109 protein-coding genes, 1 tRNA gene and 1 pseudogene (2 of these 111 cut by a window edge) are annotated in these 110280 nt (G+C 66.5%); 43 read left to right on the forward strand and 68 right to left on the reverse strand.

Features of this window, described 5'->3' with window-relative positions:
- The 3 genes from J5M67_RS00945 to J5M67_RS00955 all read right to left on the reverse strand — a co-directional run.
- Nucleotides 1-627: the 5' portion of an urease accessory protein UreF gene (locus tag J5M67_RS00945; RefSeq protein ID WP_207882377.1), read on the reverse strand. 42 nt of this gene lie to the left of the window's left edge; only the first 627 of its 669 coding nucleotides appear in the window; the start codon lies at nucleotides 625-627; its stop codon lies off the left edge, out of view.
- Entirely contained in the window at nucleotides 624-1124 is a 501-nt protein-coding gene (ureE, locus tag J5M67_RS00950; protein ID WP_207882378.1) for an urease accessory protein UreE, read from the reverse strand. Before ureE ends, J5M67_RS00945 begins: the two co-directional genes overlap by 4 nt.
- Before the next feature lie 305 nt (nucleotides 1125-1429).
- Nucleotides 1430-2065: a TetR family transcriptional regulator gene (locus J5M67_RS00955; protein ID WP_207882380.1), complete on the reverse strand. Its 636-nt coding sequence runs from the start codon at nucleotides 2063-2065 to the stop codon at nucleotides 1430-1432.
- 164 nt (nucleotides 2066-2229) lie between these two features.
- On the opposite strand from J5M67_RS00955, the gene J5M67_RS00960 reads away from it, so the two are divergent.
- Complete coding sequence (locus J5M67_RS00960) at nucleotides 2230-3330, forward strand: flavin reductase family protein (RefSeq protein WP_207882381.1); 1101 nt, start codon at nucleotides 2230-2232, stop codon at nucleotides 3328-3330.
- 14 nt (nucleotides 3331-3344) lie between these two features.
- Nucleotides 3345-4421: a fatty acid desaturase gene (locus J5M67_RS00965; protein WP_207882383.1), complete on the forward strand. Its 1077-nt coding sequence runs from the start codon at nucleotides 3345-3347 to the stop codon at nucleotides 4419-4421.
- Between the two features lie 6 nt (nucleotides 4422-4427).
- On the opposite strand, the gene J5M67_RS00970 is transcribed toward J5M67_RS00965, so the two are convergent.
- Together J5M67_RS00970 and J5M67_RS00975 are read right to left on the reverse strand one after the other, a co-directional pair.
- Nucleotides 4428-4643 (reverse strand): hypothetical protein, encoded by a 216-nt coding sequence (locus J5M67_RS00970; protein ID WP_207882385.1) that lies wholly within the window; start codon nucleotides 4641-4643, stop codon nucleotides 4428-4430.
- A gap of 103 nt (nucleotides 4644-4746) precedes the next feature.
- Nucleotides 4747-4989, reverse strand: coding sequence for a DUF6868 family protein (locus J5M67_RS00975; RefSeq protein WP_207882386.1), 243 nt, complete (start codon nucleotides 4987-4989; stop codon nucleotides 4747-4749).
- Between the two features lie 209 nt (nucleotides 4990-5198).
- Here J5M67_RS00975 and J5M67_RS00980 point away from each other — a divergent pair, with 209 nt between their 5' ends.
- Nucleotides 5199-6509, forward strand: coding sequence for an MFS transporter (locus J5M67_RS00980; RefSeq protein WP_207882388.1), 1311 nt, complete (start codon nucleotides 5199-5201; stop codon nucleotides 6507-6509).
- 100 nt (nucleotides 6510-6609) lie between these two features.
- On the opposite strand, the gene J5M67_RS00985 is transcribed toward J5M67_RS00980, so the two are convergent.
- Entirely contained in the window at nucleotides 6610-7056 is a 447-nt protein-coding gene (locus J5M67_RS00985; protein WP_207882389.1) for a phage infection protein, read from the reverse strand.
- A 330-nt stretch (nucleotides 7057-7386) separates the two neighbouring features.
- A complete protein-coding gene (locus J5M67_RS00990) occupies nucleotides 7387-7992 on the reverse strand; it encodes a hypothetical protein (protein WP_207882390.1) in 606 nt (201 codons plus the stop codon).
- A gap of 432 nt (nucleotides 7993-8424) precedes the next feature.
- Here J5M67_RS00990 and J5M67_RS00995 point away from each other — a divergent pair, with 432 nt between their 5' ends.
- Nucleotides 8425-10503 carry an AsmA family protein gene (locus J5M67_RS00995; protein WP_207882391.1) on the forward strand — a complete coding sequence of 693 codons (2079 nt, stop codon included), beginning with the start codon at nucleotides 8425-8427 and terminating at the stop codon, nucleotides 10501-10503.
- Here the strand turns inward: J5M67_RS00995 and J5M67_RS01000 are convergent.
- Nucleotides 10497-10952: a GyrI-like domain-containing protein gene (locus tag J5M67_RS01000; protein WP_207882392.1), complete on the reverse strand. Its 456-nt coding sequence runs from the start codon at nucleotides 10950-10952 to the stop codon at nucleotides 10497-10499. The two genes, J5M67_RS00995 and J5M67_RS01000, sit on opposite strands and share 7 nt — an antisense overlap.
- 111 nt (nucleotides 10953-11063) lie before the next feature.
- Between J5M67_RS01000 and J5M67_RS01005 the strand changes: the two genes are divergently transcribed.
- Nucleotides 11064-11498: a termination factor Rho gene (locus tag J5M67_RS01005; protein WP_207882393.1), complete on the forward strand. Its 435-nt coding sequence runs from the start codon at nucleotides 11064-11066 to the stop codon at nucleotides 11496-11498.
- Here J5M67_RS01005 and osmE read toward each other — a convergent pair.
- From osmE to J5M67_RS01020, 3 genes are all read right to left on the reverse strand, one after another.
- A complete protein-coding gene (osmE, locus tag J5M67_RS01010; RefSeq protein ID WP_207882394.1) occupies nucleotides 11495-11833 on the reverse strand; it encodes an osmotically-inducible lipoprotein OsmE in 339 nt (112 codons plus the stop codon). The genes J5M67_RS01005 and osmE overlap by 4 nt on opposite strands.
- A gap of 91 nt (nucleotides 11834-11924) precedes the next feature.
- Nucleotides 11925-12143 (reverse strand): hypothetical protein, encoded by a 219-nt coding sequence (locus tag J5M67_RS01015; protein WP_207882396.1) that lies wholly within the window; start codon nucleotides 12141-12143, stop codon nucleotides 11925-11927.
- 129 nt (nucleotides 12144-12272) lie between these two features.
- On the reverse strand, nucleotides 12273-13538 hold the full coding sequence (locus J5M67_RS01020; RefSeq protein ID WP_207882397.1) for an Hsp70 family protein: 1266 nt from the start codon (nucleotides 13536-13538) through the stop codon (nucleotides 12273-12275).
- Between the two features lie 207 nt (nucleotides 13539-13745).
- Between J5M67_RS01020 and J5M67_RS01025 the strand changes: the two genes are divergently transcribed.
- Nucleotides 13746-14609 carry an oxaloacetate decarboxylase gene (locus J5M67_RS01025; RefSeq protein WP_207882398.1) on the forward strand — a complete coding sequence of 288 codons (864 nt, stop codon included), beginning with the start codon at nucleotides 13746-13748 and terminating at the stop codon, nucleotides 14607-14609.
- Nucleotides 14610-14974: 365 nt separating this feature from the next.
- Nucleotides 14975-15241, forward strand: coding sequence for a DksA/TraR family C4-type zinc finger protein (locus J5M67_RS01030; protein WP_207882400.1), 267 nt, complete (start codon nucleotides 14975-14977; stop codon nucleotides 15239-15241).
- Nucleotides 15242-15447: 206 nt separating this feature from the next.
- Here J5M67_RS01030 and ureC read toward each other — a convergent pair whose 3' ends face one another.
- The 25 genes and pseudogenes from ureC to J5M67_RS01155 all read right to left on the reverse strand — a co-directional run bounded on the left by ureC (nucleotide 15448) and on the right by J5M67_RS01155 (nucleotide 42966).
- Complete coding sequence (ureC, locus tag J5M67_RS01035; RefSeq protein ID WP_207882402.1) at nucleotides 15448-17148, reverse strand: urease subunit alpha; 1701 nt, start codon at nucleotides 17146-17148, stop codon at nucleotides 15448-15450.
- Between the two features lie 32 nt (nucleotides 17149-17180).
- Complete coding sequence (locus tag J5M67_RS01040; protein ID WP_207882404.1) at nucleotides 17181-17486, reverse strand: urease subunit beta; 306 nt, start codon at nucleotides 17484-17486, stop codon at nucleotides 17181-17183.
- Nucleotides 17483-17989 carry a GNAT family N-acetyltransferase gene (locus J5M67_RS01045; RefSeq protein WP_207882406.1) on the reverse strand — a complete coding sequence of 169 codons (507 nt, stop codon included), beginning with the start codon at nucleotides 17987-17989 and terminating at the stop codon, nucleotides 17483-17485. The genes J5M67_RS01040 and J5M67_RS01045 overlap by 4 nt, the downstream gene beginning before the upstream one ends.
- Nucleotides 17990-18032: 43 nt before the next feature.
- Nucleotides 18033-18335 (reverse strand): urease subunit gamma, encoded by a 303-nt coding sequence (ureA, locus tag J5M67_RS01050; protein ID WP_207882408.1) that lies wholly within the window; start codon nucleotides 18333-18335, stop codon nucleotides 18033-18035.
- A gap of 1 nt (nucleotide 18336) precedes the next feature.
- Nucleotides 18337-19170 (reverse strand): urease accessory protein UreD, encoded by an 834-nt coding sequence (locus J5M67_RS01055; protein ID WP_207882410.1) that lies wholly within the window; start codon nucleotides 19168-19170, stop codon nucleotides 18337-18339.
- Between the two features lie 280 nt (nucleotides 19171-19450).
- A complete protein-coding gene (locus J5M67_RS01060; RefSeq protein ID WP_207882412.1) occupies nucleotides 19451-19903 on the reverse strand; it encodes a GNAT family N-acetyltransferase in 453 nt (150 codons plus the stop codon).
- 192 nt (nucleotides 19904-20095) lie between these two features.
- Nucleotides 20096-20794, reverse strand: coding sequence for an urea ABC transporter ATP-binding subunit UrtE (urtE, locus tag J5M67_RS01065; protein ID WP_207882414.1), 699 nt, complete (start codon nucleotides 20792-20794; stop codon nucleotides 20096-20098).
- Nucleotides 20795-20966: 172 nt separating this feature from the next.
- Nucleotides 20967-21821: an urea ABC transporter ATP-binding protein UrtD gene (gene urtD / locus J5M67_RS01070; RefSeq protein ID WP_207882416.1), complete on the reverse strand. Its 855-nt coding sequence runs from the start codon at nucleotides 21819-21821 to the stop codon at nucleotides 20967-20969.
- Nucleotides 21818-22897 carry an urea ABC transporter permease subunit UrtC gene (gene urtC, locus J5M67_RS01075; protein ID WP_207882418.1) on the reverse strand — a complete coding sequence of 360 codons (1080 nt, stop codon included), beginning with the start codon at nucleotides 22895-22897 and terminating at the stop codon, nucleotides 21818-21820. Before urtC ends, urtD begins: the two co-directional genes overlap by 4 nt.
- Before the next feature lie 139 nt (nucleotides 22898-23036).
- On the reverse strand, nucleotides 23037-24623 hold the full coding sequence (gene urtB / locus J5M67_RS01080) for an urea ABC transporter permease subunit UrtB (RefSeq protein ID WP_207882420.1): 1587 nt from the start codon (nucleotides 24621-24623) through the stop codon (nucleotides 23037-23039).
- Nucleotides 24624-24714: 91 nt separating this feature from the next.
- Entirely contained in the window at nucleotides 24715-25983 is a 1269-nt protein-coding gene (urtA, locus tag J5M67_RS01085; RefSeq protein WP_207882422.1) for an urea ABC transporter substrate-binding protein, read from the reverse strand.
- Nucleotides 25984-26219: 236 nt separating this feature from the next.
- Entirely contained in the window at nucleotides 26220-26813 is a 594-nt protein-coding gene (locus tag J5M67_RS01090) for a MarC family protein (RefSeq protein WP_207882424.1), read from the reverse strand.
- A gap of 336 nt (nucleotides 26814-27149) precedes the next feature.
- On the reverse strand, nucleotides 27150-29939 hold the full coding sequence (locus J5M67_RS01095) for a hybrid sensor histidine kinase/response regulator (RefSeq protein WP_207882426.1): 2790 nt from the start codon (nucleotides 29937-29939) through the stop codon (nucleotides 27150-27152).
- 125 nt (nucleotides 29940-30064) lie between these two features.
- On the reverse strand, nucleotides 30065-31354 hold the full coding sequence (purD, locus tag J5M67_RS01100) for a phosphoribosylamine--glycine ligase (RefSeq protein WP_207882428.1): 1290 nt from the start codon (nucleotides 31352-31354) through the stop codon (nucleotides 30065-30067).
- Nucleotides 31355-31572: 218 nt separating this feature from the next.
- On the reverse strand, nucleotides 31573-33174 hold the full coding sequence (gene purH / locus J5M67_RS01105; RefSeq protein ID WP_207882430.1) for a bifunctional phosphoribosylaminoimidazolecarboxamide formyltransferase/IMP cyclohydrolase: 1602 nt from the start codon (nucleotides 33172-33174) through the stop codon (nucleotides 31573-31575).
- 87 nt (nucleotides 33175-33261) lie between these two features.
- Complete coding sequence (gene fis / locus J5M67_RS01110) at nucleotides 33262-33582, reverse strand: DNA-binding transcriptional regulator Fis (RefSeq protein WP_026078947.1); 321 nt, start codon at nucleotides 33580-33582, stop codon at nucleotides 33262-33264.
- On the reverse strand, nucleotides 33579-34586 hold the full coding sequence (gene dusB / locus J5M67_RS01115; RefSeq protein ID WP_207882432.1) for a tRNA dihydrouridine synthase DusB: 1008 nt from the start codon (nucleotides 34584-34586) through the stop codon (nucleotides 33579-33581). The genes fis and dusB overlap by 4 nt, the downstream gene beginning before the upstream one ends.
- Nucleotides 34587-34808: 222 nt before the next feature.
- On the reverse strand, nucleotides 34809-36080 hold the full coding sequence (locus J5M67_RS01120) for a DUF3426 domain-containing protein (protein ID WP_368735915.1): 1272 nt from the start codon (nucleotides 36078-36080) through the stop codon (nucleotides 34809-34811).
- Between the two features lie 272 nt (nucleotides 36081-36352).
- Nucleotides 36353-36493 (reverse strand): annotated as a pseudogene (locus J5M67_RS29900) (MJ0042-type zinc finger domain-containing protein); the annotation flags it as partial.
- A 59-nt stretch (nucleotides 36494-36552) separates the two neighbouring features.
- Complete coding sequence (prmA, locus tag J5M67_RS01130) at nucleotides 36553-37431, reverse strand: 50S ribosomal protein L11 methyltransferase (RefSeq protein ID WP_207882434.1); 879 nt, start codon at nucleotides 37429-37431, stop codon at nucleotides 36553-36555.
- A 176-nt stretch (nucleotides 37432-37607) separates the two neighbouring features.
- A complete protein-coding gene (gene accC / locus J5M67_RS01135; protein WP_207882435.1) occupies nucleotides 37608-38957 on the reverse strand; it encodes an acetyl-CoA carboxylase biotin carboxylase subunit in 1350 nt (449 codons plus the stop codon).
- Between the two features lie 17 nt (nucleotides 38958-38974).
- Complete coding sequence (gene accB, locus J5M67_RS01140; RefSeq protein ID WP_207882437.1) at nucleotides 38975-39442, reverse strand: acetyl-CoA carboxylase biotin carboxyl carrier protein; 468 nt, start codon at nucleotides 39440-39442, stop codon at nucleotides 38975-38977.
- A 24-nt stretch (nucleotides 39443-39466) separates the two neighbouring features.
- Nucleotides 39467-39910 carry a type II 3-dehydroquinate dehydratase gene (gene aroQ / locus J5M67_RS01145; RefSeq protein WP_207882439.1) on the reverse strand — a complete coding sequence of 148 codons (444 nt, stop codon included), beginning with the start codon at nucleotides 39908-39910 and terminating at the stop codon, nucleotides 39467-39469.
- 156 nt (nucleotides 39911-40066) lie between these two features.
- Nucleotides 40067-41920, reverse strand: coding sequence for a protein-disulfide reductase DsbD (locus J5M67_RS01150; protein WP_207882441.1), 1854 nt, complete (start codon nucleotides 41918-41920; stop codon nucleotides 40067-40069).
- 137 nt (nucleotides 41921-42057) lie between these two features.
- Nucleotides 42058-42966, reverse strand: coding sequence for a LysR family transcriptional regulator (locus tag J5M67_RS01155; protein WP_207882443.1), 909 nt, complete (start codon nucleotides 42964-42966; stop codon nucleotides 42058-42060).
- A gap of 116 nt (nucleotides 42967-43082) precedes the next feature.
- Here J5M67_RS01155 and J5M67_RS01160 point away from each other — a divergent pair, with 116 nt between their 5' ends.
- Together J5M67_RS01160 and speB are read left to right on the forward strand one after the other, a co-directional pair.
- Entirely contained in the window at nucleotides 43083-44174 is a 1092-nt protein-coding gene (locus J5M67_RS01160) for a polyamine ABC transporter substrate-binding protein (RefSeq protein WP_207882444.1), read from the forward strand.
- Between the two features lie 95 nt (nucleotides 44175-44269).
- A complete protein-coding gene (speB, locus tag J5M67_RS01165; RefSeq protein ID WP_207882446.1) occupies nucleotides 44270-45232 on the forward strand; it encodes an agmatinase in 963 nt (320 codons plus the stop codon).
- A 228-nt stretch (nucleotides 45233-45460) separates the two neighbouring features.
- On the opposite strand, the gene J5M67_RS01170 is transcribed toward speB, so the two are convergent.
- Together J5M67_RS01170 and J5M67_RS01175 are read right to left on the reverse strand one after the other, a co-directional pair.
- Nucleotides 45461-47428, reverse strand: a complete 1968-nt coding sequence (locus J5M67_RS01170; protein WP_207882448.1) for a methyl-accepting chemotaxis protein — start codon at nucleotides 47426-47428, stop codon at nucleotides 45461-45463.
- Between the two features lie 121 nt (nucleotides 47429-47549).
- Nucleotides 47550-49157, reverse strand: coding sequence for a PleD family two-component system response regulator (locus tag J5M67_RS01175; RefSeq protein WP_207882450.1), 1608 nt, complete (start codon nucleotides 49155-49157; stop codon nucleotides 47550-47552).
- 286 nt (nucleotides 49158-49443) lie between these two features.
- Between J5M67_RS01175 and J5M67_RS01180 the strand changes: the two genes are divergently transcribed.
- From J5M67_RS01180 to speA, 4 genes are all read left to right on the forward strand, one after another.
- Nucleotides 49444-50508 (forward strand): DUF2333 family protein, encoded by a 1065-nt coding sequence (locus J5M67_RS01180; protein WP_207882452.1) that lies wholly within the window; start codon nucleotides 49444-49446, stop codon nucleotides 50506-50508.
- 2 nt (nucleotides 50509-50510) lie between these two features.
- Nucleotides 50511-51050 (forward strand): NUDIX hydrolase, encoded by a 540-nt coding sequence (locus tag J5M67_RS01185; RefSeq protein ID WP_207882454.1) that lies wholly within the window; start codon nucleotides 50511-50513, stop codon nucleotides 51048-51050.
- Nucleotides 51051-51586: 536 nt separating this feature from the next.
- A complete protein-coding gene (locus J5M67_RS01190) occupies nucleotides 51587-51958 on the forward strand; it encodes a translation initiation factor Sui1 (RefSeq protein ID WP_207882456.1) in 372 nt (123 codons plus the stop codon).
- Between the two features lie 258 nt (nucleotides 51959-52216).
- A complete protein-coding gene (gene speA / locus J5M67_RS01195) occupies nucleotides 52217-54130 on the forward strand; it encodes an arginine decarboxylase (RefSeq protein WP_207882458.1) in 1914 nt (637 codons plus the stop codon).
- Between the two features lie 166 nt (nucleotides 54131-54296).
- On the opposite strand, the gene J5M67_RS01200 is transcribed toward speA, so the two are convergent.
- Nucleotides 54297-55733, reverse strand: a complete 1437-nt coding sequence (locus J5M67_RS01200; protein WP_207882460.1) for a PLP-dependent aminotransferase family protein — start codon at nucleotides 55731-55733, stop codon at nucleotides 54297-54299.
- Nucleotides 55734-55986: 253 nt separating this feature from the next.
- Between J5M67_RS01200 and cbpA the strand changes: the two genes are divergently transcribed.
- Complete coding sequence (gene cbpA, locus J5M67_RS01205; protein WP_207882463.1) at nucleotides 55987-56943, forward strand: curved DNA-binding protein; 957 nt, start codon at nucleotides 55987-55989, stop codon at nucleotides 56941-56943.
- Entirely contained in the window at nucleotides 56940-57242 is a 303-nt protein-coding gene (locus tag J5M67_RS01210) for a chaperone modulator CbpM (protein ID WP_243434417.1), read from the forward strand. The genes cbpA and J5M67_RS01210 overlap by 4 nt, the downstream gene beginning before the upstream one ends.
- 80 nt (nucleotides 57243-57322) lie before the next feature.
- Here J5M67_RS01210 and J5M67_RS01215 read toward each other — a convergent pair whose 3' ends face one another.
- Nucleotides 57323-57883, reverse strand: a complete 561-nt coding sequence (locus tag J5M67_RS01215) for an NADPH-dependent FMN reductase (RefSeq protein ID WP_207882465.1) — start codon at nucleotides 57881-57883, stop codon at nucleotides 57323-57325.
- A 187-nt stretch (nucleotides 57884-58070) separates the two neighbouring features.
- Between J5M67_RS01215 and J5M67_RS01220 the strand changes: the two genes are divergently transcribed.
- From J5M67_RS01220 to J5M67_RS01230, 3 genes are read left to right on the forward strand one after another with little or no spacing between them, the layout of a single operon-like run.
- Nucleotides 58071-58811, forward strand: coding sequence for an NAD(P)-dependent oxidoreductase (locus J5M67_RS01220; protein ID WP_207882467.1), 741 nt, complete (start codon nucleotides 58071-58073; stop codon nucleotides 58809-58811).
- Complete coding sequence (locus J5M67_RS01225; RefSeq protein ID WP_207882469.1) at nucleotides 58808-59290, forward strand: cupin domain-containing protein; 483 nt, start codon at nucleotides 58808-58810, stop codon at nucleotides 59288-59290. The genes J5M67_RS01220 and J5M67_RS01225 overlap by 4 nt, the downstream gene beginning before the upstream one ends.
- 23 nt (nucleotides 59291-59313) lie before the next feature.
- Nucleotides 59314-60159, forward strand: coding sequence for an arylamine N-acetyltransferase (locus J5M67_RS01230; protein WP_207882471.1), 846 nt, complete (start codon nucleotides 59314-59316; stop codon nucleotides 60157-60159).
- Here the strand turns inward: J5M67_RS01230 and J5M67_RS01235 are convergent.
- The 6 genes from J5M67_RS01235 to J5M67_RS01260 form a co-directional block, all read right to left on the reverse strand.
- A complete protein-coding gene (locus J5M67_RS01235) occupies nucleotides 60150-60767 on the reverse strand; it encodes a hypothetical protein (RefSeq protein ID WP_207882473.1) in 618 nt (205 codons plus the stop codon). The genes J5M67_RS01230 and J5M67_RS01235 overlap by 10 nt on opposite strands.
- A gap of 118 nt (nucleotides 60768-60885) precedes the next feature.
- Nucleotides 60886-61341, reverse strand: a complete 456-nt coding sequence (locus J5M67_RS01240) for a DUF2214 family protein (protein WP_207882474.1) — start codon at nucleotides 61339-61341, stop codon at nucleotides 60886-60888.
- Between the two features lie 97 nt (nucleotides 61342-61438).
- Nucleotides 61439-62788 (reverse strand): MATE family efflux transporter, encoded by a 1350-nt coding sequence (locus J5M67_RS01245; RefSeq protein ID WP_207882475.1) that lies wholly within the window; start codon nucleotides 62786-62788, stop codon nucleotides 61439-61441.
- Nucleotides 62789-62842: 54 nt separating this feature from the next.
- The gene (locus J5M67_RS01250; RefSeq protein WP_207882476.1) at nucleotides 62843-63244 is read right to left on the reverse strand and encodes a YkgJ family cysteine cluster protein; all 402 of its coding nucleotides are present in this window, start codon (nucleotides 63242-63244) and stop codon (nucleotides 62843-62845) included.
- 84 nt (nucleotides 63245-63328) lie between these two features.
- A complete protein-coding gene (gene idi / locus J5M67_RS01255) occupies nucleotides 63329-63877 on the reverse strand; it encodes an isopentenyl-diphosphate Delta-isomerase (protein WP_207882477.1) in 549 nt (182 codons plus the stop codon).
- A gap of 42 nt (nucleotides 63878-63919) precedes the next feature.
- A complete protein-coding gene (locus tag J5M67_RS01260) occupies nucleotides 63920-64369 on the reverse strand; it encodes a DMT family transporter (protein WP_207882478.1) in 450 nt (149 codons plus the stop codon).
- Nucleotides 64370-64459: 90 nt separating this feature from the next.
- Between J5M67_RS01260 and J5M67_RS01265 the strand changes: the two genes are divergently transcribed.
- Nucleotides 64460-64864: an SRPBCC family protein gene (locus tag J5M67_RS01265; RefSeq protein ID WP_207882479.1), complete on the forward strand. Its 405-nt coding sequence runs from the start codon at nucleotides 64460-64462 to the stop codon at nucleotides 64862-64864.
- Between the two features lie 111 nt (nucleotides 64865-64975).
- Here J5M67_RS01265 and J5M67_RS01270 read toward each other — a convergent pair whose 3' ends face one another.
- The 3 genes from J5M67_RS01270 to J5M67_RS01280 form a co-directional block, all read right to left on the reverse strand.
- Nucleotides 64976-65263: a HigA family addiction module antitoxin gene (locus tag J5M67_RS01270; protein WP_207882481.1), complete on the reverse strand. Its 288-nt coding sequence runs from the start codon at nucleotides 65261-65263 to the stop codon at nucleotides 64976-64978.
- A gap of 15 nt (nucleotides 65264-65278) precedes the next feature.
- Nucleotides 65279-65557, reverse strand: a complete 279-nt coding sequence (locus J5M67_RS01275; RefSeq protein ID WP_207882482.1) for a type II toxin-antitoxin system RelE/ParE family toxin — start codon at nucleotides 65555-65557, stop codon at nucleotides 65279-65281.
- A gap of 79 nt (nucleotides 65558-65636) precedes the next feature.
- Nucleotides 65637-67658 carry an NADPH-dependent 2,4-dienoyl-CoA reductase gene (locus J5M67_RS01280; RefSeq protein ID WP_207882486.1) on the reverse strand — a complete coding sequence of 674 codons (2022 nt, stop codon included), beginning with the start codon at nucleotides 67656-67658 and terminating at the stop codon, nucleotides 65637-65639.
- Between the two features lie 195 nt (nucleotides 67659-67853).
- Here J5M67_RS01280 and J5M67_RS01285 point away from each other — a divergent pair, with 195 nt between their 5' ends.
- From J5M67_RS01285 to J5M67_RS01320, 8 genes are all read left to right on the forward strand, one after another.
- The gene (locus J5M67_RS01285; RefSeq protein ID WP_207882487.1) at nucleotides 67854-68006 is read left to right on the forward strand and encodes a hypothetical protein; all 153 of its coding nucleotides are present in this window, start codon (nucleotides 67854-67856) and stop codon (nucleotides 68004-68006) included.
- A 186-nt stretch (nucleotides 68007-68192) separates the two neighbouring features.
- A complete protein-coding gene (gene fdnG / locus J5M67_RS01290; protein ID WP_207882489.1) occupies nucleotides 68193-71270 on the forward strand; it encodes a formate dehydrogenase-N subunit alpha in 3078 nt (1025 codons plus the stop codon).
- Between the two features lie 8 nt (nucleotides 71271-71278).
- Entirely contained in the window at nucleotides 71279-72211 is a 933-nt protein-coding gene (gene fdxH / locus J5M67_RS01295; RefSeq protein WP_207882491.1) for a formate dehydrogenase subunit beta, read from the forward strand.
- Between the two features lie 72 nt (nucleotides 72212-72283).
- Nucleotides 72284-72910: a formate dehydrogenase subunit gamma gene (locus J5M67_RS01300; protein ID WP_207882493.1), complete on the forward strand. Its 627-nt coding sequence runs from the start codon at nucleotides 72284-72286 to the stop codon at nucleotides 72908-72910.
- Between the two features lie 134 nt (nucleotides 72911-73044).
- Entirely contained in the window at nucleotides 73045-73977 is a 933-nt protein-coding gene (fdhE, locus tag J5M67_RS01305) for a formate dehydrogenase accessory protein FdhE (RefSeq protein WP_207882496.1), read from the forward strand.
- Nucleotides 73978-74182: 205 nt separating this feature from the next.
- The gene (gene selA, locus J5M67_RS01310; protein ID WP_207882498.1) at nucleotides 74183-75589 is read left to right on the forward strand and encodes an L-seryl-tRNA(Sec) selenium transferase; all 1407 of its coding nucleotides are present in this window, start codon (nucleotides 74183-74185) and stop codon (nucleotides 75587-75589) included.
- Nucleotides 75586-77517, forward strand: a complete 1932-nt coding sequence (gene selB, locus J5M67_RS01315) for a selenocysteine-specific translation elongation factor (RefSeq protein ID WP_207882500.1) — start codon at nucleotides 75586-75588, stop codon at nucleotides 77515-77517. Before selA ends, selB begins: the two co-directional genes overlap by 4 nt.
- 272 nt (nucleotides 77518-77789) lie before the next feature.
- Nucleotides 77790-77885, forward strand: a tRNA-Sec gene (locus J5M67_RS01320).
- 40 nt (nucleotides 77886-77925) lie between these two features.
- Here J5M67_RS01320 and J5M67_RS01325 read toward each other — a convergent pair.
- On the reverse strand, nucleotides 77926-78162 hold the full coding sequence (locus J5M67_RS01325) for a type II toxin-antitoxin system ParD family antitoxin (RefSeq protein WP_207882502.1): 237 nt from the start codon (nucleotides 78160-78162) through the stop codon (nucleotides 77926-77928).
- Between the two features lie 195 nt (nucleotides 78163-78357).
- Between J5M67_RS01325 and J5M67_RS01330 the strand changes: the two genes are divergently transcribed.
- Nucleotides 78358-78702 carry a hypothetical protein gene (locus J5M67_RS01330; RefSeq protein ID WP_207882504.1) on the forward strand — a complete coding sequence of 115 codons (345 nt, stop codon included), beginning with the start codon at nucleotides 78358-78360 and terminating at the stop codon, nucleotides 78700-78702.
- 54 nt (nucleotides 78703-78756) lie between these two features.
- Here the strand turns inward: J5M67_RS01330 and J5M67_RS01335 are convergent, their stop codons facing one another.
- Both J5M67_RS01335 and J5M67_RS01340 read right to left on the reverse strand, forming a co-directional pair.
- A complete protein-coding gene (locus tag J5M67_RS01335; protein WP_207882506.1) occupies nucleotides 78757-78960 on the reverse strand; it encodes a hypothetical protein in 204 nt (67 codons plus the stop codon).
- A 125-nt stretch (nucleotides 78961-79085) separates the two neighbouring features.
- Complete coding sequence (locus J5M67_RS01340) at nucleotides 79086-79514, reverse strand: anti-virulence regulator CigR family protein (RefSeq protein WP_207882510.1); 429 nt, start codon at nucleotides 79512-79514, stop codon at nucleotides 79086-79088.
- 174 nt (nucleotides 79515-79688) lie between these two features.
- On the opposite strand from J5M67_RS01340, the gene J5M67_RS01345 reads away from it, so the two are divergent.
- Nucleotides 79689-80276, forward strand: coding sequence for a hypothetical protein (locus tag J5M67_RS01345; RefSeq protein WP_207882512.1), 588 nt, complete (start codon nucleotides 79689-79691; stop codon nucleotides 80274-80276).
- Nucleotides 80277-80318: 42 nt separating this feature from the next.
- Here the strand turns inward: J5M67_RS01345 and J5M67_RS01350 are convergent, their stop codons facing one another.
- From J5M67_RS01350 to J5M67_RS01390, 9 genes are all read right to left on the reverse strand, one after another.
- Nucleotides 80319-81014 carry a M15 family metallopeptidase gene (locus J5M67_RS01350; RefSeq protein ID WP_207882514.1) on the reverse strand — a complete coding sequence of 232 codons (696 nt, stop codon included), beginning with the start codon at nucleotides 81012-81014 and terminating at the stop codon, nucleotides 80319-80321.
- Entirely contained in the window at nucleotides 81011-81472 is a 462-nt protein-coding gene (locus J5M67_RS01355) for a glycine cleavage system protein H (RefSeq protein WP_207882516.1), read from the reverse strand. Before J5M67_RS01355 ends, J5M67_RS01350 begins: the two co-directional genes overlap by 4 nt.
- Complete coding sequence (locus J5M67_RS01360; RefSeq protein WP_207882518.1) at nucleotides 81469-81843, reverse strand: DsrE family protein; 375 nt, start codon at nucleotides 81841-81843, stop codon at nucleotides 81469-81471. Before J5M67_RS01360 ends, J5M67_RS01355 begins: the two co-directional genes overlap by 4 nt.
- Nucleotides 81830-82324 (reverse strand): GNAT family N-acetyltransferase, encoded by a 495-nt coding sequence (locus J5M67_RS01365; protein WP_207882520.1) that lies wholly within the window; start codon nucleotides 82322-82324, stop codon nucleotides 81830-81832. Before J5M67_RS01365 ends, J5M67_RS01360 begins: the two co-directional genes overlap by 14 nt.
- 13 nt (nucleotides 82325-82337) lie before the next feature.
- Nucleotides 82338-82898, reverse strand: coding sequence for a DUF4136 domain-containing protein (locus J5M67_RS01370; protein ID WP_207882522.1), 561 nt, complete (start codon nucleotides 82896-82898; stop codon nucleotides 82338-82340).
- 119 nt (nucleotides 82899-83017) lie between these two features.
- The gene (locus J5M67_RS01375) at nucleotides 83018-83599 is read right to left on the reverse strand and encodes a DUF4136 domain-containing protein (RefSeq protein WP_207882524.1); all 582 of its coding nucleotides are present in this window, start codon (nucleotides 83597-83599) and stop codon (nucleotides 83018-83020) included.
- A 54-nt stretch (nucleotides 83600-83653) separates the two neighbouring features.
- Entirely contained in the window at nucleotides 83654-84424 is a 771-nt protein-coding gene (locus J5M67_RS01380) for a methyltransferase domain-containing protein (RefSeq protein ID WP_207882526.1), read from the reverse strand.
- The gene (locus tag J5M67_RS01385) at nucleotides 84421-84738 is read right to left on the reverse strand and encodes a nucleotide pyrophosphohydrolase (RefSeq protein WP_207882535.1); all 318 of its coding nucleotides are present in this window, start codon (nucleotides 84736-84738) and stop codon (nucleotides 84421-84423) included. Before J5M67_RS01385 ends, J5M67_RS01380 begins: the two co-directional genes overlap by 4 nt.
- A gap of 67 nt (nucleotides 84739-84805) precedes the next feature.
- Entirely contained in the window at nucleotides 84806-85663 is an 858-nt protein-coding gene (locus tag J5M67_RS01390) for a MaoC family dehydratase (protein WP_207882537.1), read from the reverse strand.
- A 205-nt stretch (nucleotides 85664-85868) separates the two neighbouring features.
- Between J5M67_RS01390 and J5M67_RS01395 the strand changes: the two genes are divergently transcribed.
- Entirely contained in the window at nucleotides 85869-86876 is a 1008-nt protein-coding gene (locus J5M67_RS01395; protein ID WP_207882539.1) for an AraC family transcriptional regulator, read from the forward strand.
- Between the two features lie 63 nt (nucleotides 86877-86939).
- Nucleotides 86940-87344, forward strand: coding sequence for an EF-hand domain-containing protein (locus J5M67_RS01400; protein WP_207882541.1), 405 nt, complete (start codon nucleotides 86940-86942; stop codon nucleotides 87342-87344).
- A 102-nt stretch (nucleotides 87345-87446) separates the two neighbouring features.
- Here the strand turns inward: J5M67_RS01400 and J5M67_RS01405 are convergent, their stop codons facing one another.
- Nucleotides 87447-88802 carry a 3-oxoacyl-ACP reductase gene (locus tag J5M67_RS01405; protein WP_207882543.1) on the reverse strand — a complete coding sequence of 452 codons (1356 nt, stop codon included), beginning with the start codon at nucleotides 88800-88802 and terminating at the stop codon, nucleotides 87447-87449.
- Between the two features lie 165 nt (nucleotides 88803-88967).
- On the opposite strand from J5M67_RS01405, the gene J5M67_RS01410 reads away from it, so the two are divergent.
- Nucleotides 88968-90245 (forward strand): acetyl-CoA C-acetyltransferase, encoded by a 1278-nt coding sequence (locus tag J5M67_RS01410; RefSeq protein ID WP_207882545.1) that lies wholly within the window; start codon nucleotides 88968-88970, stop codon nucleotides 90243-90245.
- A 413-nt stretch (nucleotides 90246-90658) separates the two neighbouring features.
- Here the strand turns inward: J5M67_RS01410 and J5M67_RS01415 are convergent, their stop codons facing one another.
- Complete coding sequence (locus J5M67_RS01415; RefSeq protein WP_207882547.1) at nucleotides 90659-91105, reverse strand: Lrp/AsnC family transcriptional regulator; 447 nt, start codon at nucleotides 91103-91105, stop codon at nucleotides 90659-90661.
- Nucleotides 91106-91285: 180 nt separating this feature from the next.
- Here J5M67_RS01415 and yedA point away from each other — a divergent pair, with 180 nt between their 5' ends.
- From yedA to J5M67_RS01450, 7 genes are all read left to right on the forward strand, one after another.
- A complete protein-coding gene (yedA, locus tag J5M67_RS01420) occupies nucleotides 91286-92173 on the forward strand; it encodes a drug/metabolite exporter YedA (RefSeq protein ID WP_207882838.1) in 888 nt (295 codons plus the stop codon).
- 48 nt (nucleotides 92174-92221) lie between these two features.
- Complete coding sequence (locus J5M67_RS01425; RefSeq protein WP_207882549.1) at nucleotides 92222-93214, forward strand: acyl-CoA dehydrogenase family protein; 993 nt, start codon at nucleotides 92222-92224, stop codon at nucleotides 93212-93214.
- 176 nt (nucleotides 93215-93390) lie between these two features.
- On the forward strand, nucleotides 93391-94410 hold the full coding sequence (tauA, locus tag J5M67_RS01430) for a taurine ABC transporter substrate-binding protein (protein WP_207882551.1): 1020 nt from the start codon (nucleotides 93391-93393) through the stop codon (nucleotides 94408-94410).
- A gap of 112 nt (nucleotides 94411-94522) precedes the next feature.
- The gene (locus J5M67_RS01435; protein ID WP_207882554.1) at nucleotides 94523-95314 is read left to right on the forward strand and encodes a taurine ABC transporter ATP-binding protein; all 792 of its coding nucleotides are present in this window, start codon (nucleotides 94523-94525) and stop codon (nucleotides 95312-95314) included.
- Nucleotides 95304-96122, forward strand: coding sequence for an ABC transporter permease subunit (locus tag J5M67_RS01440; protein WP_207882556.1), 819 nt, complete (start codon nucleotides 95304-95306; stop codon nucleotides 96120-96122). Before J5M67_RS01435 ends, J5M67_RS01440 begins: the two co-directional genes overlap by 11 nt.
- Before the next feature lie 84 nt (nucleotides 96123-96206).
- Complete coding sequence (tauD, locus tag J5M67_RS01445; protein ID WP_207882558.1) at nucleotides 96207-97043, forward strand: taurine dioxygenase; 837 nt, start codon at nucleotides 96207-96209, stop codon at nucleotides 97041-97043.
- Between the two features lie 288 nt (nucleotides 97044-97331).
- Nucleotides 97332-99371: an OPT family oligopeptide transporter gene (locus tag J5M67_RS01450; RefSeq protein ID WP_207882560.1), complete on the forward strand. Its 2040-nt coding sequence runs from the start codon at nucleotides 97332-97334 to the stop codon at nucleotides 99369-99371.
- A gap of 159 nt (nucleotides 99372-99530) precedes the next feature.
- Here J5M67_RS01450 and betT read toward each other — a convergent pair whose 3' ends face one another.
- From betT to J5M67_RS01470, 4 genes are all read right to left on the reverse strand, one after another.
- A complete protein-coding gene (gene betT / locus J5M67_RS01455; RefSeq protein WP_207882840.1) occupies nucleotides 99531-101489 on the reverse strand; it encodes a choline transporter BetT in 1959 nt (652 codons plus the stop codon).
- A gap of 553 nt (nucleotides 101490-102042) precedes the next feature.
- Nucleotides 102043-102945, reverse strand: coding sequence for a sigma 54-interacting transcriptional regulator (locus tag J5M67_RS01460; protein WP_207882562.1), 903 nt, complete (start codon nucleotides 102943-102945; stop codon nucleotides 102043-102045).
- Between the two features lie 19 nt (nucleotides 102946-102964).
- The gene (locus tag J5M67_RS01465; protein WP_207882564.1) at nucleotides 102965-104155 is read right to left on the reverse strand and encodes a PLP-dependent aspartate aminotransferase family protein; all 1191 of its coding nucleotides are present in this window, start codon (nucleotides 104153-104155) and stop codon (nucleotides 102965-102967) included.
- Between the two features lie 118 nt (nucleotides 104156-104273).
- Complete coding sequence (locus J5M67_RS01470; protein ID WP_207882566.1) at nucleotides 104274-105053, reverse strand: MetQ/NlpA family ABC transporter substrate-binding protein; 780 nt, start codon at nucleotides 105051-105053, stop codon at nucleotides 104274-104276.
- Between the two features lie 467 nt (nucleotides 105054-105520).
- Here J5M67_RS01470 and J5M67_RS01475 point away from each other — a divergent pair, with 467 nt between their 5' ends.
- The 3 genes from J5M67_RS01475 to J5M67_RS01485 are packed head-to-tail and all read left to right on the forward strand — an operon-like array spanning nucleotide 105521 to nucleotide 108125.
- Nucleotides 105521-106954 carry a cytochrome ubiquinol oxidase subunit I gene (locus J5M67_RS01475; RefSeq protein WP_207882567.1) on the forward strand — a complete coding sequence of 478 codons (1434 nt, stop codon included), beginning with the start codon at nucleotides 105521-105523 and terminating at the stop codon, nucleotides 106952-106954.
- Nucleotides 106955-106957: 3 nt separating this feature from the next.
- Nucleotides 106958-107965 carry a cytochrome d ubiquinol oxidase subunit II gene (gene cydB, locus J5M67_RS01480; RefSeq protein ID WP_207882569.1) on the forward strand — a complete coding sequence of 336 codons (1008 nt, stop codon included), beginning with the start codon at nucleotides 106958-106960 and terminating at the stop codon, nucleotides 107963-107965.
- 10 nt (nucleotides 107966-107975) lie between these two features.
- The gene (locus tag J5M67_RS01485) at nucleotides 107976-108125 is read left to right on the forward strand and encodes a DUF2474 domain-containing protein (protein WP_207882842.1); all 150 of its coding nucleotides are present in this window, start codon (nucleotides 107976-107978) and stop codon (nucleotides 108123-108125) included.
- A 257-nt stretch (nucleotides 108126-108382) separates the two neighbouring features.
- Here the strand turns inward: J5M67_RS01485 and J5M67_RS01490 are convergent, their stop codons facing one another.
- Complete coding sequence (locus J5M67_RS01490; protein ID WP_207882571.1) at nucleotides 108383-109594, reverse strand: MFS transporter; 1212 nt, start codon at nucleotides 109592-109594, stop codon at nucleotides 108383-108385.
- 332 nt (nucleotides 109595-109926) lie between these two features.
- Between J5M67_RS01490 and J5M67_RS01495 the strand changes: the two genes are divergently transcribed.
- Nucleotides 109927-110280 carry the beginning of a xanthine dehydrogenase family protein molybdopterin-binding subunit gene (locus J5M67_RS01495; RefSeq protein WP_207882573.1) on the forward strand. Its footprint extends 2478 nt past the window's final position, so 354 of the gene's 2832 nt are visible here — the first part of the coding sequence; the start codon lies at nucleotides 109927-109929; its stop codon lies off the right edge, out of view.

Consider the following 110280-nt stretch of genomic DNA (forward strand, 5'->3'; position numbering starts at 1 on the left):
GCAGGCCAGCGCCAGGCCGAAGGGAGCGCCGCCCGCTGGCGGGTTGGCGAGCGCGGTGCGGCAGGCCTGGTCGAGGTCGGGGAGCAATTGCGAGGTGAGCTTCTGCGCGGCCAGCTGGCCCAGCGGCAGGGTCTTCATCAACACTGCCAGCTGGTTCTCCAGCCAGCTCCACAGCCAGGCGCCTAGGGCTTGCTCCGGGGACAGCCCCCAGGCGCGGGCGGCCAGCGCCCAGGCGGCGGCGAAGGACGGTTCGGCCTGCCCGGCGAGCCACTGGCGCGCGGCTTCGTCCAGCTCGGGCAGCGCTTCGAGCAACTGGCCGAGGGAGAAGCCCATCTGCCGGTTCTCCAGGCCCAGCTCGCGGGTCTCGCGGCTGGCGCGATGGCGCTCGGCGGCATCGCGCAGGGCCTCCCAGTCGGCGCTTTGCGCGGCCTGCAGCAGTTCGGCGAGCAGCGGGCCTTCGAAGCGAGCGAGGTTCAGGTGCAACTGATCGACAAGCCAGCTGCGGGCGCTGTCGGCGTCCTTCACCAGGCCCTGGTCGATGGCGCTTTCCAGGCCCTGGGAATAGCTGTAGCCGCCGATGGGCAATTGCGGGCTGGCCAGGCGCAGCAGCGACCAGATGGCGCTCACCGGCGCACTCCGAACTGGTGCAGCTTCGGTGCGTAGTTGAATTCCTCTTCGCCGTGGTGCGAGTGGTGATGGCCGCCGCCGTAGGCACCGTGCTCGGGCTGGAAAGGCGCTTCGATGGCCTCCACCGTGGCGCCGAGCTGGTCGAGCATGGCCTTGAGCACATAGTCGTCGAGCAGGCGCAGCCAGCCCTCGCCGACCTGCAGGGCGACGTGGCGGTTGCCCAGGTGGTAGGCGGCGCGATTCAGCTCGCGGGCGTTGGCGCAGGTCACGTGGAGCAGCTTTTCCGGCGCTGCGCAGACGCGCACCACGCGCCCATCGTTGGCCTGCAGGAATTCACCATCGGCCAGCGGCGCCTGGCCCCGTTCGAGGAACAGACCGACGTCCTCGCCGTTGCGGGTGAAGCAGCGCAGGCGGCTTTTGCTGCGCGCCTCGTAGTTCAGGCGCAGCTCGGCGTCCCAGTGTTCACGGGGTTCGATTCGTTGATGGATGACCAGCATGGCAGTGTCCGGCAGTAGCAATGGCGGTGCTACAGCAAGGGGCTTGCCAGTACGGGGCGGCGTCAGTGCTGGCGAGGGCTGGAGCGGTTGTCCGAACGGTCAGTAATGGTGCGTGCGCGCAAGGATGGTGCGCATGAAAACGGTGCGCACCAATGCAGGGCGACGTTGAATCGTAGGAGCGGACTTTGTCCGCGATGGGGTGGCTTGGTGCCGAGTGTTCGGTCGGAGCGGGGGCGAATCGATCGCGGACAGAGTCCGCTCCTACGTCAGCCGGTGCGCACGCGGCTCAGCGTGTAGAGAGTTCGTCAGGGCCGCGAACCGATTCCCGTCCAGTTCTTCGCGCCGATCATGATGAAGCGCAGCTGCTGGGTGACCTTGGCCTCGGGCGACAGGTGCGTCGGCAGGGTGTCGGCCGGCGGGTCGATCAGCTCGGGGAGGGTGGCGAACACCGTCTTCACCACCAGGTCGGCGATCACGTCGAGGTCCTGCGCCTGCAGGTGCGGCAGCTTGTTCAGCAGCGCAAGGTCGGCGGCGAGGTCGTCGGTGATGCGCTGGCGCAGTTCGCCCACGGCCTGGCGGATCGGCAGCGAGCCGCCGTACTGCTCGCGGGCGAGGAAGAGGAACTGGGTGCGGTTGGCGCTGACTGCGTCGAGGAAGATGCGCACCGACGCCTCGATCACGCCGCCCAGCTCGAATTCGTTGCGCCGTACCACGCGCAGGGTCTGGCGGAAGGTCTCGTCGACGTCGGCGACCAGTGCGAGGCCGAGCTGGTCCATGTCCGTGAAGTGCCGGTAGAAGCCCGCCGGCACGATACCCGCCGTCTTCGCCACTTCCCGCAGGCTCAGGCTGCCAAAGCCGCGACCACTGTCCATCAGGCTCCGGGCGGCATCCATCAGGGCCTGGCGGGTCTGTTGTTTCTGTTCGGCGCGGGGAGTGGACATACGGCGATGCGATCCATGGCGAAGGCGAGGACGAGAGCGCAGGCACTCTAACAAATGCCGGTCGGTGCCGGGGAAGTTACTGTGCAATCCAGTGAACATGTGTTGACTGAAAATGCCCGCGCGTGAGATTTTAGTGAACACATGTTTACTATTTGGTGTTGTGAATGTCGTTTCTTCCCTTCGCCGGCCTGCGCCTGATCCGGCCGCTGCTCGTGCCGTTGCGCGCCCTGGTGCGTGGCCAGTGGCTGCGCGAGTCGGATGTCGATGCGCTGCTGCGGGCGTGCCATCGCGGCTGGGCGCTCGACCGGGTCTACGCGCGGGTCGAGGCGCGTCAGTGGGTGGCGGACGACATGCTCGAACTGCGCCTGCGCCCCAATGCCAACTGGCGTGGTGCGCGGCCCGGCCAGCACGTGCAGCTGTACGTCGAGCGTGAGGGCGTGCGCTGCAGCCGCAGCTACAGCCTGACCCGCATGGCCGAGGATGGCTGCCTGGAGTTCGCGGTGAAGCTGCAGCCGGGTGGCCGCGTTTCCTCCTACCTGCTGCATCAGCTGTGCGTGGGCGAGATGCTGGAGCTGGGCGCGGCGGACGGCGACCTGAGCTGGCCGCAGGACGAGCAGGGCGTGCTGTTGCTGGCGGCCGGTAGCGGGCTGACTCCCTTGCTCGGCCTGCTGCGCGAGGCGCTGGTGCGCGGCTACAGCGGGCCGGTGACGCTGCTGCATTACGTTCGCGAGCGCGGCCAGAAGGCATTCGTCGACGGGCTGGAAACGTTGGCGCGACAGCATCCGAACCTCGAATTGCGCTGGGCCCTGAGCGGTGATGCGCCGGTGGACGACGAGCTGCGCGGTCGTTTTCACCCAGGGCATGTGCAGGGACTGGGCGAGCGCCATGTACTGGCCTGCGGTCCCGGTGGTTTCGTCGACAGCGTGCGCCAGGCGCTTGGAGCGAGCAGCCGCAGCCTTCAGCTGGAAAGCTTCAGCCCGCCGAGCTGGGACGAGGGCGAGCCCGCCAGATCGGTGAACCTGCGCTTTGCCCGCAGCGCGCTGGAAGTCGCCGGCGACAGCCGTCGCAGCCTGCTGGAGCAGGCCGAAGCCAGTGGCCTGCGCCCGGCCCACGGTTGCCGCCAGGGCGTCTGCGCCAGTTGCACCTGCACCCTGGTCAGCGGCTGCGTGCGCGACCTGCGCAGCGGCGAGCTGTTCAGCGAGCCGGGACAACCCATCCGCATTTGCGTCAGCGCGCCCCAGGGCGACCTGACCGTCGATCTCTGATTCAAGGAGCTTCCATGCGCGACGACCGCGACCTGTCCGCTGCCGAGCTGGCGGCCTTCGGTGCCGAACTGGACGCGCTGCGCCAGCGCACCCTGCACGACCTGGGCGAGGCCGACGCCCGCTACATCCGCCGCATCCGCGCGGCGGTGCGCTTCTGTTGCTGGAGCGGACGCCTGCTGCTGATGGCCGGCTGGTTCCCGCCCACCTGGCTGCTCGGCACTTTCCTGCTCGGGCTGGGCAAGATCCTGGAGAACATGGAGCTGGGCCATAACGTCATGCATGGCCAGTACGACTGGATGAACGACCCGGAATTCGCCGGGCGTACCTATGAGTGGGACATCGTCGGCCCTTCGGATTTCTGGCGGCACACCCACAACCACATCCATCACACCTACACCAACGTGCTGGGCAAGGACGACGACGTCGGCTACGGCGTGGTGCGCCTGTTCCCCGAGCAGAAGTGGAAGCCTTTCTACCGCTGGCAGCCGCTGTGGGTGACGATCCAGGCGTTGCTGTTCCAGTACGCCGTGGCGATCCAGCACCTGCGTCTGGACAGGTACGTGAAGGGCCGGATGAGCAAGGAGGAGCTGCGCCCGCTGCTGCGCCAGTTCAACGCCAAGGTGGGCCGCCAGTGGCTCAAGGACTACGCGGTATTCCCGCTGCTGGGGCTGTTCACCGGTGCCTTCGGCGCGGTGCTGCTGGGCAATGTGATCGCCAACCTGATGCGCAACCTGTGGACGTTCACCGTGATCTTCTGCGGCCATTTCACCGAGAAGGCGGCGGTGTTCCCGCCGCAGGTGCTGGAGAACGAGACGCGCGGCCATTGGTACCTGCGCCAGTTGCGCGGGTCGAGCAACCTGGAAGGCGGAAAGGTGTTTCACATTCTCACCGGCAACCTCAGCCACCAGATCGAACATCACCTGTTCCCCGACCTGCCGGCACGCCGTTACGCCGAGTTGTCGCGCCAGGTACGCGAGATCGCCGCGCGCTACGGCCAGACCTACAACAGCGGCAGGCTTACCGCGCAATTCTCCACGGTCATCCGGCGGATCTGGATCTACCGTCTGCCCAGCGCCGCGACGGCCGTCTGAGACGGATCAGGCGCGCCGGCTCTGCGGCGCGTTGATTTCCTCGCGCAGGGCGCGCAGGTCGGCGGCGTCCTGGTTGAGGTGATGGATGGACTTGAGCAACTTCTGCCGCAGCAGGTCGTCCTGGACCTGATCGACGGCCCGCATGACTTCCAGCGCCGTGGCTTCGTTGTTGGCGGCAACGGCGTCGAGGGTTTTTCGCAGGCTGCGAGTAGCGTGGTGCACGGGGGATCTCCTTCAAACTGCGTGAACCCTACGACATGAACATTTCCAATAAATTTCAGCACTTGGCTATTGGATGGGCGGTCATTCGTCGCGTGGCGCGGTGTCAGTACAGAAGGCACAGGGCGATCAGCGGGATCAGGTTCAGCAGCAGTATGCCGATCTTGTACAGCGCCATGCCGCCATAGTGCAGGGCATCGAAGCGCTCGACGGAAATCGCGAACCAGCGCGAGTGCAGGCGGTACAAGCGGTCGTGGGCGAGGCTGAAGGCGGCGAACCAGATCAGCAGGACGACATAGTTGAGCAGGGTGCAGTAGAGCAGGAAGGACTTGAGGTCGGCGGGTGTCATGGCAAATCTCCGGGCTCTTTCCCGTTTGGAGAGAGCCGCCGACCGATGGTTTCACCGTGATGGCGGCAATGCGGGGCGATGGTGATAATGCCCGGGGCGCCACAATGTGATCTTTACCACGCCGGAGCTGTCCGATATCGGGCGCCTGCCAGTCGCTGGCGGCGCCTTGCCAACCTACCCCATCCCTCGAATCGCCTGCCGGACCCGCCATGTTCAGCCCGCTCGTCACCTTTCCCGCGCTCTATACCGCCACGCTGCTGATGCTCGCCGGCTCCGGCCTGTTCACCACCTACATGGGCCTGCGCCTGACCCAGGAAGGGGTGGGCGACCTGTGGGTCGGTGGCCTGATGGCCGCCTATTACTTCGGCCTGGTCTGCGGCGGCAAGTTCGGCCACAAGCTGATCGCCAGCTTCGGCCACATCCGTTCCTACGTTGCGTGCGCAGGCCTGGCGACGGTGATCGTGCTGATCCACGCGCTGGTCTCGCAGCTGGAGGTCTGGGTCGTGCTGCGCTTCGTGATGGGCGCGGTGATGATGAACCAGTACATGGTGATCGAGAGCTGGCTCAACGAGCAGGCCGAGTCGCGCCAGCGCGGCAAGGTGTTCGCCGGCTACATGGTGGCGGTGGATGCCGGCCTGGTGGTCGGCCAGGGCCTGCTGGCGCTGAGCCCGGCGCTGGACTACAAGCCGCTGCTGCTGGTCGCCATCTGCTTCTCCTCCTGCCTGATCCCGCTGGCGCTGACCCGCCGGGTGCACCCGGCCAAGCTGGTGGCCGCGCCGCTGGAGATCGGCTTCTTCTGGAAGCGCGTGCCGCAGTCGCTGGGCACCATCTTCGTCGCCGGCCTGATGATCGGCGCCTTCTACGGCCTGGCGCCGGTGTATGCGGCGCGCAACGGCCTGGATACCTCGCAGTCGAGCCTGTTCGTCGGCATCTGCATCATCGCCGGCTTCTGTTCGCAATGGCCGCTGGGCTGGCTGTCGGACCGGATGAACCGCAGCTGGCTGATCCGTGGCAATGCGCTGTTGCTGTGCGTCGCGGCCGTGCCGATGTGGGGGCTGGTGCAGTTGCCGTATCACCTGCTGCTGGCCAACGGCTTCGTCACCGGCATGTTGCTGTTCACCCTCTATCCGCTGGCAGTGGCGCTGGCCAACGACCACGTCGAACAACCGCGCCGCGTGGCGCTTTCGGCGATGCTGCTGACCACCTACGGCGTCGGCGCCTGCATCGGCCCGCTGTTCGCCGGCGCGATGATGCGCCACTTCGGTCCGGGCATGTTCTACATGCTGGTGTCGGCCTATGCGCTGCTGCTGATCTTCTGGGTGCAGCCCCGCCGCGTCACCGATCTGCACCGCGTCGACGAGGCGCCGCTGCACCATGTGCCGATGCCTGACACCGTCAGCCCGATGTCCGCAGCGCTCGATCCGCGTGTCGAGGAAGTGCCGGAGGAGCTGGTGGTGGAAGCACCGCCCACCATCGGCCGCTCCGACGGCGCGCCGGACGGCCCTGAAACCAGGGGCTGACTGGCCGGGCCTGCTTCCCGGAAAATGCCTCCCCGATGCGGGCGGCACACATAAGAAAGCCCGGCATGAGCCGGGCTTTTCTGTCGCCTTGCGGCGTAGATCAGACTTTCAGGTGAGCGTCGAAGACGGTGTCGCCACCGGACTCGGCAACCATGTTGTCGTGCAGGCGATCGACGCTGTGCTCCGAACCATTCTCGGCAACGCGGGCTTCATCACCCATCTGCTTGTGCAGGCGGTCGATGGTGCGGTCGGAACCGTTTTCGGCAACGCGGGCTTCGTCGCCCATTTGCTTGTGCAGGCGGTCGATGGTGCGCTCGGAGCCATTGTCGGCGACGCGGGCTTCATCACCCATCTGCTTGTGCAGACGGTCGATGGTGCGTTCGGAACCGTTGGCAGCAACGTGATCTTCAACTTTCTGCTGCTGAAGCTGGTGTTCGTGCTGGTGGGTGGCGCGCGGGCCGTTGTTCAGGATGGCCGGTGCGGCGAAGGCGGCACTGGCGGTCATCAGGGAAGTGAGTGCAAGGCTGAGGGCGATCTGACGTTTCATTTTAAGTGGCTCCGAAGGGGGGGAGGAAGTTCTTGGCTACGGGTTCATTTTCCCTTCGGATTAATCGATTTAAAAACGATGTACCTCAATAGAGTGGATCAACGTCATCGATTATTTAGCCGGCTAATTTCTACTATCGCTGTCGCTGATGGAGCGACGAAAAGCGCTCTGGAACGGCGCTTTCAGGGAATGCATCCGGTGGGGTGGGCAGGATGTCGTTAGGACGCTGAATTGCCCATGCTGATAGCGCTGCTGCCGTTGAGAGCGGAAGGGCATAAGAAAGCCCGGCATGGCCGGGCTTTTCTGTCGCCTTGCGGCGTACTGCGTGGATCAGGCCTTCAGGTGGGCGTCGAAGACGGTATCGCCACCGGACTCGGCGACCATGTTGCCGTGCAGGCGGTCGATGGTCTGGCTGGAGCCGTTTTCGGCCACGTTCATTTCCTGGTGCAGGCGATCAACCGACTGGCTGGAGCCGTTCTCGGCGACACCCAGTTCTTTGTGCAGGCGGTCGACGCTCTGGTTGGAGCCGTTTTCGGCCACGTTCATTTCCTGGTGCAGGCGATCAACCGACTGGCTGGAGCCGTTCTCGGCAACACCCAGTTCCTTGTGCAGGCGGTCGACGCTCTGGTTGGAGCCGTTTTCGGCCACGTTCATTTCTTGGTGCAGGCGGTCAACCGACTGGCTCGAACCATTCTCGGCAACACCCAGCTGCTTGTGCAGACGGTCGATCGATTGGCTGGAGCCGTTCTCGGCGATTCGGGCCTTGGCCGCGTCCAGTTGTTTCTGTTGTTGATCCAGGGTGCGTTCGGCACCGTCCTGGACCAGCATCTGAACCTGGCTGGCGTTCACCGCCGGGGATTCCTGCTGGGTACCGGCGAAGGCGGCATTGGCGGCAAGTACGGAGAGGGCAAAGCCAAGTACGAGAGTGCGTTTCATGATTCGGCTCCAGAAAGAGTGGGGAGTTCGTTGGACACGGACTCAGTATCAGTTCTGGATAATCGATTGAAAAACGATGCCGGAAGATAGTCTGTATCGATGTCGATGATTGTTTATTTAGTTGTTTAAAAACAGCTAGTTAGTTTTCTTTAATGACTTGTATCAATGGCTTTGATGTCGATTATCGGTGTTATCGTTAATATCTAATTAATGGATTAATTGGCGGGGAGGCACTCTGGAACGCCCTTTTGCGGCTCCTTCGCTGTCGATCGCGGGAGATTTACCCCGCAATCGGTGGTCCAACCTCACGGGCCGAGGGAGAATGCCGGCGCGGCGGGCTGCCTTGGTCCGTGCTTTCATCGCAAACCATGCAGCGGGTCTGGCGCGGGGATGCCAGGCCTTTCACCGACGCGGCAACCAGGGAGTTCACGTATGACGCGCGGCCGGAAAATCTGCCTTTGGACCTTTACCGGCATCGTCGCGCTCTTTGCGGCCCTGCTGGTCTTCATCGCCACCTTCGACTGGAATCAGGTGAAGCCGATGATCAACGAGAAGGTGAGCGCCGAACTGGGGCGCCCCTTCGCCATCAACGGCGACCTGCAGGTGCTCTGGCGCACCGAGCCGGAGGAGGGTGGCTGGCGCGCGCTGGTGCCCTGGCCGCATTTCAGCGCTGCCGACATCACCCTGGGCAATCCAGACTGGGCTTCCGGCAAGACCCCGCAATTCGCCAGCCTGGAAAAGGTCGAGTTCCGCCTGGCCCCGCTGCCGCTGCTCTGGCAGACCGTGAGCATCCCGCAGATCATCCTCACCCGCCCCAGCGCCGACCTGCTGCGCCTGGCCGATGGCCGCGCGACCTGGACGTTCGAGTTGCCGAAGAAAGAGACGGAGGCCAACCCCGAACCCTCGCCGTGGAAGCTGGATATCGGCGAGATCGGCTTCGACAAGGGCCGCATCACCCTCGACGACCAGAGCCTCAAGACCCGCCTGGAATTGCTGGTCGACCCGCTCGGCAAACCGGTGCCCTTCGGCCAGTTGGCCGGCAAGGCGCTGGCCGGGGCGAACGCGGCACCGACCCAGGACTATGTGTTCGGCTGGAAGCTCAAGGGACAGTACAAGGGGCTGCCGCTCAGCGGCTCGGGCAAGGTGGGCGGCATGCTGGCCCTGCAGGATGCCGCCAGGCCTTTCCCGGTGCAGGCGGATATCACTGCTGGCAGCACCCGTGCCAGCGTGGTCGGCAGACTGACCGACCCGCTCAACCTCGGCGCGCTCGACCTGCGCCTGAAACTGGCCGGCAGCAGCATGGCCAACCTGTTCCCGCTCACCGGCGTGACCCTGCCCGATACCCCGGCCTACGAGACCGACGGCCGCCTCAGCGCGCAGCTGAAGGACCCCGCCGGCGCGACCTTCCATTACGACGACTTCAACGGCAAGGTCGGCGGCAGCGATCTCCACGGCAGCCTGGTATTCGTCAATCACCCGCCACGCCCGAAGCTCTCCGGCAAGCTGCGTTCCGAACAACTGCGGATGGTCGACCTGGGCCCGCTGATCGGCGCAGACTCGAACAAGGCCAAGCAGGCGCGTGGCCAGGCCACCCGCCAGCCGGCGGACAAGGTGCTGCCGGTGGAAGCGTTCCGCACCGAGCGCTGGCGCGCGATGGACGCCGACGTGGAGTTCACCGGCAAGCGCATCGTGCACAGCGACAAGCTGCCGCTCAGCGATCTCTACACCCACCTGGTGCTCGACGATGGCCTGCTCACCCTGGAGCCGCTGCGCTTCGGCGTGGCCGGCGGCACCCTGGATTCGCACATCCGCCTGGACGGCGGCAAGACGCCCATGCAAAGCCGCGTCGAGCTCAAGGCGCGCAGCTTCAAGCTCAAGCAACTGTTCCCCAGCTTCGCGCCGATGCAGACCAGTCTTGGCGAGCTCAACGGCGATGCCGCGCTCAGCGGCACCGGCAATTCGGTGGCGAGCATCCTCGGCGGCGCCAACGGGCAGATGAAGCTGCTGATGAATGACGGACGGATCAGCAAGGGCCTGATGGAGATCGCCGGCCTCAACGTCGGCAACTACGTGGTGGCCAAGATGTTTGGCGACGACGAGGTGAAGATCAACTGTGCTGCCGCCGACGTCGGTATCACCAAGGGCCTGGCGGAACCCCGGGTGTTCGTGTTCGACACCGAGAACGCCATCATCAACGTGCAGGGCACCGCCAACTTCGCCACCGAGCAACTGGACCTGGACGTGATTCCCGAGAGCAAGGGGCTGCGCATCTTCTCGCTGCGTTCGCCGCTCTACGTCCAGGGCGCCTTCAAGAATCCCCGTGCGGGGGTGCACAGCGGGCCGCTGGTGCTGCGCGGCGCGGGGATGGTCGCGCTGGGCGTGGCCTTTGCGCCGGCGGCGGCCCTGCTCGCTCTGGTGGCGCCCAGTCAGAAGGACGAGAACCAGTGCGGGCCGCTGCTGCAGCAGATGAAGCAGCCGGCAAAGGCGCCGGCGCCCGGCAAGCGTCAGTAGATCGGAACGTACAGGTCGGTTTCCGAGGCCGGGTTCTCCGGGCCGAGGAAGCGCTCGGTGTAGCGTTCCAGGTCGATGCCCTTGCGCGGGGTCAGGCCGAGGCGGCCGAGCAGGCTGGAATAGATGCCCTGGAAGCTGTCGGCGATCCCCTGTACCGGGCCCACGTGGGTGAACACGGCGTACTTCTGCGCCGGCACCTCGAACTTCAGCATGCCCTCGGGGACCTCGGCGTCGGCTTTCACCGGCAATGCCGCGATGTAGTGGAATTCGCCGCCCGGCAGCTGGGCGCACACGCCATAGGCGTGCTTGTCCTGCGGGTTGGCGCTGATTTCATGCTCGCGCGGCAGGAAGCGCTGCCAGAGCTGGCCGATGCTGTCGCCGGGGGCGCTGCCCCGGTAGTCCATGCCCACCACGGTGAAGGCGGGCAACTCGACGATCCTGTGTTTCATGGTGTGCGGCTCCTTGCTGGGTGATCGCATGATAGACGGCGGCGCATCGGAGTGAATATTTCCGCGCAGGGCCGGTCCACTCTCGGTAGACCTTCGAACAAGGAGATCGTCATGCCACGTGGAGACAAGAGCCTGTACAGCGCGAGCCAGAAGCGCAAGGCGGCGCACATCGAAGAGAGCTACCGGCACCTGGGCATGAGCCGCGAGGAGGCCGAGGCGCTGGCCTGGGCCACGGTCAACCGCCAGGCCGGCGGTGGCGAGCGCAAGGGTGGTGGCGGCCAGCGCAAGAGCGAGGGCGCCAGGGCGGTGGCCCGCAGCGCCTCCGCGCGGCGTGCGGCGAAGACCCGCAAGGGCGTCTCAGCCAAAGCTGGCGGGCGAAGCCTGGCACTGCTGGCGGAACTGACCCGCGAGCAGCTGCTCGAGCGGGCCAGGCGCAAGGGCATCAGCGGTCGCTGGCGCATGCGCAAGGACGAGCTGATCGAGGCGCTCTGCGCTGAGTGGCGGAAGTCGGCCCTCATCCCTCAGGGGGAGGGGCGGCGGGGCTAATTGCTTTCGCGACGCTCCAGTTCCGAGCAGGTCATGAAGCCCTTGCCGTCGACCTTGCCGGTATTGTCGAAGCTGACGTAATAGGCCTGCTGCTGGCCGTCCTTGTTGAGGATGTAGCTATTGCAGCTGCCAAGGCCCTTGGCGCGTTTCTGCGTGGACGAGGGCGTGCCGCCGATGCGCAGCACCTGTTCCTTGCTCATGCCCTTGTCGACATCGTGCACCAGCGGCGCGTCGCGGAAGGTGACGTAGTTGACCGGGTTCTGCACCTTGGTGTTCGAGGCGCAGCCCGCCAGCGATGCCAGCATGATCAAGACCAGCAGTGATCGTTTGTCCATGGTGCTCTCCTTGGTTCGAAGCGGCAGGGGTTGAGCAACGCACTTGCACAATTTGGAGCGGCGGCGCTGGCGAGCGTTCGAGAAAACTGCCCTATTGCGCGTCCTTCAGTGCGTCGTCCAGGCGTTGCTGTTCCTGCGCATTGACCTGATCGACCTGCTGCTTGAGCTGTTGCATCTGCTGCTGGGCCTGTTGTGCCTGCTGGGCTTGCAGGCTGGCGACTGTGGTGGCGGTGGCGGCCGTTTCGCCCAGGCCGCAGGCGGTAAGTGCGCAGGACAGGCTGGCGAGGACGGCGAGACGAAGGAGGGACATGGCGATATCCAGCGTGAGGTGGTGACTCTTCAACGCTAGCGCAAGGCGCGGCCGGCGTCAGTGCGCTCCGGCTCAATTCACGCCTGTCGATGGCCCCGGTCCTTACGGGCGAGGGGCCATCGGGCCTGTTCAGCCGTAACGCTTCATCGCCTCGATGGCCAGGCCGCTGCCGATCCCACCGAAGCGGTCGCCGTCGACATGACGGGCGTTGGGCAGCATGGCCGCCACGCTCTGGCGCAGCGCCGGCACGCCGGAGGAGCCGCCGGTGAAGAACACGGTGTCGACCCGCGCCGGGTCCACGTCGGCGGAATTGAGCAGCTCGCTGATACTGCCGCGCACGCGCTCCAGCAGCGGGCCGATGGCGCCTTCGAACAGCTCGCGGCTGAGCTCGGCCACCAGGCCCGGCTCGATGCGCGCGAGGTCGATGTCGCGCTGCTGGCTGTCGGACAGCTCGATCTTGCTCGCTTCCACCTGCATCGCCAGCCAGTGGCCGGCGCGCTGCTCGATGAGCTTGAACAGGCGGTCGATGCCGGTGGCGTCGACGATGTCGTAGCGCATGTTCTGCAGCGCCAGCTGGGACTTCTGCGCGTACACCGCGTTGATGGTGTGCCAGGTGGCGAGGTTGAGGTGGTAGCTGGTCGGCATGAAGGCATCGCTCTTCATCTTGCTGCCGTAGCCAAACAGTGGCATTACGCCCTGGATGCTGAGCTGCTTGTCGAAGTCGGTACCGCCGATGTGCACGCCGCCGGTGGCGAGGATGTCGCCGTGGCGGTCGGCCACTTCGCGGCGCTCCGGCGCCAGGCGCACCAGGGAAAAGTCCGAGGTACCGCCGCCGATGTCGACGATCAGCACCAGCTCCTCGCGCTGGATGCTGCGCTCGTAGTCGAAGGCCGCGGCCAGCGGTTCGTACTGGAAGGAGACATCCTTGAAGCCGAGCTTCCGCGCCACGGCCACCAGGGTGTCCTGGGCTTCCTGGTCGGCCTTGGGATCGTCGTCGACGAAGAACACCGGACGGCCCAGCACCACCGAATCGAATTCGCGGCCGGCGACTCCTTCGGCACGCTTCTTCAACTCGCCGATGAACAGCCCGAGCAGGTCCTTGAACGGCATGGCGCTGCCCAGCACGGTGGTCTCGCTTTTGAGCAGCGAGGAGCCCAGCAGGCTTTTCAGCGAGCGCATCAGGCGCCCTTCATAGCCTTCCAGGTATTCGTGCAGGGCCAGGCGGCCGTATACCGGACGGCGTTCCTCGACATTGAAGAAGATCACCGAGGGCAGGGTGATCTTGTCGTCTTCCAGGGCGATCAGCGGTTCGGTGTCCGGGCGCCACCAGCCGACGGTGGAGTTGGAGGTGCCGAAGTCGATGCCCAGGGCGCGGGCCGCAGTGGTCTGGAACATGGTGCGCGGGTGTCCGGAGAAAAAACGGCCGCGCAGTTTACGCGAGCAGGCTGGGAAAGCCAGGGTATCTGTCGGGAAACAATGGTGGTAAAGGGGCTTGGGGAGTAGCTTGTAGTTTTGCTACATTGTGTTCCTGTAGTTTTCCTACAAGAGTTGTTGCCCACTGATTTTTTCTTTCCCACCCCGTATAAGTAGTTGGACCCCGCCATGCACAGAGCCTCCTTCCACGAATTGCGCAAGGAATTCCGCGCCTTACTGACTTCTTCCGCTTGCTACCACACCGCTTCGGTGTTCGATCCGATGTCGGCGCGTATCGCCGCGGATCTGGGGTTCGAGGTAGGCATCCTGGGTGGTTCTGTAGCTTCACTACAAGTTTTGGCGGCACCGGACTTCGCCCTGATCACCCTCAGCGAGTTCGTCGAGCAGGCTACCCGCATCGGTCGTGTCGCCCGCCTGCCGGTGATCGCCGACGCCGACCACGGTTACGGCAACGCGCTGAACACCATGCGCACCGTGGTTGAACTGGAACGCGCCGGCGTGGCTGCGCTGACCATCGAGGACACCCTGCTGCCGGCGCAGTTCGGCCGCAAGTCCACCGACCTGATCACGGTGGAAGAGGGCGTGGGCAAGATCCGCGCGGCCATCGAGGCGCGCATCGACGAAGACATGGCGATCATCGCCCGGACCAACGCCGAAGTGCTGGAAGTGGACGACGTGATCCGCCGCACCTTGGCCTACCAGGCTGCCGGCGCCGACGGCATCTGCATGGTCGGCATCCGCGACTTCGACCACCTGGAGGCGATCTCCCGCCACCTCTCCGTGCCGCTGATGCTGGTTTCCTACGGCAACCCGGCGCTGCGCGATGACCAGCGCCTGGCGGAGTTGGGCGTGCGTATCGTGGTGGACGGCCATGCTGCCTACTTCGCGGCGATCAAGGCCACCTACGACTGCCTGCGCGAGCAACGCGGCGTGCATGCTTCCGACCTCACCGCGTCGGAGCTGGCGAAGAAATACACCCTGCCCGAGGAGTACCAGATCTGGGCGCGGGAATACATGGAAGTCAAAGAGTAGAACCGCCTGTCCCGTGCCGCTCGGCCTGGCGGCAGTTGCGCCGGCAGGTATCCGACCTGGGCGTTGAAGGGACAGAGCAGAGTGCCTTCGGGTTTCTCCGCCTTGCGCAGGTATGTCCAGCGCGAGAGCAGGGAGTCCCGGCTGGCACCGGCGGGTAGTGCCGCCAACCGTTGTCGATCAATTTCTGCAATGCCTTGATGCGTGTCGCATCCCCCTCGTTCTCCTTCCCGGCAGACGCCGCACCTCCCGCCACGCCAATTCCTTCGTCAACGACGCACTCGTCGCTTCGCGCGCCATCACCCTTGCATTCCCTGCCGGCGAGCTGCATATCGTCAGGACACTTGAAGATTCCACGGGAGGTCGCCATGGCCAGTGGCTGGGCAAACGACGGAGCGGTTCAGGAACAGATCGACAGCACCATCGAGGACGCCATCGCACGGGCGCGCAACCAGTTGCCCAAGGGTGAGAGCCTGACGCACTGCGAGGAGTGCGATGCGTCGATCCCTGAGGCGCGGCGCAAGGCCGTCCCCGGCGTGCGACTGTGCGTGAACTGCCAGGCCGAGCATGACAAGGAGCAGGCGGCCTATTCCGGTTACAACCGACGCGGCAGCAAGGACAGCCAGTTGCGCTGAAATGCCTCGGTCCGATCATGAAAGCGGCGCCCGACAGCGCCGTTTTCTGTTTTGCACGTTGAAGCGGGGCGCGTTCCTACTACAAGAGCACGGTCGACCTCAGCGGCACCAGCACGCTGAAGGTAATGATGCCGGCGGCCTGTTCGACCTCGATCCGCCCACCCCCGCTCTCGTTGCGTCGTGGCCGAGCACGGAAGTGTCCTGCCTCAAAAGAGAAAATACCGCTGCGCCATCGGTAGCACCTCCGCCGGTTCACACCACAGCAACTGACCGTCCGCGCGCACCTGGTAGTTCTGCGCATCGACCTCGATGTGCGGCAGGTAGGCGTTGTGGATCAGGTCGGTCTTCTGCACGCTGCGGCAGCCCTTCACCACGCCGATGGTCTTGCGCAGGCCCAGTTCGTGGTGCACGCCTGCGTCGAACGCGGCCTGACTGAGGAAGGTCAGGCAGGTGGCGTGGCGGCTGCCGCCAAAGCTTGCGAACATCGGCCGGTAGTGCACCGGCTGCGGCGTGGGGATCGACGCGTTGGCGTCGCCCATCAGGCTCGCGGCGATGGCGCCGCCCTTGAGGATCAGGCTCGGCTTCACGCCGAAGAAAGCCGGGCGCCAGAGCACCAGATCGGCCAGCTTGCCCACTTCGATGCTGCCCACTTCATGGGCGACTCCGTGGGTGATCGCCGGGTTGATGGTGTACTTGGCGATGTAGCGCTTGGCGCGGAAGTTGTCGTTGCGCGCGCCGTCGCCTTCCAGCGTGCCGCGCTGCTGCTTCATCTTGTCGGCGGTCTGCCAGGTGCGCGTGATCACCTCGCCCACGCGGCCCATGGCCTGGCTGTCGGAGCTGATCATGCTGAAGGCGCCGAGGTCGTGGAGGATGTCTTCCGCGGCGATGGTCTCGCGGCGGATGCGCGACTCGGCAAAGGCCACGTCCTCGGCGATGCTCGGGTCCAGATGGTGGCAGACCATGAGCATGTCCAGGTGTTCGTCGATGGTGTTGCGGGTGAAGGGCCGGGTCGGGTTGGTCGAGCTGGGCAGCACGTTGGCGAAGCCGCAAGCCTTGATGATGTCCGGCGCGTGGCCGCCACCGGCGCCTTCGGTGTGGTAGGTGTGGATGGTGCGGCCCTTGAAGGCGGCGAGGGTGGTTTCGACGAAGCCGGATTCGTTGAGGGTGTCGGTGTGGATCGCCACCTGCACGTCGAGGCGGTCGGCCACGGACAGGCAGTTGTCGATGGCCGCAGGCGTGGTGCCCCAGTCCTCGTGCAGCTTCAGGCCGATGGCGCCGGCGCGCACCTGTTCCTCCAGCGGCAGCGGCAGGCTGGCATTGCCCTTGCCGGTGAAGCCGATGTTCATCGGGAAGGCGTCCGCGGCCTGGAGCATGCGCGCCATGTGCCACGGGCCGGAGGTACAGGTGGTGGCATTGGTGCCGGTGGCGGGCCCGGTGCCGCCGCCGATCATGGTGGTGACCCCGCTCATCAGCGCCTCTTCGATCTGCTGCGGGCAGATGAAGTGGATGTGCGTGTCGATGCCGCCGGCGGTGAGGATCATGCCCTCGCCGGCGATCACTTCGGTGCTGGCGCCCAGCGCGATGGTCACGCCGGGCTGGATGTCCGGGTTGCCGGCCTTGCCGATGGCGGCGATACGCCCATGCTTGAGGCCCACGTCGGCCTTGACGATGCCCCAGTGGTCGAGGATCAGCGCGTTGGTGATGACGGTGTCGACGACCTCGGCGGCGCACCGCTGGCCCTGGCCCATGCCGTCACGGATGACCTTGCCGCCGCCGAACTTCACTTCCTCGCCGTAGACGGTGAAGTCCTGCTCCACCTCGATCCACAGGGTGGTATCGGCCAGGCGCACGCGGTCGCCGACGGTGGGGCCGAACATGTCGGCGTAGGCTTGTCTGCTGATTTTCATCCAGCGCTCCTTGGCTGTTTTCCCGCGGGCGCTCAGAGGCTGCCCATCACTCGTCCGGCGAACCCGTAAACCTTCCGCTTGCCGGCCAGCTCCACCAGTTCCACCTCGCGGCTCTGCCCCGGCTCGAAGCGCACCGCAGTGCCCGCCGGGATGTTCAGGCGCATGCCGCGCGCCGCGTCGCGGTCGAACAGCAGTGCGTCGTTGGTCTCGAAGAAGTGGTAGTGCGAGCCGACCTGGATCGGCCGGTCGCCGCTGTTGGCCACCGTCAGGGCAAGGGTGCGGCGGCCGGCGTTGAGTTCGATCTCGCCGCTCTGGATGTCGTATTCGCCAGGGATCATGGGGAACTCCTTGGGTCGAGGATCAGTTGCATGAAGGTGAGATCCAGCCAGCGGCCGAACTTCTGGCCCACCTGCGGCATTTGGCCGGTGGTGAGGAAGCCCAGGCGTTCGTGCAGGCGGATCGACGCCGTGTTGCCGCTCTCGATGGCCGCGACCATCACGTGCAGGCCCTGGGCGCGGGCGCGCTCGATGAGCGCCTGCATCAGCAGCGGGCCGAGGCCCTTGCCGCGCTGGTCGGCGCGCACGTAGACCGAATGCTCGACCGTCTCGCGGAAGCCGTCGAAGGCGCGCCACGGGCCGTAGCTGGCGTAGCCCACCACTTCACCCCCATCCTCGGCCACCAGCACCGGGAAGCCCTGCTGCGCGCGCAGTTCCAGCCAGGCGCGGCGGTTCTCCAGGTCGATGGCGACCTCGTTCCAGATGGCGGTGGTGTTGAGCACGGCGTCGTTGTAGATGTCGCGCAGACTGCCGAGGTCGGCTTGGCTGGCGTCGCGGATGAGCATGTCGGTTCCTTCTTTCGTAGGGCGAATAAAGCGGAACGGGGCATCAAGCGATGGGCTGGTGCACGGTGACCAGCTTGGTGCCGTCGGGGAAGGTGGCTTCCACCTGGATCTCCGGGATCATTTCCGGCACGCCTTCCATCACCTGTTCTCGGGTCAGCAGCGTGGTGCCGTAGTGCATCAGCTCGGCGACCGTCTGGCCATCCCGCGCGCCTTCGAGCAGGGCGGCGGAAATCAGTGCCACGGCCTCCGGGTAGTTGAGCTTTACGCCGCGGGCGAGGCGACGCTCGGCGACCAGGCCGGCGGTGAAGATCAGCAGCTTGTCTTTTTCACGGGGCGTCAGGTCCATCTCAGGTGCTCCAGATTCGTGGCGGAACGGCCTCGCGGCCGAGCAGCGCGGGCCGCAGCCGGCGCCAGAGTTCGATGAGCCAGGCGCGGGCGTGCAGCGCCTCATGGGCCAGGCAGCGGGCGATGACCAGGCCGGGCAGTTGAGTGAGATTGCCGTGGCCCTGGCAGGGGATGGCGCGGCAGGCTTCGAGCAGCGCCGCGTCGATCTGCCCGCTGACGATCAGCGTGGCCATCACCGGGTGGCCGGCGAGGCCGATGGGTGAGTCGAGCAGGCGGTCGTTGCCGGTCACGCGCTGGCGTTCGTGCCACAGGCGCCGGCCGTCGCGGCGGATGTCCAGGGCGGCGGCGAAGTAGCCGTGGTCGAAGCGCTCGCCACTGGCGGGGCGGCCCAGGGCGACCACGTCCCAGTAGAACAGCCGGGCATCCGCTTCGAGGTCGATGCGGGTGGTCAGCTCGGTCTGCGCGCCGGAGTAGACGATGGTTTCCTGCGGCAGCCATTCCAGCGTGGCGCCGGGGCCGACGCGGATACCCAGCAACTGCTTCGCCGGACAGCCAGCGCGGTACCACTTGGCCGCACCGGGACTGGTGAGCTGCGCCCAGCTGTCGTCGCCGGCGTGGATGTCGAGTTTCAGGGTGTCGCCGCCGGCGATGCCGCCGGGCGGGTGCACGACGATGTGCTGGCAGACCTGCGGCCCTTCCGCGTAGAGGTGCTTCTGCACTCGCAGTGGCCCGAGATGGCGCCGGGTGACCGGCCGCGTGCTGTCGCCGATGCGGGCGTAAGCCAGCTCCAGCTCGGCGTGCCAGGCGGGGTGGAAGAGGGTGGCCGGTGCGTTCATGGGTAGCTGCGAATCCAGGGATGCTCGTGACAGAGCAATCCGCGTGCCGGGATGCGCCAGGATAGTGCGCGATGCTTTGCGTTTGCGCTGAAGGCTGCGCGGGGCCGGCGTTTCGAACCGACGCAAGGGTTTGTCCAATCGGTCAGGTATGGGCGCGGTTGCGGTGCATCAAGGTATTCGACGCACCGCATTGGTGCGGAGTCTTCCTGTAGGAGCGGGCCATGCCCGCGATCGCGCGCATGGCGCGCTCCTACAAGGGGCCGCCAGGCCGCGAGATCAATCAGCCCAGCTGCTTGCGCATGTACACCCGGCGGAAGCCGTTCTCCACCTTGCGCGCGTATTCCCGGTAGCCGTTCTTCGCGTACAGCTCGATGTTCTCCACCATGCGTTCGTTGGTGTAGAGGTACAGCGACGGGTAGCCCAGTTGCGCGGCGGTTTCCTCGGCATGCACCAGCAACATGCGACCGATGCCCTGGCCGGCGCATTCGGGCAGTACGGCGATGTTGTCGAGCAGGAAGCCCTCGTCGGTCTCGCGCATCACCAGCAGGCCGACCGGCGCGCCATGCTGCTCGGCGATCAGCACGCGGTCCTCGGCGATCACCGCGTGGTAGTCATCCAGCATCGGCCCTGGCTTGCGGCCCAGCCTGGGTATCCACTGGGCGTAGGCCGCCGCCACGCAGACCGCGGCGAATCCGGCGTCGTCGTTGACGGCGGGGCGCAGGGTGATCGGCATGGCGGGCTCCTGGAAATACCTATACGGGACTGGCAGCGTGCCACCCACGGCCTTCATCCGCCAGTGACAGGTCGCCTCACGGTTGGGCCAAGGTTCGCGAGCAATGACTGGGCGTCCCCCTCGCTCCTACAGGTGGAGCACATGCGCTCTGTGTAGGAGCGAGCTTGCTCGCGAACCCGCCTATAGACGGGCTCAGATGGTCACCAGCCCGCGCACCCCGTCGCTTTCCATGTCCGCCCCACGCCCCTGCTGGACGATCTCGCCGCGGGACATCACCAGGTACTGGTCGGCCAGTTCGGCGGCGAAATCGTAGAACTGCTCCACCAGCAGGATGGCCATGTCGCCGCGCTCGGCGAGCTTGCGGATGACCGCGCCGATCTCCTTGATCACCGAGGGTTGGATGCCTTCGGTGGGTTCGTCGAGAATCAGCAGGCGCGGCCGGCTGGCCAGGGCGCGGCCGATGGCGAGCTGTTGCTGCTGGCCGCCGGAGAGGTCGCCGCCGCGCCGCTGCTTCATTTCCCGTAGCACCGGGAACAGCTCGTAGATGTGTTCGGGCACCGCCTTGGCTTCGCCAGCGCTGAAGCGCGACAGGCCCATCAACAGATTTTCCTCCACCGTCAGGCGCGGAAAGATCTCCCGTCCCTGCGGGACGTAGGCAATGCCGGCGTGCACGCGCTGGTGCGGCTTGAAGCCGGTGATCGGCTTGCCCTCCCAGCTGACCTTGCCGTCCTTGGCCGGCACCAGGCCCATCAGGCAGCGCAGCAGGGTGGTCTTGCCCACGCCGTTGCGCCCGAGCAGGCAGGTGACCTCGCCGATCTTCGCGTCGAACGACAGGCCACGCAGGATGTGGCTGCCGCCGTAGTACTGGTGCAGTTTGTCGACTTGCAGCATGGATTGGTTCCTGGGCTCTTGGCTTTGAGAACGCCGTTGTAAAGGGCCGTGATCGCGCTTGTGGATGCAAGGCGCCGGACACTTCACCCAGCGGAGTTGCCGACTGGCAATGAGCATGGGGGAAGTGTCCGGCAACGCCGCAGACGCGGGTGCGAGTGCGGCCGATTCGGAGCTACCGCCCCAGATAAACCTCGATGACCTGCTCGTTCGCCTGCACTTCCTCCAGCGAACCCTCGGCCAGCACGTGCCCCTGGTGCAGCACGCTGACGTGGTCGGCGATGCTGCCGACGAAGCCCATGTCGTGCTCCACCACCATCAGCGAATGCTGACCGGCGAGGGACTTGAACAGCTCGGCGGTGAATTCGGTCTCGGCGTCGGTCATGCCCGCCACCGGCTCGTCCAGCAGCAACAGTGGCGGCTCCTGCACCAGCAGCATGCCGATCTCCAGAAACTGCTTCTGCCCGTGGGAGAGCAGCCCGGCGGGGCGGTTGCGCGACTCGCGCAGGCGGATGGTGCCGAGCACTTCCTCGATACGGTCCTTCTGCTCGCCGGAGAGCTTGGCCCGCAGGCTGGCCCACACCGACTTGTTGGTCTTCTGCGCAAGCTCCAGGTTCTCGAACACCGAGAGCGCCTCGAACACCGTGGGTTTCTGGAATTTGCGGCCGATGCCGGCCTGGGCGATCTCCACCTCGCTCATGCGGGTGAGGTCGAGGGTCTCGCCGAAGAAGGCCTTGCCATTGTCCGGGCGGGTCTTGCCGGTGATCACGTCCATCAGCGTGGTCTTGCCCGCGCCGTTGGGGCCGATGATGCAGCGCAGCTCGCCGACGCCGATGTACAGCGTGAGGTCGCGCAGGGCGCGGAAGCCGTCGAAGCTGACGTTGATGTCTTCCAGAGTGAGGATGGTGCCGTGGCGTACGTCCAGCTGGCCGCTGGCGCTCGAACCGATGCCGATGGCATCGCGGCTGGCGCCCGGATCGCGGTTGGGATCGTAGGCCGGTTCCAGCATCAGGTGGGGGACTGCTCTCATTGTGCTTTCTCCCGCTTGATGAGGCCCAGTATGCCGCGCGGCAGATACAGGGTGACCACGATGAACAGCGCGCCGAGGAAGAACAGCCAGTACTCGGGGAAAGCTACGGTGAACCAGCTTTTCGCGCCGTTCACCACGCCCGCGCCGAGCAGCGGGCCGATCAGCGTGCCGCGCCCGCCGAGGGCGACCCAGACGGCGGCTTCGATGGAGTTGGTTGGCGACATCTCGCTGGGGTTGATGATGCCCACCAGCGGCACGAACAGCGCGCCGGCCAGACCGCAGAGCACCGCGCTCAGGGTCCAGACGAAGAGCTTGTAGCCGCGCGGGTCGTAGCCGCAGAACATCAGCCGGTTCTCCGCGTCGCGCAGGGCGGTGAGCACCCGGCCGAACTTGCTGCGCGCCAGGGCGAAGCCGATGGCCAGGCTTGCTGCCAGCAGCAGGACGATGGCGATGAACAGCGCCGCGCGGGTGCCCGGTGCAGTGATCGGGAAACCGAGGATGCTGCGGAAATTGGTGAAGCCGTTGTTGCCGCCGAAACCCGTTTCGTTGCGGAAGAACAGCAGCATGCCGGCGAAGGTCAGCGCCTGGGTCATGATCGAGAAGTACACGCCCTTGATCCGCGAGCGGAAGGCGAAGAAGCCGAACACCAGCGCCAGCAGGCCGGGCGCCAGCACCACCAGGCACAGCGCCCAGAGGAAGTGCTGGGTGCCGGCCCAGTACCAGGGCAACTCCGTCCAGGAGAGGAAGGTCATGAACGCCGGCAACTGGTCGCCGGCGGCCTCGCGCATCAGGTACATGCCCATGGCGTAGCCGCCCAGGGCGAAGAACAGCCCGTGGCCCAGCGACAGCAGGCCGGCGTAGCCCCAGACCAGGTCCAGTGCCAGGGCGACAATGGCATAGCAGAGGATCTTGCCGGTCAGCGTCAGCCCGTAGGCGGAGAGGTGCAGTGCATTGCTCTCCGGCAGCAGGTGCAGCAGCGGCAGGACCAGCAGCGCGACGAGCGCGGCGCTGACGAGGCCGGCGGTGAGTTTCGGGCCGGCCTTCTGCGCGGCCGTCACGGTGAGTGGCTGGTTCATCGGCAAGTTACCTGTAGGAGCGAGCTTGCTCGCGAACGGAGTTCCCGGCGGCGTCGGAGCTGGGCGGGTTCGCGAGCAAGGGCTGAGGCGCCCCCCTCGGTCCTACGAAGAGCATTCACTTCAGACATTGGTGTGTTCATCAATCGATGACCCTCCCTTTCAGAGCGAAGAGCCCCTGCGGACGTTTCTGGATGAACAGGATGATCAGCGCGAGGATCAGGATCTTGCCCAGCACAGCGCCGATCTGCGGTTCGAGGATCTTGTTCGCCACGCCCAGGCCGAAGGCGGCGAGGACACTGCCGGCGAGCTGGCCGACACCGCCGAGCACCACCACCAGGAAGGAGTCGATGATGTAGCTCTGGCCAAGGTCCGGGCCGACGTTGCCGACCTGCGACAGCGCCACGCCACCGAGGCCGGCGATGCCCGAGCCGAGGCCGAAGGCGAGCATGTCCACGCGGCCGGTGGGCACGCCGCAGCAGGCGGCCATGTTGCGGTTCTGGGTGACGGCGCGGACGTTCAGGCCCAGCCGCGTGCGGTTGAGCAGCAGCCAGGTGAGCGCCAGTACGAACAGCGCGAAACCGATGATGACGATGCGGTTCCACGGCAGCACGAGGTTGGGCAGCACCTGGATGCCGCCGGACAGCCAGGCCGGGTTGGCCACCTCGACGTTCTGCGCGCCGAATAGCACGCGCACCAGCTGGATCAGCACCAGGCTGATGCCCCAGGTGGCGAGCAGGGTTTCCAGCGGACGGCCGTAGAGGTGACGGATCACCGTACGCTCGAGCGCCATGCCGATGCAGGCGGTGACCAGGAAGGCCACCGGCAGCGCGAGCAGCGGGTACAGCTCCAGCACGCCAGGCGCGTAACGCTGGCAGAGCAACTGCACCACGTAAGTGGAGTAGGCGCCGAGCATCAGCATCTCGCCGTGGGCCATGTTGATCACCCCGAGCAGGCCGTAGGTGATCGCCAGGCCGAGGGCGGCGAGCAGCAGGATCGAGCCGAGCGACAGGCCGCTGAAGGCCTGGCCGAGCAGGTCGCCCATCAGCAGCCGGCGCTTGACCTGGCCGAGGCTGGTGGCGGCGGCGGTGCGGACCGAGTCGTCGGGTTCGACGGCGGGATCGAGCAGGTTTTCCAGGCGGGTACGTGCCTGCGGATCGCCGGATTCGCCCAGCAGGCGCACGGCGGAAAGGCGCACCGCCGGAGCCGGGTCGGCCAGCTGCAGATTGGCCAGGGCCAGTTGCAGCGCGGCCTTGACGGCGTCGTCGGACTCTTCGTTGAGGCGGTATTCGAGCAGCGTGCGTTGCGCCGGGCGGGCGCTCTTCTGCAGTTGGCGGGCGGCTTCAAGACGCACCTCGGCGTTGTCGGCGACCAGCTGGTGGCTGGCCATGGCGGTGTTCACCAGGCCGCGCAGGCGGTTGTTCAGGCGCAGCTTGTCGGGCTCGCCGACCGCGGGAGCGCCGCCCTCGGCGGGGTGGTATTGGCCGTCGTCACCAAGGAGGAAGGCACGGTCCTGCGTATCGACGGCCAGGCGGCCGGACTGGATGGCTTCCAGCAGCGGCAGGCGGTCGGCATCGGGCGCAGCGGCCCATTGTTCGAGCAGTTGGGCGCGGGCGTCGTTGTCGGCGCTGGCGAAGTCCTGCGCGGGGCCGGCGAAGGCGAGCTGCGGCAGCAGCATGGCCAGCGCGAGTGCGCAGAGGCGGAGCAGGTGAAGCAAGGCAGTGGGCATGGGCAGTTCCCGGCACGCTGGAGTCGGGGATTCCCTCTCCCCGGCGCCAATCCCGAAGGGACGGGGCGGGGAGAGGGCGCTCTCAGGAAGATCAGTTGCCGCGCACCGCGTAATCCGGCTTCTTATCGTTGCCCGGAATGAACGGGCTCCACGGCTGGGCGCGGATCGGCTCGGGAGTCTTCCAGACCACGTTGAACTGACCGTTGTCCTCGATCTCGCCGATCATCACCGGCTTGTGCAGGTGGTGGTTGGTCTTGTCCATGGTCAGGGTGAAGCCCGACGGCGCCTTGAAGGTCTGCCCGGCCATGGCCTCGCGGACCTTGTCGACGTCGGTGCTGCCGGCCTTCTGCACGGCCTGCGCCCACATGTGGATGCCGACATAGGTGGCCTCCATCGGGTCGTTGGTCACGGCGGTGCTGTAGTTGGGCAGGTTCTTGGCCTTGGCGTAGGCCTTCCAGTCCGCGACGAACTTGCTGTTCTCCGGGTTCTTCACCGATTCGAAGTAGTTCCACGCGGCAAGGTTGCCCACCAGCGGCTTGGTGTCGATGCCGCGCAGTTCCTCCTCGCCCACGGAGAAGGCCACCACCGGTACTTCGGTGGCTTCCAGGCCCTGGTTGGCCAGCTCCTTGTAGAAGGGCACGTTGGAGTCGCCGTTGACGGTGGAGATCACCGCGGTCTTGCCGCCGGCGGAGAACTTCTTGATGTCGGCGACGATGGTTTGATAGTCGCTGTGGCCGAACGGCGTGTAGACCTCCTGGATATCCTTGTCGGCCACGCCCTTGCTGTGCAGGAAGGCGCGCAGGATCTTGTTGGTGGTGCGCGGGTAGACGTAGTCGGTGCCCAGCAGGAAGAAGCGCTTGGCGCCGCCGCCGTCCTCGCTCATCAGGTATTCCACCGCCGGGATGGCCTGCTGGTTCGGAGCGGCACCGGTGTAGAAGACGTTGGGCGACATTTCCTCACCCTCGTACTGCACCGGGTAGAAGAGCAGGCCGTTGAGCTCCTCGAACACCGGCAGCACGGATTTGCGCGACACGCTGGTCCAGCAGCCGAAGACCACCGCGACCTTGTCCTGGGTCAGCAGCTGGCGCGCCTTCTCGGCGAACAGCGGCCAGTTGGAGGCCGGGTCGACCACCACCGCCTCGAGTTTCTTGCCGTTCACCCCGCCCTTGGCGTTGATCTCGTCGATGGTCATCAGCGCCATGTCCTTGAGCGAGGTCTCGGAGATCGCCATGGTGCCAGACAGCGAATGCAGGATGCCGACCTTGATGGTCTCGGCGGCCTGGGAGCTGAACGGGAACAGACCGGTGAGCAGCAGGGCGCTCATGGCCAGCGTACTTTTCAACAGCGGACGACGTTTCATCGCGGCAGCCTCCTTGGCTATCCAGGGGCGGGGAGTTGCCGGTGCGGCAGCTTCCCCGGAAATGGGGCGATCCCGCGCGGGATCGAAGCTGCCATCGCAGCATCCGTGCCAAGCAGGCAAAAGCCTTGGCGCAGATGGGCTGGACGCGATTTTCTGTCGTAAGTGGGAGGTTTTTCAGTGCGCGGCTTTGGTGCGCCGAACGCGCTTTGGCGCACGGCGATCCCCAATGGTGCGCATTACTGCGGAATGAAGTAGCCGCGCACGCCGGTCATGATGATCTGCGCGGCGAGGGCGCAGACGAACAACCCCATCAGTCGGCTGACGATCTGCAGGCCCTGTTCGCCGAGGATCTTTTCGATCTTGTCGGAGAGATAGAGCGTGATGCCCAGGGTCAGGCAGGCGAGGAAGATCGCCGCGATGGCCAGCAGCTTGTTTTCCCATTCCTGGTTCACCCCCATGACCAGCAGCGCGCCGATGGTGCCGGGGCCGACGGTGATCGGGATGGTCAGCGGGACGATGGTGACGTCCTGCTGCACGTTGTCGCTCTGCACCGTCGAGCGTCCCTGGGCCATGCCCAGCGCGGAGATGAACAGCACCGAGCCGGCACCGATGCGGAAGGCGTCGGCGGTGATACCGAACAGGGTGAAGATGTAGCGCCCGAACAGGTACAGCAGCACGCTGGCGATCAGCGCCGCCAGGGCTACGCGCCAGGCCATCTTCTTGCGGTCGCGCGGACCGAAGCCGCGGCTCAGGCTGATGAAGCAGGACAGCACGAAGAAGGGGCTGTAGAGCACCAGCATCTTCAGGTACACGCTGGACAACACATGCATGGGGGAAACTCGTCCGGATTGAGAGGTCTCACGCGCCAGGGCGTGGCTGGGCACAGCATAGCGGGTGGGGCGTTGCGGGAGAAATGTCCTTGAGCGTAGGAGCGGACTCCGTCCGCGATTGCCATTCGCCGCGCCAGGCTCCCTGTAGGAGCGCCCCATGGGCGCGATCGCGGGCATGGCCCGCTCCTACAGGTTGAGTCCGGCGAGGGCGTTGGATGTGACGTAGGAGCGGACTTCGTCCGCGATAGGTTTGCGGTGCGATGCGGAATCGATCGCGGACGGAGTCCGCTCCTACGAAAAGCCGTCCTCAGTGCGTAGGGCGTATAACGCTCCGCCTTAGGACGGCAATGCGTCGCTCTGCTGGCGCAGGCGGCGGTCGCGCTCGCCCACCCAGTAGGCCACCAGCTCGCGAAGTTGCGACAGCTCCACCGGCTTGGCCATGTGCCCGTCCATGCCGACCAGCCGCGCGCGCTCCTTGTGCTCGCTGAGGATGTGTGCGGTGAGCGCCACCACCGGAGTGTGCGGGCGCTGTTCGTTGGCTTCCCAGGCGCGCAGACGCTCGGTGGCGGAGAAACCGTCGAGCACCGGCATCTCGCAATCCATCAGCACCAGGTCGTACTGCGTGGCTTTCATTGCGGCCAGGGCTTCCTCGCCGTTGCTGGCGGTGTCCGGCTGCAGGTTGAGCTTGCTCAGCATGCCGCGGATGACCTTGGTGGAGATGCTGTTGTCCTCGGCCACCAGGATGCGGAAATCGCTGGGTGGCGTAGCAGGTGCCGGCTCGGCGGCAGGCTGCAGGTAGTTGCTCACGCCGCTAGGGCCACGCTGCCCCAGTTCCTCGGCGAGAGTCGCCTTGAGGGTGTAGCCCGCCACGGGCTTGGCGAGGATGCGCTTGATCCCGGCGTTGCGGGCGATGATCTTGCTCGGCGCATTGCTGATGCCGGTGAGCATGATCAGCAGGATGTCGTGGTTGAGGTTCGGGTCTTCCTGGATCTTGGTCGCCAGCTGCATGCCGGTCATGCCGGGCATGTCCTGGTCGAGCAGGACCACGTCGAAGTATTCGCGCAGGTGCGCCTTGGTGCGCAGCTGGGCCAGCGCTTCCTTGCCTGAAGAGACGGCGCTGACGTTCATGCCCCAGGCGCTGCACTGCTGCACCACCACCTTGCGGCAGGTCTGGTTGTCGTCCACCACCAGCAGGCGCGCGCCCTGCAGCGGGCTGTCCAGGTCGGCGTTGGGCTGCTGCAACTGCTGCGGGTCCAGCGGCAGGCTCAGCCAGAGCAGGTTGCCGGAGTCGCCATCGCCGCTTTCAATGCCGAATTCGCCGGACATCAGGCGAACCAGCTGGCGCGCGATGATCAGCCCGAGGCGGCTGCTCAGGCGGGTGGCGGAGAGGAAGTCGCGGCTGTGCAGCTCTGCGGTGAGCAGGGCCTGGCGGTCCTCGTCCTCCAGCGGGCGACCGCTGTCCTGCACGGCGATGCGCAGGCGCGGGCGATCCTGCGGGCCATCGAGGGCGACCACCAGCAGGATTTCGCCTTCGTCGGTCTGCTTGAAGGCGTTGTCCAGCAGGCTCAGCACGGCCTGGCGCAGGCGCGTCGGGTCGCCGCTGACGATGCGCGGGACCTTGGGCTGGGTGAAGCTGATCAGCTCGACCCGCTGTTGTTCGGCCTTGGCGCGGAAGATCGCCAGGCAGTCCTCGATCAGGGCGCCAAGGTCGAACTGCACCTCGTCCATCTCGATCTGCCCGGACTCTAGCTTGGAGATGTCGAGGATCTCGTTGATCAGCGCCAGCAACTCGTTGCCGGCGCTGTGGATGGTCTGCACATAGTCGCGCTGCTTGGCCGACAGCGGCGTGCCGAGCAGCAGCTCGGTCATGCCCAGCACGCCGTTCATGGGGGTGCGGATTTCGTGGCTGATCTTGGCCAGGAAATCGCCCTTGGCCTTGAGTTCGGCAACGCTGGCGGCGCGCTGGCGGCTGGCGGCGAAGTGTTCGTTCTGCAGTTTGCGCTGGCGCTCGGCGAGGGCGAGGCTGAGCAGGAAGCCGACCAGCGCACTGAGCCCGAGCAGGCCGCTGCCCAGCCATTCGGCGCGGGTCGGCAGGTAGCCCAGCAGCGAAGGCAGGCTCAGGCACCAGACCAGGACGAAGAGGCCCATGCCCACGGCGAACAGGCGGGCGGGCTGGTAGGAGTGGGTCCAGTAGTAGAGCGCCACCGAAAGCATGCCCAGGGTGACCAGGGTGATCAGGCCATAGACCAGGTCGCTGAGGGGGAAGGCGAGCAGCAGGTGGAGCGCGGCGCCCAGCACCAGCAGCCCGGCGGTGCCGCCCAGCAGCAACCGCTTGAGCGGCAGGCGCGGGGTGAGGTCACGGAAGAAGCTGGCGGTGTAGCCCAGGGCGCAGAACAGCGTCAGCACCAGGCTGAGCTGGGCGGTCAGCGGCTGCCAGGACTGGTGCACGCCGTACCAGGGGCTGAGCAGGCCGAACAGGGTGAGGCAGGCCAGCAGCAGGCTGGCGTGCACGCCGGCGAGCCACAGGCCGCTGGCGACGCGGGTGTAGCCGAAGCGCACGAGGTTGTAGACCAGCAGCATGGCGAGGCAGCCGATCAGGATGCCGAAGTGCAGCGGGCGCTGCTCGTTGCTCGGCTGGCTGGCGTCCTCGATGCTGATGTTGGGCCGCAGCGGCTGGCTGGAGGTGAGGCGCAGGTAGAGGTCGAGGGGCTCGGCGGCGCTGCGCAGCGGCAGGACGATATCGCTGCTCAGCAGCGGGCGTTGCACGGGCGACAGGTTGCCGGCGCTCTTCTGCTCCAGCAGCGTCTGGCCGTGGACGATGAAGAGTTCGAAACTGTCCAGGCTGGGGGCGAAGACGCGCAGTTGCTGGGGCGACTCGCTGACCGGGAGGCGATAGTGCAGCCAGGTCGCGCCGGGGCCGGCGGGGGCATGCAGGTCGTCGATGTCGAGTGGGCTGAAGAGGGTGCTGTAGCGCGGGGAGAGGATGTCCTGCAGCTGCAGGCGGGCGTCGCTGTCGTGGAGCTGCGACCAGCCGGGGTCCTGGCTTGCCGCAAAGGTCGGAACACAGACCAGGGCGGCCAGCAGCAAGCTGACGAGGAGTCCTGTGGCAGTCCAGAGCCGGCGCACGGCGAAGTCCCTTCGGTAGTGAGTGGCCCGATTATAGCCAAGTGCGCAAAAGGCCGTAATCCACACGGGCACGCGGGGATGGGTGGCCGGAGGCGTCGCGATGGAACGCCTCCGGCAACGGGACATCAGCCCTCGCCACGCTCGCGGGCAATGGCGCGGTAGCCGATGTCCTTGCGGTAGAAACAGCCGTTCCAGCGGATTTTCTCCGCCAGGCGGTAGGCCTGCTCCTGAGCCGAGGACACGCTCGGGCCGATGGCGGTGGCACACAGCACGCGACCGCCGCTGGTGACGACCTGGCCGTCCTTCAGCGTGGTACCGGCATGGAACACCTTGCCGTCGAGCTTGGCGGCTTCGTCCAGACCTTCGATGACGTCACCCTTGGCGTAGTCGCCCGGGTAGCCGCCGGCGGCCAGCACCACGCCCACGGTGGGACGCGGGTCCCAGGTGGCCTCGACCTTGTCCAGCGCCTTGGCCAGGGCGGCCTCGACCAGCAGGACCAGGGACGATTCCAGGCGGACCATGATCGGCTGGGTTTCCGGGTCGCCGAAGCGGCAGTTGAACTCGATGACCTTGGGCTTGCCGCTCTTGTCGATCATCAGGCCGGCGTAGAGGAAGCCGGTGTAGACGTTGCCTTCCTCGGCCATGCCGCGCACGGTCGGGTAGATCACTTCGTCCATCACGCGCTGGTGCACGTCGGCAGTCACCACCGGAGCGGGGGAGTACGCGCCCATGCCGCCGGTGTTCGGGCCGCTGTCGCCGTCGCCGACGCGCTTGTGGTCCTGGCTGGTGGCCATGGGCAGCACGTTCTGGCCGTCGACCATGACGATGAAGCTGGCTTCCTCGCCGTCGAGGAACTCTTCGATCACCACGCGCGAACCGGCGTCACCGAAGGCGTTGCCGGCGAGCATGTCGCGCACGGCTTCCTCGGCTTCGGCCAGGGTCATGGCGACGATCACGCCCTTGCCCGCGGCCAGGCCGTCGGCCTTGATCACGATGGGCGCGCCTTTCTCTTTCAGGTAGGCCAGCGCCGGCTCGACTTCGGTGAAGTTCTGGTAGTCGGCGGTGGGAATCTTGTGGCGCGCGAGGAAGTCCTTGGTGAAGGCCTTGGAGCCTTCCAGCTGGGCGGCGCCGGCGGTGGGGCCGAAGATGTCCAGGCCGCGGGCGCGGAACAGGTCGACCACGCCTTTGACCAGCGGAGCCTCGGGGCCGACGATGGTCAGCTGCACGTTCTTCGCGGCGAAATCGGCCAGCTCTTCCAGGGCCAGCACGTCGATGGCGACGTTCTCGCACTTGGCTTCGGTGGCGGTGCCGGCATTGCCCGGCGCGACGAAGACCTTCTGCACCCGCGAATCCTGCGCGACCTTCCAGGCCAGCGCGTGCTCGCGACCGCCGCTGCCGATGATGAGTACGTTCATTGGAAATCTCCTGAACTGTTCCGGCTTGGCCGGATTGTTGGGTATCGCTTCGCTCCACCCAACCTACGAGAGCTTTTTTCCAGCCTGTGCGAGGGCGCAATGGAGTGGCTGGATGCAAGGCGCGGACGGCTTCGACAAGCGGAGTTGCCTATTGGCAATGAGCATTGGCGAAGTCGTCCGCAACGCAGCAGACGGCCGCTACAGTGCGGCCGTCCCGGTTAATGCCTAAAGTGGCGCATGCCGGTGAAGACCATCGCGATGCCGGCTTCATCGGCAGCGGCAATCACTTCGTTGTCACGCATCGAACCACCTGGCTGGATCACCGCGGTGATGCCTGCCTTGGCGGCGTTGTCGATGCCGTCGCGGAACGGGAAGAAGGCATCGGACGCCATGACCGCGCCCTTCACTTCCAGGCCGGCGTGCTCGGCCTTGATGGCGGCGATGCGGGCGGAGTTCACGCGGCTCATCTGGCCGGCGCCGACGCCGACGGTCTGGCGGTTCTTGGCGTAGACGATGGCGTTGGACTTGACGAACTTGGCGACTTTCCAGGCGAAGATCAGGTCATGGATTTCCTGCTCGCTCGGGGCGCGCTGGGTGACGATCTTCAGGTCGTCGGCGGTGATCATGCCGATGTCGCGGCTCTGCACCAGCAGGCCACCGTTGACGCGCTTGAAGTCCCAGCCGGCAGGACGCTCGGCCGGCCACTCGCCGCACTCCAGCAGGCGCACGTTGGCCTTGGCGGCGACCACGGCACGGGCGGCCTCGGAGACTTTCGGGGCGATGATGACTTCGACGAACTGGCGCTCGACGATGGCCTGGGCGGTCTCGCCGTCCAGCTCGCGGTTGAAGGCGATGATGCCGCCGAAGGCCGACTCGGTGTCGGTGGCGTAGGCCAGGTCATAGGCCTTGCGGATACCGCCTTCGTTTTCCGGAACCACGGCCACGCCGCACGGGTTGGCGTGCTTGACGATGACACAGGCCGGCTTGACGAAGCTCTTCACGCACTCCAGCGCGGCGTCGGTGTCGGCCACGTTGTTGAACGACAGTTCCTTGCCCTGCAGCTGGATGGCGGTGGAGACGCTGGCCTCGCCGCCCTCGACGTAGAACGCCGCGCTCTGGTGCGGGTTCTCGCCGTAGCGCATGTCCTGGGCCTTGATGAACTGGCTGTTGAAGGTGCGCGGGAACTGCAGGCGGTTCTCGGTGGACAGGGTTTCGGCGTTCTGGTCGATGGTGCCCAGGTAGTTGGCGATCATGCCGTCGTAGGCGGAGGTGTGCTCGAACGCCTTGAGGGCCAGGTTGAAGCGCTGGGCGTAGGTCAGGCCGCCGTCCTTCAGGGCCGCGATGACGCCTTCGTAGTCGGTGGAGTTGACCACGATGGCGACGTCCTTGTGGTTCTTCGCCGCGGAACGGACCATGGTCGGGCCGCCGATGTCGATGTTCTCGATGGCGTCCGGCAGGGTGCAGCCCGGCTTGGCCACGGTGGCGGCGAAGGGGTACAGGTTGACCGCAACCAGGTCGATCGGCTTGATGCCGTGCTCTTCCATCACCGCGCCGTCGATGTCGCGACGGCCGAGGATGCCGCCGTGGACTTTCGGGTGCAGGGTCTTCACGCGGCCGTCCATCATTTCCGGGAAGCCGGTGTAGTCGGCCACTTCCACGGCGGCGATGCCGTTGTCCTTGAGCAGCTTGTAGGTGCCGCCGGTGGAGAGGATCTCCACGCCAAGGGCTACCAGCTCACGGGCGAAATCGACGACGCCGGTCTTGTCGGAAACGCTGATCAGCGCACGGCGGATGGGCAGGCGGGTGGTTTGGTCGGTCATAACGGCTTCCACAAAGGCTACGGGCTTCCGGCGTCAGGCGAGGGCCCGGGCGACCGTTCGGTCGCGGCCCAGCGCCTGCCACCGTGGTCAGAGAAGGTCGTACTGCTTGAGTTTCTTGCGCAGGGTTCCGCGGTTCAGGCCCAGCAGTTCCGAGGCTTTGGTCTGGTTACCCTTCACATAGTTCATGACGGTTTCCAGCAGCGGCGCTTCGACTTCGCAAAGCACCATGTTGTACACGTCCGTGACCGGCTGCCCTTCGAGATGGGCGAAATAGTTATGCAGTGCCTTTTCCACGCTGTCGCGGAGGGTCTGGCCCTCCTGCGTCGGAGTGGTCAGGTGCTGTTTAAGGTTGGCGTTGTCGCTCACGGGTGTCATTCCACTCACTAATGTCTCGGTCATCGTTGTCATGCGGCCACCCCTTCTCCGTTATTGTGGCGCTCGGCGAAGAACTGCCTGACGCTGGCGCTTTGTGCATCCGTGTCCTGCAAACGATTGAACTGGGTGCGGAACTCCGCCGCACCCGGCAGGGTTGCGAGGTACCAGCCCACGTGCTTGCGGGCAATTCGCACACCCATGTCTTCCCCATAAAACGCATGCAATGCAGCCAGGTGTTCGAGCAGGATGCTCTCCACTTCGTGCAGACTCGGCGCCGGCAGTGTTTCGCCGGTGCCCAGGTAATGATCGATCTCGCGGAAGATCCAGGGCCTGCCCTGGGCGGCGCGGCCGATCAGCAGGGCGTCCACCCCGGTCAGCTCGAGCACCTGCCGTGCCTTGCGCGGCGAATCGATATCACCGTTGGCGAAGACCGGAATGGAAACCGCCTGCTTGATCGCAGCGATGGTTTCGTACTCTGCTTCGCCGGTGTAGAGGTCGGCACGGGTCCTGCCGTGGACCGCCAGCGCCTGGATGCCCGACTGCTCGGCAATCCGCGCCACCGTCACGCCGTTCTTGTTCGACCGGTCCCAACCGGTGCGAATCTTCAGGGTGACGGGAACCTCCACTGCCGCGACCACCGCCTCGAGGATTTCGGCTACCAGCCGTTCATCCTTCATCAGCGCGGAACCCGCGGCCTTGTTGCACACCTTCTTTGCCGGACAGCCCATGTTGATGTCGATGATCTGGGCACCCAGCTCCACGTTGCAGCGGGCGGCTTCCGCGAGCATCTGCGGGTCACCGCCGGCAATCTGCACCGAACGGGGCTGATCTTCGTTGTCGTGCTGCAGGCGCAGGCGCGACTTGCGGCTATTCCACAGGCGGACGTCGCTGGTGACCATTTCCGACACCACCATGCCGGCACCGAGGCGGCGGCACAGCTGGCGGAACGGACGATCGGTGACGCCGGCCATCGGGGCCAGGATCAGTCTGTTGGGCAGTGTGTAGGAGCCGATGCGTACCACCGACCTGAGTTCCATGGTTAATGGGGCGGGAACACCGAGGCGCCGCGCGCTACAAGACTCGCGGGTGCGTTTCGGGGCCTGCCACCGGTGCTAGCAAAAAAGGGAGGGCATGATACCCGCTCTCGGTGACCGGATAAAGGCGAATTTGGATAAATTCTGAACAGCCCGGGGCTTATCACCCAGGGTAGGAAGACGAGCGGAACTGGCGCTCTCAGGCGCTTTGAGCTACCCGCCGGATCACTCCGGCGAGTGGAAGCTCAGGCTGTAGTTCACCGCTTTCGGACCCGGGTCGAGAATGTCCAGGGAGATATGGATCGGCGTCTGCGGCGGCATTTCGCTCTGCCCGGCCAGTTCGCCCGAGAGGTATTCGCTGGGCTTGAAGCGGCGGCTGGCGATCAGCTGGCCGTTCAGGTCGGCGAAGCGCATTTCCAGCAGCGGGAAGGGCTGCGAGAAGTTGGCGCGGTTGTAGATGATCGCGTCGACCACCAGAGCGCCGCTGAAGTCCGGATGGCTGCGTACCACCAGGTTGCTGCTGCGGATCTGATCCACGTCGACCTTGGAGGGGAGGGTGCAGCCCAGTTCCGGGCAGGCCTGGGCGAACCAGGGGCGGTACTGGTCCTGGCGGGCCAGCTCCTCGAAGTGGTAGATGACGTACTGTCCGGCGAGACCTGCCAGGGCCAGCAGCACCAGCAGCAGCCAGAACAGGCGGCGACCCCAGTGGCGCTTGGGCTTCTGCCAGTCCAGTTGCAGCGGCTCGTCGCTCAGGTCGTGCAGGCCGTCGTTGTGCAGCGCGGGCTCGGCGCGGCGGCTGTCGGCGCGGGTCTCGACGACCGGTTCGTCGTCGTGGTCGTCCTCGGCGTGCTCGGGCTCGTCATCGTCGCGCCGGGCGCTGAAGGTGGGCAGCCTTTCCTCGTCCTCATCGACGACGCCGAGCGGCGCCGGGGCGATCCGGGGTTCTTCGACCTGCTCTTCCTCGATCTCTTGCTCGATCTCTTGCTCGGGTTCGGGCGCAGGCTCCTCGTCGGCCGCGAGGCGGGCGCTGGGCGAGGGTTCTTCCGGTTCGTCGTCCTTCAGTTGGCCGAGGCTGGGCTCCTGGCGGGCGGCGCGATTGCCGCCGGGCTGTTCCGACTGCAGCAGGGCTTCGGCCCAGCGCTCGTCGTGCGGATCGCGTTTCTCGTCCTGCCTGACCTGCAGGGCCTCGCTGGGAGCGGGCGCGCGATCGATGCTGAGGAATTCCTGGGACAGCTCGAACTCGTCCAGCTTGGCGAGCTCTTCATCGAGGTTGAGGCTGTCCAGGTCGAGGTCGTCGTGGATCCACAGCGTTTCGTCTTTCTTCGCCGGGGCCTGAGCGGCTTCGGTCTTGGCCGGCTCGCCGGGGCCTGGGGCCGGTGCAGGCGGCGGGGTCAGCGGCGCTGCCGGGATGGCCTGGGCCGCCGCGATGGCGGGGGCTGGCTCGGGGCGGAACTCCGGCAGGGGCTCGGGTTTGATTTCTACCTTGGGTTCCGGGATGGCGGGCTTTTCCGCGACATCACTGGAGTGTCGCGCCGCTGGGGAGCCAGCGGCCAGCCAAGGGTGGCGGTGCCGGGGACGGGCAAGGGTTTCGGTTGTTCCGGGGCTGCGGCGGCGACTGCGGCGGCGGCCGGCACCGGAGACGGCTCCGGCACGCTGGGAATGGGGGCTGGTGCCACCGCTTCGGCCATGGGCGCGGGCGCCGGAGCAGGCTTCGGCGGGCTGGCTGGCGGCGGGGCCACGTCGGTCAGGATCGGCGCCTGCGTCGGTTCGCCCAGCATGTTCTGCGGGGCGTTGAAGACCTTCAGGCAGGTGCCACAGCGCACGGCACCGCTGGCCGCGCCCAATTGCGCCGAGTTGACGCGGAAGCGTGTCTGGCAATGGGGGCACTGTGTGATGAAGCTGTCGCTCATGCGGCGGTCCGGCGAAAAAACAAACGATTAGTCTAACCCAAGGCCCGTTCGTCGGGCAGTCAGCGGCGGCGACCCGTGATGCGGATCCAGCCTTCCTGCTCGGCGGTCGGGTCGAGGTCGAAGGCGGCGGCATAGGCTGCGCGCACTTCCTCGGCCTGCTCGGCGAGGATGCCCGAGAGGGCCAGGCGGCCACCGGGCTTGACCAGTCCGGTGAGCTGCTCTGCCAATGTGACCAGCGGACCGGCCAGAATGTTCGCCACCAGGACGTCCGCCGGCTCTTTTGGCAGATCAGCGGGCAGGTAGACGGGGAAGCTGGCCGGGTCGATACCGTTGCGCGAGGCGTTGTCGCGCGAGGCTTCCAGAGCCTGCGGATCGATGTCGGTGCCGGCGGCGCGCTCGGCGCCCAGCAGCAGCGCGGCGATGGCGAGGATGCCCGAGCCGCAGCCGAAGTCGAGTACGTATTGGCCGGCCAGATCCTGGCCATCCAGCCATTGCAGGCACAGCGAGGTGGTCGGGTGGGTGCCGGTGCCGAAGGCCAGGCCCGGGTCGAGCAGCAGGTTCACCGCGTCCGGCTCCGGGGCGTCGTGCCAGCTGGGGACGATCCACAGGCGGCGACCGAAACGCATCGGCTTGAAGTTGTCCATCCAGCTGCGTTCCCAGTCCTGGTCCTCGATGCGCTCGATCTGGTGCTGCGGCAGCTCGCCGCCGGTGAGCAGGGACAGGTGGGCGATGAGCGCGGTCTCGTCGGTATCGGCCTCGAACAGCGCGAGCAGGTGGGTGTGGCTCCACAGCGGGGTGGTGCCCAGGTCCGGCTCGAAGATCGGCTGGTCTTCGGCATCCATGAAGGTCACCGAGACGGCGCCGACTTCCAGCAGCGCGTCTTCATAGGTTTCCGCCTGTTCCGGGGTGATGGCGAGTCGGACTTGAAGCCAGGGCATGGCGGGTACCTCGATGGTGCTGGACGCGAAAATAGAACGGGCCGCCTGGGCGGCCCGCAGATAAAGGCGGCAAGCTTACTGTACGGCACCTTGCCATGCCAGCGTGCGGGAGCCGCAAAGCACAAGGGCCGCCCGGAGGCAGCCCTTGTGCTGGAGTGAGGCGGAGCGGGACAGGCTTAGTGCTTGTCCATGCCCAGCTTCTTCTCCAGATAGTGGATGTTCACGCCACCCTTGCAGAACTCTTTGTCGCGGACCAGATCCTTGTGCAGCTCGGTATTGGTCTTGATGCCGTCGACGATCAGCTCGTCCAGGGCATTGCGCATGCGCGCCAGGGCTTCGTCACGGTCCTTGCCGTAGGCGATGACCTTGCCCACCAGCGAGTCGTAGTTCGGCGGTACGGCGTAGCCGCTGTACAGGTGCGAATCCACGCGCACGCCGTTGCCGCCGGGTGCATGGAAGTGCTTCACCTTGCCGGGGCTGGGCATGAAGGTCTTCGGGTCTTCGGCGTTGATCCGGCATTCCAGCGCATGGCCACGGATGACCACGTCTTCCTGCTTGATCGACAGCTTGTTGCCGGAGGCGATGCTGAGCATCTCCTTGACGATGTCGATACCGGTGACCATCTCCGACACCGGATGCTCCACCTGAACGCGGGTGTTCATCTCGATGAAGTAGAAGCGGCCGTTCTCGTACAGGAACTCGAAGGTGCCGGCGCCACGGTAGCCGATTTCCACGCAGGCCTGGACGCAGCGGGCCAGCACTTCGGCGCGGGCCTTCTCGTCGATGCCCGGGGCTGGAGCTTCTTCCAGCACCTTCTGGTGACGGCGCTGCAGGGAGCAGTCGCGGTCGCCCAGGTGGATGGCGTTGCCCTGGCCGTCGGAGAGCACCTGGACTTCCACGTGACGCGGATTGGTCAGGAACTTCTCCAGGTAGACCATCGAGTTGCCGAAGGCCGCGCCCGCTTCGGTGCGGGTCAGCTTGGCGGACTTGATCAGGTCTTCCTCGTTGTGCACGACGCGCATGCCGCGACCACCACCGCCACCGGCGGCCTTGATGATCACCGGGTAGCCAACCTCGCGGGCGATCGCCAGCGCGGTCTCTTCGTCTTCCGGCAGCGGGCCGTCGGAGCCCGGTACGGTCGGAACGCCGGCTTTCTTCATGGCGTCCTTGGCGGACACCTTGTCACCCATCAGGCGGATGACGTCGGCGCTCGGGCCGATGAAGGTGAAGCCCGAACGCTCGACCTGCTCGGCGAAGTCGGCGTTCTCGGCGAGGAAGCCGTAGCCGGGGTGGATACCCACGGCGCCGGTGACCTCGGCCGCGGCGATGATCGCCGGGATGTGCAGGTAGGACTGCGCAGCCGGGGCCGGACCGATGCAGACCGCTTCGTCGGCCAGCGACAGGTGCATCAGTTCGCGGTCGGCGGTCGAGTGCACGGCCACCGTCTTGATGCCCAGTTCCTTGCACGCGCGCAGGATGCGCAGCGCGATTTCGCCGCGGTTGGCGATCAGTACTTTTTCCAACATCGCAGGCTCTCCGCGGCTTAAACGATGGTGAACAGGGGCTGGTCGAACTCGACCGGCTGGCCGTTCTCCACGAGGATCTGACCGATCACGCCGCTGGTTTCAGCCTCAATGTGGTTCATCATCTTCATGGCTTCGACGATGCACAGGATGTCGCCTTTCTTCACGCTCTGGCCGACTTCGACGAAGTTGGCGGAAGTCGGCGAGGCCGCGCGGTAGAAGGTGCCGACCATCGGCGAACGCACGGCGTTGCCGTTGAGCGCCTGTGCAGCCGGAGCGGCTTCGGCAGCCGGGGCCGGAGCTGCGGCGGCCGGAGCGGCTGCGGCAGGTGCCGGAGCGTAGGCCGGGGCGGCAGCGTAGATCGGCTGGGCGGCGGTCTTGCTGTGACGGCTGATGCGTACGGACTCTTCGCCCTCTTTGATTTCCAGCTCGTCGATACCGGATTCTTCGAGCAGTTCGATCAGTTTCTTGACTTTACGGATGTCCATCAGTGTTCGCTCTCCCAGGTGAGGTCACGGGCGTTCAAGTTGTTCAAGGGCGGATTCCAGGGCCAGGCGGTAGCCTGTGGCGCCCAGACCGCAGATCACCCCTACCGCCACGTCGGAGAAGTAGGAGTGATGCCGGAAAGGTTCGCGTTTGTGCACGTTGGAAAGGTGCACTTCGATGAATGGGATGCTCACTGCGAGCAATGCGTCACGTAGAGCGACACTTGTATGCGTGAACGCGGCCGGATTGATGAGGATGAAGTCCACGCCTTCGCTACGCGCAGCGTGGATCCGGTCGATCAGTTCGTACTCGGCATTGCTCTGCAGGTGCATCAGGTGGTGGCCGGCCTCGCGGGCGCGGCGCTCCAGGTCCTGGTTGATCTGCTCGAGGGTGACGGAGCCGTACTTGTCGGGCTCGCGGGTGCCCAGCAGGTTGAGGTTGGGCCCGTGCAGTACCAGTAAGGTCGCCATCTGGATGCTGTTGTCCTTCTCTTAGGCGGAAAAAGATAGGGCGGGACTATGCCGGAAAGCTGGCGTGACTGTCCAGTCATGCAGGTTTTGCCGTAGATGTCGGCATGTTGCCAGCCGATTACGGCAAAACTATTGCAGTGCCAGGGGCCGAATCACTCAGCCGCGGGAAGTGGCCTGGCGCAGGCGTTCGGCGAGGGTGGCGGCATCGGTTTCGCCGATGATGCGCAGATCGCTCCATTCGTCGCCTTTCGCCGAGAAGAACAGCAGCGCGGGCGGGCCGAACAGGTTGAAGCGGTCGAGCAGGGCGCGCTGTTCCTCGGTGCTGGCGGTCATGTCGAAGCGCAGCAGGACGAAGCCGGGCAGTTGCGCCTGGACTTCCGGCGTCGGCAGTACCTGGCGTTCGATGATCTTGCAGCTGATGCACCAGTCGGCGTACCAGTCCAGCAGCACCGGCCGCCCGGCGGCCAGGGCGCTGGCCAGGGCGGCATCGAGCTGGGCGGGGGTGGTGATGTTCTGCCAGTCGCCGGGTGTCGAGGTCGGCGGACCGGCATGCAGGCCCGGCGTGCTGCGGCCCAGCGGGTGCATCGGGTCGGACTCGCCGCGCAGTGCGCCGGTCCAGGCGACCACTGCGTAGACCAGGAGCATCAGGCCGAACAGTTGGCCGGCGCGTTGCAGCGGCTTCTTCGGTCCCAGTTCCAGGGTGCCCATGGCGATCGCGACACCGCCGGCCAGGGTGCCCCAGAGGGTCAGCGCCACCGGGCCCGCGACCAGGCGTTCGAGCATCCAGATGGCCACCGCCAGCAGCATCACGCCGAAGACGTTGCGCACGCCGTTCATCCAGGCGCCGCTCTTGGGCAGCAGTGCGCCGCCGCCGACGGCGAAGACCACCAGCGGGGTGCCCATGCCCAGGCCAAGGGAGAACAGCAGCATGCCGCCACCGACAGCGTCCCCGGTGCTGCTGATATAGAGCAGCAGGCCGGCCAGCGGGGCGGTGACGCAGGGCGATACCAGCAGGCTGGAAAGCACGCCCAGGGTTGCCGCGCCGGCGATGGAGCCGCCGCGGGTGTTGTTGGCCATGTTGTCCAGGCGTTCGCGCACGAAGCCCGGCAGGCGCAGTTCGAACACGCCGAACATGGCGATGGCGAAGACTACGAAGAAGGCCGCGAAAGGCACCAGCACCCAGGGCGATTGCAGCATCGCCTGCAGGTTGAGCTTGGCGCCGAACAGGCCCATCAGGGTGCCGAGCACCGCGTAGCAGACCGCCATCGGCAGCACGTAGGCCAGCGACAGCGCCAGGCCGCGCATGCCGCCCGGTCGGCCGCGCAGGACCACGCCGGAGAGGATCGGCAGCATCGGCAGCACGCAGGGGGTGAAGGTCAGCGCCAGGCCCAGCAGGAAGAAGATCACCAGGGCGCGGCCGAGCTTCTTGATCTTGCCCGGCTCATGGTCGCCCAGCAGGCTGGCCAGCGGGTTGTCGCCGGTGGCGGCCTTGGCGGTGCTACTGCTGGCCGCAGCTGCGGTGACCACGCTGGCGGCCTGGCCATCGGCGATCCGCAGGCGGGTGGTTTCCGGCGCGTAGCACAGGCCCTTGTCGGCACAGCCCTGGTAGCTCACCACCAGGGTGAAGGGCTTGTGCTGCGGGTTGTTCAGCGGAACGTCGAGGTCGGTGATCGCGTAGTAGACGACCGTGTCGCCGAAGTAGTCGTCATGGTGCTGCTTGCCCGGCGGCAGCTTCACCTCGCCCACGGTCACGCCGCTGTCGGCGGGCTCGACCTTGAAGCTGAAACGGTGCTGGTAGAGGTAGTAGCCGTCGGCATTGATGAAGCGCAGCTTCACCTGCTGGCTGTCGCTGTCCTCGACGCTGACGCGGAAGGCCTCGGCCACCGGCAGGAAATCGCCCCTGGCCGGTTGCCCGACGGCGAAGCCGCCCTTGTCGGCGGGTTTGTCGAACAGGCCGGCGGAAGCTGGCAGGGCGACCAGGAGCAGGAGCAGGGTGAGCAGGCGGCGCATGGACATCTCGCGGACTACAAAGTGGCGGGCATGATAGCGGAAAGCGTCCGGCGCGGCCCGTGGTGCCGCAGGATGAGCTGTGACAAGAGATGAGCGGACCGTTCACGGGGCGCGGATGCTCCCTCTCATCGGCTGCGTCAATCGGCCGCGGGCTGGCCGAAGGCTTCCAGCAGGTCGCTGGCGAAGGCCTGTTCCGCGTCGCCGGGGTGGCGGCCGCGGTGGCGGGTCAGGCTGAAGGCCACGTCGAAGCCCAGCTCGTCCGGCAGCAACTCGCGCAACTGGCCGCGCTCGATCCAGGGCTGGGCGACGTGCCTGGGCAGGTAGCCCAGGTGCGCGCCGGAGAGGACGAACGCCAGGCTGCCGTCCACCTGTTCGCAGCGCGCGCTGCTGCGAGTGGTCTGCAGCGGCTGGTCGGCGGCGATGAAGCGGTAGGGATGGAGGACCTGGTCGGCATCGGCCAGCGACTCGCGAGTGGTTTTCTTCTCGGCGAAGGCCGGATGCCCGATTCCGCAATACAGCCCCTGCGGCTCGCTGAACAGCTCGACATGCTCCAGTGCCGACTGGGTGCCGGCGAAGTAACCGATGGCCAGGTGCAGGCGGTCCTGCAATAGAAGACGTTCCAGCTCGGCGGGCGTGGTGGTCACCAGTTCCAGGGTGACCGCCTCGTTGCGCCGGCGAAAACGCCGGACCGCTTCGGATAATTGCGCCAGCACCCGTTCGTCGAGGGCCTCGGACAGACCCAGGCGCACCTCGCCCAGCAGCTTGTCGGCGACTCCGTGGGCCTCGTTTCGAAAACCTTCGATGGCGATGAACAGCCGGCGGGTTGCCTGCAGCAGGTGTTCGCCCTTGGGCGTGAGGCGGAAGCCGCCCTTGCCGCGCTCGCACAGGCGATAGCCCAGGCGCGTCTCCAGCCTGGCCATCTGGATGCTGATACTCGGCTGGCTCAGTCCCAGTTCGCCTTGCGCCGCGCTGAAGCCGCCGCACTCGACCACGGTGACGAACAGGCGCAGCAGTTGCAGGTCGAGGTCGCGTAGTTGGCTGAGCATCGGCCGGGTCCAATCATTGTGAATTGATAATGCCAAAGTAATTAACTTTGTATTTTTACAAAGTAAAGCCCCCGTCATGCTCGCCCCATAACCACAACAAACCCGAGGCGATGATCATGCGTGCGTTCTTCTGGGCTCCATTCACGGCGTTGCTCGCGGCCCTGGCCTTGCCCCTGCAGGCGCAGGAGCGGGTGCTCAACCTCTATAACTGGGCGGATTACGTCGGCGCCGATGCGCTCAAACGCTTCCAGGCCGAGACCGGCATCCGCGTGAAGTACGACACCTTCGACAGCGCCGAAGTCCTCGACAGCAAGCTGATGACCGGTGCCAGCGGCTATGACCTGGTGTTCCCCGCCAGCAGCGGGCTGGCCCGGGCGATCCAGGCCAAGGCCGTGCAGCCGGTGGACAGTGCGCAGTTGAAGAACTTCGCCAACCTCGACCCGGAGCTGCTGGCCAAGCTGGCTTCCATCGATCCGGGCAACCGCTTCGGCGTGCCCTACACCTGGGGCACCGTCGGCTTGGCAATCAACAAGGAAGCGGTGCTCAAGCGTATTCCCGATGCCCCGCTGGACAGCCTCGACCTGCTGTTCAAGCCCGAATATGCCTCGCGCCTGGCCGACTGCGGCATCTCGCTGATCGACTCGCCGCAGGAAGTCATCAGCGTGGCGCTGAACTACCTGGGCAAGCCGCCCTACAGCACCGACGCGGCCGATCTTGCCCAGGTTCGCGACCTGCTGAAGCAGTTGCAGCCGAATGTGCGCTATGTCGCCAGCGGCAAGCACATCAACGACCTGGCCAACGGCACCCTCTGCGTTGCCTTGACCTACACCGGCGATGCACTGATGGGCGCCGCGCAAGCGAAGCAGGCGAACAAGCCGTTCGAGGTGATCTACCGGATTCCCAGGGAAGGCACGCTGATCTGGTTCGACACCATGGCCATCCCGGCGGACGCGCCGCACCCGCAGGAGGCCCGTGCCTTCATCGACTTCATGCTGCGCCCGGACTCCATCGCCGAGTTGACCAACACTCTGTACTTCGCCAACGCCAACCGGAAGGCCACGCCGCTGCTGTCGGCCGAGGTGGCGAACGATCCGGACATCTACCCGCCGGCCGCCGTGCGCCAGAAGTTGTTCGGCGAACAGCTGCTGACCCTGAAGCAGCAGCGCGAGCGCACCCGGCTGTGGACTTCGTTCCGCACCCGTACCTGAACCTCCCTGTAGGAGTGGGCCATGCCCGCGATTCGCGCCCATGGGGCGCTCCTACACCCAATACCGTGACCACCGATAACTACGACGAGAACGCCATGGACCAAGCCCACGACAACGACCAGGCCATCACCCGCGACAGCCTCTACGGCACCGCCGCCGAGTCCACCTACGCCGGCGTCACCAGCTTCATGCGCCGCCGCTACAGTCGCGACCTGCGCGGTGTGGACCTGGTGGTGAGCGGCGTGCCGTTCGACACCGCCACCACCAACCGCCCTGGCAGCCGCTTCGGACCGCGCGCGATCCGCGCCGCCTCGGTGCAAATGGCCTGGGCCCGGCACTTCCCCTGGGAGTTCGATCCCTTCGATCACCTGGCGGTGGTCGACTATGGCGACTGCGCCTTCGACCACGGCGTGCCGCAGGAAACCCCGGAGGCCATCGAGGCCCACGCCAACCGCATCCTCGATGCCGGCTGCGCGCTGCTGACCCTGGGTGGCGACCACTTCATCAGCTACCCGCTGCTCAAGGCCCATGCGAAGAAGCACGGCCCGCTGTCGCTGATCCACTTCGACGCCCACAGCGATACCTGGCCCGACGAGGACTGCCAGCGCATCGATCACGGCACCATGTTCTACCATGCGGCCCGCGAAGGGCTGGTCGACCCGTCGCGCTCGGTACAGGTCGGCCTGCGCACCACCAACGACGATGTGATGGGCTTCCAGGTACTGGACGCCCGCGAGGTTCACCGCCATTCGCCGCAGGCCATCGCCGAACGCATCCGCGCGCGGGTCGGCGACAACCCGGTGTACCTGACCTTCGACATCGACTGCCTCGACCCGGCCTTCGCTCCGGGTACCGGCACGCCGGTCTGTGGCGGGCTGAGTTCGCACCAGGCGCTGGAGATTCTTCGTGCGCTGCGCGGGATCAACCTGGTGGGGATGGACGTGGTGGAAGTGGCTCCGCCCTACGACAACGCCGAGATCACCGCCCTGGCCGGCGCGACCCTGGCGATGGAGATGGTTTGCCTGTATGCGGCGCGGCACAAGCTGGGCGAGCGCTGAGCACCGCTAGCTCGCGAACCGTTGGCATTGTGCCGGCGCATGCCCTCACCCCAGCCCTCTCCCAAAGGGAGAGGGAGCCGTCCGTGCCGGCTGATGCTGAGGTTTCGTCCTGCACCGAACGGTCCCCTCTCCCGCTTGCGGGAGAGGGTTAGGGTGAGGGGCTCTTGATCTTCAAGGACGGCTCACTGCCTTGATCGCGCGCAGGGAGCGCCCTACAGGTAGGGTCCGTTACACCCGAAACGCCCGCACCGCGGTGTGCAACGCACCGCCCAGCTCCTGCAACTGCTCGCCCTGACTGCGCCCCTGGCCGATCAGGCGCAGGTTTTCGCTGCCCAGTGCGTGGATGCGCTCGCTGTGGGAGCGGATCTCGCTGACCGCGCCGCTCTGTTGCGCCGACCCTTCCGCAATACGCTCGGCCATGCTGGCGATGGTGCGGATGGCTTCCACCACCTCGTCCAAAGCACCCTCGGCGGCACCGGCCTGGCTGGCGGTGACTTCGGCGTGCTCGACCTGGCTGCGCATCGCCTCCACCGACTGCCGCGCAGCTTGCTGCAGGCGTGCGGTGAGCTGCTGGATTTCCTCGGTGGCGCCGGCGGTGCGCAGGGCCAGCGAGCGCACTTCCTCGGCGACCACTGCAAAGCCTCGGCCTTGTTCGCCGGCACGGGCCGCTTCGATCGCGGCGTTGAGCGCCAGCAGGTTGGTCTGTTCGGCGATGGAACGGATCACCCCCAGCACGTTGCCGATGGTGGCCGACTCCTCGGCCAGGTTCTCGATGGCCTGGGCGTTGCTCTGCACCTCGTCCACCAGTGCGCGCATGCCGCTCAGGCTGTTGCCGATTACCCGCTGCCCCTGTTCCACCGCCACGCCGGCGGCCTGGCTGGCCGAAGCCGCCTGGCTGGCGTCGCCAGCCACCTGCTGGATCGCCGCTTCCATATGGCCCAGGGCGTCGCGGATTTCCCCGGTGTCGCTGGCCTGGCGCTCGGCGCCGGCGTGCAGGCCGCCGCTGAGTTCGACCAGGGCGCGGCTGCTGCCGGCGACTTCCTCGGCGCGTTGGTGGATGGTGCCGACCAGGGTGCCGAGGAAGTCGCGCAGGCGGTTCAGCGATTCCTGCAGCTCCAGCAGGTCGTGGGTGCGGGTGGCCAGGGCGATAGGTTTGGCGAAGTCGCCGCGGGCCCAGGTGGACAGCGCCGGGACCAGTTGGCCGAGCACGCGCGCCAGGCGGCGCTGCAAGGTGTCGATGAGCAGCGCGGTGGCGAGGATCAGGGCGATCAGCGCACCCTGGATCAACCGCACCTGCGCCTGGATCTTCGAGCGCTCCTCGCGTACCTGTGGCTCCAGGGTCGCCAGGGCCTGCTGCACGGCGCCCAGGCGCTGGGCAGTGGCAGTGGCAAGCTCCTGGCGCTGGGCGATCAGTTGGCGGGTACGGTCCAGTTCATCGGGATAGCGGCGCAGCACGCCGGCCAGGTCGCGCTTGAGGCCGACGCCACGGTCCTCGCTTTGCTGTTCGGCGGCGGGCTGGGTGTCCAGGCCCATCATCGCGGCGAAGTCGTCGGAGGCGGAGGCCTGCTGTTGCAGTACGCCGAGCAGGGGCAGGGCGTCGATGCGCTCGGCAAGCTGGCGCAGGCTGTCGAGTTCGCGCTGGATGTCCTGGGCCAGTGCGGGGTTGCCACTTTCCACCAGCTTGGCGCGGGCATGGGCCAGGCGGGTGAGGTGCAGGCCGGCCTGCAGCAGCGGGGCGCGGTACTCGGCGGCGGCGGGGTTCTGGCTGGCGTCGGCATAGGCACCGAGCTGGTCGAGGGCGGCCAGCAGGTCGCGCTCGGCTTGCAGCAGCAGACCCTGCGGATCGCCGGCCAGCTTGCCGGCCGCCAGCAGTTGGTTGCCGCTGAATTGGTGCAGTTCGTCGAGGCTCCGGCCCAGGAGCTGCCCGAGGCTCTCCGGCAATTGCGGAAGCTCCGCGGCCAGTTCGTCCAGCGCCTGCTGGGCGGCCTTCTGTTTAAGCGCATCACCGCTGGCGAGGTAGGCCTGGATGTTCTGCGAGACCTTGCGCTCGAAGTCCTGGGAGAGTTCCAGGTAGCGGTCCATCAGGGTGAACGGGCGCTCCAGCGCGCGCTGCGACCACCACAGGGTGGCGCCCAGCGCGAGGCACACGAGCAGGAGCAGGAAGGTGTTGAGGTTGGTCAGCAGCTTGAGGCGCATGGCAGGTCTCGACCGACAGCGGAAAACGGCGAGTCATGACCCTATTGCAGTTTCGTTACCGGCTAATGACAAGGTGCCAGTATCTGGTCGGTAAATAGCGCGGCAGAGCGCCGCGCAGGGCTCAGCCGAACACTTCCAGCCGATTGCGTCCAGCGTGCTTGGCCCGGTACAGCGCCTCGTCGGCCTGCTTGGCCAGGGTCTTGCTGTCCATCTCCTCGCTCAGTTCTGCGATGCCGCAACTGAAGGTGCAGCTCAGGTCGCCGGGTTGCGCGGGGTAGTGGATCTCGGCGAAGCGCTGGCGGATGTCCTCCAGGACCTTGCGCGCCGTGTCGGCGTCGGTATCGGGCAGCACCACGGCGAACTCCTCGCCGCCGTAGCGGCCGATGTGATCGGTCTTGCGCAGGCGCTGCTTGAGGAACAGCGCCAGGCTCTTGATCACCCGGTCGCCCATGGGATGGCCGAAGGTGTCGTTGACCCGCTTGAAGTGGTCGATGTCGAGCATCGCGAAGGTCAGCGGCCGGCCCTCGCGGCGCGCGCGGAAGCGGGCGTCGTCGAGCAGTTGCAGGGTATGGGTGTGGTTGTACAGGCCGGTGAGGCTGTCGCGCACCATCCGCGCCTGCAGGCTGCGTGCGCGGGCGGCACGGTTGCGCACGGTGGCGATCAGGTGGCGCGGCTTGATCGGCTTGGTGAGGAAGTCGTCGCCGCCTTCGCTCATGGCGTCGAGCTGCTTGTCCAGATCGTCCTCGGCGGACAGGTAGATGATCGGTACGCTGACATAGCGTTCGTGCTGGCGGATCACCTTGGCCAGCTCCGTGCCCAGGCATTCGGGCATGTACATGTCGAGGATGATCAGGTCCGGCTGGAACTCGGCCAGCTCGGCCATCACCGACAGCGGTGCGGTGAGGGCGCGGGTGACGATGCCGGCGTTGTTGAGGACCCGCTCGGTGTGCGTGGCCTGGGCCCGGGAGTCTTCGACGATCAGTACGCGGAAGGGCTCGTAGTGCGACACGCGGCTCAGGGTCTCGATCTTCTCCAGTACGGCGGAGGCGTCCAGCGCGCCGGTGAAGAAGTCCTGGCCGCCGGCGCGGGCGGCGGCCATGCGGGTCGGGGTGTCGGTTTCATCGTGGCTGAAGAACAGCACCGGCAACTTCTGCTTGAGACCCGCCTGGGCCTCGTGGGCCAGCGTCAGGCCCATGCCGGCGAAGGTGATCTCCATGACGATGGCCGCCGGATGCCGCTCGGCCATGGCGGCGCGGAAGGCGTTGGCGTTCTCGCAGCACTGCGCGGCCATGCCAAAGAACTCCAGCTGCTGGGCCAGGCGCTCGGCGCGCTCCTGGTCCTGCAGCGCCAGGTAGACCGGCTTGCGCAGCGGCGGCAGGACGGTCTGCTCGTACTGGTCGCCATGGCGCAGGCCGGTGCGCGAGAGGCGTTGCATCAGGCCGTTGAGCTCGGTGATCAGCCCGCTGGAGAGGCGCCCCCGGTTATCCTGCACGGCGCGCAGGCACTGGTCGACAGCCCTGGCCAGGTCGACGTGCTCGGCCTGCCCGAAACGTTCGGCGTAGCGCTGCAGGAGCAGGCAGGCCTCCGCCAGCTCGGCCATCCCGTCGCTGCTCCACTCCGAGCGCGACAGGCGCTGCCAGACCTCCAGCAGGTGGCGGGCCTGGTGGATCACCCGTTGGGCGAAGTGATGCTTGAGGCGGTCGAGGGGCGGATCGTCGAGCTCGGTCATGGCGCGCTTCTTTATCAGTCCGTGGTTTGGGGCGTGCGAGTGAAGTGTTTCTGCCGTGAGACACAATGATGGCCCTATGCTACCAATCCTGAATGGCAATAACAGTGCCGTCGGTCAAACGACATGCACTTTGTAATTCGCGACGTTACCGCGCACCATGCGCAGGGTGGGCTGCGCTGAGCCGCCGGGTGCGGCATGCTTGCGCGGCAGGATCGTTTCGCCGGGGCACCCCCGGGGCGGAATCGGGTCCAACCCCTCTCGTTTTCGTGATGCTAAGGACTTTGCCATGTGGAATTGGAAGAAACGCGGCTCCGTGCGCGATCGCGTCGATGACTCGGTGGACGACGTACGCGCCTACTTCGGCGGGCCCTGGCTGAGCCGTGTGCTCGGTGGCCTGCTGGGCGTCTACCTGCTGATCTGCGGTGTGATCGGCTGGTACTGGAGCCAGGAACCTGACCTCTTCCCCGTGCAGCAGAACGCCCAGGCCGCGGCCGAGCGTGCCGGTCGGCATATGGTGGTCGGCTACACCACGGTGGAAACCCTCAAGGAAGTGGTTGCCACGCTGCTGAACAAGCCGGGCGGCTACCTCTCCAACGACATCTTCCCGCCGGGTGTCTGGCTGGACAACATGCCCAGCTGGGAATACGGCGCCCTGGTCCAGGTGCGCGACCTGTCCCGCGCGCTGCGCAAGGACTTCGCCCGCTCGCAATCGCAATCCACCGAGGACGCGGACCTGGCCCGCGCCGAGCCGCGCTTCAACTTCGACAACAAGAGCTGGGCGCTGCCGTCCTCCGAGTCGGAGTACGCCGAAGGCATCAAGTCGCTGGACCGCTACCTGGCGCGCCTGTCCGCGGACCCTGCCGGTGCGCAGTTCTATGGCCGCGCCGACAGCCTGAACAACTGGCTGGGTGATGTCTCCACCCGTCTGGGCTCGCTGTCCCAGCGCCTCTCGGCCAGCGTCGGCCGGGTGAAGCTCAACACCAACATCAAGCCCACCGCGCCGGTGGTGCCGGGCGAGGCGCCGCAGGTCGAGGAAGAGCTGCAGGAAACCCCCTGGCTGCAGATCGACAACGTGTTCTACGAAGCCCGTGGCCAGGCCTGGGCGCTGTCGCACATCCTGCGCGCCATCGAGGTGGACTTCGCCGATGTGCTGGCGAAGAAGAACGCCACCGTCAGCGTGCGCCAGATCATCCGCGAGCTGGAGGCCGCCCAGGCGCCGCTGTGGAGCCCGATGGTGCTCAACGGCAGCGGCTTCGGTGTGCTGGCCAACCATTCGCTGGTGATGGCCAACTACATCTCCCGCGCCAACGCCGCGATCATCGACCTGCGCCAGCTGCTGGCCCAGGGCTGACGATGGACGGGATCAGCGACAAGGAAGCCGCCCACCGGGCGGCTTCGGACGCCGAGTTGGTCGCCTGGGTCAACCGGGACGACGAACTCAGGGGCAGCCTGCCGCGCGCGGAATTGCGCGAGCGCGGGCTGATCGGCCGGGGCACCTTCATCCTGCTGTTCAACACCGCCGGCGAACTGTGCGTGCACCGCCGGACCTTGAGCAAGGCAATCTACCCCGGCTACTGGGACCCGGCCGCCGGGGGCATGGTGCTGGCGGACGAGAGCTACGCCGAGTCCGCCGCCCGCGAGCTGGAAGAGGAGCTGGGTATTTCCGGCGTCGAGTTGCGCGAGCACGGTTCGTTCTTCTTCGACCAGCCGGACAACCGCCTCTGGTGTGCGGTGTTTTCCGCCGTGTCCGACGCGCCGCTCAGGCTGCAGCCGGAAGAGGTGATGGAAGCGCGTTTCATCGACCCACACCAGGTGCTGGCCGAGGCGAAGGCCGGCACGCCGTATTGCCCGGATTCGCTGGCGGCGTTGCGCAAGTATCTGGTGAGTTTCTAAGTCACCCGTAGGGCGTACAACCGTTCGCGGTTGTACGCCGATACACCGTGTTCAATTATCCGCGCCATGGCCAAGCTCGGAGTGCCTCAAGCCGCGGCTCTGGGATTGAACCCGGCATGCGCTGAAAGCCAGGTCAAACGGCGTATAACGTCGAACGTTATACGCCCTACGTCCTTGCTCCCGATTCTCCGGGAGGGCGCATGTCGCCAAACCACCGATCAATGACGCAATTCTGCTCTTAGCATTTGCCGGCAATGCTGGTACATTGCGCGACCTTTCCGGCCGGGTCCTCCGCCGGGAATTGCGCAGCCCCTGCCTGAGTGGGGCGTCGCGGTCGGCGCCAGCCGATCATTCGTTGACCTGGCCGGCAAGACCGGTTCAGGGGTGGCGAGCTAGAGCGGGACAAGGCGGAAAGCGCCGAGGGATCGGAGTTTACGACAGTAAATGAGCATCCCGAGACGGTTTCCAACGCAGTACCGCCGACGCGCAGCCAACCATGAGCAGTGTCTTAGAGGCCAATCCTGGGGATAAGCCCGGTGGTCAAGAAAGCATCCTCCCTGTCCGCCCTCGGCGGGCTCGTCTATTCCACTGATGCCGGCCGGCACTGCCCGGACTGCAATCAGCCCATTGCCGCGTGCATCTGCAAGCAGGCCGAGATTCCGGCCGGCGATGGCATCGCTCGCGTACGTCGCGAAACCAAGGGCCGCGGTGGCAAGACCGTGACCACGGTGACCGGTGTGCCGCTGGCGGCCGATGCGCTGAAGGACCTGGCCACCGCGCTGAAGAAGCGTTGCGGCACGGGTGGCGCGCTCAAGGACGGCATCATCGAGATCCAGGGCGACCACGTCGACCTGCTGCTCGAAGAGCTGACCAAGCGCGGTCTCAAGGCGAAGAAGTCCGGCGGCTGAGCCGTCTCTCTCAAGAGACGCTCCCCTGTAGAGAACGGGTTCCAGGCAATGCGCATGGCGTGCATGGCCGGCAAGCCCTTTCCCTAGATGGGAGATTTTTCGGCGCGCCCTGGGCGCATCGTCGGATTTACCTAAACTTACCGCCAACGCTGGCGGTCAACACGGCAACGTCACACCAGCCGACTAGGCTTTGACGACTCACCCGCTTGCCGGGCGGGCGCCTGCATTCATTCGAGACACTTGAGGAGACCACCCCGCATGGCCGCTAGACGGACCCGCAAAGACGACGGCAGCAACTGGACCGTGGCTGACAGCCGCAGCATCTACGGAATTCGCCACTGGGGCGCGGGCTACTACGCCATCAACGACGCCGGTAACGTGGAAGTTCGCCCGCAGGGCGCCGATGCCAAGCCGATCGATCTGCACGGGCTGGTCGACCAGCTGCGCGAAGCCGGCCTGTCGCTGCCGCTGCTGGTGCGTTTCCCGGACATCCTGCAGGACCGCGTACGCAAGCTCACCGGCGCCTTCGACGCCAACATCGCGCGCCTGGAATACGGCAGCCGCTACACCGCGCTGTACCCGATCAAGGTCAACCAGCAGGAAGCGGTGGTGGAAAGCATCATCGCCACCCAGAACGTCTCCATCGGCCTGGAGGCCGGCTCCAAGCCCGAGCTGATGGCCGTGCTGGCGCTCGCGCCCAAGGGCGGCACCATCGTCTGCAACGGCTACAAGGACCGCGAGTTCATCAAGCTGGCGCTGATGGGGCAGAAGCTTGGTCACAACGTGTTCATCGTGATCGAGAAGGAATCCGAGGTGCAGCTGGTGATCGAGGAAGCCGCCAACGTCGGCGTGCTGCCGCAGGTCGGCCTGCGCGTGCGCCTGTCCTCCCTGGCCTCCTCCAAGTGGGCTGACACCGGTGGCGAGAAGGCCAAGTTCGGTCTGTCCGCCGCCCAGCTGCTGTCGGTGGTCGAGCGCTTCCGCGGTGCTGGCCTGGACCAGGGCGTGCGCCTGCTGCATTTCCACATGGGCTCGCAGATCGCGAATCTCGCCGACTACCAGCACGGCTTCAAGGAAGCCATCCGCTACTACGGCGAATTGCGCGCCCTCGGCCTGCCGGTGGACCATGTGGACGTCGGCGGCGGCCTGGGCGTGGACTACGACGGCACCCACTCGCGCAACGCCAGCTCGATCAACTACGACATCGACGACTACGCCGGTGTGGTGGTGGGCATGCTCAAGGAATTCTGCGACGCGCAGGGCCTGCCGCATCCGCACATCTTCTCCGAGAGCGGCCGCGCGCTGACCGCGCACCACGCGGTGCTGATCACCCAGGTCACCGACGTCGAGCGCCACAACGACGAAGTGCCGAAGATCACCGACCTGGCCGAACAGCCGGAAATCGTCCAGTGGCTGGCCGACCTGCTCGGCCCGACCGAGGCCGAGATGGTCACCGAGACCTACTGGCGCGCCACCCACTACATGAGCGATGCCGCCGCGCAGTACGCCGAGGGCAAGATCAGCCTGGCGCAGAAGGCCCTGGCCGAACAGTGCTACTTCGCCATCTGCCGCCGCCTGCACAACCAGCTCAAGGCGCACCAGCGCTCGCACCGTCAGGTGCTCGATGAGCTGAACGACAAGCTGGCCGACAAGTACATCTGCAACTTCTCGGTGTTCCAGAGCCTGCCCGACACCTGGGCCATCGGCCAGGTGCTGCCGATCCTGCCGATCCACCGCCTGGGCGAGGAACCGACCCGCCGCGCGGTGCTGCAGGACCTGACCTGCGACTCCGACGGCAAGATCACCCAGTACGTCGACGAGCAGAGCATCGAGACCAGCATGCCGGTGCACGACGTGAAGGAAGGCGAGGACTACCTGATCGGCACCTTCCTGGTCGGCGCCTACCAGGAAATCCTCGGCGACATGCACAACCTGTTCGGCGACACCGACTCGGTGAACGTCTACCAGAACGCCGACGGCAGCTACTACCACGCCGGCATCGAGACCCACGACACCATCGAGGACATGCTGCGCTACGTGCACCTGTCGCCCGAGGAGCTGATGACCCACTACCGCGACAAGGTGGCCGGGGCCAAGCTCACCGCGCGCGAGCGTACGCAGTACCTCGACGCGCTGCGCCTGGGGCTGACCCGTTCGGCTTACCTGTCGTCCTGACGGGCAACGGCGTTCTCAGGATGAAAGCCCCGCTTCGGCGGGGCTTTTTCTTTCCTGCCGCTGCACCGGAGCTGATCGTAGGAGCGCGCCATGCGCGCGATCGCGGGCATGGCGCGCTCCTACAGGGGAACACCGGGTGTCCAGCCATTCGCGAGCAAGCTCGCTCCTACAAGGGGCCCATCGCTTGTCCAACCCGCTCCGCCAATCGCGACGCCATCGATTCGTCCACCACATTGGTGAAGCTCATCACCAGCGCCGGTTCGCGTTTCGCTTCCACACACCAGGCATTCAGCGCCTGCAGGCCCAGCCCGTCGGCATGGGCGCGGGTGGCGATGGCGAGGTCGTCGCCTTGCACCGCACCGATCAGGTTCAACCCGCCGGGCGTGTCGGCAAAGTGCAGGCGTTCGCCCAGCCGCGCTTCCAGCGCCGCGCGCAACCACTGGCGACGCTGCGCATAGAGCACGCGGGTGCGCTTGAGATGGCGCGCGAAGTGGCCCTCCTGCATGAAGTCGCACAGCGTCGCCTGCAACAGTTCGGCGCAGCCGGAGGCGAATACCTGCTGGCTTCGTACGAAATCTTCCACCAGCGCCGGCGGGACGACGAGATAACCTAGGCGCAGCGCCGGGTATAGCACCTTGCTGAAGGTGCCGGTGTAGAGCACGCGGCCTGAGCGGTCGAGGCTCTTCAGAGCCGGCAGCGGGAAGCCGGCATAGCGGTATTCGCTGTCGTAGTCGTCCTCGATGATCCAGGCGTCCGTGCCCGCCGCCCAGTCGAGCAGGGCCAAGCGGCGGGAAAGGCTGAGAGCCACGCCGGTGGGACTCTGCTGTGACGGCGTGACCAGGGCGAAGCGGGCGTCCGGCGCGCGGGCGATGCCGTCTTCCACCCGCAGGCCGTCGTCGTCCACCGCCACCGGGACCGGCACGCCGCCAGCGCGGCGCAGCAGTTCCCGGCCGCGCGGGTAGCCCGGGTCCTCGTGCCAGAAGCCCTGGCCGGGTTCGAGCAGGGTGCGGCTGATCAGGTCCAGCGCGCCCTGGTAGCCAGCGCAGATGAACACCTGCGCGGGATCGCAGACGATCCCTCGGGATATACCCAGATAACCCGCCACCGCCTCGCGCAGCGGGCCGTAGCCACAAGGCTCGGGATAGGCCAGGGCCGTCGCGCTCTGCTGGCGCAGTCGGCGCGCGCACAGGCGCGACCAGAGCGCGCGGGGGAAGGCGTCCAGTGCCGGCAGGCCGAGCTGCAGCGGTTTGACGGCCGGGCCGTGGGCGATCACGCCGGGCAGGCTGCGTTCCACCGTGGCCGGGTCGAGCACCACGGTTGGGGCGGGCGAGGTCCGCCCGGCAAGCTGCGGCGAAACCACCGTGCCCGCCGGCCCTCGCGCCTGCAGGTAACCCTCGCTGGTCAGCAGTTGGTAGGCCAGCTCCACCGTACCCCGCGCCACGCCCAGCTCGCCGGCCAGCCCGCGCACCGGCGGCACGCGCTCGCCAGGGCGCAGCGCGCCGCGGGCGACGGCGTCCTTGATGCGCTCGTAGAGCTGGCGGTAGATCGGCAGCGCCAGGCCGGGGTCCAGCGGCTGGCGGATCGCGTCGATGGGCGTGGTCATGGCCTGATCATTCAGTAGTGAAGCAAGGAGAATGACTATGCCATGACCGGTATCAGGTCGCCTCGTCCAATGTGCGGCAGGATCAGCGTCTAGGCTTTCGGGAGTGTTGAAAAATGGGGAAGCCGTCTCCATCTGTAAGACACAACCCCGCTTTTTCCACCTGTTCGCCTCGCTGTGCGCGCAGCTGCCTCGGCTGCCTGCGTGATCCCCTCGTATTCAGGCGCCGACAGGTCCAACGCATGTGAGGAGAACGATGGAATTCAAGGATTACTACGCGGCCCTGGGGGTAGCCCCCGACGCCGACGAGAAGGCGATCAAGACCGCCTACCGCAAGCTCGCGCGCAAGTACCACCCGGACGTCAGCAAGGAGCCGGACGCCGAGGCGCACTTCAAGGAAGTCTCCGAAGCCTATGAAGTGCTCAAGAGCCCGGAGAAACGCGCCGAGTACGACGAGCTGCGCAAATACGGCCAGCAGGGACCGCAGTTCGAGGCGCCGCCCGGTTGGCAGCCGCGCGGCGGTTTCGACGGGCCGCCGCCGGAGCACGAGCAGGATTTCAGCGACTTCTTCGAGCAGATCTTCGGTGCGCGCGCCGGAGCCGGTGGTGGTGCTCGTCAGCCGCGCGCCCACCGTGGCCAGGACGTGGAAATGGAAGTGCCACTGTTCCTCGAGGAAGCCCTCTCCGGCGAGAGCCGGCCGATCAGCTTCAGCCTGCCCAGCTACGACGAGTACGGCCGCAAGCTGCCGCCGCAGAGCAAGACCCTGAACGTGAAGATCCCGGTGGGCACCACCGACGGCGAGCGCATCCGCCTGAAAGGGCAGGGCGCGGCGGGTATCAACGGCGGGCCGGCGGGCGACCTGTACCTGGTGATCCGCCTGGTGCCGCACCCGCTGTTCGACGTCGACGGCCGCGACCTGGTCGTCACCGTGCCGGTGGCGCCCTGGGAAGCCGCGCTGGGCGCCAAGGTGGAGGTGCCGACCCTGGGTGGCCGGATCAACCTCGGCATTCCCGCGTCGAGCCAGGCCGGGCAGCGCCTGCGGATCAAGGGCAAGGGCCTGCCGAACAAGGGCGATGCCGCGCCCGGCGATCTCTACGCCGTGCTCAAGGTGGTGATGCCGAAGAACGCCGACGAGGCGACACGCAAACTCTGGGAGGAACTGGCTGCCAAGGCGGCCTTCGATCCCCGCGCCGAATGGGGGAAACGCGCATGACGACGACAGTGATGGTGGTGGACCTCGACGAGCTCTGCCAGTCGGTGAACCTGCCCCGCGACGTGCTCGTCGAGATCGTCGAGGTGGGCATCGTGGAGCCCTGCGAGCAACGCGGTGGCCACTGGGTGTTCGATTACCAGGCGGTCGGCGTGGTGCGCCGCGCCGTACGCCTGCGTCGCGAATTCGAGCTGGACTGGCCGGGCATCGCCCTGGCCCTGCGCCTGCTGGATGAAGTGGACGCGCTGCGCGCGGAGAATCGCTACCTGCGCCAGCGCCTGGCGCGCCTGCTGGAGGACTGAGGCAGGCGATCGTTCGCCCTACCGCAGCTCGTTGGAGTGAACGATGTGCGCCGGCTCGCAAGGGCCGGCGCACTGTTGCTTCAGCGCGGCTGGTTCTGCTCGATCCAGCGGGCGAAGGCGTCGATGATGCTCTGCAGGAAGGGTTGGGTCTTCTCGGACAGCTGCCCGGCCTCGTCGAAGAAGCTGCCGGCGCCGCCCAGGTAGGCTTCCGGCTGCTGCAGGACCGGCATGTTGAGGAACACCAGCGACTGGCGCAGGTGATGGTTGGCGCCGAAGCCGCCGATCGCGCCCGGGGAGGCGCTGACCACCGCGCACGGCTTGCCGTTCCAGGCGCTCTTGCCATAGGGGCGCGAGCCCACGTCGATGGCGTTCTTCAGCACGCCGGGTACCGAGCGGTTGTACTCCGGAGTGACGAACAGCACGGCGTCGGCGCGGCGGATGCGCTCGCGGAAGGCCGTATAGCTGGCCGGTGGCGTGGCGCTGTCATGCTCCTCGTTGTACAGCGGCAGGTCGCCGATCTCCACGATCTCCAGCTTCAGGTTGGACGGCGCCAGCCGGACGAAGGCCTTGGCGATCTTGCGGTTCAGGGATTCCTTGCGCAGGCTGCCGACGACTACGGCGACATCGAAGACTTGGCTCATGACGACTCCTTCAAGAACGGGTGTTGAGCCGTTTGTTATAGACGATGGTGGCGGCTTTGCCCGCACCTTCGCACGGTCATGTCCCAGTTGATTTGCGTGATCTTGGCTCTGTTGGCTGGGGCATGGCGGCCCTAGAGTGGCCCCATTCTCCACCCACCCGAGCCACCCGAGCCTTTCGAGGTCGATCATGTGCATGAAAGTGTTCTTCGCCGGCGCCAGCGGCGCCATTGGCAAGCGCCTGCTGCCGCTGCTGCTGGAGCGCGGCTACCAGGTACTCGCCGTGAGTCGTTCGCCACAGCGCGCCGCCGAACTGGAGGCGGCGGGCGCCCGGGCGATGGTGCTGGACGTCTACGACGCCGACGCGTTGCAGGGCGCGATGCGGGCGTTCCAGCCGCGCTGGGTCGTTCATCAGCTCACCGATCTGCCGGCGGGGCTGGACCCGGCGCAAATGCCCGCCGCCCAGCCGCGCAATGCCCGGTTGCGCCGCGAGGGCACCGCCAACCTGGTGGCCGCCGCCCTGGCCGCAGGCGTCGAGCGCATGGTGGCGCAAAGCATCGCCTGGGCCTATGCGCCGGGCGAGCCGCCCCTGCACGAGGAGCAACCCCTGGACCTGGCGGCCGAAGGCAGCCGCGCCGTCAGTGTCGGCGGTGTGGCCGCGCTGGAGTCCGCCGTGCTCGGCGCGGCGCCGATGGAAGGTATCGTCCTGCGCTACGGCCGTCTCTACGGACCGGGCACCGGCAGCGATGCGCCGGACCCGCGACTGGCCGTGCATGTGGATGACGCCGCCCACGCCGCGCTGCTGGCGCTGGAGTGGGGCGCGCGGGGTTGTTACAACGTCGCCGAGCAGGACATCGAGGTAAGTTCGGCCAAGGCCCGCCACCGCCTGGGTTGGCATCCCGGCTTCCGCCTGCAAGGAGCTCGTCCGTGAACCCCGCGCTGGGCCGCGAGGCCCGTACCGGACTGCTGCTGGCCGCCGCCGTGACGGCCGGCGCGCTGCTCTGGCAACCCTGGTCGCGTCCACTGGTGCAACTGGCCGACAGTCACGTGCAGCACCCGGCCAGTGCCCGGCCGAGCACCCAGGTCAGCCGCCTGTCCTGCGAGCCTCTGGCGGAGATGCCCGGCAAGGTCGTCACCACGCTGCGGGTGGACTTCCCGCCCAACGGCTTCACCCCCGCACACCGGCACCCCGGCGCGGTCACCGCTATCGTGGTCAGCGGCCAGGTGCGCTCGCAGATGCAGGGCCTGCCGGCACGGACCTACGGCGCCGGGGAAACCTGGTTCGAACCCACTGGCGACTTGCACCTGTTCGCCGAGAATCCCAGCGCGAGCGAGCCGGCCCGGCTACTCGCGGTGATCATCAGCGACGAGCACTGCGGCCCGCTGCTGATCCCGGAACCCCAACATTGAATGCTTTGCGAAAGGAGACTCGCATGACCCCGCTTACCCCCTTCAGCACCGCCCAGCTCGACGCCACTCTGGCTCGTATCGGCCTGCCGGTTGAGCGCCCGGAACCGACCCTGGCGAATCTCGACCGGCTGATTGGCGCTGCTCTGCACCACCTGCCGTTCGAGAACCTCGACGTGCTGCTGGAAAAGAATGTGAACATCGATCCGCAGGCAGTCTTCGCCAAGGTGGTGGAGCAGCGTCGCGGTGGCTACTGCTTCGAGCTGAACAGCCTGTTCGCCCGCCTGCTGAGCAGCCTCGACTACCGGGTGACGCTGCTGGTCGGCCGGGTACGCTGGGGCTTGCCGGCCGATGCGCCGCTCACCCCGCAGTCGCACCTGCTGCTGCGGGTCGACCTGGCCGAAGGCGTGTTCCTGGTGGACATCGGCTTCGGCGGCCCCGCATCGCCCCGTGCGTTGCCGCTGCGGCTGAACGAGGAACTGCCCTGCGGCTGGCGCCTGACCGGCGCACTCGATGGGGAGATCGAGATGGCGACGCGCTCCAGCTCCGGTTGGCAGACGCTGTACCGCTTCACCCTGCAGCCACAGCTGTGGATCGACTACGCCATGCGCAACTGGTACACCTCGACCCATCCGCAGAGCGTGTTTCGCCTGTCCCTGCGCGTGGCGATCAGCGAGGACGGTGCGCGCCTGTCGCTGCTCAATGGCCAATTCAGCCGGCGTACCACCAGCGGTGCGGTTGAGCAGCGCAGCATCGAGGATGCCGACGAGTTGCTGGCGGTACTGCGTGAGCGTTTCCGCCTATGGCCGGCGGAACGTGATGTGCCGGCACTGCGGCAGCGCCTGGCGCAATTGCTCGCGGCTCAGGGATGAGCGGCGCCGGCCAGTTCGGTCGGTTCCGTCGGCATGGCGATGGCCAGGCGCACGGTGCGCCCGGCCAATTGATCACGCTGTAGCACACCGCCAGGGGCGCCTTCGAACCAGTGCCCCTGCAGATCGGATGCGTGGCACTGCAAGGTTCGGACGGCGCCGTCCGCCGGGGCGCCCCAGCGGCACTGACCGTCGAAGATCAGCGTGCCCTCGCGAGGCATGCTGGGCTCCCCGGCGGGCAGCCGGTCGCGAACGACCAGGCCGGCCAGTGCGACGTCGGCGCGATTGCTGTCGGAGTAGATCGGCAGTGAACTGCCATCGAGCTCGATGCTGATGCCGCTGAGTTCCAGGTTGCATCCCTCGCGCTTCTGCTTGAGCGGTACCACGAAGCTGATGCGCCGTGGCCGCTCGCCATTGCCGGCGGTTTCGAAGAGGCGGTGCCGGCTCTGCTGGGGGCAGGCGCTGTTCGCCGTGGCGACGTACAGGGCATCGCCGGTGAACTTGAAATCGCCGGGCAGGTCCGCCTCAAGGGTGAAGTCGTTGCTCGCGCAGCCGGTCAGGCCAAGGGCAAGCGAGCCGGCGAGGGCGAGGCGGGCGGTGGGGGCGTGCATGGGACTGTCCTGCGGCAGTTCGGTGAGCTGCGCAGGAGCATCCCTGGATCAGGGGGACGCCGGGATCGGAGTTGTCCCGAAGGTTGGTCGGACAGTGCTGATCAGGTCCGTGCCGGCATCAGCCGATCATTCCGTAACCACGCGCCATCAGCGTGGCCAGCAGCGGCAGGATCAGCAGGGCCAGCAGTTCCAGGCGGATAGTCATGGTCACCAGTTTGCCCTGGCGCGCGCTGACCTGCGGGACCCGGCCGGCCTTGAGGTCGTTGCGCCAGTTGAGGAAGGTCATGGTCGGCAGGATCGACAGCAGCGCGACCAGCACGAACAGCCCGATCTTGGCGTGGAACAGGCTGTTGTGCAGGTAGTACTCCGGGCCCTTGGCGAACCACATGACCCGTGTCGCGCCGGTCAGCAGCACCACGCCGGCGCAGGCACCGTAGGCGATGTCGACGACGATCAGGCTGCGCGCGCGTTCCAGGTCCAGCGGCAGGCGGAACAGGCGGTGCTCCAGCACCAGCAGGGCGAACAGCACGAAGATCGACAAGTAATGCAGGTAGGCGGCAATGGCTTGGGCCATGGGACGGGTCCTTCTGGTGGGGCCTTGGGGCGCGAATGCGCGGTGCCTGGCACTGTAGAGGGCAGCCTCCGCGCGTGCCAGCGCACGGTCCACATTTTCAGGCTCCGGCGGGCACCTGCCAGGCATCGTTGCGCGTCAGCCTCCAGGCATAGAGCCCGAGGATCAGCCCGCGCAGCAGCATGAAGCACAGGAAGGTCAGCCACAGACCGTGATTGCCGAAGGGCTGCAGCAGCAGGCCCAGCGGCAGGCTGGCGGCGCAGGCCAGGAGCATGGCGTTGCGCATCTCGCGGGCACGGGTGGCGCCGATGAACAGGCCGTCCAGCAGGTAGCTCCACAGGCCGATCAGCGGCAGGCAGGCGAGGTAGGGCAGGTACTGGTCGGCGGTGGCGCGCACCTCGGGGATGTCGCTCTGCAGGGCGATGAACAGGTGCCCGCCGAAGGTGAAGAAAGCCACGAACAGCAGACTGGCGATCAGCGACCAGCCGCAGGCCACCACCAGCGAGCGGCGCAGCGCGCTGCGGTCGCAGCCGCCGATGGCGTGGCCGCAGAGGGCCTCCACCGCGTGGGCGAGGCCATCGAGGGCATAGGAGGTGATCATCAGGCCATTGAGCAGCAGCGCATTGGCCGCCACCGTGGCATCGCCCAGGCGGGTGCCCTGCACGGTGAGCAGGAAGAACACGCCCTGCAGCGCCAGGCTGCGGATGAAAATGTCGCGGTTGACCATCAGCAGCGGCCGCCAGCTCATCCACGCGCGCAGGCGCGACCAGTCCGGCTGGCCGGGGTAGCGCAGCAGCGCGCCACGGGTCAGCGCCAGGCCGAGCAGGGCGCCGCTCCATTCGGCGATCACCGAGGCCCGCGCGGCGCCGGCCACGCCCCATTCCAGGCCAAGCACGAACCACAGGTCGAGGGCGATGTTGATCAGGTTGGTGGTCAGCAGGATCGCCAGTGGCGCACGCGCGTTCTGGGTGCCGAGGAACCAGCCGACCAGCGCGTAGGTGGCCAGCGCCGCCGGCAGGCCGAGCAGGCGGATGTGGAAGAACTGGCGGGCCAGCGTGTCGAGTTCGGCGGACGGCCGCATCAGCGCCAGCGCCGGATCGGTCAGCGGCAGCGCCAGCAGCCCGAGCAGCAGCGCCAGGCCCACGGCGAGCAGCAAGCCCTGGCCGAGAATCCGTCGCAGCGCGCCACCGTCACTGCGGCCGGCGGCCTGGGCGGCGAAGCCGGTGGTGCCCATGCGCAGGAAGCCGAGCACGCCCACCAGCAGAGTGTAGAGCCCGCCGCCGACGGCCACCGCGCCCAACTGGTGGGCGTGCGGCAGATGGCCGATCACCGCGCTGTCCACCAGGGTGACCAGGGGCACGGAAACATTGGAGAGGATCATCGGCGCAGCGAGCGCCCAGACGCGGCGGTGGGTCGGCTGGTGACGCCAGGCTTCGAGCAGGGGATTCATGCGGGGCTCCTGAGCAGGCTCGCAGTATAGCGAGCCTGGGTGCCCTCGCCGCGATCAGACGGTCTTCTTGCGGTAGGCGCAGTAGCCGGGGCGCGGGCCGACCTGCGGGTGGTTGCGGCAGGTGTCCGGGCGCTTGGCGTAGACGGTGCACAGGCGCGTCTTGCGATCGAGGAAATAGCAGTCGCCGTTGCTGGTGCGGGTCAGGGTGAAGATGCCGCTCTTCTGGTTGAAGCGCTCGACGATGCCTTCCTTGAGCAGGCGCTTGGCGATGTTCTTCGCCGGTTCGTCGCGCTCGAATTCGTCGACGACGCCGATGCGGATCAGGTCGTTGACGTTCACTTCCGCCGGCATGGTGCAGCAGGTGGCGTTGCAGTCCTTGCACAGGCCCGAAGTGTACTTGGCCCAGGTTTCCAGGCGGTCCAGTTCGGCGTTGGCGATCAGCGGTGGTTTTCTCATGGCGGCATTCGGCGGGGCGGTGCGGAGGCGCGCATCATAGTGGCCGGCGCGAAGAATTGCGCGGCCTTTCGACGAACTGAGGCCTCAGGCGGTCGGCAGGGCCGCGAGCCCGCCGTGGTCGCGCAGGTAGTCCCTGAAGTTCGGATAGCAGACGAGGAACCAGGGTGTGAAGCGCTCCGGGTGCGCAGCCATCTCGGCTTCCAGGTCGGGCAGGGCGATGTAGCGGAAGTCGTCGGCCTCTTCGGGATCCGGCTGCGGCCGCTGCTCGTCGATGGCGCCGAACAGATGGCCGTACTCGTGTTCGGTCATGCCGTTGGCTAGCTGCAGGCGATAGCTGAACTCGAACAGTTTATGCAGCGAGACCTGTACGCCCATTTCCTCGCGTAGCCGGCGCTCGGCGGCATGCAGCGCCGACTCGTCCGGGTACGGGTGGCCGCAGCAAGTGTTGCTCCACAGTCCGCCGCAGTGGTACTTGCCCAGCGCGCGGCGCTGCAGCAGCAGCTCGCCGGCGCGGTTGAACAGGTACACCGAAATGGCCCGGTGGCGCAGCCCCAGGTGATGCGCCTCGTGCTTCTCCATCGTGCCGGTCGGGTTGTCGTGTTCGTCGACCAGGATCACCTGGATATCGGTCATGGGACTCTCCTGCGAGCGTGCTGTTCGCTGTCTTCCAGCTTATCAGCCCTTGCGGATCATCCAGATACCGACGGCGATGGCGGCCATGCCGGCAATCTTCAGCCCGCTGACCGGCGCTTCGCGGAAGCCGGCCCAGCCGAAGTGGTCGAGGGTCATCGCCATGCCCAGTTGGCCGGCGAGCACCAGCACCATGAACATCAGGGCGCCGACACGCGGCGCGGCGAAGGCGGCAATGAAGATGAAGAACATGCCGAGGAAGCCGCCGCACCACTGCCACCAGGGCAGCTCGCGCATGGCGGTAAGGCTGGGGAATTCGCGGTTGGCCAGGGTCAGCACCAGCAGGCCCATCATGCCGACGAAGAACGAGATCAGCGCGGCAGCCAGTACGCTGGACACCTGCTTGGCCAGCTGGCCATTGATGCCGGCCTGCAAGGGCAGGCAGGCGCCGGCGATCAGGGGTAGTACGAACATCCACCAGGGCGGCGTGGGCATGGAGTGACTCCTGGGCAATCGAAGCGAAAAGGACAGCCGGCTAGTATGCACCAGACTGGAGCATCTCTCCGCCCGATTCCTGGAGTCGCCATGAGCACCTTGCCTTCCCGCACCCTGAGCGTCCGCATCCAGCGCCGGTGGGGCGAAGCCTATGACTTTCTTGCCGTGCCGCAGAACTTCCCGCGCTGGGCGTCGGGCCTGTGCCACTCGATCGAGCCACTGGAGGGCGATCTGTGGCTGGCGCAGACGCCACAGGGGCCGCTACGGGTGCGCTTCTCGCCGCGCAATGCCTTCGGCGTGCTGGACCATGCGGTGTTGCCCGACGACAGTCCAGCGATCCACATCCCGCTGCGCCTGATTGCCAATGGCGATGGCTGCGAATTGCAGCTCACGCTGTTTCGCCAGCCGCAGATGGACGACTCCGCTTTCGAGCGGGATGCGCAGTGGGTGGAGAAGGATTTGCAGGCGATCAAGGCGTTGCTGGAGTCGATATAGACCGGTGTTTCAGCGCATCCGTAGGGCGTATAACCGTTCGCGGTTGTACGCCGATCAACCCTGATTGTCAGTTGGCGCGTTGGTCGAGTTCGAAGCGCTCTGCAACGATGCTTACGCCACCGCTTGTAATCGGGCAATGGGCGGGTGCGCCTGCTGGCTGACCTGCCAGAGGTCATAAGCGGCTTGCATCGCCAGCCAGTGGCGAGCGACGCCTACGCCGGCCTGTTCCAGGCGCCAGGCCAGGTCGGCGCTGACAGGTGCGCGGCCATGGAGGACTTTGGACAGGTGCGGACGGCTTACGCCGAGGTGAGCCGCCAGTGCCGTCACGGACAGGCAAAGCTCCGGCAACACATCCTCAAGAAGGATTTCGCCGGGGTGGGGCGGATTGTGCATCGCCATGCTGTGATCCTCCGGTCAGTGATAGTCGAGATAGTCCAGCAGTTCCGCGTCGCTGTCGGCGAAGCGGAAGATCACACGCCAATTGCCCGAGACGCTGACGGCCCAGTAGCCGGCCAGCGAACCTTTCAGTCCATGCAGGCGGTAACCAGGCAGGTCCATGTCCCTGGGGCAGTTGGCGGCGTCCAGTGCGGCAAGGATGCGTTGCAGTCTGGGCACGTGATCGGCCCTTACTCCGCGAGGATCGCCATGCTGGTAAAGGGCGCGCAGTCCCTTGTGGCGGAAGCTCCTGATCATCGCTGGACTGTAATCTAACAAATTACACTCGCCCTAGCTGAGATGCTTGTGTGAAGTTGCCGCCTTGTAGGCTCCGAACTTACAACCGAGCGGCCAGCTCCGCCCCCTCGCGGATCGCTCGCTTGGCATCCAGCTCCCGCGCCACGCTGGCGCCGCCGATGACGTGGTAGCGCAGGTTCTCCGCCGCCAGCGTCGGTTGCAACTCCAGCAGCGGTTCCTGCCCGGCGCAGATGACCACGTTGTCCACCGCCAGGCATTGCTCCCGGCCGTCGATGCGTACGTGCAAGCCGTCATCGTCGATGCGCAGGTACTCCACGCCGCCCTGCATTCGCACGCCATGGTGTTTGAGATGTGCGCGATGCACCCAGCCGCTGGTCTTGCCCAGCCCGGTGCCGGGTTGGCCGGGTTTGCGCTGCAACAGCCAGATCTCCCGGCGTGGCACCGTTGCAATCGGCGGGATCAGCCCGCCCGGCGTGGCGTTGTCCAGGTCGATGCCCCACTGGCCCAGCCATTCGCCCAGCGGCTGCGGACCGTCGCGTTCGGCGAGGAGGATGCTGGCGACGTCGAAGCCGATGCCGCCCGCCCCGATCAGCGCGACTTTCTCGCCCACCGGCGCGCCACGCAGCACGTCGAGGTAGCCGAGCACCTTGCGGTGAGTGATCCCCGGAATCGATGGCGTGCGCGGTCGGATGCCGGTGGCGACTATCACTTCGTCGAACTCGCCGCACAGTTCGCCACGCGTGATGCGCCGGCCCAACTGCACCTCGACGCCCAGCTCGCGCAGGCGCACGGCGAAGTAGCGCAGCGTCTCGTGGAATTCCTCCTTGCCCGGCACCCGCTTGGCCAGGTTGAACTGTCCGCCGATCTCCCCGCTGGCCTCGAACAGCGTCACCCGGTGGCCACGTTCGGCGGCCACGCAGGCGGCGGACAACCCGGCCGGACCCGCGCCGATCACCGCGATGCGCTTGTGCACTTTCGCCTTGCGATAGCGAAGCTCGGTCTCGAAGGCCGCGCGTGGGTTCACCAGGCAGCTGGCGCGGCGGTTGGCGAAGGCGTGGTCGAGGCAGGCCTGGTTGCAGGCGATGCAGGTATTGATCGCCTCGGCGCACCCGGCGGCGGCCTTGGCCACGAACTGCGGGTCGGCCAGCAGCGGGCGGGCCAGGGAAACCAGGTCGGCGTGCCCCTCGGCGAGCAGGCGTTCGGCGACCTCCGGGGTGTTGATGCGGTTGCTGGCGATCACCGGTACCCGCAGCTCCCGGCGCAGGCGCGCGCTGACCTCGGCGAAGGCCGCGCGCGGCACCGAGGTGACGATGGTCGGCACCTTCGATTCGTGCCAGCCGATGCCGGTGTTGAGCAGGTCGATGCCGGCGCCTTCGAGGGCTCGCGCGACGGTAGGCACGTCGTCCCAGCTGTTGCCGCCTTCCACCAGGTCGAGCAGCGACAGCCGGTAGCTGATGATGAAGCGCTCGCCGACTGCGCGGCGGATGCGCCGGACAATCTCCAGCGGCAGGCGCATGCGGTTGCCCAGGTCGCCGCCCCAGCGATCCTCGCGCTGGTTGGTGCGCGGGCAGAGGAACTGGTTCAGCAGGTAGCCCTCGCTGCCCATGATCTCCACGCCGTCGTAGCCAGCGGCCTGGGCCAGCTTCGCGCAGCGGACGAAGGCGGCAATGGTGCGCAGGATGCCGCGCTCGGACAGCTCCCGCGGGCTGAACCAGCTGATCGGCGACTTGATCGGCGAGGCGGACACCACCAGCGGGTGATAGCCATAGCGCCCGGCGTGCAGGATCTGCAGCAGGATCTTGCCGCCCTCGCGCTGCACCGCCAGGGTCAGGCGCCGGTGCGCCGGCACCTGCAGGCCGCTGGTGAGGCTGCTGCCCAGCGGCAGCAGCCAGCCTTCGCGGTTGGGCGCAAAGCCCCCGGTGATGATCAGCCCCACGCCACCGCGCGCCCGCTCGCGGTAGTAGGCGGCGAGCTTGCCGAAGTCCCACAGGCGGTCCTCCAGCCCGGTGTGCATCGAACCCATCACCACGCGGTTGCGCAGCTGGGTGAAGCCCAGGTCGAGCGGGGCGAGCAGGTGAGGGTAGGGCGAGGCTGTGGACATGGGCGCAACCGTGGCATTGGAGGTCCCTTCACCCTATTGGCTTGCCGTGCGTCGGTGAACGGCCCGAATGCCGTGCCGTTCGGGCATTTCGGTCAAGCCAGCGGTTGACACCAGACGTATCGGTTGCAGAATTTTCCCATGGCAGGGCTTCGTGCCCCGATCGCAGGCTGAAGTGACCCATCCTCGGAGGACGTCATGAAAGCGATAAGAAGAAAACATGCGCGCCATTACCTGCTCGCGGTTCTCGTCGGGGTGGCCCTGCTGGGCCTGCATGAATCCCTCCAGACCGACCACCAGCAGTCCGCGTGCCGTCCCGACGGCAGCAGCCTCTCCTGCGCCTACCCCTGATTCCCCTTTGGGAGTATTGCACCGTCCGTTCCCGGTGACGGACTGACGCGCGTCAATGCGCCGCAAACCCCCAGCGTGCATGGTCTGCCCCGCTCAAGCTGGCGCATCGGCCCGGCTTGGCTATCTTTTAAGCAGCAAGGGTCCGGCCATGTCCCGGACGTACGCTGCCTGATCAGGAGACGCACGATGGATATGAACCGTCGGCAATTTTTCAAGGTCTGCGCCGTGGGCCTTGGAGGATCGAGCCTGGCGGCACTCGGGATGGCACCCCCGGATGCATTCGCCGACCAGATCCGCCACTTCAAGCTTGCGCGCACCGTCGAGACCCGCAACACCTGCCCGTACTGCTCGGTGGGCTGCGGCATCCTCATGTACAGCCAGGGGGATGCGGCGAAGAACGTTGCGCAGAACATCATCCACATCGAGGGTGACTCCGATCACCCGGTGAACCGCGGCACCCTCTGCCCGAAAGGCGCGGGCCTGCTGGACTTCGTCCACAGCCCCAACCGCCTGAAGTACCCGGAAATCCGCGAGGCGGGCTCCAGCGAGTGGAAGCGCATCGGCTGGGACGAGGCGCTGGACCGAATCGCCAAGCTGATGAAGGAAGACCGCGACGCCAACTTCATCGAGAAGAACGCCCAGGGCCAGACGGTGAACCGCTGGCTGACCACCGGCTTCCTGGCCGCGTCGGCGTCTTCCAACGAAGCGGGCTATATCACCCACAAGGTGGTGCGTTCCCTGGGACTACTGGCGTTCGACAACCAAGCGCGTGTCTGACACGGCCCGACGGTGGCAAGTCTTGCCCCGACGTTTGGCCGTGGAGCCATGACCAACCATTGGACCGACATCAAGAATGCCGATCTGATCCTGATCATGGGCGGCAACGCTGCTGAAGCGCACCCGTGCGGCTTCAAGTGGGTGACCGAAGCCAAGGCGCACAACAAGGCGCGCCTGCTGGTGGTCGACCCGCGATTCACCCGTTCCGCTTCGGTGGCCGACTATTACGCGCCCATCCGCACCGGCACGGACATCGCCTTCCTCGGCGGCCTGATCAACTACCTGCTGGAAAACGGCAAGTACCAGAAGGAATACGTGCACAACTACACCGACGTCTCCTTCATCGTGAAGGAAGGCTTCGGTTTCGAGGACGGCCTGTTCAACGGCTATGACGCCGAGAAGCGCACCTACCCGGACAAGTCCTCCTGGCAGTACGAACTGGGCGAGGACGGTTTCGCCAAGGTCGACCCGACTCTGGCGCACCCGCGCTGCGTGTTCAACCTGATGAAGCAGCATTACAGCCGCTATACGCCGGACGTGGTGAGCAACATCTGCGGCACGCCCAAGGACATGATGCTCAAGGTGTGGGAGGAGATTTCCACCACCGCCGCGCCGGACAAGGTGATGACCATCATGTACGCCCTGGGCTGGACCCAGCACTCGGTGGGCGCGCAGATGATCCGCACCGGCGCGATGGTCCAGTTGCTGCTGGGCAACATCGGCATGCCTGGCGGCGGCATGAATGCGCTGCGTGGTCACTCCAACATCCAGGGGCTGACCGACCTGGGGCTGCTGTCCAACTCGCTGCCCGGATACCTGACCCTGGGCATGGACGCGGAGCAGGACTACAGCGCCTACATCACCAAGCGCACCAGCAAACCGCTGCGTCCAGGGCAGTTGTCCTACTGGCAGAACTATCCCAAGTTCCACGTCAGCCTGATGAAGTCCTGGTTCGGCAAGTCCGCCACCAAGGACAACAACTGGTGCTACGACTGGCTGCCCAAGCTCGATATGCCAGGCGCCGGCTACGACGTGCTGCGCTACTTCGACATGATGTACCAGGGCAAGGTCAACGGTTACTTCTGCCAGGGCTTCAACCCCATCGCCTCCTTCCCCAACAAGGCCAAGGTCAGCGCCGCGCTGGCCAAGCTGAAGTGGATGGTGGTGATGGACCCGCTGGCCACCGAGACCTCGGAGTTCTGGCGCAACGCCGGCGAGTTCAACGAGGTGGACAGCAAGGCCATCCAGACCACCGTGTTCCGCCTGCCCACCAGCTGCTTCGCCGAGGAAGACGGCTCCATCGTCAACTCCGGGCGCTGGCTGCAATGGCACTGGAAGGGCGCCGAACCGCCGGGCGAAGCGCGCACCGACATCGCGATCATGGCTGGGCTGTATCACCGCCTGCGCAATGCCTACGCGAAAGACGGCGGCAAGTTCCCCGACCCGATCCTGGGCTTGGACTGGAACTACCTGAAACCCGACGAACCCGGCCCGGACGAGCTGGCCAAGGAGTACAACGGCAAGGCCCTGGCCGACCTGGTCGATCCCGCCAACGGCATGGTCCTGGCCAAAGCCGGCGAGCAGCTTCCGGGCTTTGCGCTGCTGCGCGATGACGGCAGCACCGCCAGTGGTTGCTGGATCTTCGCCGGCTCCTGGACGCAACTGGGCAACCAGATGGCCCGCCGCGACAACAGCGACCCCTACGCCATGGGCCAGACCCTGGGCTGGGCCTGGGCGTGGCCGGCCAACCGGCGCATCCTCTACAACCGCGCCTCGGCGGACGTCAGCGGCAAGCCGTGGGACCCGGTGAAGAAGCGCCTGGTGTGGTGGAACGGCAAGGCCTGGGGCGGCACCGACGTGCCCGACTTCAAGGTCGACGTGGCGCCGGAAGCGGGGATGAATCCGTTCATCATGAACCCCGAAGGCGTGGCGCGCTTCTTCGCCGTCGACAAGATGGCCGAGGGCCCGTTCCCCGAGCACTACGAGCCGTTCGAGACACCCATCGGGGTCAACCCGCTGCACAAGAATCCGCAGGCCATCAGCAGCCCGGCGGCGCGGGTGTTCAAGAACGACATGGAACTGTTCGGCAAGGCCGACGAGTTCCCCTACGCCGCGACCACCTACCGGCTCACCGAGCACTTCCACTTCTGGACCAAGCATTGCCGTCTGAATGCCATCGTCCAGCCGGAACAGTTCGTCGAGATCGGCGAGGCGCTGGCCAAGGAGCTCGGCATCAAGGCCGGCGACCGTGTGAAGGTCTCCTCCAACCGCGGCTTCATCAAGGCGGTGGCAGTGGTGACCAAGCGCATCCGGCCGCTGCAGGTCAACGGCAAGACCGTGCACCACGTGGGTATCCCCCTGCACTGGGGCTTCTCGGGTGTGGCGCGCAACGGCTACCTGACCAACACCCTGACCCCCTTCGTGGGCGACGGGAATACGCAGACGCCGGAGTTCAAGTCCTTCCTCGTCAACGTGGAAAAGGCGTGAGGTGAAACATGAGTAGCCAAGACATCTACGCCCGCTCCGCCACCACCACGCCGATGTCCTCGGTGCGGCGCGAGGAGGAAGTGGCCAAGCTGATCGACGTGTCCAAGTGCATCGGCTGCAAGGCCTGCCAGGTCGCCTGCTCGGAATGGAACGAGCTGCGCGATGAGGTGGGCCATAACCACGGCACCTATGACAACCCGATCGACCTGACGTCCGACTCCTGGACGGTCATGCGCTTCACCGAATACGAAGCGCCGGCCGGCAACCTGGAGTGGCTGATCCGCAAGGACGGCTGCATGCACTGCGCCGAGCCGGGCTGCCTGAAGGCCTGCCCGAGCCCGGGAGCGATCGTGAAGTACGCCAACGGCATCGTCGACTTCAACCAGGACCATTGCATCGGCTGCGGTTACTGCATCACCGGTTGCCCGTTCAACATCCCGCGCATCTCGCAGAAGGACCACAAGGCGTACAAGTGCACCCTGTGTTCCGACCGCGTGGCGGTGGGCATGGAACCGGCCTGCGTGAAGACCTGCCCGACCGGCGCCATCGTCTTCGGTACCAAGGAGGACATGAAGGAGCATGCCGCCGAGCGCATCGAGGACCTGAAGTCGCGCGGCTTCGAGCACGCCGGGCTGTATGACCCCGAAGGGGTGGGCGGCACCCACGTGATGTACGTGCTGCACCACGCCGACCAGCCCTCGCTCTACGCCGGCCTGCCCGACAAGCCGGCGATCAGCCCGATGGTCAGCCTCTGGAAAGGCATCACCAAACCTCTCGGCCTGCTGGCCATGGGCGCGGTGGTGCTGGCCGGGTTCTTCCACTACACCCGCACCGGTCCCAACCGGGTGGAGGAGGATGAGCCAGGTGGTTCCGACCCGGAGGCATCGGTGCACAAGGTAGACCCTTCGGTGCATGACTATGACCCGCGTAAGCGCCCGTGACCTGCCTGGCAGTCGCTTTTGCCCCCTCTCCCAGTGGGAGAGGGTAGGGGTGAGGGCTACGAGGATCGAGAGATGAAGAAAGATATCCAGCGCTACAACGCCAACGAACGGAGCAACCACTGGATGGTGGCCATCCTGTTCTTCCTTGCCGGTCTTTCGGGGCTGGCGCTGTTCCACCCGGCCATGTTCTGGCTGACCAACCTCTTCGGTGGCGGCCCGTGGACGCGCATCCTCCACCCCTTCCTCGGGGTGGCGATGTTCCTGTTCTTCCTCGGGCTGGTGGTGCGTTTCGCCCACCACAACCTGATGGAAAAACGCGACGTGCAATGGCTCAAGCAATGGCGCGACGTGGTTGCCAACCGAGAGGAAAACCTCCCGGAAGTCGGTCGCTACAACGCCGGGCAGAAGCTGCTGTTCTGGACCTTGCTGCTGTGCATGCTGGTGCTGTTGCTGACCGGCTTCGTCATGTGGCGGGCGTACTTCAGCCAGTGGTTCGGCATCGACATCATCCGCCTGGCGTCGCTGCTGCACGCCTTCGCCGCCTTCGTGCTCATCTGCAGCATCCTGGTGCACATCTACGCCGGCATCTGGGTGAAGGGCTCGATGGGCGCCATGCTCTATGGCTGGGTCAGCCGCGGCTGGGCGCGCAAGCACCATGCCGCCTGGTTGAAGGACGTGGAGAAGGGCAAGGGCCACTGACCTGCAATGCTGCTGAAATGAATGTCAGCTGACACTGGACTAACAGCTGGCTCGAACAGTCCCCTCTCCCTCCGGGAGAGGGCTAGGGTGAGGGGCTCTTTCGGCCCCGAACCTCCATCAACAAGGAGTCCTGCGTGTCAGGCCGAATTCTCGAACCCGGGCAGATCGAAGCTGCCGCCAACATCCCGCCGCTGTTCAATCTGCCGTCTTCCGATCTCTTTACCCGCCGTGCCGCGCGTTTGCGTGAACTGGCGGCGGGCAACCCGTTGCAGGGCTACCTGGAACTGATCGCTGGCGTCTGTGACGCCCAGCAGGCACTGCTCGACCGCAAGCTTCCGCTGCCGTCGCCGGACGCCGCCGCACTGGCCCGTAGTCTTGAACACCGCATGCCGCCGCTGGCCTACGAAGTGCTGGTGCGCGAAGGCGCCTGGCTGCCGCTTCTGGACGCCTTCCTCGACGCCTACGAACCCACGGCCAACCCAGCCATCGTCGAGGCGCTGAAGCCCCTGCGCAGCGCCGATGAAGGTCAGCGCAAGGCCTGGGCCCTGGGCCTGCTCAACGGCCAGTTCGACCTGCTGCCGCCGGCGCTGGTGCCCTTCCTCGGCGCCGTGCTGCAGGTCGCCTTCAGCCAGTGGCTGCTGCAACTGCCCGACGACACCCTGGCGGAAACCGACAGCCAGACCCTCTGCCCGGCCTGCGGCGCGCCGCCGGTGGCGGGGATGATCCGCAGCCAGGGCAAGCATGCCGGGCTGCGCTACCTGTCCTGCTCGCTGTGCTCCTGCGAATGGCACTACGTACGCGTCAAATGCAGCCACTGCGCCGAGAGCAAGGGCCTGGCCTACTACTCGCTGCAGCGCGAAGGCGTGGCCAGCGACCAGGCGCCGCTCAAGGCCGAGACCTGCCCCGGCTGCCAGTCCTACCTCAAGCAGTTCTACCTGCAGCACGACAAGCATGCCGAGGCCCAGGCCGACGACCTCGCCAGCCTTGCGCTGGACATCCGCCTCGCCGAGGACGGCTACCTGCGCACCGCACCGAACCTGCTGCTGGCGCCGGGCGGCTCTTCGTAGGATGTGGTGGAGCGCAGCGATACCCATCAAGCCCCGTGCCGCGACAGCATGGGTATCGCTGCGCTCCACCCATCCTACAAAGGCATAGCAAACGCGGAACGCGTTATCCGCCGCCGGCTTCACGTCGAGGCAGACGGCGGATAACCGCGAGCGGTTATTCGCCCTACACTGACTCCAGCCATCGTCCCCAGCACAAGGTTCGTCCATGACCTCGGTACGTTTGCCCTCCATCGACCGCCTGCTGCGCAGCCCGGCCTGCCAGCCGCTGCAGCAGCGCTACGGCCGCGAAGCCCTGCTCAAGACCCTGCGCGACCTGCTCGACGAACTGCGCGAGCCCGCGCGCCACGGCCAGCTGGCTGCCATCGAACTGGAAGACTCCGTGCTCGCCGGCCGTGCCGGCGAACGCCTCGCTGCCCACCACGCCAGCCACGTGCGCCGGGTGTTCAACCTCACCGGCACCGTGCTGCACACCAACCTCGGCCGCGCCTTGCTACCGGAAGAGGCCATCGACGCGATCACCCTGGCCGCGCGCTACCCGCTCAACCTCGAATTCGACCTCGCCACCGGCAAGCGTGGCGACCGCGACGACCTCATCACCGGGCTGATCCGCGAGCTGACCGGCGCCGAGGCCGTCACCGTGGTCAACAACAACGCCGCCGCCGTGCTGCTGGCGCTCAACAGCCTGGGCGTGCGCAAGGAAGGCATCATCTCCCGCGGCGAGCTGATCGAGATCGGCGGTGCCTTTCGCATCCCCGACATCATGTCCCGCGCCGGCGTGAAGCTGGTCGAGGTCGGCACCACCAACCGCACCCACGCCAAGGACTACGAAGCCGCGATCGGCCCGCGCGCCGGCCTGCTGATGCGCGTGCACACCAGCAACTACAGCGTGCAGGGCTTCACCGCCAGCGTCGCCACCCCGCAGCTGGCGCAGATCGCCCACGCCCATGGCCTGCCGCTGCTGGAGGATCTGGGCAGCGGCACCCTGGTCGACCTCACCCGCTGGGGCCTGCCCCAGGAACCCACCGTGCAGGAAGCCCTGCGCGACGGCGCCGACATCGTCACCTTCAGCGGCGACAAGCTGCTCGGCGGCCCGCAGGCGGGACTGATCCTCGGCAGCAAGGAACTGATCGGGCGGATCAAGAAAAACCCGCTCAAGCGCGCCCTGCGGGTGGACAAGCTGACCCTCGCCGCGCTGGAGGCCGTGCTCAACCTCTACCGCGACCCGGACCGCCTCGCCGAGCGCCTCACCAGCCTGCGCCTGCTCAGCCGCCCACAGGCGGACATTCGCGTCCAGGCTCAGCGCCTGGCTCCCGCCCTGGCTGCTCTGCTGGGTGAAAGCTGGAGCGTCAGCGCCGCAGATGCCCTGGGCATGATCGGCAGCGGCGCCCAGCCGGTCGCCCGGCTGCCCAGCGCCGCCCTGTGCCTGCGCCCGAACCAGCCCAAGCGCCAGCGCGGCCGCGCGCTGCTCGACCTGGAGGAGCGCCTGCGCTGCCTGCCCATCCCCGTGCTGGGCCGCATCGACGACGACGCGCTGTGGCTCGACCTGCGCCAGCTCGACGACGAGCCCGGCTTCGTCGCCCAACTGCCGCTGCTGGCCGAGTACAAGGCGTGATAGTCGGAACCGCCGGGCACATCGACCACGGCAAGACTTCGCTGCTGCGCGCCCTTACCGGCATCGAAGGTGATCGTCGCCCGGCTGAGCGCGAGCGCGGTATCACCATCGACCTCGGCTACGTCTATGCCGCCCTGGAAGCAGAGCGGGGCGACGGCACGCTCACCGGCTTTATCGACGTGCCGGGGCATGAGCGCTTCGTCCACAACATGCTGGCCGGCGCCAGCGGCATCGACCTAGTCTTGCTCGTGGTGGCCGCCGACGACGGCGTGATGCCGCAGACCCGCGAGCACCTCGCCATCGTCGAACTGCTCGGCATCCGCCGCGCCATCGTCGCGCTGACCAAGGCCGACCGCGTGCCCGCTGAGCGCGTGGCGCAGGCAGCTCGCGACGTGCAGGAGTTGCTTGCCGATGGTCCGCTGAGTGATGCGCCAATCTTCCCCGTCTCCAGCGCGACCGGAGAGGGCATCGACGCCCTGCGCGACGCCCTCACCGAAGCGGCGCGCGATACCCATGAGCGTGCCGCAGCCGGTGGTTTCCGCCTGGCGGTGGACCGCGCCTTCAGTGTCAGTGGCGCGGGTGTCGTCGTCACCGGAACCGCCTTCGCCGGCACCGTTCGCGTGGGCGACGAGCTGCTGCTGGGCAGCGCCAGTCGACGCGTTCGTGTCCGTGGTTTGCACGCACAGAACCGCGAGGCGCAGCAGGCCCACGCCGGTCAGCGCGTAGCTCTGAACATCGCCGGCGAGCGCCTGAGCCTCGACCAGATTCACCGAGGCGACTGGTTGATCGCTCCGGAGCTGCACGCACCCACCACGCGCATCGATATCGACCTGCACCTGCTGCCCAGCGAGACACGCGCCTTCACCCACTGGACGCCGGTACATGTCCACCTGGGCGCACAGGACGTCACCGGCCGCGTTGCGCTGCTCGAAGGCGAGCGCCTGCAACCCGGCGAGCATGCCTTCGCGCAGCTTGTCCTGAATGCTCCAAGCCATGCTGTCCACGGCGACCGCCTGGTGCTGCGCGACCAGTCCGCCCAGCGCACCCTTGGCGGCGGGCGGGTGCTCGATCCCTTCGCCCCGGCGCGCAACCGTCGCAGTCCGGAGCGTCTGGAGCAACTGCGCGCCTTGCAGGGCGAGAGCCTGGAAAGTGCCTTGCCAACCCTGCTGGTGCACGCCAGCAATGGACTCGATCCGACGTTGCTGGCGCGGCAGTTCAACCGCCCGCGCGAGAGCTGGAAGCTGCCTGCGGAACTGGTCGAGATCAGCACCCGTCTCGGCCCGCGCTTGTTCGCGGCCGAGCGCTGGAAGGTCCTGCAACAGCAGGTGATCGACGCCCTGCAACGCTTCCACGCCGAGGCCCCCGACGAACTAGGCCCCGACCGCGACCGCCTGCGCCGCTACGCCTTTTCGCAGCTCGAACGCCCGGTCTTCATCGCCCTGCTGGAAAGCCTCCTGGCCGACCAGCGCATCGACAGCAGCGGCCCCTGGCTGCACCTGCCCGATCACCGCGTGCAACTGGGCGAAGCCGACGAACGCCTGCACGAACGCGTCCGGCCGCTATTGCTGGCTGGCGCTTTCGACCCGCCCTGGGTGCGCGACCTGGCCCGCGAGCTGGCGGTGGAGGAGGGCGACGTACGTCTGCTGCTGCGCAAACTCGCCCGCCTGGGCCAGCTGCACCAGGTGGTGAAGGACCTGTTCTATCCGGAAGAAACCCTTCGCCAACTCGCCAGCCACGCCCTGCACCTGCGCGACGAAGCCGGCATCATCCGCGCTGCCGCCTTCCGCGACCGCATCGGCATTGGCCGCAAGCGCTGCATCCAGCTGCTGGAATACTTCGACCGCATCGGCTTCACCCGCCGCTTCGGCAACGAACGGCGGGTGCGGGAGGATTCGGCGCTAGCGAGCACTGCTCCGGAGGACGACTAGGGTAAGTTTCTGGAAACCAGGATCAACGCCAGCCGAGCTTCGATGGCGGCCGGAGAAGGGCGTTCGGATGAGGAAGTCGAAGCGGCTTTCGCGGCCCACAGGGTGAGGGGGATGGGCCACCAACCGAAATAGGTGCCTATTCATGCCATGCAGCCACTCTGCAAGATCATCGAGCCTCCTGCGGCATCGCTGCGCTGGCATCGGTCAGCGCATTGATGGCAACATCCAGGCTCCCGATCTGCCAGCGCGCTCCAGCGCCGGCACCAGTTCAGGGAAGGCAATCACGCCCGGTGGCGTGGCCGGGCTTCAAACCCGGTGGGGGACGGCAGCCGTTCCTGGGTGGGTTCGACTCCCACTGCCTTCCGCCAATCTGATTGGTGAGTAGTCAAGGAATGTCGTGCTTCGTCTTCATCCACGGGCCTTTCGTCCCCGCGTGCGGAGCGACTCGAAGTACTCACTGTCGGCAGGCGCCAATGGCATCGACTCTGCGCCGGCGATCAGCAGGCCCCGCAGACGCTGGCGGTCCTGATCCTTTCGAATCAGCTCGCGCACGTATTCGCTGCTGGTGCCATAACCGCGTTGGCTGACCTGCTCATCGACAAAGCTCTTGAGCGAGTCCGGCAGGGAAATGTTCATCGTGCTCATGGGGCAATTCTCTCCCGAATGGCAAAATTTGCCACATTGGTGCCGCTCGCCGGTATCAAGCCGGTGTCCATAGCCAGGAAGTGGGACTGCTCGATCACTGGCGGCATTGGGGGACAAGTGCTTAGGTTGGATTCGGGCAGGATGGATCGTTCTGCCTTTTGCCCCCATTCACGAACTGCTCATTGAGAAGCTTTCATGAAGCAACCGCGTCGTCCGCTCTGCCTGCTGGCCCTTGCCGTATTGGCATCCACAGTACAGGCGCAGGAATTGTCTCGCCCGAGTTCCGAGGAGGCGACGCGCGCCATCCTGGCCATGATGAACATACCCGAAGTCGGTCAGGCCGACGTCAGGGTGGGGACTTGCGTCGAGCCGCTTCTGTCGGAACACGAAGGCCAGATCGCTTGTACGGTATTGGTCAGCATTGGTGCTGGCTCGTCGGAGACACAGGCGGACTTCTACCGCGAGAGTGGCGAATGGGTAGCTCAGCCCAGCGAGTCGCAGAGCAAGCTGCCCTTCCCCGATCCGGCTTTGAACGAGTAGGCCGGCTCACGCCCCTGCAATGTCAACGTGAGCGCACCGGCCAACAATTCGCGCTCACTGCCCCCACATCATCCGCTGCTGCTGGGCCGAGTAGTCGTCGCTCTGCAATTGGATGCGGGTGGGTTGGCGTTCGAGGCTGTCTTCGCCGAAGGATTCGCGCACGGGCGATTCGATGGCGTTGAAGTGGGTGTAGCGCGGGGCGTCGGAGCAGCCGGCGAGGGCGATACAGGCGAGGGTGACCACGGAGAGCTTGAGCATGGGAGAGTCCTCCTGGAGTGAGCCTCGAGAGTCGGCCAGGAGGATTAACGGCGGATTAAGGGGCGGCTCCAATGAGGTGCCTGGCCCGTATCGCTAATGACGTGTGATCGGGCGTGCCGGGGGCGTCAATCCAGCACGTTGTTCAGCACTTCGTAGATGACGCCAGTGGCGATGGTAACCAGCAGCAGGTCGGTGCCGGCTTGCTGCCATTCGTAGCCATCATAACGGGGCAGGCGGCCAACCAGGCGACCGTCGAGTTTCTTGGCGATACCGGGCGGCAGCGGTTTGCCCCGCGCGAGGTTCTTACGAATGCCTGGAGGTAGTGCCGCGCCAGGGCTCCAGTAGTCGCGGTTGTCGTCGAGAATGACGCGAACCCCGCCGATGTCGATCTGCGGGCCGCCTTGCCAGTTGCCGCCGCCGCTTTGTCCTTGATTGCCGTGTTGGGCGTTCTTGGCGTGGCCATTACCGTTGCCATTGCCGGCCAGCAGCATTGGGCTGGCGCCAATCAGGGCGAGGCCGAGGGCCGTTGCCAGCAGGGTGTTGGGTCTGGGCATATCCTTATGTTCTCCGTTTGGGCCTGTGCAGCTGAGCGTAGCCGTTGTCACACCATTCCGGCAGCAGGCGAACTGGTACCCAGGTGCCTGCATTTCGTCGGAATCCCACGAACCACGGGGGCTATGGTGTAGTCAGAGGAGTATCTCAACCCCGCCCCTGGAGGCGTATCGATCATGAAGAAAACCCTGGTTGTTGCAGCAGTCTGTGCTTTTGCGCTTGGTGCCACGGCTTTGCTGCCCGCCGACCTCTCGCCGATTGGTTCGGTTTATGCCAAGGGCAATGGTGGTGGCGGCGGTGGCGGTAATGGAGGTGGTCACGGCGGTGGTAATGGCGGTGGCAATGGTGGTGGCAATGGTGGTGGTCACGGTAGCAGTGCCGGCCACAGCGGTGACAATGGCGGCGGTGATGGCGATGGCAATGGTCACGGCAATGGCAAGGGCAAAGGCGCTCTTGGCCATACCAGTGACCCGTCCGACGGCAGCTCCGGCATCCACGGTGCGAAGCGCAATGGCAAGGTCGAAGGCGTCGAGCATGCCGGCAAGGCCACTCGCGACCACGGTGTGAGCGGCCATCACAACGGCACCGCCAAGAACGACAGCAAGGGACATGGCGCGACGACCTCGTCCGTGGCCCATTCGAAGGACACCCGTGGCCTGGCCAAGGCAACGGCGATCTCCGATACCACGCCGGGTACCCACAACACCAAGGGCCTGGACAACGCTTCCGATAACTCCACGAAGAACGATCACGACGACGAGTGAGTCGTCTCGCGGCCAGGGACGGCCGCTATCCCTCTCCCTTTCTTACTGCACCGGAAAATCGAAATAGGTCGACGGATAGGGCTCGGTTTTCAGCCGGTAATGCCACCACTCCGCGGCGTAGGGTTCGAAGCCGTGGCGCAGCATGGCCTGGCGCAGGGTTTCGCGGTTACGGGTCTGCTGCACGCTGATCAGCGTCGTCCCGTGGTGTGAAATGGGGCCGAAGAAATCGAAGCGGCTGCCCATGTCCAACTCCTCTCCCGTTTTTGCATCCACCAGCGTCAGGTCGACGGTGCTGCCGCGCGAGTGCCCGGAGTGCTGGGCGATGTAGCCGTCGCGGAACAGCGTGCGCTTGTCCTGGTCCGGGTAGTAGCGGGCTTTCTGCCGGGTGTCCTGCGGATCGGCGGCCCAGCGTTTGAAGGCCTCCACGGCGCGCTGCGGGCGATAACCATCGAAGATCTTCAGGGCCAGGCCGCTCAGGGCGAGGTCCTGTTCCACGGCGGCCAGCGCGGTGGCGGCCTCGCGGGTGAGGATGATCCGGGCCTTCTGGTAGCCGTCGATGGGCTCGCCGACGAAGTTGTCGGCGCCGGCGTAGCGCACGTCATAGCGGGCGGATTTCAGCACCTGGTCGAGGTAGACGAAGCCGGGTTGCGCCGGTTGGTCGGCGCGCAGCGGCAGGCAGGCGAACAACAGCAGCAGGAGCGGCAGGCGCCAGCCTTGTGCCGCGCCTGCCCGGCTCATGGGCGCAGGGCCTGCACCCCGTCGTCCTCGGGGTCGAAGTTGTCCAGGTACATGCGCCGGGCGAAGGCATCCAGCGCGGCCTGGCCTTGCAGGAAGCGGCCACGGGCGGCGGCCCAGTCGTCAGGCACAAGGCGCACCATCCAGCCTTCGCCGTAGCAGTCCTGGTTGATCAGGCCGGGCCTGCGCACCACGGCGTCATTGCTGGCGAGGATGTGACCATCCAGCGGGCTGCGGGCAGAGGAGGCGGCCTTGGCGAATTCGACCACGCCGAAACTGCGGTCGCACTCGATGTGCCAGCCGTCGCGCTTGGGGGTGAAGGCGAAAATCTGTCCGTAGAGGGCGCAGCCGTAGGCGGTGAGGCCGAGGGTGACGGCGCCGCCGGATTCTTCGCGCAGCCAGAGGTTGTACTCCGGGGCGTACAGGCGGTCGTCGGGGAATTCCAGCCCATGTAATTTCACAGGGTCAGCACCCGGTCGTATTCGAGGATCATCCGCGCTAGCTCGCCGCCGCTGGCGATCTCGTCGACTTCCTCGATCAGCCGGCTCTCGTCAATCGGCACGCCCGGCGCGCGACACATCAGCAGGCGTGCGCCGGCTTCCTTGGCCTGCTGGATGAAGTGGCTGATGGGCTCGCCACCCTCGGCGGCGTAGAGGTGGTCGGCGATGTCCTGGTGCGCCAGGCGGGTGCCTTCGCCGCTGAGGAAGAGGGTGACCTGGGCATCCATGCAGGCCAGCAAGGTGGCGGTGTAGAAGGGCGCCGCGCAGCGTGCCGGGGTGCTCGGGCCGCTGCTGACGATGATCAGCACGCGCTGCCGGTCAGATGGGCTCAAGGGCTTTCTCCAGTTGTACCAAGGCGATGCGCCGGCCCTGCGGGTCGGCGCGCTCGACGATGGCCTGCGGCCGATAACCCAGCCGGGTGTAGAGCAGCAACCCGGCGGCGTTGGCGTTGAAGCAGGACACCTTCATCACCCGCGCCTTGTACTGCTCGCGGGCGAGTTTCTCCATGACTTCGATCAGGTACTGAGCCACGCCGTGCCGGCGGGCCCAGGGCGCGACCATCATGTTGCCCAGCGCGCAGAACTCGCGCGGTTGCCATTGGTAGAAGTTGGCGAAGCCCGCCGCGCGCTCGTCCAGCAGGGCGAGGGTGCTGCCCCGGCGCTCGGCCATGGCGGCGGCGAGCTGGCCGACGGTCAGTGGCCAGCTCGCCTTGGGATAGCAGTAGAAGAGTTCGTCGCGATCCTGGGGAAAGCGCACCACTTCGTCGAGGTCGCCGGCAGCGGCGGGACGATGGCTGAGGATTGGATGTTCCACGCTGTCTCCCGGCTCAGTGCGGTGGGTACTGGGCGATGACTTTCTGCACCGTCTCGTTGATCGCCGCTTCACGCTCGGCGGGCGTCGGCGGGCTGCTGCGCATGATCTGCTCGCCGCTGCCACGCCAGACCAGCTTGCCGTCCTTGCCATCGAACAGGTCGACCTGGATGGTGGCGACCTTGTAGGTGACGGTGCGGGTCTCGGCCATCGGCGGCGGGCCCCAGTAGCCGCCCCAATAACCGTTCCAGTAGCCGCCGCTGTAGGAGGTGATCTGGTCCTGGCGCTGGTCGACGATCAGGTAGGCGCGCACTTTCACGTCGCCGATATTGCCGCCCTGGGCCTGGCGCAGGCCGCGCTGGTCGAGCTGGTCGGCGACGGACTGGGTGATCCGCTGTTCGGTGAGGTCGCTCTTGATTCGCGGGTCGTCCGGACGGTATTCGAACGACGGCTGTGCCCAGCTCCAGGTCATGTAGCGGGAGAAGTCACGGGTGGTGTCGTAGTCGCGGCTGACGCTGGTGGTTTCGCAGGCGGCCAGACCCAGCATCAGGCCCAGAAGCAGTAAACGGCGGATCATGGGGAATACTCCTGATAGAGCTTCCATCCAAGCGCAGAGTCCGCGCAAAGGCAAGCGGCAGAGCGGTTGTGCGGGGCGCCGGAACGCGTTGCCTGGCAAGCGCCCTGGCCACCCGCCGATCAGCCCGGCGGATAGCCGTCCATGGCCTTGCGTGCGGCCTCGCGCAGTGCGCGGGCCTGGTCGCTCTGGCTGCTGGCGTTCTCGTATTCGGCGCTGCCGCTCCACACCTCCTGGTGGCTGTGGGCGTCGAACAGGGTGATGTGCACCACGCTGACAGTGACCACATAGGTGCGCACGACCGGGTAATAGGCGCCGCCGTACCAGGGATCACCCCAGCCGCCGTAGTAGCCGCCGCCATAGTAGTCGGTGGTCTGCCGGGTGCGTTGTTCGCTGGAGAGTTGGGCGCTGACCACCAGGTCCGCCGGCGCATTGCTGCGCGCCGGGCGCAGGCCGCGCTGGTCGAGGGCTTCGCTGACGGCGTCCTGCAACGGACCGCCAAAGCCGGTGCCGTCGGCCCAGTTCCAGGAGCGGTAGTGCCCATAGTCCATCGGCGCCGCCGGGTAGCTGCCGGGGTCGAGCCCCGGATGGGCCGCCGAAGCCGGCGCCGGCTGCATCGGCAGTGACGTGGCGGTGTAGGGGTTCGGTCTCTGGCACGCGGCCAGGGCGGCGAACAGCGGCAGGATCAGCAGGTAACGCGGCATGACGGACTCCCGCACGCCCGGACCGGTCGGCGTGCGCACTCGCAAACTATGCACCTAATCCTGTGGCCGGCACAGCCAGTGCAGGTAGCGACCCAGGCCGGCGAAGGCAGGATGCCGACGGTATTGCAGTTCCATCTCCACCAGGTCCAGTGGCTCGGCCTTGTGCTGGAACTCCACCGGCATGTAGTCGTGGAACACCCGCACGCCGCTGCGTGCCTCGATGCGCCAGTGACCGTCCATGGCGGCTTCCAGCGTGCGTGGGTCGAGCGGCTCCTGCGGCGTCAGGCTCTGCCCTTCGCCGGAGAATCGATTCTTGCGCAGCTTGCGGAAGTGGCCCTTGAGCAGGTTGCGGTAGATCAGCGCGTCGCGGTTGTAGAAGGCCAGCGACAGCCAGCCGTCGCTGCGAGTCAGCTGGTGCAGCACCGGAAGGATCGCCAGCGGCTCAGCCAGCCATTCCAGCACGGCGTGGCAGATCACCAGGTCGTAGGGTTCGTTGAGCTGGCCGAGCAGGTCCTGCCAGGGCGCCTCGATGAAGGTGGCGGAGAGGCCCGCTTCGGCAAAGCGCTGGCGGGCGCCTTCGAGCATCGGCGCGGCCGGCTCGGCGAGGGTGACGTCGTGGCCGCGTCCGGCCAGCCACAGCGACATGTGGCCGAGGCCCGCGCCGATATCCAGCACACGCAGCGGGTGGTCCGGCAGCGCTTCGGCAAGGTCGGCCTGCAACACGGCGAGGCGGATCGCGCCCTTGGCGCCGCCGTAGATCTTCTCGGCGAAGCGCGTCGCCAGTTCGTCGAAATGGCGGTCGCCGGTCTTGGGAGGCTGGCTCACTTGGCGCCCCCTTCGATGAAGCGCCGCTCGCTGTCGGCCAGCTTGGCACGCACCGCCTGCTCCATGTCGATACCCAGCTCTGCGCACAGCAGCAGGAGGTAGAGCACGATGTCGCCGACTTCCTGCCCGGCGTGGGCGAGCGTTTCCGGCGGCAACTGGCGGGATTCGTCCTCGCGCAGCCACTGGAAGATTTCCACCAGCTCGGCCATTTCCACGCTGGCGGCCATGGCCAGGTTCTTCGGGCTGTGGAAGCGGCTCCAGTCGTTATGGTCGCGGATGGCGTGCAGGCGCGCGGTGAGTTCTTCGAGGTTCATGCAGATGGGGCTCCAACGTCAGCCCCATAGCTTCAGGCTTCAGGCGGGCGCCTTCAAGCGTCGCGCTTCAGCTATCGAGAGGGCTCCAGCTGCCGGCCATGTGTGGCAGGTCGTCCTTGCCGCGCAGGCTGAACTGCCCGGCCGGTGCCGGTTCGCTGGCCAGCAGGTTGACCGAGCAGGGCAGCAGCACCGGCTTCTGGAAGCGCACTTCGACCCGATAGCCGGCCGACGGCAGTTGCTCGCCCAGCGCCGCCAGGCTGCGGGCCTTGTTCCACAGGCCGTGGGCGATGGCGCGGGGGAAGCCGAACAGCCTGGCACTGGCGGCGGACAGGTGGATCGGATTGTAGTCGCCGGCGACGCGGGCATAGCGGCGGCCAATGTCCGCCGGGCAGCTCCAGGCGTCGATCTGCTCCAGCGGCAGCTCGGCCACGTCTTCGCGAGCGGGTGGCGTGCCATCCAGGCGCATGCCGCGGAACAGGATGCGGCTGTCGCCTTCCCAGAGCAGACCGAGCTGGTCGTGCAGCTGGGTGATGATGCTGAAGGTCACGCCCTTCTCGTGGGGCTGCAGGTTGTCCACCCGCACGCTGACGTTGAACGGTCCGAGCCCGCCCAGCGGGCGCAACACGCTGATACGGTTTTCCAGGTGCACCAGGCCCAGCAGCGGGAAGGGGAAGCGCGCGTCGGTGAGCAAGCCCATCTGCAGGCCGAAGGCGAGGACGTGCGGGTAGGTGGGCGGCAGCAGGTGGTTGTCGGGGAAGCCGCAGACCTTGCGATAGCGCTCAAGATGCTTCGGATCGACCGTCACCGGGCAGCGCAAGCCGCGGGTCGGCAGGCTGCGGCCGCGCACGCCACGGCGCAGGGCGGCGCGGACGAACAGGCCGGTGAGGGCGGGGGGAGCGGACAGATCGAGCCAATCGCGGGACATCGGGTATCTCCTGAGGGGCATACAGTCAGCTTAGCTGCCGCTCTGCGTCGGGCATTGGCCGCAGTAACGCGGTGCATGGCAGGCAAGTCAATCTGACCGTCCGATTGCTCGGAGATTTCGTTCAATGGCCTTCCTGATTCTCTTGAGGGGGGAGAGGAAAGCTGCCTAAGATGGGCCCGCCCCATGGATAACTAGAAAAAACACCATGCGTGATCTGACCGACGATGTGGCGCTGATGCGCCCGGTGATCGACGCCCTGCGCGCCAGCGGCACCGACCCCGACCGTGTACTGGCGCGCGTCGGCCTGCCCGCCGGCAGCCTGCCTGCCGGACGCTTTCCCCACAGCGCACAGAACCTGTTCTGGAAGGCCGCCGCCGAAGAATGCGGCCAGGAGCACGTCGGCCTCTACCTGGCCGGCCACCTGCCGGCGTTCCATGGCCTGCTGCTGGAATACCTGTTCCTCTCCAGCTCGACCTTTGGCGAAGGCCTGCGCCACGCCCTGCGCTACGTGCGCCTGCTCTCCGACACCCTCAATGCGCGCTTGGAAGTCGAAGGCGAACGCGCCGTGCTGCTGCTCGGCCATGCGGCCGGAACCAACCGGCACTTCCCGGAAATGCTCGCCGGCGCTGTGGTCCGTCTGTTCCACGCCCTCACCGAAGGCGACTTCAAACCCCATCAGGTGCAGCTGATGCACGAAGCCGGTGCTCCCGCCGAGCGCTATCAGGATGTCTACGGTTGCCCGGCGGTGCTGGGCGCCGAGCGCTACGCCCTGGTGTTCGACGCCGCCGTGCTGGACAAGCCCTCGCGCCATGCCGCCCCGGAATTGCTGCGTATGCACGAGTCGCTGGCGCGCCGGCAGCTGGCCGAGGTCGAACGCCTGGACCTGGTACGCAAGGTGCGCGAGCTGATCGGCGTGCTGCTGGTGGATGGCGGCGCGACCCTCGAACAGGTTGCCGCCCGCCTGGATATGCCCGCCCGCCGCCTGCGCGAGCGCCTGGCCATGGCCGGGGTGCGCTTCAACGACCTGGTCACCGACTACCGCTGCCGGCTGGCCAAGGACCTGCTGCTCAAGACCGACGAGCGCATCGAGGTGATTGTCGAGCGCACCGGCTTCTCCGAGCCGAGCACCTTCTACCGCGCCTTCAAGCGCTGGGTCGGCGAGACCCCGGTGGAGTTCCGCCGGCGCGGACGGCCGCAGACGCCGGCGGAGTGATCGAACCTCTTCGAGTGGCGTGCTGAGTAGGCTTGGCGCGCTTTTCCACCCGAGGATTTCCCGATGCAACGCCGAATTCGTAACGCCCTGCTGTGTGGCGCCGTGCTCCTGGGCAGCCAGCAGGCACTGGCCAGCCAGACGGGCGAAACGGCCTTCTCCCGCCTGGACCGCGATGCCGATGGCTACATCGAGGCCAGCGACATGGCGGCGATGCGCGAACGCATGTTCCGCCGGCTGGACCGTGACACCGACGGTTTCCTCAGCCGCCAGGAGCTCACCCCGCCGAGCCAGAGCAGCAATCCTTCGCCCAATGCCGTGGTCTGGCCGGACAGCGATGGCGACGGGAAGGTCAGCCCGGCCGAGTTCATGGCCCAGGAGCCCGCGCTGATCCTGCGCGGTGATCGCGATGGTGACCGTCGATTGAGTGCGGAGGAGTTTCAGCAGTTGATTGCGGCGCGGGGGCGGTAGGTTCGACCCGCGGGGCAGCCTGTAGGAGCGCCCCATGGGCGCGAATCGCGGGCGTGGCCCGCTCCTACAAGAGCGGGGCGTACGGTTGCGCGCCCCTTGCGATCACGCCCCCAGCAAACTCTGCCCACACACCCGCAGCACCTGCCCGCTCACCGCGCCGGACCCCGGCTGGGCGAACCAGGCCACGGCTTCGGCGACGTCCTGCGGCAGGCCGCCCTGGCCCATGGAGTTCATGCGCCGGCCGGCCTCGCGGATGGTCAGCGGGATGGCGGCGGTCATCTGGGTTTCGATGAAGCCCGGCGCCACCGCGTTGATGCTGATGCCCTTCTTGCCCAGCGCCGGCGCCCAGGCCTGTGCCAGGCCGATCAGGCCGGCCTTGCTCACCGCATAGTTGGTCTGGCCCATGTTGCCGGCGATGCCGCTGATGGAGGCGAGCAGCACCACGCGGCCGTCGTCGTGCAGCTTGTTCGCGTCCAGCAGCGCCTGGGTCAGCACCTGCGGAGCCTTGAGGTTCACGTCGATCACCGAGTTCCAGAAGGCTTCGCTCATCTTGGCGACGGTCTTGTCGCGGGTGATACCAGCGTTGTGCACCAGGATGTCGACGCCATCGGGTAGCGCCGCCACCAGTTGCGCGCCCGCATCGGCGGCGCAGATGTCCAGCGCCACGCCCCGGCCGCCCAGACGAGCGGCCAGCGCATCGAGCGCGTCCTTGGCGGGCGGCACGTCCAGCAGCACCACCTCGGCGCCGTCACGGGCGAGGGTCTCGGCGATGGCGGCGCCGATGCCGCGGGCGGCGCCGGTCACCAGTGCGCGCTTGCCCACCAGCGGACGGCTCCAGTCCTGCACCTGCTTGTCGTAGGCGGACAGGCGCACGACCTGCCCGGACACATAGGCGCTCTTGGGCGAGAGGAAGAAGCGCAGCGCGCCTTCGAGCTGGTCCTCGGCGCCCTTGCCAACATACAGCAGCTGCACGTTGCCGCCGCGGCGGATCTCCTTGCCCAGGGAGCGGCTGAAACCTTCCAGGCTGCGCTGCACGCTGGCGGCGACGGGGTCTTTCAGGGACTCCGGTGCGCGGCCGAGGATCACCACGTGCGGGCATTTATCCAGGCCTTTGAGCGCGCTCTGGAAGAAGGTGCGCAGCTCGATCGTCTGCTCGAAGCGCGTCAGGCCGCTGGCGTCGAAGACGATGGCCTTGAGCTTCGGCCCATGCTCGGCGGTCCAGCGCGGCAGGCCGTACTGGCCTTCGGCGAAGGCGAACACCGCGTCGGTCAGGCGCTCGGAAAATGACAGCACGGCCTCGTTCAGGCCACCTTCGCCGCCGAGCAGCAGTGCTCCGTCCACCGGCCGCGTGCGTCCGGCACTCCAGCGATCCAGTCGCACCGGCGCGGGCAGGCCAAGGGCTCCGACCAGGCGGCGGCCGACGTTGGAGTTGGCGAAGGCGATGTAGCGATCGGTCATGGAACGGGCTCCTGCACGGGTTCTCAAAGTGCTGACCACTCTACGCAGCCGCCGGTTCTGCGCAATTGACCGCGCTGACCTGCGCAACGGCGAGGCGGCCAATGCGACACAAGCGGCTAAGGTTAGCCTTGAGCGCACTTCAACGCTCATTCTCAGGAGCCCTGCATGACCCAATTGCGCCGGGTCGCCATCGTTGGCGGCAACCGAATTCCCTTCGCCCGCTCCAACACCGTGTATTCCACGGCAAGCAACCAGGAGATGCTGACCTCCGCGCTGGACGGTCTGATCGAGCGCTACAAGCTGCACGGCGAACGCCTGGGCGAGGTGGTCGCCGGTGCGGTGCTCAAGCATTCGCGCGACTTCAACCTGACCCGCGAGTGCGTGCTCGGCACCCGCCTGGCGCCGGAGACCCCGGCCTACGACATCCAGCAGGCCTGCGGCACGGGTCTGGAAGCGGCCATCCTGGTAGCCAACAAGATCGCCCTCGGGCAGATCGAGTGCGGCATCGCCGGCGGCGTGGACACCACCTCCGACGCGCCCATCGGCGTCAACGAAGGGCTGCGCAAGATCCTGCTGGAGGCCAATCGCGGCAAGTCCAACGGCGAGAAGATCAGGAGCCTGCTGAAGATCCGTCCGCGCCACCTGATGCCGCACATTCCGAAGAACGGCGAGCCGCGCACCGGGCTGTCCATGGGAGAGCACTGCGAGCAGATGGCGCAGACCTGGGCCATCCCCCGCGATGAGCAGGACAAGCTGGCCTTCGAAAGCCACCACAAACTGGCCGCCGCCTACGACGAGGGCTGGCAGAACGACCTGATGACGCCGTTCCGTGGCCTGGTGCGCGACCAGAACCTGCGCCCGGACATCAACCTGGAGAAGATCGGCACCCTGCGGCCGGTATTCGAAAAGGGCCCGCGCGGCACCCTGACGGCAGCCAACTCCACGCCGCTGACCGACGGCGCCTCGGTGGTGCTGCTGGCCAGCGAGGAGTGGGCCAAGGCGCGCGGCCTGCCGATCCTGGCGTACTTCAAGGATGGCGAGGCGGCGGCGGTGGACTTCGTCGGCGGCCACGAGGGCCTGCTGATGGCGCCGGTCTACGCGGTGCCGCGTCTGCTGGCGCGCAACGGCCTGACCCTGCAGGACTTCGACTACTACGAGATCCACGAAGCCTTCGCTGCCCAGGTGCTCTGTACCCTCAAGGCCTGGGAGGACGCGGAGTACTGCAAGACGCGCCTGGGCCTTGACGCGCCGCTGGGTTCCATCGACCGCAGCAAACTCAATGTGAAGGGCAGTTCGCTGGCTGCGGGACACCCGTTCGCCGCCACCGGCGGGCGCATCGTCGCCAACCTGGCCAAGCTGCTGGACGCGGCCGGGAAGCGGCGCGGACTGATCTCGATCTGCGCGGCAGGCGGCCAAGGTGTGACCGCGATCGTGGAAAAGTAATCCAATACATCGGGGCGGCCATTGGCGGCCCCACGATGTAGCAACTCCGTGACTTCAGGCGGCACCGCGCAAGCGGCGCCGCCTTTTTTTTATCTTCGCGGCAGAGCGCCCCTACGTAGGATGGCGTGGAGCGAAGCGATACCTATCGATAACCGCTCAACTTCGCGATGGGTATCGCAAGCTCCACCCATCCTACCGGATGGCTCTGCGCTCGGATCAGCCCTCTCCCAGGGGGAGAGGGGACCGTCAGGTGAAGGCTGCAATCACAGCGTCAGCCGGCACAATCTCCCCCTCTCCCTCGGGAGAGGGCTGGGGTGAGGGGAAACACAAGCACAGACTTTCGGGAAAAAGACAGTTGCTCCTACGAGAGCCGCACGCGCCAAGGCGTTGCAATTTCCTTCTAGAACCCCACCTCAACCACCCTGCAACATTCCCGGATGGATGCGCGCCGTGAACGGCGTGGACAGCACCAGCGAGGTCTTGCTGGTACCGAACTGCGCCAGGCGGTCGATCAGCTCTTCCAGCTCCTGGGTGCAGCTCACCGCGACCTTGAGCATCACGCAGGCTTCGCCGGTGATGCGGTAGCAGTCGATGATCTGCGGAATCTCCATCAGCGGGTCGAGCATGCTCTTGCTGCGATGGTCGTTCAGGCGCATCTCGATCAGGCACTGGATCGAGCGACCCATCTTCGATAGGTCTACGCTGGCGTGGTAGCCGGTGATCACCCCGTCCGCCTCCAGGCGGGCGACGCGGTCGGCCACCGCTGGAGGGGAGAGGTTGATGCGCCGGGCCAGCTCGGCGAAGGACATCCGGCCGTCCTCCAGCAGGGCGGCGAGCAGCGCGCGGTCGTATTTGTCCATGGGGGGTAACCTCGGGTTCTTCGACGAAATTTGATTCAACGGAAAGTCACCGGAAAATCCGTCGAATGAAAAGTGTTATGCCTGCTTTAGCGTCGTCTGTGCCTTATAAGGCGCTGGCGGCCCTCATAAAATGAAGCGCTCTGCCTGTCTTGTCGAGCGCTTCCCATGACCACGATCACCATGCCCAGAGCCCGCGTCTCCCTGACCCTGATCGCCGCGTTCTTCGCCCTGTATTTCATCTGGGGCTCGACCTACCTGGTGATCCGTATCGGCGTCGAGTCCTGGCCGCCGATGCTGATGGCGGGCTGCCGCTTCATCATCGCCGGGGCGATCCTGTTCGCCTGGATGCTCTGGCGCGGCGCGCCGTTACCGACCCTCAGGCAGTGCCTGTCGGCGGGCGCCATCGGTGTCCTGCTGCTCAGCTGTGGCAACGGCGGGGTGACGGTGGCCGAGCACTGGGGCGTGGCCTCGGGCGTGGCGGCGCTGGCGGTGGCCACGGTGCCGCTGTTCACCCTGGTGTTCGGGCGCTTCTTCGGCAACCGGACCACTGCGCTGGAATGGGCCGGTATCGCCCTGGGCCTGTTCGGTATCGTGCTGCTCAATCTCGGCTCCAACCTGCAGGGCAGCCCGGCGGGCGCGGCGCTGATCATTTTCGCGGCGGCCACCTGGGCCTTCGGTTCGGTATGGAGCCGTCGCCTGGATCTGCCTTCCGGCGCCATGGCAAGCGCGGTGGAAATGCTGGTGGGCGGCGGCGTGCTGCTGCTGGGCAGCTTCCTCAGCGGCGAACGCATGGAGCAGATGCCTACGGCTGCCGGCTGGGGCGCGCTGGCCTACCTGGTGGTGTTCGGCTCGATCATCGCCTTCAGCGCCTACATGTACCTGCTGGCCAACGTGCGCCCGGCGGCGGCCACCAGCTACGCCTACGTCAACCCGGCTGTGGCGGTGATGCTCGGCGTGGTGTTCGCCGGTGAGCACATCGGCCTGGCCGAGTCCCTGGCGATGGCCGTGATCATCAGCGCCGTGGTGCTGATCGGCCTGCCGCAGTGGCGGCGCCAGGACGCGGCATGAGCTAAGCCCGAAAGGTTATTTCGCGCCGCCCGGCGACTTCGCTAGGGTATGAAACGGCCTCCACAGGGAGGCCGTTTTTCCTTTCTCAGTACACCCGCGCGCCATACGCCCAGGCCACTGACCGACTTCTTCGATGAGGTGTGCATGAACCTGGCGGCGACCGCTTCCCTTCCCGATCTTCCCTCTGCCCGCTGGAGCCGCGCGTTGCGCGCGTCCGGCCTGCTCGACCTGTCGGTGCCGCGCGAATACGGCGGGCGTGGCGTCGGCTGGGAGGAGGTGCTGCAGACCCTGCGTGACCTCTCCGAGCGCGACGGCACCCTGGCCCGCCTGTTTGCCGTGCATCACCTGCAGTTGGCGAGCGTCTTGTTGCTGGGCAGCCGCGAGCAGCGCGAACGCCTGCTGCCGCTGAGCGTGGAGCGCGACTGGCTGTGGGGCGAGGCCGTTGATCACCAGGAGCGCCGCCTGCTGGCACGGGAGCACCGGCGCGGTGGTTTCCTGTTGCAGGGTGGCCGTCACGATTGCTTCGGCGCCGAAGCGGCCGACTGGCTGCTGATCTCGGCCTGGCACGCTCCCAGCGAAGGCCTGCTGATCGCCGCGCTGCCGGCCAATCGCGATGGATTGGATCGCTTCGAGCCCAATGGAGGCGGGCTGCTGCGCTGCCATGAAGTGCGCCTGCATCCTGAGGACATCCTGCTGCCGCCGGGCCTGCCCTGGACGCCCCGTGCGCAACTGCGTGGCAGCCTGGCGGCGCTGCTTCAGGCGAATATCGCCCTGGGCTTGGCCATGCAGGCGTGCGACGCGCTGCCGGCACGGGTGGCGGTGGGTGGATTGCGGCGTCTGCTGGGGCTGGGGCTGCGACTGTCCGAGCAGTCCGCCGTGGCGTTCGAGGCGGCCCTGGCGGCGGAAAACGGTTTGACCTTCACCCGTAGCGCCGCGCTGGCGACCCTGGTGGCGGAGACCGCCGCCGTGGCGCAACAGGCGGTCGAAGTCGGACTGCGGGAGGAGGGTGTGCATGCGCGTTTGCTCGCCGGCGCGACCTGAGATGACTCACATCGGGCGCTCATAAGTTAAGAACCAAATATTATTTATTACGAGTTTTTTATACCGTTAATCTAGTTTCTACCGGACCACCGGACACCCGTTTCAACCCATCGAATCCCGTCCCGTGGTCCGTCCCTCTCTGGAGGCCGGCACCGCCGTTACCCAGAGGAAACACCATGAACAAACCTCGTTTCGTACGCCGTGCCCTGGCCGGCGTCGCTGTTGCGGCCGCGCTGTTCTCCCAGAGCGCCGCCTTCGCCGACATCGTCCTCGGCTACCAGACCGGCATCGACCCGACCAAGGTTCCGCAAGCCGATGGCACCTATGAAAAGGCCATCGGCGAGAAGCTCGACTGGCGCCGTTTCAACAGCGGCGCGGAAGTGGTCGCCGCCATCGCCTCGGGCGACGTGCAACTGGGTAACCTCGGTTCCAGCCCGCTGGCCGCCGCCACCTCGCGAGGCCTGCCGATCGTCGCCTTCATCGTTTCCGCACAGATCAACTCGGCCGAGGCCCTGGTGGTGCGCAACGGCAGCAAGATCGAGAAGCCCGAAGACCTGGTCGGCAAGACCATCGCCACCCCCTTCGTTTCCACCTCGCACTACAGCCTACTGGGCGCGCTCAAGCACTGGAAGATCGACCCCGCCAAGGTGAAGATCGTCAACCTCAACCCCACCGAGATCGCCGCCGCCTGGCGCCGTGGCGACATCGATGGCGCCTTCGTCTGGTCGCCTGCCCTGGGCGAGATCAAGAAATCCGGCAAGGTGCTGACCGACGCCGCCGAAGTCGGCCAGTGGGGCGCACCGACCTTCGAGGTCTGGGTGGCCCGCAAGGACTTCGCCGAGAAGCATCCGGACGTCATCGCCAAGTTCGCCAAGGTGAGCCTGGATTCCTTCGCCGACTACAACGCCCACAAGGCGCAGTGGACCGCCGACTCCGAGCAGGCGAAGAAGATCGCCCGCCTGACCGGCGCCGATCCGAAGGACGTGCCCGAGCTGCTGGCCGGCTCCGCCTTCCCCGAATCCCAGGCGCAGCTGTCGTCCGCCCTGCTGGGTGGCGGCACCGCCAAGGACATCGCCGGCACCGCTGAATTCCTGAAAGAGCAGAAGCGCGTGCCGTCGGTGCTCAAGGACTACTCGCCCTACGTCAGCGCGGAATACGTGCGCCAGGCGGAGAGCGTGCAGGTCGGGCAGCGCTGAGGCGTGATGACGGATTGAACCTGTAGGAGCGCGCCATGCGCGCGATCGCGGGCATGGCCCGCTCCTACAGGGAGCCGTTACGTAATCCTTCTCACCCTACGGAGGGCAGAACATGAGCCGTCTGACGGCCGAGGCAGTCAGCCTCACCTTCCAGCAGAACGGACGCGAGCGCGTCGTCCTGCGGGACCTTTCTCTCAGCCTGGCCAAGGGCGAATCCCTGGTGGTGCTCGGCCCGTCGGGCTGCGGCAAGTCCAGCCTGCTCAACGTGCTGGCGGGCTTCCAGGCGCCGGACAGCGGCCGCGTGCAGATCGACGGTCGCACCCTCGACGGCCCCGGTGGCGAACGCGGCGTGGTGTTCCAGGACGACGCGCTGATGCCGTGGCTGAGCGCGCTGGACAACGTCGCCCTGGGCCTGCGCATCCGTGGCGTCGGCACTGCCGAGCGCAATGCCCGCGCCCATGAAGTGCTCAAGCTGGTGGGCCTTGGCGAGCACGCGGACTACCGCATCTCGCAGCTCTCCGGTGGCCAGCGGCAGCGCCTGGGCCTGGCCCGCGCGCTGGCGGTAGAGCCGGATTTCCTGCTGCTGGACGAACCTTTCGGCGCCCTCGATGCGCTGACCCGCGAGCGCATGCAGGTACTGACCCTCGACCTGTGGCGCAAGACCGGCAAGGGCCTGTTCCTGATTACCCACAGCGTCGATGAAGCGCTGTTCCTCGCCACCGACCTGGTGGTGATGGACGGCCCGCCGGCGCGCATCGTCAAGCGCCTGCCGCTGGACTTCGCCCGCCGCTACGCCGCTGGCGAGCCGGTGCGCTCGATCAAGTCCGACCCGGAATTCGCGCGTCTGCGCCAACTCCTCCTTGATGAGTTCCTTGAGGAACCGGAGGCCGAACATGCCCACTGATACCCTCGCCGCCAAACTCCCGGCTGCCGCGCCGATTGCTCGCAGCGTGCCGCGCGATTACCGCCGCTGGGCCGCCGCCGGCAGCGTCACTGGCATCTTCGTGCTCTGGTGGCTGGCCACGCACCTGGGCTGGGTCGACACCCTGTTCCTGCCCGCGCCGGAGCAATTGGTGGAGGCCTTCCAGCGTTTGCTCGCCGAGGGCTACGTCGATGCCTCGCTGTGGCAGCACATCGGCACCAGCCTGCTGCGCGTGCTGCTGGCGCTGGGCGCGGCGGTGCTGACGGCCATTCCGCTGGGCATCCTGATGGGCCTCAACCCGCTGGTGGGTGCCGCCTTCGATCCGCTCGTGGAGTTCTACCGCCCGGTGCCGCCGCTGGCGTACCTGCCGCTGATCGTCATCTGGTTCGGCATCGGCGAGCTGTCCAAGGTGCTGCTGATCTACCTCGCGCTGTTCGCGCCGCTGCTGATCGCCACCGCCGCCGGCGTGCGCCGCGTGGACAAGTCGCGCATCCAGGCCGTGCGCTGCCTGGGCGCGAACCGCTGGCAGGTGGTGCGCCACGTGATCCTGCCCAGCGCGTTGCCGGAAGTCCTCACCGGCCTGCGCATCGCCCTGGGCGTGGGCTGGTCGACCCTGGTCGCCGCCGAGCTGATCGCCGCCAACCGCGGGCTGGGCTTCATGGTGCAGTCCGCCGCGCAGTTCCTCGCCACCGACGTGGTGGTGCTGGGGATTCTGCTGATCGCGGCCATCGCGCTGAGCTTCGAGCTGGGGCTGCGCTGGTTGCAGAAACGCTTCGCTTCCTGGGAATAACACACCGATCCGACGCCCTCGCCAGGCAGGCGAGGGCAGGGGAGAGAACATCTCTTCCCGTGAACCTCACGAGAGAACACGAACATGACCACCCTGAGCATCGAACCCATCAGCCCGGCACTGGGCTCCATCGTTTCCGGCGTGCGCCTGGCCGACCCGCTGGACGACGCGGCGCAGCGCCAGATCGAGCAGGCCCTGCTCGACCATCACGTGCTGTTCTTCCGCGACCAGCCGCTGACACCGACCCAGCAGGCGAACTTCGCCGCGCGCTTCGGCGACCTGCACATCCACCCGATCTACCCCAGCTCGCCGGAGCAGCGCGAAGTCATCGTCCTCGACACCGCCGTCACCGACGTGCGCGACAACGCCATCTGGCACACCGACGTGACCTTCCTCGAAACTCCGGCGCTCGGCGCCGTGCTGGCCGCCAAGCAGCTGCCGCCCTACGGTGGCGACACGCTATGGGCCAGCGGCATCGCTGCGTTCGAGGCGCTGTCCAAGCCCCTGCAGCAATTGCTCGACGGCCTCACCGCGACCCACGACATCAGCAAGTCCTTCCCTCAGGAACGCTTCGGCGCCACCGATGCGGACCTGGCGCGGCTGGAAGAGGCGCGCAGGAAGAACCCGCCGCGCAGCCATCCGGTGATCCGCACGCACCCGGTCACCGGGCGCAAGGCGCTGTTCGTCAGCGACGGCTTCACCACCCGCATCAACGAGCTGGAGCCGGCGGAAAGCCGCGCCATCCTCGACCTGCTGTTCGCCCACTTCGCCCGCCCGGAATTCGCCGTGCGCTGGCGCTGGAAGGAAAACGACGTGGCCTTCTGGGACAACCGCGTGACCCAGCACTACGCGGTGGACGATTACCGCCCGCAGCGCCGGGTGATGCACCGCGCGACGATTCTGGGGGACAAGCCGTTCTAAAGGTATTCTGCCGGTGATTTCGGTTGCCCTCACCCTAACCCTCTCCCAGGGGGAGAGGGGACTGTCCGGGTGCAGGCGGACACCGTCGATTCAGCCGGCACGAACTGCCCCCTCTCCCTTCGGGAGAGGGCTGGGGTGAGGGCGGCCTCTGCTCGGAATTTCCCGCGATCCCCGTGACTTGCGGCAACAAAGCCGCACCGCAGACCGCATTGGTCGCCATTCTGGGTCGCAGTGACAGGCTCACTGTCCTACGCTTTGGCAGTTTCGCTTCATAAAGAGATTGCCTACATGCAAGAAAGGATTCCCGACGAGTCCAACCTCGCCGAGCTTACGGTTCGCGGCCTGATCCTCGGCGCGCTGATCACCGTGGTGTTCACCGCTTCCAACGTGTACCTCGGCCTCAAGGTCGGCCTGACCTTCGCTTCGTCGATCCCCGCGGCGGTCATCTCCATGGCCGTGCTGCGCTACTTCTCCGGCTCCAACATCCTCGAGAACAACATGGTGCAGACCCAGGCCTCGGCGGCCGGCACCCTGTCCTCGATCATCTTCATCCTCCCGGGCCTGCTGATGATCGGTTACTGGAGCGGCTTCCCGTTCTGGCAGACCGCGGCCATCTGTTCCATCGGCGGTATCCTCGGCGTGCTCTACACCATTCCGCTGCGCCGGGTGATGGTGGTGCAAAGCAACCTGCCCTATCCCGAAGGTGTGGCGGCGGCGGAGATCCTCCGCGTCGGCAGCCAGGACGAGGAAGAGGAGAAGGCCGGCAAGCCTGCGAAAACCGGTGGCCCGGGCCTGCGCGACATCCTCGCCGGTGGTGTGGTCGCCGCCGCGTTCAGTTTGCTCAGCAGTGGCTTCAAGGTGCTCGCCGAAGGCTTCAGTTTCTGGCTCACCGCCGGGCAGGCGGCATTCCGCCTGTCCACCGGCTTCTCCCTGGCGCTGGTGGGCGCCGGTTACCTGATGGGTATCACCGCCGGCATCGCCATCCTGATCGGCGTGGTCATCGCCTGGGGCGTGGCCGTGCCGCTGCTGTCTGTGAACAGCGTGCTGGCCGCGGGGCAGAGCCTGCCGGAGCTGGCCACCAAGCTTTGGAGCAGCCAGGTGCGCTTCCTTGGCGCCGGCACCATCGGTATTGCCGCGCTGTGGACCCTGGCGACGCTGTTCAAGCCCATGGTGCAGGGTGTCTGGTCGTCGCTGAGCGCCGTGCGTGGGCGCGGTGAAGTGAGCGACCTGCGCACCGAGCAGGACCTGTCGGCGAAGTGGATCGTCGCCATCGCAGGCGTTCTGCTGGTGGCGCTCTTCGCGGTGTTCTCCGTCTTCCTCGGCGAGGCCGCGCCGGATCTGCATGGCTTCGGCTTCTGGGGTCTGGTAGCGGTCTGCGTGATCTTCGCCTTCTTCTTCGGCTTCCTGATCGCCGCCGCCTGCGGCTACATGGCCGGCCTGGTGGGCTCGTCGAGCAGCCCGATCTCCGGCATCGGCATCATTGCGGTGATCCTGGTGTCGCTGCTGATCCTCGGCGTCGGCTCGCTGGAAGATGGCTTCCTGGCGATGGAAGGCGGCAAGCTCGCCATCGCCCTGGCGCTGTTCACCACGTCGGTAGTGATCGCCATCGCGGCTATCTCCAACGACAACCTGCAGGACCTCAAGACGGGTTATCTGGTCGGCGCGACCCCGTGGCGCCAGCAGGTGGCCCTGATCGTCGGCTGCCTAGTGGGGGCGCTGGTGATCCCGCCGGTGCTGGAGCTGCTGTTCAACGCCTACGGCTTCACTGGCGCGCTGCCGCGCGAGGGAATGGACCCGAACGCCGCGCTGGCCGCACCGCAGGCCACGCTGATGACGGCGATTGCCAGCGGGATTTTCCACAACGCGCTGAACTGGAACATGATCCTCATCGGCGTGGCGTTGGGCATCGCGCTGATCCTGGTGGACGTGCTGCTGCGCCGCACCGGTAAGGCCAGCCTGCCGGTGCTCGCCGTCGGCCTGGGCATCTACCTGCCGCCCACCATCGGCATGACCCTGGTGGTCGGCGCGGTGCTTGCCTGGCTGCTGGAAAACGCGCTGAAGAAGCGCGCCCAGGCGGCTGGCGTCAGCGAGGAGAAATTCTCCGACGAGCCCAAGCGCCGTGGCGTGCTGCTGGCCTCGGGCCTGATCGTCGGCGAGAGCCTGATGGGCATCCTGCTCGCGGCCATCATCGGCACCACCGGCAAGGACGCTCCGCTGGCGCTGGTCGGCGGCTCCTTCGAAGACACCGCGCAGTGGCTGGGCCTGATGGTGTTCGTCGCCATTTGCGTGATGTTCTACCGCAAGGTGCTGAGCGGCACGCGCGGCTGATCCTCCGCCGTGATGCGAAAAAGGCGCCTGCGGGCGCCTTTTTCATTTTGGGCAGTGTTCCGATCAGCAGCACATGGGGGCTGATCGCGGACGGAGTCCGCTCCTACGAGAGCCGGTCAGGTCCAATGTAGGAGCCGCATCCGTCCGCGATGCCCTGGCTCACCGCACCAGATGCAGGAACTGCAGGTGCCGCTCGTACTGGTCGAGCATGTCGTTGATGATCTGTTCCTTGCTGTAGCCCATCAGGTCGTAGTCCTGGCTTCCCTCGGACAGGTGCACCTCGGCGCGGAAGTAGCGGCGGTTCTTCAGGTGCAGGCCGCCCATGCCGGCGCGGGCGAAGGACGGCGTGAAGTAGCCGCGCATTGATACCTGGTAGAGGAACGGATGCTGCTCGCCGTGGCCGATCTCGACGCCCAGCTCCAGGTTGCCCAGGTCGAGGTCGGAATCCACCTGCAGGCCCTTCTCGCGGAACACCTCCGAGACCTCGGCAATCGCCGGGCTGACCACGTCGCTCATGAAGCGGTACACCTCGTCGCGGGTGGGGAAGTGCACCGCCTGGGAAATGCGCCGCTTCCAGCCGCCGGTCTCGGTCGAGGGCGGCGGCGCCAGGGAGTGGGTACGGGCGCGCTGGCGCTGGGATTCGAGGTAGAAGGCCTTGTGCAGCCCCCACATCATCAGCAGCAGGATCAGCGAGAAAGGCAGCGAGGTGAGTACCACCGCCGACTTGAGTGCATCGATGCTGCCGGCGAACAGCAGGCCACCGGTGACCAGCGCGGTGGCGACGCCCCAGAACACCCGCAGCCACTTCGGGCCGTCATCGTCGGCGCTGCCGCCGTGGGCGGAGAGGGTGGAGAGCACCACGGTGCCGGAGTCGGCCGAGGTGACGAAGAACACGAAGCTGACCAGCACGGTGACCGCGATCACGGCCTTGCTGCCGGGGTAGTTCTGCAGCAACTGGTAGAGCGCCATCGAGGGCTCCTCGACGGCCACCCGGCCCAGTTCGCTGAAGCCGTGGTTGAGCACCTGGTCCAGGGCGCTGTTACCGAAGATCGACATCCACGCCAGGGTGAAGCCCAGCGGGATGAACAGCACGCCGAAGACGAATTCGCGGATGGTCCGCCCGCGCGAGATGCGCGCGATGAACAGGCCGACGAAGGGCGCCCAGGCGATCCACCAGGCCCAGTAGAACACCGTCCACCCGCCCAGCCAGTCACTGCCTTCGTGGCCGTAGGCGTAGAGGTCGAAGCTCTTGGTCGGCAGGCTGCCGAGGTAGTCGCCGATGTTCTGCACCAGGGTGTTGAGCAGGTGCTGGGTGGGGCCGGCGAACAGCACGAAGAGCAGCAGCGCGCAGGCCAGCAGCATGTTGATGTCCGACAGCAGGCGGATGCCCTTGTCGACGCCGGAGATGGCCACCAGGATCGCCGCGCCCATCATCAGCACGATCAGCGTCATTTGCACCGGATGGCTGTGGGCGATGCCGAACAGGTAGTCCAGGCCGGCGTTGAGCTGCAGCACGCCGAAGCCCATGTCCGCGCCCAGGCCGAACACCGTGGCGATGATGCCGAAGCAGTCCACCGCGTAGCCGATGGGGCCGTTGATGCGCTTGCCGATCAGCGGGTAGAGCGCCGAGCGCAGGGCCAGCGGCAGGTTGTGGCGGTAGGCGAAGTAGGCCAGCGCCATCGCCACCAGGGCGAACACGCCCCAGCCGTGCAGGCCCCAGTGCAGGAACAGCAGCTGCATGGCCTGGCGCGCCGCTTCCGGGGTGCCGGCTTCGCCTTGCGGCGGTTGGAGGAAATGAGTCAGCGGCTCGGAGACGCAGAAGAAGAACAGGGTGATGCTGATGCCGGCGGCGAACAGCATGCCGGCCCAGGACAGGTAGCTGAATTCCGGCTCGTCGTGGTCGGCACCGAGCTTGATCTTTCCGTAGCCGGAAAGCGCGGTGACCACCACGAAGATCAGGTACAGCGTCATCGCCAGCAGGTAGTACCAGCCGACGGTCCCGGCGGCCCAGGTCTGGGCGGCGAGCAGCCAGTCACCTGCGCGTTGCGGCAGGCCGATGACGAAGAGGACGAAGATCAGGATCAGCGCCGCCGCACCGTAGAAGACCGGCGGGTTCATGCGCATGGAGGGGCTGGGTGTAACGGACGGGGTAGGGGATTGTGGTGCAGTCAAAACGGGCGGGGTCCCTCATGTTTTTCCTTGAACAAGCATTCAATGAAAACACGAGATGGCCTTCCAAGGCCAATTGGCGGGACCGATGGTCCCGCCGCCGGCCCTGTACGAGGGCCGAGCGGAGCGGGTACTGCTTTACTTGCGGCGGGCTTTCTTCGCTTGGCGAATCTCACGGCGTTCCGGGTCGACCTGCGCAGGTACGTTCAGGAAGGCGGTGGCGGCGAAAAAGCTGGCAAGAGCGGCAAAGCTGGTCACGATAGTCTCCAAAGGCTCGGGGAAATTGGGTCCCGACTGCCTGATAGCCATTTTCCCTGATATTTGTGACAAATATAAGTGAATGGTCTTTATGGTTGATATTGATCTGGTCGATGAGTCTGCATTGTTTGGCTTATGCAGGATAAAATCCTGAAATTGATAGCTTGCTCAGGATTCTCTGCTGTCGGCAATGAGCGGGGCGAATCGTTTCACTGCGACCATTCGTCGCTTTTAGTGAAACGGTTCAGCTCTGCGTCGCATTCAGCAGGGCTTGCAGTTGTTCGCGGACACCCGGGCGCTGCAGCAGGGCCCGTAAATCCGGCAGGGAACTGTCCGGCAGGTTCAGATGCTCGGGCCCGATTTCGGTTCCGGGGCTGACCAGCAGGGCGAAGTGGATGACGTTCTCCAGCTCGCGGATGTTGCCCGGCCAGGGGTAGCTTTCCAGCACCCGCTGGGTGTCGCTGGCGATCTGCGGCACCGGCAGTTCCAGGCGCTGTGCGTGCACGCCGAGGAAGTATTCGGCCAGCGGTTGGATATCGCCGATGCGTTCGCGCAGCGGCGGCAGGGTCAGGTTGCCGTCGTGCAGGTACTGCTGCAGCCCTTCGAGGAATTTCCCCGCGCGCACGGCCTGCACCAGGTCGACGCTGGTGGCGGCCACCAGGCGCACGTCCACCGGCACCGGCTCGCGGGCGCCGACGCGCAGCACCTCGCGCTCCTGCAGCACGCGCAGAAGCTTCTGTTGCAGCGACAGCGGCAGGTCGGCGATCTCGTCCAGGTACAGGGTGCCGCCGTTGGCCGAGCCGAACCAGCCGGCGCGGCTGCTCACCGGGCCGTTGTGCGCGCCGGGGGCATAGCCGAACAGCTCGGCCTCGGCGTAGTTGCGGCTCAGTGCGCTGCAGCTCACCGCGACGAACAGGCCGGGGCGCTCGCTGGCGCGGTGGATGTGACGGGCCAGCAGCTCCTTGCCGGTGCCGGTCTCGCCGTGGATCAGCACCGGCTGCGGCAGCGGCGCCAGGCGTTCCACTTCGTCGCGTACCTGGTGCGAGCGCGGGTCGAAGAACACCAGCGCCTTGGCGCGGATGCTCAGCGGGCTCTTGTCGGCGTCGGGGAAGGTCAGCAGCGGCAGCGATGCTTGGGGGGCGTTCATGGGTGGTTCTCCTTCTGCTCTACAACGCGTCCAGCGCCTGCAGGAAGTCACTGACGATGTCCTCGCTGTCCTCGATGCCCACCGACACACGGATGGTGCCGTCGTGGATATCCAGCGCGGTCAGGGCCTCGGCGGACAACGCGCGGTGCGAGGTCTTGCCGGGGTGGGTGATGCTGCTGGCGACGCCGGCCAGCGAGGGGGCGAAGGCGGCCAGTTGCAGTGCGCCGATCAACGCGTCGACCTGGTCCAGGCCACCCTTCAGGGTGAAGCTCAACATGCCCGAGTGGCCCTTGCGGAACAGCCGCTGCGCCAGCTTAAAGTCCGGGTGCGAGGGCAGGCCGGGGTAGTACACGCGCTCGACCTGCGGGTGCGTTTCGAGGGCTTCGGCCAGTGCCTGGGCATTCTGCGAATGGGCCTTCATGCGCAGGGCCAGGGTCTTGGCGCCGCGGAAGTTCAGCCAGCTCTCGAAGGGGCTGGCGCTGCCGCCGGCGTTGATCTGGAAGCGCCGCGCGCTCGCGATCCACTGGGCATCGCCCACCAGTGCGCCGCCCATGGCGTCGCTGTGGCCGTTGAGGTATTTGGTGGTGCTGTGGATCACCAGGTCGGCGCCATCGCGCAGCGGCTGGTAGAGCACCGGCGAGAGGAAGGTGTTGTCCACCAGCAGCTTGAGGCCGCGGCGGTGGGCGAGGTCGGCCAGTGCCGGCACGTTGCTCACGCGCACCAGCGGATTGGAGGCCGTCTCGGTGTAGATCAGCTTGGTAGTGGGCGTGATCGCCGCTTCCACCGCCGCCAGATCGTTGAGGTCGAGCAGGGTGGAGATAATGCCGAAGCGCGTCAGCTCCTTCTCGATCAGGCTCTGGGTGGTGCCGTACAGCTCGCGGCTGGCGATCAGGTGGTCGCCGGCGTTCAGCACGCCCAGGAGTGCTGCGGAAATCGCTGCCATGCCGGAGGCGGAGAACAGCGCGTCCTCGCCACCTTCCAGCTCGCGCAGCAACTCTTCCACGGCGCTGTGGTTGGGGTTGCCGATGCGCGTGTACATGTAGTTGTCGGGGTTGCCCGCGAGGAAGTCGTCCACCTGCTCCAGGGAGTCGTAGACGAACACCGAACTCTGGTAGATCGGCTGGCTCTTGGCGCGGGTAACCATGCGCCGGTCGGTATCGTGGCCGGCATGTACGGCGCGGGTGGAGGGGCCTTTAGCGTGGTCGCTCATGGCAGGTCCTTGAGAAAGAAAAACGCCGGTGGAACCTGCCCACCGGCGTTGAAGCGGGTGCACTCGAGGTGCGCCCAGCGTGGGAGTCGATGTGCCCGGCACTCGGCCGGGCGGCGGATCAGAAGGCGGGCACTACGGCGCCGTTGTACTTCTTCTCGATGAAGGTTTTGACCTCAGGGCTGGTCAGCGCGGCCGAGAGTTTCTTCAGGGCGTCGCTGTCCTTGTTGTCCGGGCGCGCCACCAGGTAGTTCACGTAGGGCGAGTTGCGGTCTTCGAGGATCAGTGCGTCCTTCACCGGGTTGAGCTTGGCTTCCAGCGCGTAGTTGGTATTGATCAGGTCCAGGTCGACCTGGTCCAGCACGCGCGGCAGCAGGGCCGATTCCAGTTCCTTGAACTTCAGGTGCTTGGGGTTCTCGGCGATGTCTTTCGGGGTGGCCAGCGCATTGCTCGGGTCTTTCAGCTTGATCACGCCGGCCTTCTGCAGCAGGAGCAGGGCGCGGCCGCTGTTGCTGCCTTCGTTGGGGATGGCGACGGTGGCGCCGTCCGGCAGTTGGTCGATGGACTTGTACTTCTTCGAGTAGCCGCCGAAGGGCTCGACGTGCACGCCGATCACGGTGACCAGGTCGGTGCCCTTGCCCTTGTTGAAGTTGTCCAGGTACGGCTTGGTCTGGAAGTAGTTGGCGTCCAGACGCTTCTCGGCCACCTGCACGTTGGGCTGTACGTAGTCGGTGAAGACCTTGATTTCCAGGTCCACGCCTTCCTTGGCCAGGGTCGGCTTGATCAGCTCGAGGATCTCGGCGTGGGGGATCGGGGTGGCGGCGATGACCAGCTTCTCGTTGGCGAAGGCGGAGGTGGTGAAGGCAGTGGCGAGGGCGGTCAGAAGCAGCAGCTTTTTCATTGCGATGTCCTTGTGGGGCAGATGACCGCTGGCGTCCGGGCCGGCCGGGATGGGGCCTTCGTACGGGCGGTGGATTTTTTCCGCGGCTCCAGTGGCTGCGGTTGAGGCAGAACTTACCGAGCTTTTTTATTCCAATAAAATATTAATTTTTCATTTTGATATTCGATTTTGTTCATGTGACGGCCTGGTAGTGAGACAACCTGTCGCGCGACACCCCGCCGCGCGGCAACCCACCACGGCGGTGCGCACCGGTTGGCCGCGTAAGATCGAGTTGCTTCATTGAGCGGCATCAATGCAGATCGCGGTCCATTCTGAATGGGCGCCAAATGAAGCCGAACCGGCGTCAGACCGGCGACTCGAAACCGAGTCATTGGAAAACACAGACTCACGCAAGAACGCCCTGCGCACGCGCAAGGCACGGTGCCCGGCCACTGGCGTGGCGGGCGTCAGCCTGAAGAGGAATCGTCATGTCCGGATTAGAGGCGCTCGACCTGGCTCGGATCCAGTTCGCCTTTACCGTCTCCTTCCACATCATCTTCCCCGCCATCACCATCGGTCTCGCCAGTTACCTGGCGGTGCTCGAAGGCCTGTGGCTGAAGACCCATGAGGAGGTCTACCGCGACCTCTATCACTTCTGGTCGAAGATCTTCGCCGTCAACTTCGGCATGGGCGTGGTCTCGGGCCTGGTCATGGCCTACCAGTTCGGCACCAACTGGAGCGCCTTCTCGGCTTTCGCCGGGAGCGTCACCGGCCCGCTGCTGACCTATGAAGTGCTCACGGCGTTCTTCCTCGAAGCCGGCTTCCTCGGCGTCATGCTGTTCGGCTGGCACCGTGTCGGTCCGGGCCTGCACTTCTTCGCCACGGTGATGGTGGCCATCGGCACCTTGATCTCAACCTTCTGGATTCTCGCCTCCAACAGCTGGATGCAGACCCCGCAGGGGCACGAGATCGTCAATGGCATCGTAGTGCCGGTGGACTGGCTGGCGATCATCTTCAACCCGTCCTTCCCCTATCGCCTGCTGCACATGGCGATCGCCTCGTTCGTCGCCACCGCCTTCTTCGTCGGCGCCTCGGCGGCCTGGCACCTGCTGCGCGGCCGCGACAACCCGGCGATCCGCAAGATGCTCTCGATGGCCATGTGGATGGCGCTGATCGTCGCGCCGATCCAGGCCATGGTCGGCGATGCCCACGGTCTGAATACCCTCAAGCACCAGCCGGCGAAGATCGCCGCCATCGAGGGCCACTGGGACAACAGCGAAGGCGGCCCGACCCCGCTGGTGCTGGTCGGCTGGCCGGACATGCAGCGCGAGGAGACCCGCTTCAAGATCGAGATCCCGGTGCTCGGCAGCCTGATCCTCAATCACAGCCTGACCGAGCCGATCCCGGCGCTGAAGGACTTCCCGAAAGCCGACCGGCCCAACTCCACCATCATCTTCTGGTCGTTCCGCGTCATGGTCGGCCTGGGCATGCTGATGATCCTGGTGGGCCTGTGGAGCGTTTGGCTGCGCCTGCGCAAGCGGCTCTACCAGAACCGCGCCTTCCTCCGCCTGGTGCTGTGGATGGGGCCGTCGGGCCTGATCGCCATCCTCGCCGGCTGGTTCACCACCGAGATCGGCCGCCAGCCGTGGGTCGTCTATGGGCTGATGCGCACCTCGGACGCGGTATCCAACCACAGCGTCGCGCAGATGAGCCTGACCCTGGTGATGTTCGTGCTGGTGTACTTCAGCCTGTTCGGCGTGGGCATCGGCTACATGATGCGCCTGGTGCGCAAGGGCCCGGTCACCCATGAAGGCCGCGAGACCAGCCATGGCGGCGCCGGTCAGAAGCGCACTCCCGCGCGGCCGCTGTCGGCTGCCGAGGATGATTTCGACGACGACACCCGTCCGGCAGGGAGGAACTGAGCCATGGGAATCGATCTTCCGCTGATCTGGGCGATCATCATCATCTTCGGGATCATGATGTACGTCGTGATGGACGGCTTCGACTTAGGGATAGGCATGCTCTATCCGTTCTTCAAAGACGAGGGCGACCGCGATGTGATGATGAACACCGTGGCGCCGGTCTGGGACGGCAACGAGACCTGGCTGGTGCTGGGCGGCGCGGCGCTGTTCGGCGCCTTCCCGGTGGCCTATTCGGCCGTGCTCTCGGCGCTCTACCTGCCGCTGATCCTGATGCTGGTGGGGCTGATCTTCCGCGGCGTGGCCTTCGAGTTCCGCTTCAAGGCCAAGCCGGCCAAGCGGCACCTGTGGGACAAGTCGTTCATCGCCGGCTCCCTGGTGGCGACCTTCTTCCAGGGCGTGGCGCTGGGCGCTTTCATCGAAGGCATCCCGGTGGCCAACCGGCAGTTCGCCGGTGGCGCGCTGGACTGGCTGGCACCCTTCCCGCTGTTCTGCGGCCTGGGCCTGGTGGTCGCCTACAGCCTGTTGGGTTGCACCTGGCTGATCATGAAGACCGAAGGCCGCCTGCAGGAACGCATGCACGACCTGGCCAAGCCGCTGGCATTGGTGCTGCTGGCGGTGATAGGCATTGTCAGCCTGTGGACGCCGCTGGCCCACGAGGAGATCGCCCAGCGCTGGTTCAGTCTGCCCAACCTGTTCTGGTTCCTGCCGGTACCGCTGCTGGTGCTGGTGACCCTCTACAGCCTGCTGCGCTCGGTCGCCAGCAACGACCATGTGAAGCCCTTCGTGCTCACCCTGGTGCTGATCTTCCTGGGCTATAGCGGGCTGGGCATCAGCCTGTGGCCGAACATCGTGCCGCCGTCGCTGTCTATCTGGGACGCGGCAGCGCCGCCGCAGAGCCAGGGCTTCATGCTGGTGGGAGCGCTGTTCATCATCCCCTTCATCCTTGGCTACACCGCGTGGAGCTACTACGTCTTCCGCGGCAAGGTGAAGCACGGCGATGGCTATCACTGAGGGCTGCGCGATGACCCCTGACGAGCAAGGCAAGGCGCCGCTGCACAAGCGGCTCGGCTGGCTGGTGCTGATCTGGGCGTTGAGCGTCGCCGGCCTGGGTGTTGCGGCCTGGCTGATGCGCCTGTTCATGAGTGCGGCGGGGCTGGGCACGCCGCACTGACAGATCCCATCCGGGCGTCTCCCATGACGCCCGTTCCCACATCCCTCGCTGGTATTTCCAGCGGGGGATTTTTTTGGATCTCCTACAAAAGCAGACGTGCGCGAAATCTCAGCCCGTAGGATGGGTGGAGCCTGCGATACCCATCAGCGTTTTCGCACATTAATCGATGGGTATCGCTTCGCTCCACGCCATCCTACGGTCGTGGCATCCGGTGACTGTAGGAGCGGACTCCGTCCCCGCGATCGGCTGTGGCAGGATCAGTGCAACTTGTCCCGCTTCGCCAGGCTCGGGAACAGCTTCATCCACGCCCCGGTGACGATCAGCGTGCCCACGCCACCCAGCACCACCGCCGGCACGGTGCCGAACCAGTGCGCAGTGATACCGGACTCGAACTCGCCCAGCTGGTTCGAGGCGCCGATGAACAGGCCGTTCACCGCGCTCACCCGGCCGCGCATCTCGTCCGGGGTTTCCAGCTGCACGAAGGCGCCACGGATCACCATGCTGATCATGTCCGCCGCGCCCAGCACCACCAGCACCGCCAGGGAGAACCAGAAGGACGTCGACAGGCCGAAGGCGATGGTGGTGACGCCGAAGATGCCTACGGCGAGGAACATGATTCGCCCGACATTGCGTTCAATGGGGAATCGTGCGAGCCAGAACGACATCAGCAGCGCGCCCACCGCCGGGGCCGAGCGCAGCAGGCCCAGGCCCCAGGGGCCGGTGAGCAGGATGTCCTTGGCGAACACCGGCAGCAGCGCGGTGGCCCCGCCCAGCAGCACGGCGAACAGGTCCAGGGAGATGGCGCCGAAGATGTCCGGGCGGCTGCGGATGAAGCGGATACCGGCCAGCAGCGACTCCAGCGTGGCCTTGCCCTGGGCGGCCGGCGCCTGGCGCGAGGGCAGGGTCATGACCAGGGTGCAGGCGATGAAGTACAGCACCGCAGTCGGCGTGTAGACCCAGAACGCGCCGAGGGCATAGAGGAGCCCGCCGAGGGCGGGAGCCGCGATGGTCGCTGCCTGCATCGCCGAGGCGGAGGCGGCCACGGCGCGGGGGAACAGCGCGCTGGGCACGATGTTTGGCAGCAGCGCCTGGGTGGTCGGCATCTCGAAGGCCCGCGCGGTACCCAGCAGGAAGGCCATCACGAAGATCATCTCGCGGGTCACGTTGTCGGTGCTGGCACCCACCACCAGCGCCACCGCCACCAGCCCCTGGCCGATCTGGCAGATCGAGGCGATGCGCCGGCGGTCGTAGCGGTCGGCGACGTGGCCGGTGTGCAGCATGAAGATCACCCGCGGCAGGAACTCCACCAGCCCCACCAGGCCCAGATCGAGCACGTTGTGGGTAAGTTCGTAAATGTGCCAGCCGATGGCCACGGTGATCATCTGGAAGGCGCTGGCGGTGCAGACGCGGGCGAGCCAGAAGGCGAGGAAGGGGCGATGGCGCAGCAGGGACGTAGCTTCGGCGGACATGGCGGGGACTATTCGTTAGGCGGCTAAGCAAGGGCTGTGCAGCGTAACACGGCGTAGCACTTTTCCGGTTGTGGCGCGCGAGACAGGCAGCGCAGAGCGCCGCGTGCGGGAGCTGATGAGTGGTCGTCAGATTGGGCAACAGCGCGACAAGTTGCCTGCTTGACTTTGCCTGGAGGGATGCAGATGGGTTAAAGTTGACGAAAGGGTCAGGTTTTACAGCAAGAACACCCTTCGGCGTCACCTTCGAAACGCCCCCCGATTGCGCACCCTTCCAGTTTTATTCAGCACCAGAAATCGACATGGGCGGGCCTTCACCGTCCAGAGGATGAACCATGTCCAACCGTGATATTTCCCGGCGTGCCTTCCTGCAAGGCGGGCTGATCGCTGGCGTCAGCGTGACGCTGGCGCCGCTCGGCAGCCGGGCTTTCGCTGCCCTGATGGAAAACTCCGTCACCGTCTCGCCCCAGCAGTGGATGGGCCACGACGGCAAGGCGCGTTTCCGTAACGATGCGCTGTCCAAGGTCTGCGGCAACAAGGTGTTCGCCCGCGACATCCGTTCCAAGGACATGCCCGGCTGGCCGCAGCAACAGGGCCACGCCATGCTGCTCAAGACCATCAAGGCCGACCGTATCTTCGACGGCATCGACCTCGCATGGCTGGGCGCCGAGCTGCAGCCCGACCGCATC

This window comes from Pseudomonas sp. 30_B, assembly GCF_017491605.1.
In the GTDB taxonomy this organism is placed as follows: domain Bacteria; phylum Pseudomonadota; class Gammaproteobacteria; order Pseudomonadales; family Pseudomonadaceae; genus Pseudomonas.

What these genes read in the sequence shown, in the direction of transcription:
- ureE (WP_207882378.1), bottom strand. Translation starts at nt 1,124, where the DNA reads ATGCTGGTCATCCATCAACGAATCGAACCCCGTGAACACTGGGACGCC.
- J5M67_RS00955 (WP_207882380.1), bottom strand. Translation starts at nt 2,065, where the DNA reads ATGTCCACTCCCCGCGCCGAACAGAAACAACAGACCCGCCAGGCCCTG.
- J5M67_RS00960 (WP_207882381.1), top strand. Translation starts at nt 2,230, where the DNA reads ATGTCGTTTCTTCCCTTCGCCGGCCTGCGCCTGATCCGGCCGCTGCTC.
- J5M67_RS00965 (WP_207882383.1), top strand. Translation starts at nt 3,345, where the DNA reads ATGCGCGACGACCGCGACCTGTCCGCTGCCGAGCTGGCGGCCTTCGGT.
- J5M67_RS00975 (WP_207882386.1), bottom strand. Translation starts at nt 4,989, where the DNA reads ATGACACCCGCCGACCTCAAGTCCTTCCTGCTCTACTGCACCCTGCTC.
- J5M67_RS00980 (WP_207882388.1), top strand. Translation starts at nt 5,199, where the DNA reads ATGTTCAGCCCGCTCGTCACCTTTCCCGCGCTCTATACCGCCACGCTG.
- J5M67_RS00985 (WP_207882389.1), bottom strand. Translation starts at nt 7,056, where the DNA reads ATGAAACGTCAGATCGCCCTCAGCCTTGCACTCACTTCCCTGATGACC.
- J5M67_RS00990 (WP_207882390.1), bottom strand. Translation starts at nt 7,992, where the DNA reads ATGAAACGCACTCTCGTACTTGGCTTTGCCCTCTCCGTACTTGCCGCC.
- J5M67_RS00995 (WP_207882391.1), top strand. Translation starts at nt 8,425, where the DNA reads ATGACGCGCGGCCGGAAAATCTGCCTTTGGACCTTTACCGGCATCGTC.
- J5M67_RS01000 (WP_207882392.1), bottom strand. Translation starts at nt 10,952, where the DNA reads ATGAAACACAGGATCGTCGAGTTGCCCGCCTTCACCGTGGTGGGCATG.
- J5M67_RS01005 (WP_207882393.1), top strand. Translation starts at nt 11,064, where the DNA reads ATGCCACGTGGAGACAAGAGCCTGTACAGCGCGAGCCAGAAGCGCAAG.
- osmE (WP_207882394.1), bottom strand. Translation starts at nt 11,833, where the DNA reads ATGGACAAACGATCACTGCTGGTCTTGATCATGCTGGCATCGCTGGCG.
- J5M67_RS01015 (WP_207882396.1), bottom strand. Translation starts at nt 12,143, where the DNA reads ATGTCCCTCCTTCGTCTCGCCGTCCTCGCCAGCCTGTCCTGCGCACTT.
- J5M67_RS01020 (WP_207882397.1), bottom strand. Translation starts at nt 13,538, where the DNA reads ATGTTCCAGACCACTGCGGCCCGCGCCCTGGGCATCGACTTCGGCACC.
- J5M67_RS01025 (WP_207882398.1), top strand. Translation starts at nt 13,746, where the DNA reads ATGCACAGAGCCTCCTTCCACGAATTGCGCAAGGAATTCCGCGCCTTA.
- J5M67_RS01030 (WP_207882400.1), top strand. Translation starts at nt 14,975, where the DNA reads ATGGCCAGTGGCTGGGCAAACGACGGAGCGGTTCAGGAACAGATCGAC.
- ureC (WP_207882402.1), bottom strand. Translation starts at nt 17,148, where the DNA reads ATGAAAATCAGCAGACAAGCCTACGCCGACATGTTCGGCCCCACCGTC.
- J5M67_RS01040 (WP_207882404.1), bottom strand. Translation starts at nt 17,486, where the DNA reads ATGATCCCTGGCGAATACGACATCCAGAGCGGCGAGATCGAACTCAAC.
- J5M67_RS01045 (WP_207882406.1), bottom strand. Translation starts at nt 17,989, where the DNA reads ATGCTCATCCGCGACGCCAGCCAAGCCGACCTCGGCAGTCTGCGCGAC.
- ureA (WP_207882408.1), bottom strand. Translation starts at nt 18,335, where the DNA reads ATGGACCTGACGCCCCGTGAAAAAGACAAGCTGCTGATCTTCACCGCC.
- J5M67_RS01055 (WP_207882410.1), bottom strand. Translation starts at nt 19,170, where the DNA reads ATGAACGCACCGGCCACCCTCTTCCACCCCGCCTGGCACGCCGAGCTG.
- J5M67_RS01060 (WP_207882412.1), bottom strand. Translation starts at nt 19,903, where the DNA reads ATGCCGATCACCCTGCGCCCCGCCGTCAACGACGACGCCGGATTCGCC.
- urtE (WP_207882414.1), bottom strand. Translation starts at nt 20,794, where the DNA reads ATGCTGCAAGTCGACAAACTGCACCAGTACTACGGCGGCAGCCACATC.
- urtD (WP_207882416.1), bottom strand. Translation starts at nt 21,821, where the DNA reads ATGAGAGCAGTCCCCCACCTGATGCTGGAACCGGCCTACGATCCCAAC.
- urtC (WP_207882418.1), bottom strand. Translation starts at nt 22,897, where the DNA reads ATGAACCAGCCACTCACCGTGACGGCCGCGCAGAAGGCCGGCCCGAAA.
- urtB (WP_207882420.1), bottom strand. Translation starts at nt 24,623, where the DNA reads ATGCCCACTGCCTTGCTTCACCTGCTCCGCCTCTGCGCACTCGCGCTG.
- urtA (WP_207882422.1), bottom strand. Translation starts at nt 25,983, where the DNA reads ATGAAACGTCGTCCGCTGTTGAAAAGTACGCTGGCCATGAGCGCCCTG.
- J5M67_RS01090 (WP_207882424.1), bottom strand. Translation starts at nt 26,813, where the DNA reads ATGCATGTGTTGTCCAGCGTGTACCTGAAGATGCTGGTGCTCTACAGC.
- purD (WP_207882428.1), bottom strand. Translation starts at nt 31,354, where the DNA reads ATGAACGTACTCATCATCGGCAGCGGCGGTCGCGAGCACGCGCTGGCC.
- purH (WP_207882430.1), bottom strand. Translation starts at nt 33,174, where the DNA reads ATGACCGACCAAACCACCCGCCTGCCCATCCGCCGTGCGCTGATCAGC.
- fis (WP_026078947.1), bottom strand. Translation starts at nt 33,582, where the DNA reads ATGACAACGATGACCGAGACATTAGTGAGTGGAATGACACCCGTGAGC.
- dusB (WP_207882432.1), bottom strand. Translation starts at nt 34,586, where the DNA reads ATGGAACTCAGGTCGGTGGTACGCATCGGCTCCTACACACTGCCCAAC.
- prmA (WP_207882434.1), bottom strand. Translation starts at nt 37,431, where the DNA reads ATGCCCTGGCTTCAAGTCCGACTCGCCATCACCCCGGAACAGGCGGAA.
- accC (WP_207882435.1), bottom strand. Translation starts at nt 38,957, where the DNA reads ATGTTGGAAAAAGTACTGATCGCCAACCGCGGCGAAATCGCGCTGCGC.
- accB (WP_207882437.1), bottom strand. Translation starts at nt 39,442, where the DNA reads ATGGACATCCGTAAAGTCAAGAAACTGATCGAACTGCTCGAAGAATCC.
- aroQ (WP_207882439.1), bottom strand. Translation starts at nt 39,910, where the DNA reads ATGGCGACCTTACTGGTACTGCACGGGCCCAACCTCAACCTGCTGGGC.
- J5M67_RS01150 (WP_207882441.1), bottom strand. Translation starts at nt 41,920, where the DNA reads ATGCGCCGCCTGCTCACCCTGCTCCTGCTCCTGGTCGCCCTGCCAGCT.
- J5M67_RS01155 (WP_207882443.1), bottom strand. Translation starts at nt 42,966, where the DNA reads ATGCTCAGCCAACTACGCGACCTCGACCTGCAACTGCTGCGCCTGTTC.
- J5M67_RS01160 (WP_207882444.1), top strand. Translation starts at nt 43,083, where the DNA reads ATGCGTGCGTTCTTCTGGGCTCCATTCACGGCGTTGCTCGCGGCCCTG.
- speB (WP_207882446.1), top strand. Translation starts at nt 44,270, where the DNA reads ATGGACCAAGCCCACGACAACGACCAGGCCATCACCCGCGACAGCCTC.
- J5M67_RS01170 (WP_207882448.1), bottom strand. Translation starts at nt 47,428, where the DNA reads ATGCGCCTCAAGCTGCTGACCAACCTCAACACCTTCCTGCTCCTGCTC.
- J5M67_RS01175 (WP_207882450.1), bottom strand. Translation starts at nt 49,157, where the DNA reads ATGACCGAGCTCGACGATCCGCCCCTCGACCGCCTCAAGCATCACTTC.
- J5M67_RS01180 (WP_207882452.1), top strand. Translation starts at nt 49,444, where the DNA reads ATGTGGAATTGGAAGAAACGCGGCTCCGTGCGCGATCGCGTCGATGAC.
- J5M67_RS01185 (WP_207882454.1), top strand. Translation starts at nt 50,511, where the DNA reads ATGGACGGGATCAGCGACAAGGAAGCCGCCCACCGGGCGGCTTCGGAC.
- speA (WP_207882458.1), top strand. Translation starts at nt 52,217, where the DNA reads ATGGCCGCTAGACGGACCCGCAAAGACGACGGCAGCAACTGGACCGTG.
- J5M67_RS01200 (WP_207882460.1), bottom strand. Translation starts at nt 55,733, where the DNA reads ATGACCACGCCCATCGACGCGATCCGCCAGCCGCTGGACCCCGGCCTG.
- cbpA (WP_207882463.1), top strand. Translation starts at nt 55,987, where the DNA reads ATGGAATTCAAGGATTACTACGCGGCCCTGGGGGTAGCCCCCGACGCC.
- J5M67_RS01210 (WP_243434417.1), top strand. Translation starts at nt 56,940, where the DNA reads ATGACGACGACAGTGATGGTGGTGGACCTCGACGAGCTCTGCCAGTCG.
- J5M67_RS01215 (WP_207882465.1), bottom strand. Translation starts at nt 57,883, where the DNA reads ATGAGCCAAGTCTTCGATGTCGCCGTAGTCGTCGGCAGCCTGCGCAAG.
- J5M67_RS01220 (WP_207882467.1), top strand. Translation starts at nt 58,071, where the DNA reads ATGTGCATGAAAGTGTTCTTCGCCGGCGCCAGCGGCGCCATTGGCAAG.
- J5M67_RS01230 (WP_207882471.1), top strand. Translation starts at nt 59,314, where the DNA reads ATGACCCCGCTTACCCCCTTCAGCACCGCCCAGCTCGACGCCACTCTG.
- J5M67_RS01235 (WP_207882473.1), bottom strand. Translation starts at nt 60,767, where the DNA reads ATGCACGCCCCCACCGCCCGCCTCGCCCTCGCCGGCTCGCTTGCCCTT.
- J5M67_RS01240 (WP_207882474.1), bottom strand. Translation starts at nt 61,341, where the DNA reads ATGGCCCAAGCCATTGCCGCCTACCTGCATTACTTGTCGATCTTCGTG.
- J5M67_RS01245 (WP_207882475.1), bottom strand. Translation starts at nt 62,788, where the DNA reads ATGAATCCCCTGCTCGAAGCCTGGCGTCACCAGCCGACCCACCGCCGC.
- J5M67_RS01250 (WP_207882476.1), bottom strand. Translation starts at nt 63,244, where the DNA reads ATGAGAAAACCACCGCTGATCGCCAACGCCGAACTGGACCGCCTGGAA.
- idi (WP_207882477.1), bottom strand. Translation starts at nt 63,877, where the DNA reads ATGACCGATATCCAGGTGATCCTGGTCGACGAACACGACAACCCGACC.
- J5M67_RS01260 (WP_207882478.1), bottom strand. Translation starts at nt 64,369, where the DNA reads ATGCCCACGCCGCCCTGGTGGATGTTCGTACTACCCCTGATCGCCGGC.
- J5M67_RS01265 (WP_207882479.1), top strand. Translation starts at nt 64,460, where the DNA reads ATGAGCACCTTGCCTTCCCGCACCCTGAGCGTCCGCATCCAGCGCCGG.
- J5M67_RS01270 (WP_207882481.1), bottom strand. Translation starts at nt 65,263, where the DNA reads ATGGCGATGCACAATCCGCCCCACCCCGGCGAAATCCTTCTTGAGGAT.
- J5M67_RS01275 (WP_207882482.1), bottom strand. Translation starts at nt 65,557, where the DNA reads ATGATCAGGAGCTTCCGCCACAAGGGACTGCGCGCCCTTTACCAGCAT.
- J5M67_RS01280 (WP_207882486.1), bottom strand. Translation starts at nt 67,658, where the DNA reads ATGTCCACAGCCTCGCCCTACCCTCACCTGCTCGCCCCGCTCGACCTG.
- J5M67_RS01285 (WP_207882487.1), top strand. Translation starts at nt 67,854, where the DNA reads ATGAAAGCGATAAGAAGAAAACATGCGCGCCATTACCTGCTCGCGGTT.
- fdxH (WP_207882491.1), top strand. Translation starts at nt 71,279, where the DNA reads ATGAGTAGCCAAGACATCTACGCCCGCTCCGCCACCACCACGCCGATG.
- J5M67_RS01300 (WP_207882493.1), top strand. Translation starts at nt 72,284, where the DNA reads ATGAAGAAAGATATCCAGCGCTACAACGCCAACGAACGGAGCAACCAC.
- selA (WP_207882498.1), top strand. Translation starts at nt 74,183, where the DNA reads ATGACCTCGGTACGTTTGCCCTCCATCGACCGCCTGCTGCGCAGCCCG.
- J5M67_RS01325 (WP_207882502.1), bottom strand. Translation starts at nt 78,162, where the DNA reads ATGAGCACGATGAACATTTCCCTGCCGGACTCGCTCAAGAGCTTTGTC.
- J5M67_RS01330 (WP_207882504.1), top strand. Translation starts at nt 78,358, where the DNA reads ATGAAGCAACCGCGTCGTCCGCTCTGCCTGCTGGCCCTTGCCGTATTG.
- J5M67_RS01335 (WP_207882506.1), bottom strand. Translation starts at nt 78,960, where the DNA reads ATGCTCAAGCTCTCCGTGGTCACCCTCGCCTGTATCGCCCTCGCCGGC.
- J5M67_RS01340 (WP_207882510.1), bottom strand. Translation starts at nt 79,514, where the DNA reads ATGCCCAGACCCAACACCCTGCTGGCAACGGCCCTCGGCCTCGCCCTG.
- J5M67_RS01345 (WP_207882512.1), top strand. Translation starts at nt 79,689, where the DNA reads ATGAAGAAAACCCTGGTTGTTGCAGCAGTCTGTGCTTTTGCGCTTGGT.
- J5M67_RS01350 (WP_207882514.1), bottom strand. Translation starts at nt 81,014, where the DNA reads ATGAGCCGGGCAGGCGCGGCACAAGGCTGGCGCCTGCCGCTCCTGCTG.
- J5M67_RS01370 (WP_207882522.1), bottom strand. Translation starts at nt 82,898, where the DNA reads ATGATCCGCCGTTTACTGCTTCTGGGCCTGATGCTGGGTCTGGCCGCC.
- J5M67_RS01375 (WP_207882524.1), bottom strand. Translation starts at nt 83,599, where the DNA reads ATGCCGCGTTACCTGCTGATCCTGCCGCTGTTCGCCGCCCTGGCCGCG.
- J5M67_RS01385 (WP_207882535.1), bottom strand. Translation starts at nt 84,738, where the DNA reads ATGAACCTCGAAGAACTCACCGCGCGCCTGCACGCCATCCGCGACCAT.
- J5M67_RS01390 (WP_207882537.1), bottom strand. Translation starts at nt 85,663, where the DNA reads ATGTCCCGCGATTGGCTCGATCTGTCCGCTCCCCCCGCCCTCACCGGC.
- J5M67_RS01395 (WP_207882539.1), top strand. Translation starts at nt 85,869, where the DNA reads ATGCGTGATCTGACCGACGATGTGGCGCTGATGCGCCCGGTGATCGAC.
- J5M67_RS01400 (WP_207882541.1), top strand. Translation starts at nt 86,940, where the DNA reads ATGCAACGCCGAATTCGTAACGCCCTGCTGTGTGGCGCCGTGCTCCTG.
- J5M67_RS01405 (WP_207882543.1), bottom strand. Translation starts at nt 88,802, where the DNA reads ATGACCGATCGCTACATCGCCTTCGCCAACTCCAACGTCGGCCGCCGC.
- J5M67_RS01410 (WP_207882545.1), top strand. Translation starts at nt 88,968, where the DNA reads ATGACCCAATTGCGCCGGGTCGCCATCGTTGGCGGCAACCGAATTCCC.
- J5M67_RS01415 (WP_207882547.1), bottom strand. Translation starts at nt 91,105, where the DNA reads ATGGACAAATACGACCGCGCGCTGCTCGCCGCCCTGCTGGAGGACGGC.
- yedA (WP_207882838.1), top strand. Translation starts at nt 91,286, where the DNA reads ATGCCCAGAGCCCGCGTCTCCCTGACCCTGATCGCCGCGTTCTTCGCC.
- J5M67_RS01425 (WP_207882549.1), top strand. Translation starts at nt 92,222, where the DNA reads ATGAAACGGCCTCCACAGGGAGGCCGTTTTTCCTTTCTCAGTACACCC.
- tauA (WP_207882551.1), top strand. Translation starts at nt 93,391, where the DNA reads ATGAACAAACCTCGTTTCGTACGCCGTGCCCTGGCCGGCGTCGCTGTT.
- J5M67_RS01435 (WP_207882554.1), top strand. Translation starts at nt 94,523, where the DNA reads ATGAGCCGTCTGACGGCCGAGGCAGTCAGCCTCACCTTCCAGCAGAAC.
- J5M67_RS01440 (WP_207882556.1), top strand. Translation starts at nt 95,304, where the DNA reads ATGCCCACTGATACCCTCGCCGCCAAACTCCCGGCTGCCGCGCCGATT.
- tauD (WP_207882558.1), top strand. Translation starts at nt 96,207, where the DNA reads ATGACCACCCTGAGCATCGAACCCATCAGCCCGGCACTGGGCTCCATC.
- J5M67_RS01450 (WP_207882560.1), top strand. Translation starts at nt 97,332, where the DNA reads ATGCAAGAAAGGATTCCCGACGAGTCCAACCTCGCCGAGCTTACGGTT.
- betT (WP_207882840.1), bottom strand. Translation starts at nt 101,489, where the DNA reads ATGAACCCGCCGGTCTTCTACGGTGCGGCGGCGCTGATCCTGATCTTC.
- J5M67_RS01460 (WP_207882562.1), bottom strand. Translation starts at nt 102,945, where the DNA reads ATGAACGCCCCCCAAGCATCGCTGCCGCTGCTGACCTTCCCCGACGCC.
- J5M67_RS01465 (WP_207882564.1), bottom strand. Translation starts at nt 104,155, where the DNA reads ATGAGCGACCACGCTAAAGGCCCCTCCACCCGCGCCGTACATGCCGGC.
- J5M67_RS01470 (WP_207882566.1), bottom strand. Translation starts at nt 105,053, where the DNA reads ATGAAAAAGCTGCTGCTTCTGACCGCCCTCGCCACTGCCTTCACCACC.
- J5M67_RS01475 (WP_207882567.1), top strand. Translation starts at nt 105,521, where the DNA reads ATGTCCGGATTAGAGGCGCTCGACCTGGCTCGGATCCAGTTCGCCTTT.
- cydB (WP_207882569.1), top strand. Translation starts at nt 106,958, where the DNA reads ATGGGAATCGATCTTCCGCTGATCTGGGCGATCATCATCATCTTCGGG.
- J5M67_RS01485 (WP_207882842.1), top strand. Translation starts at nt 107,976, where the DNA reads ATGACCCCTGACGAGCAAGGCAAGGCGCCGCTGCACAAGCGGCTCGGC.
- J5M67_RS01490 (WP_207882571.1), bottom strand. Translation starts at nt 109,594, where the DNA reads ATGTCCGCCGAAGCTACGTCCCTGCTGCGCCATCGCCCCTTCCTCGCC.